Here is a 109,108-nt window from a genome sequence, read left to right as displayed (position 1 = left end):
AAATCTCCGGCTTCGAGCTTCTCGAGATGCGCCTTCTGGATGAGGAGTATCCTGCTCGCATCGTCGATCGAAAGCCCGCGCTGGATGCGGGAAGCCTTGAGTTCAGTAGCGACGCGGGACAGCACGGAGCTGCCGGATGGGGTGTCCTGCGTTAGGGGTTCCTGCATAACCGCTGTTCAGGGGGTTGCCGTTGACTATGGGGAAAGCGTAGAACAGGCACTACACATAATTTACAAAAACACAAAGGGAAGTAGCAATAAGAAAAACAGAAAAGCGGCCCATATCAGGAAAAATCAGAACCGAAACCGCCCTGAAAGGATCGATTCCAAAAGAAAAACCCGGCACGATGAAGGAGGTTACTGCACACCGTATGCCGAAACGGCCGACCATTTCCCGGGGTCGCTGCGACGCAGCGCCTGCAGTGCCACCGAGCCCGAGACCGTCTCTTGCATGGCCTCGCCGATCTCCCGCTTCATCCCCTCGAGATCCTCTTCGCTGAAAGGCTTCCAGGTGATGAAAACCCTGTCCCGGGGAGAAAACATCTTGTGCGCCGCAGGACCGTCGGGGTCGGGGGCATCGTAGAAACTGATCTCCGATGAGCCCGGCGGAAGCACGGAATTGCTGCGGAGAATCACCAACTCCCTGAACGAATGCAGGTAGGAAACCCGTCTCTCGGACGACGGGTCCCCGACTCCCTTGACGAGATGCAGCGGCAGCATCATGTCGGAAACGATGATGACCTGCCGATAGCTCTTCAGAGCCTCGGCGGCAGGCCTGCCCATGCTCGAAACGAACCACTCCCACTCCCCGCCATGCATTTCGTCGGCCGAAACAGCCGAGGCGAGCTCACGGTGCAGCCGGGAGGGAAGGGATGCGGCGGAGTGCCGGCCTACGAAGGGCTCGCGGGCCCGGGCAACCTGCACGCTGCGGCGACCGATGACGAGGAGTGCGGCCGCACTGTCGGAAAAGACCGGGGCGAGGACCGCCTCGTCATCTCGGAGGGCATGCTGGACGGTCCGCAGGGTCACGGGGTTCAGCGAAAGGGCTTCGGAGGCGACCGGACAGGAGGTGCGAAGGCCGGAAAGCAGCTCGAGCAGCTGGCCGTGCTTCATGTTGAGCGACCGGTCGGCGGCACGCCGACGCTCCTCACCGGAGGCCTCGGCGAGCATTTCCGCCTTCCGCTGCCGCAAGCCGCCCATATCCTGGAGCAGCGAGCGCACCGTCGCCGCCACCGTGTCGGCCGAAGCGCCCTCCGCCCGGAAACGGTCCGCCCGGCGGATGAGCGATCGGGAGAGGTTGAGCATGGAGGACTGCTGGAGGGCGTCGAAGAGCTCGAAGATCCTGGATTGCTCGAGCAGGAGGCCGTTGAGGCGCAGAAGCGAGCCTGCCTCCAGCTCCCGCATCCAGCGTCGCGGCCATGGAGGGGCGGCGTCACGGGCGGCGGCAAAGCCGTCCTCGAGCGCATGTGTCCGCTCGGCGGCATCGGCACCGTCGCTCTGGGAGAGCATGAAGAGCGCCATCGCCCGCCCGTAGGGCATGTTCTTCATCTCGAAGTACGAGGCGGACTCCCTGAACGGGTCGACCTTCCGCACGATGGCGGCGTTCGACTCCAGCCGCAGCACCTCCCGGAGGAACGGCCCGCCTTCGCCGTTGGCGATCGAAAGCGCCCGGAAAAGGAGGAAGCTGGCATCACGGCGATGCTTCAGGGTCAGCTGCAGGGCGGCCGCACCGTGGCGGAGCGCCTGCAGCCGCTCGACGGGACGGCCCTTCATCGACATCACCCTGCCTGAAAGCGCAACGACCCGGCGCGCCATCGGCTCAAGCGCTTCATCGGTCGCACCGGGCCGGCTCGCCCGGCACTGCATGAGCCCCGACCAGCCCCTCATCTGCATGAGGGCGTCACTCCCCCGCTCGGCAAGCTCGCGGTAGATCGACTCGGCCCTGTCGTCGAGTCCGGCGCGCAGCGCGAGGGAGGCCTCGAGCAGAAGCATGCCGGAGGAGGGATCCGCTAGCGCCCCGAGCTCCTCGGCCGCCTCGTCGAACCGGCCGAGCTCGCCGAGCCATCGCGAACGGTCAAGAACAATGCCGGTCCGGAGGGAGTCCTCGAGGCTGCCCTCCGGCAGGGCCAGGAGGCGGTCGGCCGTGGCGAACGCGTCGGCGTAGGAACCGACGAGCCCCTCCAGGCGGCGCTTCTCGTCGAGCGCCCCGACGACCCCGGGGGTCGGTGCGGAAAGATCGGCTCCCTCGAGCCCGCGGGAGTATGCCTCGAGCGCCTGGCGGTACTCCCCCTTCCGGCTGTGTTCATGCGCCTGGCGGTACAGTTCGGCACTCCGGCCGGCGTCAAGGTCGCCGGAGCCGCAGGAGGCAAGGATGAATACGATCGGGAGCGGCAGCAGCGCCCGAAAACGGATGCCCATGCTACGGGACCTCCAGCCCCTGTTCAGATATGCGTATGCGGTTTATATATATCCGCATAAATCTTACGCATAAAATAAATCCCCGTCAACTGTTATTTTAAAGGCTGGATCCACCGCACCCGGAGAGCGCCCGAGCCGCCGGCCCGCAGGCGCACAAGAACAAGAACCGATGCTTATGCCTTCCGCACTCCCTGAAGCCCTCATACTCTGCTGCCTCATCGCCGCCAACGGGTTCTTCTCCATGGCCGAATTCGCCATCATCTCCTCAAGGGCCACCCGCCTGCATGAGCTGCGCGAAGCCGGCCACGAGTCAGCTGCGACGGCCCTCGCCCTCATGGAAAACCCGGGTCGCTTCCTCTCCGCCGTCCAGGTCGGCATCACCCTCGTCAGCACGCTTGCCGGCGCATTCAGCGGCCTGGCATTCTCCGCCCCGCTGGCGGCCTCCATCGCGGAGGTTTCGTGGCTCGAACCCTATGCTTCGCAGCTCGCCATGGGATTCGTCGTCGTCGGGGTCACCTTCTTCACCCTCGTCGTCGGAGAACTGACGCCGAAAAAGATCGCCCTGCAGCACCCCGAGAAGATCGCGCTCAAGATCGCCCGGACGATCGACCTGCTCTGCCGCCTGAGCGCCCCGGCCGTCGCCGTCATCAACGGCGCGACCAACCTCATCCTCGCCGTCGTCGGCATCAGGAGCAGCGAAAAGCCCCTGGTCAGCGACGAGGACGTGATGCTGCTCATCCGCCAGGGAGCGAAAAAAGGCATTTTCGAGTCCGTCGAGTATGAGATGGTCTCGCGCATCTTCCGCCTCAGCGACAAGCGTGCCAGCGCGATGATGACCCCCCGCTCGGAAACCGACTGGCTCGACCTGGAAAAAAGCGACGCCGAACTGACGGCCGCAATCATGTCGAGCGGCCGATCCCGCTTCCCGGTCGGAGAGGGCAGCCTCGACAACCTCCAGGGCGTGGTCCGCTCGGTCGACCTGGTGAGCTTCGAGCTCGGAGGGCGTGGAGGAATGCAGGAGGCGATCCGCGCCTCCATGAAGCCGCCGCTCTTCGTTCCCGAATCGGTGCCGGCATTCCACGTGCTCGAGCTCTTCCGCAAGAACCGGGTGCACCTGGCGCTCGTCATCGACGAGCACGGCTCGGTGCAGGGCACCATCACCCTGACCGACGTGCTCGAAAGCATCGTCGGCGACGTGCCGGCCGACGACGTGGAACGCGACGAGAAACGCATCATGCGCCGGAGCAACCGGACCTGGATCGTCGACGGGCTGCTCCCGGTCGACGAGTTCCTCTCGGCCTTCGGGCTCAGCCCCGAGGAGTTCTGCGAGGAGAAGGAGCCGCCCTACGACACCATGGGCGGGTTCATGATGACGCGGCTCGGCGAGGTCCCCGCCGTCTCCGATGCACTCCGCTGGCACGGCACGCTCTTCCGCGTCATCAAAATGAACGGACAGCGCGTCGGGCGCATTCTTGTAGAGTTCGATGGCGAAACAGCCGAAAAGATCAACAGAAAACACAGAGAACAGGAACCGAGATGATCGCAACAGGAACCCCCGCACCCGACTTCACCCTCCCCGACGGCGAAGGCCGCATGATCTCGCTCAAGAGCTTCAGGGGCCGCAAGGTGCTGCTCGTCTTCTACCCCGGAGACGACACCCCGGTCTGCACCGCGCAGCTCTGCGACTACCGCAACAACGTCACGGAGTTCACCCGCCGCGGCATCGAGGTGCTCGGTGTGAGCGCCGACAGCCCGGAGTCCCACAAAAGCTTCGCCTCACGACATGAACTCCCCTTCACGCTGCTCAGCGACAGCGCGAAAAAGACAGCCCAGGCCTACGGAGTCCTCGGCTTCCTCGGCATGTCGCAGCGCGCCTACGTGCTCATCGACGAAGAAGGCACGGTACTCCTTGCCTACAGCGACTTCCTGCCCGTCACCTACCAGCCGATGAAGGAGCTCCTGCAAAAGATCGACGAAGCCTGAGACCTGCCGAATGGCGGATTCCTTGAGTTTTTTCGTATCTTCGCAGGCGTTTTGTTTTTCCGCACCCATAACCGTTAACCACCCAACCGCAATGGAAAGAACCCTGACCATCCTGAAGCCCGACTGCGTCAAGAAGCAGCTGATCGGAGCCGTCATCAACCAGATCGAACGCGCCGGATTCCGCGTCGTTGCCATGAAGAAGACCCGCCTCACCAAGGAGACCGCAGGCGAGTTCTACGCCGTACACCGCGAGCGTCCGTTCTACGGCGAGCTGGTCGACTTCATGTCGAGCGGCCCCTGCGTTCCGATGATCCTCGAGAAGGCGAACGCCGTCGCGGACTTCCGCACCCTGATCGGCGCCACCGACCCGGCAGAAGCCGCAGAGGGCACCGTCCGCAAGCTCTATGCCGACAGCAAGGGCGAGAACATCATCCACGGCTCGGACTCCGCCGAGAACGCCGCCGTCGAGGCAGGCTTCTTCTTCGCCGCAGAAGAGGTGGTCCGCTCGAACTGAGCCCGACCGGAAGCCCGTACGCATAAAGAGGCCGTCCCTGCCATGCCGGGACGGCCTCCTCTGTTTAAACCCGTTCCTTTCCTCTAAGGCCTTGCCGCCGTCCCCGCCCCGGGGAAGCCCCCGGCACGCCTCAGACCGCGCTGCGCTGCTTGATGTCGCGGAGCGAATCGCTGAAGGCCTCGCCGTACATCTCCCAGACCGTCATGAAGAGGGCGGCGATGATAGGGCCGATAATGAAACCGAACAGCCCGAAGAGACCGATGCCGCCGAGCGTGCCGAAAAAGATGAAGAGCTCGTGCAGGCGCGTGTCGCGTCCGACGAGGATCGGACGGAGGATGTTGTCGATCTGTCCGACGACGATGGCGCAGAAGAGCGCTACGCCGACAGCCTGCGGGAAGCGCCCCGAAGCGGCGAGCGAGATGACGGCCGGCACCCAGATGAGGGGCGGGCCAAGCACCGGAACGATGGAGAGGACGGTCATCAGCGTCCCCCAGAAAAGTGCGCTCTCGATCCCCCCGAAATGCAGCGCAAGTCCTGCAAGCCCGCCCTGCACCATACCGACGATCATGGTCCCCTTGATGGTGGCACGCGTCACCGAGAGAAACTTGTCGAGCAGGCGGTGCTGGTCGCTGTCGGAAAGCGGCAGGTAGTAGAGGATCTGCTCGAGGAGCGGCTTGCCGTCCCGGAGGAAGAAGAACATCGTGTAGAGGAAGATGGTGAAGAGGAAGAGCTCGTTGACGGCCGAGTAGGTGAACGAAAAGAGCGTCTTGAAGAGCACCGAACCGGTCTTCGAGGCGATCTCCCCCACCCGCTGCAGGATGTCCTCACGGTAGGCAACGAGCTCCGGATAGTACGGCAGGGAACGGAACCGGTCGGCAAGGAATGCCGGCTCGAGGATCTGCTGCATCCAGGGGACGGCCTGGCTGCTGATGTGCACCGCCTGCATGGCGACGATGGTGAGCAGGAGGGCAAGCGGCAGGAAGCCGATGAGGAAGAGCACGAGCATCGTCAGTCCCGCCGAGAGTCCCTTGCGCCCGCCGGTCCACTGGAGGAAGCGGGCGTGCATCGGCATGGAGAGCGCCGAAAAGATGGCCGCCAGGAAAATGGCCATCAGGAAATAGCGGATCATGGCGAAAAAGAGCGCCGAGATGAAAAGGACGATGAGAAGAAGTATGACCCGGTTCGCTTTGATGCTGTTCATGCTCATGTGTTGGGTTATGGGCGATGCTTCGGTCCGCTTCAGAGCCATCGGCCCGGGGGTCCGTCGAGAAGCCGGGCCCTGACGAGCGCGGCGGCAAAGACTCCGGCACTTTCCGCGCGAAGTATGGTGCGGCCGAAGGAGATCTCCTGCAGTCCCGCCGAGCGGGCCTCATCGACCTCTTCCGGGCTGAAGCCACCCTCCGGGCCGATGAGGAAAAGTACCTTTTTTCCCGCAAAGTCCGCTTCCGGCGGTTCCGCCGAAGCCTCGTAGGGGATCAGGCGCAGGTCGTAGCCATCGAGTCGCACCGCCTCCCCGAACGCCAGGGGCTCATGCAGCTCGGGCAGGTGGAACCGTCCGCACTGGCGCGAAGCGGAAAGCATGATGCTCCGCCACCGCTCCATCCTCGCCCCCATCCGCTCGCGCGAAGGCTGCGAGACCGTGCGTCGGGTGATCATCGGAATGACGCCCGAAACGCCCAGTTCTGCCGCCTTCTCCAGGAAGAAATCGAAACGGGCGGGTGCCTTGAGCAGCGACATGGCGACGGTGACGGAAGTCGAAGGAGGCTCCAGGACAGAGCGCTCGAGCACGACCCCCTCCATCGAGTGCTTACCGACCTCCCGGATCTCGACCTCCAGGCGCTGCCCCCGTCCGTCGGTCACCGTGATATGCTCCCCCGCCCTCTTGCGCAGGACGCGGGCGAGGTGGTGGAACTCCGCGCCGTCGATTTCGATCGGCGAGGAGGGAGCCAGGTCCGCCGGTGCGGACGGGAGGTAGAAAAGTTCCATGATTGTATGCCGTTTACTCCTTTGCCGCCAGGGCCACTGCGGCGAGCGATATCGAACCCGCCCCGGCCCGCATGAGCGCGTCGGCAGCCGCGGACATGGTGGCTCCGGTGGTCACGACGTCGTCGACGAGCAGTACCCGGGCCCCACGGGGAACCCCCGAAGCACTGAACGCTCCGGCAAGGTTCCGCAGGCGGTCGACGGCGGCAAGACCGGTCTGCGAAGGGGTCCGGCGCCGGCGCACCAGCAGCCTGTCCATGACCGGCATGCCCATGACGGCCGAGAGCCCCCCAGCGATCTTTTCGGCCTGGTTGTAGGTTCTCTCCGTTTTCTTCATCCGGTGCAGGGGAACCGGCACGACGATGTCGAACGGCACCTCGCCCTTCCCCTCCGTAAGCATCCACTCCCCCAGCTCGCGACCGAACACGGCGCAGAGCGCATGTACGCCGCCGTACTTCATCGCATGCAGCGCCTCCTGCAGCGGACTCCCCTTGTGGAAGAGGTAGCGGCACCATCCCCGGTCAAAAAGAAACTCCGGACCGATCCGCCGGGCGATTGTGCTTCGCAGCATCATCTCTGCCTCGACGGCGGAGGGAAAAGGGGAGAACTCCCGCCGGCAGGCGCTGCAGCAAAAATCCTCGTCCTCCCGGAGCATCGATGAGCAGACCACGCAGACATCGGGGAAGAGCGGATGGAGCAGTTCCCGCAGCAGGGCGCGGCCGCTCATCCACCCTCGAAGCAGAGGGCGGCCGCCCCGTGGGTGCCGGCCCGGTTGCCGAGTTCGGCCCCGACGACCGCAAGCCCCTCATGCATGGAGGGCAGGGTAGAGCGCCGCAGCTGGGCGAGAGCGGGCTTGAACAGCAGCTCCCCTGCGGCCGAAATGCCGCCGCCGATGACGAAGCGGCGGATATCCATGAGCGCCGTCACGCCGGCCAGGCCCGCACCGAGGATCGAGCCGACGCGGCTCCATACCTCCAGCGCCGCGGGGTCTCCGTCGAGCGCCGCCGTCTCGAGATGGCGCGGCGAGAGCGACGCCCAGTCTCCATGGCAGAGGTCGGCGACCAGAGAGCGTTCGGGATGGTCGGCAATCATGCGCCGCGCCATCTCGACCATACGTTCCTTGCCGATAAGACCCTCAAGCGTGCCGCGGATGCCTGCATGGAGCGAAGAGCCCGCATAGTCGACGATCATGAAGCCGATCTCCCCCGCCGTTCCGTTCGGTCCGCGGTAGAGCCGGCGATCGAGAATGATGCCTCCTCCCACGCCCGTGCCGAGCGTCACCATGAGAAAGTCGGGAAACGAGCGACCCGCACCATAGACGGCCTCACCGTATGCCGCGGCGTTGGCGTCGTTGTCGAGCTGTACCGGGCAGCTGAGGCCGGGATCGGCCGCGATCCGCTCCTGCAGCTCGCGGCGCAGTTCGACGACCTCCCAGCCGGGAAGGTTGGGCGGGTGGCTGAGGGTCCCTTTCAGGCGGTCCACCGCCCCGGGCGCGCCGAGGCCGATGCCGGAAAAGGACGCCGGATCGAGTCTGGAGGCGGCACGCCGATAAAGCTCGGAAGCCGCACCGCCGAGAAGGTCGAGCACCGCGCGGGGTCCCCGCAAAGCCTCGGTCGGAAAACTCTCCTCAAAGAGAACGTCGCCGTCACGGACGGCAACGGCCGCCTTCAGGGCGGTGCCCCCGAGATCCATGCCGATGGCCCATTGGGACATATGCCCCCCTTTACGCTCTTAGCTGTTGAACGGCCTGATGAACTTCCTGCCGTGGGTGCCGGAAGCGAAGAAGTCGAGAATCTCCCTGACCTCGGGCTCCATGGGGAACTCCCGGCGAACCTTCTCGAGGCCGTTGGAGAGCAGGAGACCCGACTGGAAGAGCACCCGGTAGACGTCCCTGATAAGGGTGATCTGCCCGGAAGTGAACCCGCGGCGCTTCAGGCCGATGGCATTGAGCCCCTCGTAGCGGAAGGAGGAGTGGCCGCCGGCCATGACGAAGGGGGGCACGTCGAGCGCCGCGCGCGAAATACCGCCGACCATCGCATAGCGGCCGATGCGCACGAACTGGTGGATGCCGGCAAGGCCCCCGACGACTGCGAAGTCGCCGACTTCGCAGTGGCCGCCGAACTGGACGGAGTTGGCGATCACCACATTATTGCCGACCACGCAGTCGTGGCCGAAGTGCACGTATGCCATGATGAGGTTGTCGGAGCCGACAACGGTCTTGCCGCTGGCCATGGTGCCGCGGTTGATGGTGACGCACTCCCTGATGACCGTGCGGTCCCCGATGAAGAGCTCGGTCTTCTCGCCGTTGAACTTGAGATCCTGCGGCTCGGTGGCCAGCACCGCCCCGGCATGGATCCGGCAGCCGGAACCGATGCGGGCTCCGGAAGCGATCTGGACGTGGGGCGCGACCATGGTGCCGTCGCCGATCGTGACGTCATCTTCAATGACCGTGTAGGGACCGACCGTAACGCCCTCGCCGAGGACGGCCGTGCGGCCGATGACCGCGGTGGGATGAATGCTGCTCTGCATTGGGGATTATTCCTTCATTTGTTCAAACTCTCTTCTGAGGCCCGGCCGCCCGAGAGCATCGGAGAGGGTGTCGATCACCCGGTAGGCCTCATCCGTCCGGCCGACTGCCCTATAGGCCTGTGCAAGCGTGAAGAACAGGCGCGGATCGGAAGATGGCGACGCCATGCCGCCCAGTTTTTCAAGATACGAAATATAAGCCGAAGCCCGAGCTTTTTCCCCGAGCCGCACATAGAGCGCGACCACCGAGCCCGCAAGCTCCGGGTTGAGCGGGTAGCGCTCGGGAGGGAGCATGGCGGCGGCGCGGTCGAGCACCCGCAGCGCAAGCTCACGGCGATCGACCCGCTCTTCGTTGCCCTCCTGGTCGAGGACCGGAACGGGAGGGCCCGAAGAGCTGCCAAGCTCGAGCGCCAGGCGGACGAAAAGCGGAGAGTAGTTGGCCGAGAGGCGGCGGGCGGTCTCCTCGATGTTGACCGAAGGATCGCCGAGGTTCCGGTAGCGGTAGCGCTGCATCAGGTTCCGGTAGAGCAGCGCCGGATCGCTGAAGCTCATGGAATCGGAGCTTTCGAGCGGCACGACCCGATAGACGAGCCCGTCGAGACGGAGGAAGCGCTCGAGGCCGATCATGCCGTCGGGGTCGACCGTCAGGGCGAAACAGATGGGACGGCGGGCGAAGTTCGTCGTCACGATGTCGTACACTGCGACATCCTGCGGGCGGAGGTAGCCCTGCCCCCGGTAGACGAGGCCCGGCTTCAGCTCCCACCGCAGGGAGTCGAGCGGGGCGGAGGGGAGGCTGAAGGCGTGCGCGGAAGCCTCACGCCGCAGCTCGCGGGCCGCATCGGCCGAAGGGATCGACACCTCGACCGGCTCGATCGGCACGTAGGTGATCTCCCGCAGCTCTGCGTCCGTCAGGCTGAACCCGATCGGCCCGGCCCCCCTCGGCGAGGTGTTCTTCAGCTGCAGAAGGTACCAGCCCGTGTTGGCCAGGCTCAGGTTCACCACGCGCACGTCGGTACGGATCCCCTCGACCTCCTGCAGGTACCAGAGCGGGAAGGTGTCGTTGTCGCCGTTGGTGAAGAGGATGGCGTTCGGCGGGCAGCTCTCGAGGATGTTCCACCCCCAGTCCCACGGCACGTAGTTGCCGGAGCGGTCGTGGGTGTGGTAGTTGGCAAGGAGCATGCGGCCGTCGACGAAAAGAAGCGCCAGGCCGACCGTGCCGGCGGCGACGAGGAGGCGCGCCTTCACCGACGGGTTCCGAAGGAGTGAGACGCCACCCTGCCAGAGGCTCTCGACGCCGATGCCGATCCAGATCGCGAAGGCGAAGAAACTGCCGACGTAGCTGTAGTCGCGCTCGCGCGGCTGCGGTTGGGTCTGGTTGAGGTAGACGACGAGCGCCGCCCCGGTCAGGATGAAGAGGGCGGTGACGACGAGCCCCATCCTCCACTGCCGGCGGAAATGCGAGAACGCCCCGAAAAGTCCGACAAGGAACGGCAGCCCCCAGAACGCCGACCAGTCGACGCCGGCTCCTTCCATCTGGTCCTGGCGGCCGATGAACTGCCAGCCGAGGTAGCGCAGGTACATGTGGTCGAGCTGGTAGGAGAGGAAGTAGTCGAGATCGCCCGAGTACTGGCGGTAGTAGTACTGGTGGACCGGCTCGGGCGACCAGCGGCGGGGCCAGATGGGCATCTGGCCGTACTGCTCGCGGTTGAGGTAGCTGAAGAACGCCTCTGGGGTCGAGGGGTTGTTCTCGTTGATCGGAGGAGCGGCCTGCGCGCGCACGTAGATGAGCCCGTAGGAGGTGTAGCCGATGATGATGAGGAGCACCGACATCACGAGCGTGTTCGAGCTCGGCATGCGATGCCGCTGGGTATGCCAGGCGGCCCACCCGAGCAGGCCGACGAGCGCCAGGAGCCCGCCCCATGAGGCCGCCTCGAGGAGCTTGGGGATCCCCATGATGATGAGGATGTAGATCAGGAAAAAGAGGGCGGAGGAGCCGAGGCCGAGCAGCAGGAGCGACTTCGGGGTGAGCTCGTAGCGGCGGAAGTAGTAGACGAGCGCGATGGCGAAGAGGGCAAGCAGGCTGAGCAGGTGCACGCCGATGGAGAGCCCGATCATGTACATGGCCAGCATCAGCCAGCGCTCGTGCCCCTCCCGCGGGTACTCCTCGTGCCAGCGAAGGGCGATCCAGACCACCAGCGCCGTGAAGAGCGAGGAGGCGGCGTAGACCTCGGTTTCGACGGCGTTGAACCAGAAGCTGTCGGAAAAAGCGAGCGCGAGCGCTCCGGCGACGGCGCCGCCGTATGCGGCAAGGGAGGCCGGCAGCTCCCACGCCGAAGGCTCCGATCCGCGGTAGAGAATGATGAAACGGACGATCACCAGATAGGTGAGCGAGACGGTCGCGGCCGAAGAGAGGACACTGAGGAGGTTGACGCGGGCGCCGATGTCGGCGACGAACGGCATCATTGAAAAGAGCCTGCCGACGAGCAGGAAGAGCGGGGCCCCGGGAGGGTGCGGCACGCCGAGGGTGCGGGCGGTCGCGATGAACTCGCCGCAGTCCCAGAAGGAGAGCGTCGGCGCCATGGTCATGAGATAGACGGCGCCGGTGAGGACGAAAAGCAGCGAAGCGATGGAGCGGTTGAGTGCCCGGTGTATCATGGATGCATTGGTGGTTGACTCTCAGGGAATGAACGCTTCGGCGATGAGATCGGCGAACAGGAACCCTTCGGAAGTGAGGAAGAGCCTGCCGTCGCGCTCGAAGAGCCACCCTTTCGCGTCGAACTCCCGGATGGCGCTCTCCAGCCTATGCCCTAATTTATGCCCTTTTCGCAAAAACCCAACATCGAGCCCGCGGTTTATCCGGAGCGCAAGGAAGACCTCCTCCGTGAAGCGCTCGCGCTCCGTGAGCACCTCCCGGAACCCTTCGGCCGAGCGGGGATCACGGAGATAGCCGGAGAGGCTCGCCGTATTGGCCGAGCGGACCTCCCCGTCCTCCAGGCGGACGAAGCTGTGGGCGGCGGGACCGAAGCCGAGGTAGGGCTCCCGCCGCCAGCTCGAAAGGTTATAGCGCGAACGGTGCCCCTCGAGGGCGAAATTGGAGATCTCGTACTGTGCGAGCCCGGCGGCCGGGAGCGCCTCCTGTGCATGGCGGTAGCAGGCAGCCTGCAGTTCCTCGCCCGGCACCGCCGTCCTGCCGGAACGCACGTCGCGGTGGAGGATGGTCTTCGGCTCGAGCGAGAGCATGTAGACGGAAATGTGGTTGGGCGCAAGCTCGACGGCCCGCCGGACATCCCCCTGCCACTCTGAAAGGTCCTCGCCCGGCGCACCGCAGATGAGATCCACACTGACGGAACGGAAGAGCCGGAGGGCGTCCTCGACGGCACGGGCCGCCTCGTCGGCAGCATGCGCCCGACCGAGCGAGCGGAGCTTCCGCTCCGAAAACGACTGCACGCCGAGACTGAGCCGGTTGATGCCGGCCGCCGAATACTCCCCGAGGTGCAGGGCATCCTCCGGATTGGCTTCGAGCGTGACCTCCGCTCCTGACTCCAGCACGCCGATCCCCGATACCTGATCGAGCCAGCCGGCGATGAGGCGGGCGGGCGCCTGCGAGGGGGTGCCGCCGCCGAAGTGGACGGCCCCGATCCGCCGACCCTTCAACAGGCCGGCTTTCGAGGCCGTCTCTTCGTGGAGGGCCCGGAAAAACTCCTCCATCCGTCCCGTTCCGGTGACGAGATAGAAGTCGCAGTACGGACAGCGCTTCCGGCAGAAAGGGATGTGCACGTAGAGGCTCAGCATGCCTGTCGGGTGGAGATCCGCCCCTGGCGGGCGGAACGGTTCAGCGGAGAATGTAGCCGGTGACGGCTGCGTAGAGGTCGTCGGCCACGAACTCCGGCATGATGCCCTTCCGCCGGCAGACCTCCTCTTCGTCGTGGCCGGTCCTGACCAGAATCGGGCGGAGCGAGGCGCGCAGTCCGCACTCGACGTCGATCATCTTGTCGCCGATAAAGAAGGAGTTCCCGCGGTCGACCGCGAGTCCCTCGGCACGGAAATCCGCGATGGCGCGCTCGACCATGCCGGTCTCGGGTTTGCGGCAGCCGGCGAACCGGTCGTATTCGGGATGGGGGTGCTCGGGATGCGAGGGGCAGTAATAGCAGCGGTCGTAAAAACCGCCGGCCTCACGGAGCAGTTCGTTCAGGTAGTGGTTGACGTCTTCGACCTGCTCGACGGTGGCGATGCCGCGGGCGATGCCCGCCTGGTTGGTGATGATGACGATGCGGAACCCGGCCTCCCTCGCCAGGGCGACCGCCTCGGCAGCCCTGTCGATCAGCTTCAGCTGCGGCCTTGTGGCAACGTACGAGCCGATGTCCTCGTTGATGGTCCCGTCCCGGTCGAGGAACAGGACCCTGACTGTTTCTGCCATACCCTCAGCTCCCGAGCAGTTCGCTGTAGAGCCTGCCGTACTCTTCGGCCGCCTCCGTCCAGGCGAAGTCGCGCGACATCGCCCGAAGCACCAGTTCCTGCCACTTTTCCTGATCGCCGTAGAGGGCGACGGCCTCCTTGAGCTTCTTTACGAGCCCATCGGGGGTGTAGTCGCGGAAGATGAAACCACTGCCTTCGCCCTCACCGACCTCGTCGATGGTGTCGGCGATGCCACCGCCGTCATAGACGACAGGAATGGTGCCGTAGCTCATGGCGAACATCTGGAGCATGCCGCACGCCTCTATCCTGCCGGCCATCACCAGCATGTCGAGACCGGCAATCGCCAGGTGCAGGAAGCTGTCGGGGCAGTCGGTACTGAGGCTCACCCGGTCGGGGTGGGCTTCGGCGAACTCCCTGAAGGACTTTTCGTATTTCTTGTCACCCGAACCGCAGATGAGCAGATGGATGTCGAGGGCGGCGAGCTTCTTCAGGCTCTTTTCGATGAGCGCCGCGCCCTGGTAGTCGTCGAAATTCATGATGACGCCGACCACCGGACAGCCCTCCTCAAGCTCCATACGGGCCTCTTGTCCGAGAGCCGCGCGGTTTTCGAGCTTGCCCTCCAGCCGGTCTGCGCCGAAGCGCTTCTTGATCAGCTTGTCGGTCGAGGGGTTCCACTGGCGGGTGTCGATGCCGTTAGAAATGCCGTGCAGCTCATCTTTTCGCTCGCCGAGAACCTCGCCGAGGCCGCAGCCCGGAACCTCGTCGCGGACGATCTCCCCGGCATGGCGTTTCGAGGTGGTCGTCAGCATGTCGGCGTTCTCGACGCCGGTGTAGAGCATATTGACGTTCTCGCCGCTGCGGTGGAGCGAGCCGGTAACCTCGTCGGGCAGGAGCTTTTCGAACACCTTGAAGGGCAGGACCCCCTGGCGGTAGGCGTTGTGTATGGTCAGGACGGACTTGATCCCGCGGAAGAACTCATGGTCGCGGTAGACCGTCTTGAGAAGCAGGGGAATGAGCGAGGCGTACCAGTCGTGGCAGTGGATGATGTCCGGCCTCCATCCGAGCCGGACAAGGGTCTCGAGAACGCCGACGTTGAAGAAGATGACCTTCTCGGTGTTGCCCTTCAGGTCGTTGCCCTGGTAGACGTCGGTGAAGAGGCCGTTGCGCTTGAAGTACTTCTCGTTGTAGAGGAAATAGGTCTGGATCTTGCTCGAGGGAAGGGCCGTAACCTTGACATTGAGCAGGTCGGTGCGCTCCTTGAGCGGCACCTCGATGTCGGAAAGACGGAGGACGTCGTGAAGGCGGAACTTCCGGTCGTTGATGGTCCCGTATTTCGGCATCATGATGCGGGCCTCGAAACCTTCCTCCTCGAGGGCCTGGGGGAATGATGCCATGAAGTCGGCCAGGGCACTGGTTCTTACAAATGGGGAAACTTCGCCGGAGACATAAAGAACCTTATGGTTTCGTCTGGACATCTAAGGGACAATCGATCTATATTTTTTCACCAAAACCTTTCATAGAACTACTATAGTTTTTAATTTACGAATTTTCATCGTCACATACAATTTAGCCGGGCCGGGGCGTCAACTGAACTCAACGCACATGAAGGGTACAACGCACATCCCAAAAGCCCTCCTGATCCTTCTCCTTGCCCTCGGCGCCGCGGGCTGCGCTTCCGACAGGCCGCCATCGGGAGGACCGCCCGACCCGACCCCCACAACGATCTACTTCTCCGATCCGGATTCAGGGGCCGTCAACGTCTCGCCCCGCAAGATCCGCTTCCTCTTCAGCCACCTGACGACGGCCAGGGAGCTGCTGTACTCGCTGCATTTCTCGCCGGCAGTCGACAACTACCATGTCACGGTGAACGGCCGAGAGGGTGAGATCGACATCTTCAGCGAGCTGAAGCCCGACCAGACCTATGTCATCACCCTCGGCAAACGACTTTTCGGCGGCTACACCCTCCCCTTCTCGACCGGCCCCCGGCTCGACACCTGTCTCGTGCGCGGCAGAATCTTCAATGAGGACATGTCACCCTCCGCGTCGGCCATCGTCCTGGCGTTCCGCCAGCCGGAAGGCGGAGCGAAGGCGCCGAACATGCGCACCGCCACCGCCGACTACCTGGCGCAGAGCGACGGCTCGGGCAACTTCAGCTTCCCCCACCTCAGGGCGGGCTCCTACAGCCTCGTCGCAATCAACGACCGTAACGGCGACATGCGCTGGAACCGCCACACCGAGGAGATCGGCCTCACGACGACGGCCATAGTGCAGCCCGACACCACCAGGCAGTTCATCAGGATGGGCGGCATCGACAGCGAAACGAGCGACCTCGTCGCCTGCCGCCCGATCGAGCGGAACATCCTCGACCTCACCTTCACCCGGCCGGTAGACGTTGCGACATTCAACCCCTCGTCCGTCGTCATCCGCAATCCGCGCACAGGCAAGACCGTACCGGTCCTCGACTGGTACAGCAGCACCGGAGCGATCGAAAGCCGCCGCATCACCGTCATGACCGGCCGGCTCGACACGAACGGCCCCTCCCTCATCAGCCCCGCCGGCAGAGAAGGCGGCGAGATCAGCTTCTGGCCCACCCGGAGAAACGTCACGAAACCTCCGCTCAGCGTGACCTTCAGTCCTTCCGACAGGAGCCGTCCCGGATACCAGGGTGCCGCCCTGCCCTGCAGTCCCGAAGCCGTCCTGCTCCGTTTCTCCGGCCCCGTTCCGGCAGCCGTCGTACAGAGCGCGGCGAGCATCTCGGTCGAAGGCAGCGACTCGCCCGCATCGCTCGACTGCCTGCTGCATAAAATCGACGCGAAAACCTTCACCATCCGCCCTGCTGACGGGTTTCGACCCGGCACGACCTACCGCGCCGCGGTGGACTCGGCTGTCGTCAACGGCCTCAAGGCAAGACCCGGAAGCCATACCCTCATGTTCTCGCGCTTCACGGCCGCGGGACCCGACGACATGGGCAGCATCACCGGACGTTGCCGCGCCCCCCGCGGACCGGTCATCGTGGAGGCCAGGGGCTCGACTCCCGCCGGCAGCAGCGCAGGAACCCCTGTCTGGCGCACAGAGGCCCGGAGGGACAGCACCGGCAGCTACGCCTACTCCTTCCCCGCCCTGCCTCCCGGCAGCTACCGGCTCAGCGCCTTCATCCCCTCCGGAACGAACGAGGGGGGAGCCTGCGCAGCGCAGCCCTACCCGGGAACACTCTTCCCCTTCACCCCTGCCGACCCGTCGGCAGTCCATGAGGGAAACGTGCGCGTCCGGGCCCAGTGGACAGCCGAAGACATCGACATCATCTTTCCCGGAATCACAACACACCCAACACCCCACCAATGAGCAACACTCCCTTCCGCATAGGCCCGAACTCCATCATACAGACCGCAGCCGCGCTTGAAGCCTCATTCGGCAAGGAACAGGCCGAAGAGCTCCTGAGGAAGATCGGCCAGGGGCACCTCATCGGCAACCTGCCCACGGAGATGGTCGAGGAGTCGAAATTCCACGCGCTCGTCACCGCCCTCGACCGGGAGATCGGCTCGCAGAAGACCGGCGCGATTCTCGAGGAGTCCGGAAGCCGCACGGCCCAGTACCTCCTCAGGGTCCGCATCCCCGGCCTCTTCCAGAAACTGCTGAAGATCCTTCCCGCGGGACCCGCCTTCAGCCTCTTCCTCTTCGCCATCAGCAAGAACGCCTGGACCTTCGCCGGCAGCGGCGAGTTCACCTACACCACAGGCAGGAAGCCCTCCATCACCGTCGTGGTGACCCACCCCTCCGTCCCGGTGGTCGGCAGCTTCTACCTCGGCACCTTCACCTACCTGCTCGAGCAGCTCGTGAATCCCAACGTGAAAATCAAGGCCGATATCCGAGAGGAAGGCGGCGCCATCACCTGCCGCTATGGCTGCTCCATCTGACAAGCGCTCCGCCGAAACCGGCCGCAGGAACACCCGGAACTGGATACCTACGAAGCCGACATCCTGAAATCCTATGAGGAGGGAGAGTGGGTATCGGTCGAAAACGCCGACACCCTCAAAAAGAAATACGAGGCGTACGCGAAGAAAGCCGACTGAGGCACCCCGAAACACCCCAAAGCAAAAACCCCGCGACTGCGGGGTTTATTGCTTCTACTGGAAACGCTGCGCTTACTGCCAGCCGCCGACGATGTCGAAGATCTCGCGGTCGCCGATCGGAACCGGCACCGAAGACTTCGGGGCCTGGGAGAGAAGATCCTCCGCGATCTGCAGGTAGGGCTGCAGGCACTCCTCCTTGCCCTCCTCCGTGTCTTCCATGGCGAACAGGGTCTTGCCGGCAAAACGGCTGCGGCGGATGAGTTCGTGGTAGGGCACCTTGGCGAGCAGGCGCGTACCGACCTTCTCGGCGAACTGGTCGAGCATGTTGGTGCCGCCGCCCTTGGCGTAGTCGACGCGGTTGGCCACGATGCCGGCCAGCTTCACCTTGTAACGGACGCTCTTCTGCTGGATGGCCATGCAGAGGCGGTTGGCGGCGAAGATGCTGTCGAAATCGTTGGTGGCGATGATGATCGCGTAGTCGGCATAGTTGAGCGGGGCGCTGAAGCCGCCGCAGACCACGTCGCCGAGCACGTCGAAGAGGATGACGTCGTACTTGTCGTAGAGACCGAGCTCCTGGAGCAGGGTGACCGATTCGCCGACCACGTAGCCGCCGCAACCGCTGCCGGCCGGCGGACCGCCCGCCTCGAGACCGTCGATGCCGGCGAAACCGGTTTCGATCACGTCCTCGGCGGTGAGCTCCTCATGATGGAAATCGACCTCTTCGAGGGCCTCGATGACAGTCTTCTGCAGCTTCCCGGTGATGGGGAAGGTGCTGTCGTGCTTGGGGTCGCAGCCGATCTGGAGCACCTTGGCGCCCTTGAGGGCGAGGGCCGCGGATATGTTGGCGCTGGTCGTGCTCTTTCCGATGCCGCCTTTGCCGTATACAGCCAGGACTAGACTCATAGTGGAATCAGGGAATTGATTGATTGAAAACGCTTAACCGCCGAGCGACTCTTTCGCCCGCCTGAAGACCTCGACGCTGACCTCCGTCTCGCCGTTCTCGAGCGCGAAGTTCTCGGTGTTCTTCCGCACCTTCTTGCGCACGAAGAAGGGGACCTTCTTCAGCATGGTTTCGGCATCGTCGGTCCACTGCATGCCGCCCTCTTCAGGAACTGCGGCTCCCGCCGCTGCCGCCGGAGCGGCCGCCCCGTTCTCTCCGAGTGAAGGCTCCATCTCCTCATACTCGAGGCCTGCGTCGCCGAAAAAGTCGATAAGATGCTTCTCGAGGCCGAGCTTGCAGGAAATATAGACCCGGTCGGCGATGACGTCCGCACCGTCGAAACCGAGGAAGGGATAGTAGCCGAGCAGGTGGTTCTCGATATGGGTCGGAGGGCAGACGACCATGCAGGGCACGTCGAGCTTGCGGCAGCTGTGCCGCTCCATCTGGGTGCCGCAGACGAGGTCCGGCATGGCATCCTCGATGAACTTCGCCACCTCCTGGAACCGCTCGGTGACCATCAGCTCTCCGGGCAGGTAGCCCTCGAGCTCCGTTCTGACCCAGTCCGCGTGTCGGGCGAGGTAGGTGCCGGCGCCGATGACCTGCATGCCGAGCTCGTCGCGCAGGAACTTCACCATCGCCACGGTCGTGGTGGCGTCGCCGAAGACAAAGGCCTTCTTGCCGCTGAAACTCTCCATGTCGGCCGTGCGTGCGAACCACGGCACACCGGACGGAGCGCTCTGTCCGTCGAGGGAGAAGTCGCGGAGCTCGGGCATCGCGATCGGGGCCGCGCCCATGCCGGCACCGACGGCGTTGAGTTTTTCAATGACGGAGCGGAGCCAGCGGAGGGTCGGCTCGACGCCGAGCGGCGTGCCGTACTCGGCCGGAACACCGAACTCCTGCTCCAGGTAGCCGGCGGCCGTCTGGCCGATCTCGCGGAAGGGCGCAATCGTGAGCCATGCCTCGGGCAGGCGTTTCAGATCGTCGATGCCGGCTCCCCACGGGGCGACCACGTTGACTTTGACACCGAGCGTCATGAGCATCCTGCGGATGCTGGTGAGGTTGGCTTTGAGATGGAAGCCGAGGGAGGTGAACCCGAGCAGGTTGACGGACGGAACGGAACTCTTCGCGCCCTGGGAGGCATACCGCCTGACCAGCTCCGTGAAGAGACCGTCGGCGGCCTCGTTCTCGGTCACCCTGAACGGGTTGACGGCGTAGACCATCAGCTTCTCCTGCGAGATGCCGGACTGTGCGGCAAGCTGGCGGAGATCCTCCTGGAGCAATGCGGTGCTGCAGCTCGGAGCGATGACGGAAAGTTCGGGGTGGTAGTGCTCCTCGACCTGCTGCAGGGTGGCGGGGAGGCGCGAGACGCCCTGTGCGAGATCGCGTCCGCGGACCACGCTGATCGAGAGCGCCGGGAACTCGGGGGTGCGCTCGAGCATGGTGTAGGTGGCCGTGATGTAGTCGTCGCCCTGCGGGGCATGGTAGACCGTGTGCACCCCCTTCATGCTGTTGGTGACGCGGCTGATGCCGTGAAGGGCGGTACCCTCGTAGAGCCAGAAAGCTAAGCGCATACTTCGGTGACGTTTGTTATTGCGGTTCCTGCTGGTTGCTTATTCGGCGGCAGGCATGACGCCTTCGAGCCAGACCTCCCGGTCGAACTCCGGGAGCTTCTCCCGGCGGTCGAGCGGGGAGACGAACAGGTTGGCGAGGCTGAAGACCCCTGACCATCCGTGGATGGGCATGAGCATGAACTCCATGCTCCACTTGACGATGAAGCCGTGACCGACGAAGGGGTTGGCCGTCATCAGCGAGGTGACGACCATGTCGGGACGCTCACGTTTGATATCCTCGAGCTGGCGGTGGAAGTTCGGCTGCTCGACGACGCGCACGCCTTCCAGGGCCTGGAGCTCCTTTGCCAGGAATTTCTTGTTGATGTAGGCGCTGCTGCACTCCACGACCTCCGCTCCGGCGCTTTTCAGGAAGCGGCCGAGCGGCAGCTCCATCATGGTGTCGGCCGTGAGGAACACCTTCTTGCCCTTCAGCATGTCGGTCTGGCGGCGGATCTTCTCCCATGCGGCCTTCTCGCGGTCGCGGAGGTCGACCTCGATGCCGAACTCGCGGGCGAGGTCCTCCCAGAAGACCCTCGTGCCGTCGGGGCCGAAGGGAAACAGGGAGTGGAGGGTTTTGGCGCCGCGCTCGCGCTCGAGCTTGACGGCGGTTCGGGAAAGGTAGGGCTGGATGGGGGCAAGGATGGTGTCGGGCCCGATGGCCGGCATCCGGTCGAACCGCGATTCGGGAAGGAAGCCGCCGACCCTGATGCCGAGCTCTTCAGCCTCGGCGCGAAGGTCGTCGGCCGTGGCGTCGTTGACCGAGCCGAGGAAGACGACGCTTTTCTCGCCCGCCGGGGCGACCGGGCAGTGGGGCACGAGGGCGTGGAGGACCGAGTCTTCGGCCTGGGTGAAGTTGTAGACGAGGCCGCTGGCCGGCACGAACAGGACCGGGGTCTCGGGAGTGCTGAGGTTGTCGGCAAGGCCCTTGAAGTCGACCTTCATGACCTCGGGAGTGCAGGAGGAGAGCAGGAAGATGACGGAGGGGTTGTGGTCGGCCTTGATCTCGGCCAGGACCTCGTCGAGGGTCGGCTCGTTCTTGGAGAGGTCGCCCTCCTCGATGAGCGCGATGCCGAAGCGCGGCTTGGCGAAGATCATCATGCCGAGCGCGTTCTGCAGGAAGTGCGCGCAGGTGTGGGTGCCGAGAATAAGGAAGAAACTGTCCTTGATCTTCTGGTACATCCAGCCGACCGAGGCCAGCCCGCAGAAGCTGTGCGTTACGTTATCCTCCTTTATGATCATGGCCTCACCGGGTGCCTGCAGCATGGATTTTCCTCCTGATTATGACCGCCCCGAAGCGCCCGGGCGGCGGAACTTAAAGAACTTGAAGATAAAATTTTTTCGCCAATCCCCCTACTCCGCCCCGGGGGCTATTTTCGCCCTGACGGAGGCGGTCTTGTCGCCGAGACGGACCGTGCGGTCGCGCCGGTCGTCCACCTTCAGGACGGTGTAGACCCTCCGGCCTCCCTTCCTGAAGGAGTACTCGTGGAGCTGCTCGGCGAGCCTGAAGAGCATCGGGGCAGGCCCCTCCACGGTGGTGCCCATATCGTGCAGCCGGTAGCTGCACCCGCTGTCGGCAAGCAGCTCCTGCAGGCCGGCGACGAACGCGCTGTGGCTGCCGTCCTTCTGGTCGAGCCGGATGACGGCGATATCCATAAGTGCCATGCAGGATACTCCTTTCGGGTGCGGGTTACCTGAAGACGGTCTCTTCGCGGCCGGGACCGACGGAGATGAAAGTCACCGGCACCTCGAGTTCGCGCTCGAGGAAGGCCACGTAGTCGCGGGCCTCAGGGCGCATCTCCTCGAAGGTGCGGGCGGCGGCGTTGGAGGCCATCCAGCCCTTCAGCGCGGTAAAGACCGGCTTGACCCTGGAGAGGGTCTGGTGGTCGGTCGGGAAATCGCGGATCTCCTTGCCGTCGAGCATGTAGGAGTTGCAGACCTTGACCTCCGCGAACCCGTCGAGCACGTCGAGCTTGGTAAGGGCCAGCTCGGTGATGCCGTTGACGGCGACCGAGTAGCGCATGGCGACGAGATCAATCCATCCGCAGCGGCGCTTGCGGCCGGTCGTGGCACCGAACTCGTGGCCGACCTGGCCGAGCGTCTCGCCGGTCTCGTCGAGGAGCTCGGTCGGAAAGGCACCGTTGCCGACCCTCGTCATGTAGGCCTTGCAGACGCCGATGACCTTGCCGATGTGGTTCGGCGCGATGCCCGAGCCGGTGCAGGCCCCTCCCGAGGTCGGGCTCGACGAGGTGACGTAGGGGTAGGTGCCGTGGTCGACGTCGAGCAGGCAGCCCTGGGCCCCCTCGAGCAGGACGGTCTTGCCCTGGCGGAGCTGGCGGTTCAGGTAGAGCTGGGTGTTGGTGATGTAGGGGTCCATGAGCTTGTCGAACTCCTCATACTCGCGGACCATCGATTCGACGTCGATCTCCTCTCCCTCGTAGATGTTGCGGAAGAGCTTGTTCTTCTCTGCGAGGTTGTCGCGGAGCTTCTCCTGGAGCAGGGCGGGGCTGAGCAGGTCGACCACCCTGATGCCCTTGCGGGCGAACTTGTCCTCGTAGCTCGGACCGATGCCGCGGCCGGTGGTCCCGATCTTCTGGCCGCCCTGGGCGTTGCTCTCGCTGAGCGCGTCGAGCCGCTTGTGGTAGGGCATGATAAGGTGTGCGTTGTGGCTGATGAAGAGCCGCCCCTTCACCGTATAGCCGAGCTCCTCGACCTTCGCGATCTCCTCCAGCAGGGCCACGGGATCGATCACCACGCCGTTGCCGATGACACAGACGCACTTCTCGTTGAAGATGCCCGAGGGGATCAGGTGGAGGACGACGCTCTTGCCGTCGAAACAGATGGTGTGGCCTGCATTGGCGCCGCCCTGGTAACGGACGACGATGTCGTACTGGTCTGAGAGGTAGTCGACGAGCTTGCCCTTGCCCTCGTCACCGAACTGGGTGCCGATGAGGACGGTTGCCGACTGGGACGGAAGAGTATACGGTTTTGATTCCACAACGATTGGGTTTATGGGAGGTAATGATCGAAATGAGCCAGGAGCTCGCTTTTCCCCTTTCCGGACAAAGATGAATAATTTACAATAAATTTGGCTTTCGCCCCGCATCTTTCCATGGTGCGGCGCGCCTTCGAGGCCTCGGACTGCTTCAGCTTGTCGAACTTGGTCATGACGATACCGTAGGGGTGACCGCAGTACTCGAGGAACTCGAGCATCTCGAGGTCGATGGCCATGCCGGGATGGCGGGAGTCGACGAGCGCCACGACGAGCGAGATCTCACGGCGCTCCTCGATGTACTGCGAAAGCAGGCGACCCCACCCCTCGCGCTCGCCCTTGCCGACGGCGGCGTAGCCGTAACCGGGAAGGTCGACGAAGAAAAGCTCCCCGTTGATGAGGAAATAGTTGATGAGGCGGGTCTTGCCCGGCGTGGAGCTGGTCTTGGCGAGTCCCTTCTTCCGGCAGAGGGAGTTGAGGAGGGAGGACTTGCCGACGTTCGAGCGGCCGACGAAGACGATCTCCGGCCGGCCGTCCTTCGGGAGGCCGGAAAGTGCGGAGGCGCTAATGAAAAAATCGGCGCTGGAAATGTTCATGTGGGAAGAAAGGTAAGCAGGGAGAAAACGGCAAACTAATCATCCTCGCCCTAAAAACCCAATCCGGTCCTCCATCCACCCTTCTATCCGTTTTTCGGCGGCCGGGGCCTCTTCGGTTTCGGCTCCGGAAGATCCCGGGCGGTGATCCGGACCAGCTCCGCCAGCCACTCCGGATCCTCCAGTCGCTCCCCGACCACCAGGTACGGCCTCCCGCCCGGGTAGGGCGGCGCCTCGTCGGCATCCCCGGCGAACCGCCGCCCCCCGTCGGTCGGCTTGACGAAGAGGGTGTTGTCGCAGACAAGCGCGACCACCTTCCCGTCCAGGTAGAGGGCATACTCGCCGAACATCTTCCGGAAGGTCACGCTGCCCGCGCCGGCCATCTGGGAGCTGGCGTATTCTACGAACGAGAGGGTACTTCCCATGGATCCATCGGTTTAGCGTATCTCCAGGCGACCATAAGCCAGTTCAAGGCCCGGAAGATCAGGGGTTGAGATTCAACTCTCTGAAAAACCTGTAGACATGGCCAGTCCGGTGTTCAATGATTCCCCGCCGCACCAGCCTTCCGGCAATGGTGGCCGGGTGCGTCCCGAATCGCCCAGAGAATCGCCTGATATCATCTTTGCCATACGTTCCGCGCCTAAAGATCTCGCGTTCGGCATTGTCATCCAACCGTAATGATACTCTTCACCGATCGCCGTACTCACGATCCTGTCAACCAGGGCCGAATCGATACGGCAAACTCGCCAACCCGGTCGGCCCTTGGTTCATGAAAATGAGCCGCCGGCATGGAGTACATATCCAGCATACAGGCGGCAGAGCTGAGTTCGTCAAGACGACGTACAACCTGCTTAGCCCTCTCGCCGTATGCTTTCTTGATCGGCATGGGACTCCGGACGTACCGCTCCGGTTTTCGGCTGCCGGATCGGATTTTCGATATACGATGATATGAAACCCGCTCAGAAAAAAAGAAAATCAACCCAAAGGGTGAACAAATCCCCCATATACAGGGAAAAGCCGCAAATGCCCGAGAAGGGCAACAGAGCCTAAACGGCTTGCCCTGAAAGCCCAATTGCTTACCTTCTGTAAAACAGGCCGACAACCATTTCATCCAGCACAGAATGTCCGCGCTCCAGATCTACAACTCCCTCTCACGCACCAAGGAAACCTTCACACCCCTGACGGAGGGCCGTGTCGGCATCTACGTCTGCGGTCCCACCGTCTACGGCCACGCCCATCTCGGCCACGCCAAGAGCTACACCTCGTTCGACGTGGTGGTGCGCTGGCTCCGCCACAGCGGCTGCCGGGTGAAGTACGTGCAGAACATCACCGACGTCGGCCACCTCTCCGACGACGCCGACGAGGGGGAGGACAAGATCGGCCGCCAGGCCCGCAAAGAGAAGATCGATCCGATGGAGGTCGCGCAGTTCTACACGCGGAGCTTCTACGAGGACATGGACCGGCTCGGCGTCGAGCGCCCGAGCATCGCCCCCCTGGCCACCGGCCACATCCCCGAGCAGATCGCGCTGGTCCGCCAGCTTATGGAAAAAGGCCACGCCTACGAGGTCCACGGAAATGTCTACTTCTCCGTCGCCTCCTTCCCCGGATACGGCAAACTCTCCGGCCGCACCGACATCGAAGCATCGCAGAGCGGCACGCGCGTCGACGTGCGGAGCGAAAAGCGCGATCCGGCGGACTTCGCCCTGTGGAAACGGGCCGATGAGGGCCACATCATGCAGTGGGACTCCCCCTGGGGGCGCGGCTTCCCGGGCTGGCACCTCGAGTGCTCTGCCATGTCGATGAAATACCTCGGCGAAACCGTGGACATCCACGGCGGCGGCATGGAGAACAAGTTCCCCCACCACGACTGCGAGATCGCACAGTCTGAAGGGGCGACCGGCAAGCCCTACGTCCGCTACTGGATGCATAACAACATGGTGACGGTTGACGGCACCAAAATGGGCAAATCGCTCGGCAACTTCGTTACGCTCAAGGAGCTCTTCGAGCGGTTCGACCCGCTGGTGATCCGCTTCTTCATCCTCCAGTCGCACTACCGCTCGCCGCTCGACTTCTCCGAAGCGGCCATCCGGGCCTCCGCCACGGGACTCGAAAAGCTCCGCGAAACAAGCCGGCGCCTCGAGGGGGCGACAGCCGGAAAGGCCGTCCTCGACCCGGAGCCGTTCGTCCGGCGCTTCACCGAAGCGATGGACGACGACTTCAACACTCCGGTCGCCATAGCGGTCCTCTTCGACTTCTCCAAGGCGCTGAACGCCGCACTGGACGCCGAAGGCATCGACCAGCCCTCTCTCGAGGCATCAAGCGCCTTCCTCAAGGACGCCGCCGGCACGGTGCTCGGCATCCTCCCCGGGGGAGCCGCAGCCGAGGGCGGCGCTGAAGGCGACGCCTCACGGCTCGACGGCGTCATGGAGCTGCTGCTCGAGATCCGCGCTGCAGCGAGGAAGAACAAGGACTTCGCCACAAGCGACCTCATCCGCGACCGCCTGCAGGAAGCCGGCATCGAGATCAAGGACACCCGCGAAGGGGCCAGCTGGTCGAAAAAAACCTCGTAGCGGCACCCTACAGGTGCTCGTCCATGCGCTCCCGCCAAAGCCGGTCGAGCGCCTCACCGATCCGGTGGGACTCTCCTTTCGCGCACACCAGGAGTGCGTCGGGCGTGTCGACGATGATGAGCTCGCTCGCACCGATCACTGCCACGACCTTGCCTCCGGGCTTTCGGATGAACGTGTTCTCCCCCTCCAGCCGGACGGTCTCCGGCTCGTCACCCTCGCCGGCAAACGCCCTCCGTTCGGCAACGAGCGAAGCCACCTCGTCCCAGCTCCCCGGATCGTGCCAGCCGAACTCCCCCGCAAGCAGCACGATCCCGTCCACCTTTTCCATCACGGCCGCGTCGACCGAGCCCGGATGGATCCACGAATACACCTCGGAGACCACCCTCACCTCGGCTTTCGTGCCGATGGCGTCCTCGATGGCGAGCATATCGCGGTACAAGTCGGGAAGGGCCTGGCGGTAGGCCTCGAAGAGCACGTCCACATGGGCGGCGAAGATACCGCTGTTCCAGTAGAAGTCCCCGCTTTCGACAAAACGGATTGCGGTGGCAAGATCAGGCTTCTCGGCAAATGAGCGGGCCCGGTAGAGCGCATTGGCGGTGCAGCCCCCGACGTGGGGGCGGCCGAGCGGCCGGCCGGCCTGAATATACCCATAGACGGTCTCGGGGGATCTGGGACGGATGCCCAGCAGGACCAGCGACTCCTTGCGGCGCGCCTCGGCGACGGCCGAGAGCAGCACGGCCTCGAACGCCTCTTCGTTCAGGATGACGTGGTCGGATGGCAGGACGACGAGCACGGCCTCGGGATCCCGGCGCCTGACATGCGCGGCCGCCAGAGCTATGGCCGCAGCCGTTCCCCGCTGGAACGGCTCGAGGATAAGCGAGCCCTTCTCCAGCCGGACCCCACACTCCCCGAGCAGGCCTCGCCCCCGGGCATCGGTGACGACAAGCACGTGCTCGGGACTGGTAATGCGCCGCGCACGGCGGATCGTATGCCGTATCATCGGGCCGTCGCCGAGCAGGTCGAGGAACGGTCCTGGTTTTCCCTCCCTGCTCATCGGCCACAGCGCCCGCCCCGATCCCCCGGCCAGAATCACGGCGTACAGGCCGCACTCCCTTGCTCTCTGCATGATGCCCCCTTTCTTTAGAAGCTGCTTCGTACGACGGCAGGGGGAACCGCCCTCTCCAGTAAGGTACGGCAGCGGAGGCCAAAACGGGAATCAGGTTGAAAAATCGGTGCAAACCCTTACTTTAGGGGTGAGTGCCGCTGCGCCGGCACAAGAGACCGTTCACCCTCAACACCCCGCTCCATGGACCAGAACTCCGAACCGCGACAGTTGCTCCAGTCACTCTGCAGCGCAGAGGGCATCGAGCTCCAGCCTGCACAGCTCGACCAGCTCGTGCGCTATGCGGATTTGCTCGGGGAGTGGAACCGGAAGATCAACCTCATCAGCCGCAAGGAGGACGCGCCGGTCATCCTCAAGCACGTCTTCCACTCGCTGCTCCTCAGTATCCACCACCCGTTCAGCGAAGGGGAAAAGGTGCTCGACCTCGGAACAGGGGGCGGCCTGCCGGGCATACCGCTCGCCATCGCGTTCCCCGGAACGCAGTTCCTCCTTGTCGACGCGACCGGCAAGAAGATCACCGCATGCAAGGCCATGATCGAGGCCCTCGGGCTCAAGAACGCGACCGCCCTGCACTCACGCGTGGAGGAGCTCAGGGGACTCTTGTTCGACACCGTGCTGAGCCGCCAGGTGGCGCCGCTTGCCGACCTCTGCCGCTACGCCCGGCCGCTCCTCAAGAAGGGCGGCTTACTGGCCTGCCTGAAAGGGGGGAATCTGAAAAAGGAGATTCGAGAAGCACTGAAGGATGGCGAGGAAACCGACGGGTTCCCCTCGAAAGTCGAGCTGCATCCGATTGAGGACATCAGCCCGTTCTTCTCTGAAAAGCAGATAGTCATTGTCCCCAGGGAGTGAACTCCCGGACGACAATGACTATCGATTGCGACAGAAAAGGGCCCGGAAACGGGCCCTTCTGCTTATTCTGCGGACTCGGGGGCTTCGGGAGCCTTGGCCTCGGCAGGCGCTTCGGCTTCGGGCTCAGCCTTCGCTTTCGGAGCCGTCTTCGGTGCAGGCGCCACGGCCTCGCCTTCTGCCTTCTTGGAACCCTTGACGCGCTTTGAACGATCCTGCTTGGCCGCCTTCGGAGCCGCCACGGGCGCCTCGGTGAAGTCGACGAGCTCGATCACTGCCATCTTGGCTGCATCGCCGAAACGGGGGCAGAGCTTCACGATACGGGTGTAGCCGCCCGGGCGGTCGCCGACCTTGCCGACGATCTCTTCGAACAGGGTCTTGATGGCTTCCTTATCGCGAATATCCTTGAAGATCTCACGCTGCGCGTGGACAGTACCCTTGCGGGCCTTGGTGATGATCTTCTCTACGACCTTGCGGGTCTCCTTGGCCTTGGCCTCGGTGGTCTCGATGCGCTTGTGGAGGAGCAGCTGGGTGGAAAGGCTGCTGAGCGTAGCCTTCCTGTGGGCGGCGTTCCTTCCGAGTTTTCTTGCCGGCTTGACTTTACGCATGACTGGTTCCTGATCTCAAAAATTCTTAAAAACGGTTAACTGTATTAGCCCTTCATCTGGTAGCGGGTGATGTCCATGCCGAACTTGAGTTCGAACTTCTCCAGCTGCTCCTTCAGTTCAGTCAGCGACTTCTTGCCGAAGTTCTTGTAGTTGAGCAGTTCGTCCTCCTTGCGTGAAACCAGGTCACCGATGGTGTCGATCTCGGCAAGGCGGAGGCAGTTGTGCGAACGGACGGAAAGGTCGAGATCCTCGATCTTGGTATTGAGAAGACGGCGCATGGTCTCGAACTCGTCGTCCTGCTGCTTGTACTCCTCTTCGGTGAACTCTTCCTCGGTCGGCGAGAAGTTGGCGAAGAAGGTGACATGCTCGTTGATGATCCGGCCGGCAAGACTGATGGAGTCATCGGGGGTGATGGAGCCGTCGGTCTCGACGTCGAGCACCATTTTCTCGTAGTCGGTACGCTGCCCGACGCGGGTGTTCTCGACAGCGAACTTCACATTGCGGATCGGGGTGTAGATCGCATCGATGGCGATGTAGCCGATCGGCATGCTGTCGGGGCGGCTCTCCTCAGCGGGAGTGTAGCCGCGGCCGCGGCCTACATACACGTCGATATTGAGCGTGGTGCCCTCGTTGACGGTTGCGATGTGCAGATCCTTGTTGAGAACCTCGAACTCGCCCTCCTGGGCCACGATGTCACCGGCGGTGAAATCTTTCGGGCCGACGATGCTGAGCGTGGTCTTGCAGCTTCTCTTGCAGGTCGACTTGAAACGGACTTTCTTCAGGTTGAGGACGATTTCGGGAACATCCTCGCGGACGCCTTCGATCGCGGAGAACTCATGGAATACACCATCCACCTTGATTCCGGTGATCGCAGTCCCCGGCAGGGAGGCAAGGAGCACCCTTCTCATCATATTGCCGAGCGTCACACCATATCCGCGCTCGAGCGGCTGGGCGATGAAACGGCCGAACTGGTCAGTATGAGTAGCCTCGTCAACCTCTATTTTCGCAGGCATCTGCATCTGGTATATCATAGTCATTTATACCTTAGAATTCATTAAAGTCACTTCGAATACAACTCAACGACCAACTGCTCGTTAAAGGGTTCCTGTACATCGACGCGCTCAGGCACACTGAGGAAAACTGCTTTCTGGTTGGCCTTGTCGACCTGCACCCATGAAGGGATACGCGACTCGGGGGTACGGTTGAGGGCATCGGCCACAGCATCCATGTTGCGGCTCTTCTGGCGGAACTCGATGAGGTCGCCGGGAGAGACGAGGAACGAGGGAATGTTGACCTTCTTGCCGTTGACGAGAAGATGGCCGTGCGAAACGAGCTGGCGTGCGCCTGCGCGTGACGGGGCGAATCCTGCGCGGAACACCACGTTGTCGAGACGGCGCTCGAGCAGCTTCACGAGGTTGTCACCGGTGACGCCGCGCTGCGAAACAGCCTTCTTGTAGTAGTTGCGGAACTGCTTTTCGAGGATGCCGTAGAGGTACTTCATCTTCTGCTTCTCGCGAAGCTGCAGTGCGTATTCGGAGATCTTGCCCCTGCGGCCCTGGCCGTGCTGGCCGGGAGCGAACGGGCGGCGCTCCAGATATTTCTCGGCTTTCGGGGAAAGCGCAACGCCAAGCCTGCGGGAAACTTTCGTTATTGAACCTCTGAATCGTGCCATATCAATTGCGTCATTGAAAAATTCTATGAATATGAAATATCAGACCCTTCTGCGCTTCGGAGGGCGGCAGCCGTTGTGCGGCAGCGGGGTGATGTCCTTGATCGAGCGGACTTCGAGACCTGCGCCCTGGAGTGCGCGGATAGCCGCGTCACGACCGGCGCCGGGGCCCTTGATGAAGACGTCGACATGGCGCATACCAAGATCGTAGGCTTCCTTGGCGGCACCTTCGGAGGTTACCTGTGAGGCGTAGGGGGTATTCTTCTTCGATCCCCTGAAGCCGTTCTTGCCGGCGCTCGACCAGGAGACGGTGTTGCCCTGCACGTCGGTGATGGTCACCATGATATTGTTGAACGACGCCTTGATGTGGACGACGCCCTCGGGAGTGACCTTGACCTTCTTCTTTTTCCTGCTGACTGTAGCCATGGGTTATAAACGCTTTAATCTCGAAGTTTGTAGTTCTGTATCCTGTTACTTCCTGGCCGCCTTCTTCTTGCCGGCAACCGTCTTGCGCTTACCTTTCCTGGTCCTGGCGTTGGTCTGCGTGTTCTGTCCGCGGACAGGCAGCGAGCGGCGGTGGCGGAGGCCACGGTAGCAGCCGATGTCCATCAGGCGCTTGATGGCAAGCTGCTGCTCGCCTCGGGCCTGACCCTCGACTTTGTACTCTTCGGCGATAAGCTCCCTGATCGCATGCGCTTCGGCGTCGTTCAGGTCGGAAATCTTCCTGTCGGGTGCAATGCCGGCCCTCTTAAGAATGGTCTTTGCAGTTGTGTTCCCTATGCCATAGACATGGGTCAGTGCAATGACCGCATGCTTGTTTAACGGCAGATTTACCCCAGCTATCCTCATATTCTCTTATAAAGTTCTGTTTGATTGTACGCAGAAGATCAACCCTGGCGCTGCTTGTGGCTCGGATTCACCTTGCAGATGACGAACCGCTTGCCCTTGCGCTTGATGATGCGGCAGTGCTCACACCTTTTTTTGATAGACGAATAGACTTTCATAGTAGCCCTCACATGCGAAAATTAAATCAACGAAAAGTGCAAAATCTGAAAAGGCATGTAATGTAACGAATAAAGTTCAAAGAACCAACACTACACAGCCTGAATAATGTATTTATTTGTACCGGTAGGTGATGCGCCCCTTGCTGATGTCGTAGGGTGAAATCTGCACCTTCACCTTGTCTCCGGGAAGGATGCGGATGTAGTGCATCCGGATCTTGCCTGAGACGTGCGCCAGCACTTCAAGGCCGTTTTCAAGCTTCACCTTGAACTGCGCGTTCGGCAGCGCTTCAAGAATTTCGCCTTCGATCTCAATTGCTTCTTCCTTGGCCACGGTAATCGCTCCTTTGTGCTCTAGTGTGTTTTCGCGACGCTTTCAGGGAGGAACGAACCGGTCAGAATCTCGGCTCCCCCCTTGCGTACCACGATCGTGTGTTCAAAATGTGCCGACGGCCTTCCGTCCTCGGTGACCGCAACCCATCCGCCCCGCTTCGTCACCGCGCGGCGCGAACGGCCGAGGGCGATCATGGGCTCGATGGCGAGCGTCATCCCCTCGCGGAGCGTGACACCGGTGTGAGGGCGGCCGTAATTGGGCACCGGCGGATCCTCGTGAAGTTCGCTGCCGATGCCGTGGCCGACCATGTTCTCGATGACGCTGTAGCCGAACGAGCGGGCATGCTGTTCGACGGCGGCCGAAATGTCGTGCAGGCGGTTGCCGGCCACGGCCATTTCGATGCCGCGCATGAGCGACTCCCGCGTCTCTTCTACCAGCTGGCGGACCTCATCGGGAACCTCGCCGACGATGAAGGTGCGGGCGGAGTCGCCGTGGTAACCCCCCTTCAGGGCGCCGCAGTCGACGGAGACGATGTCCCCCTCCCTGATGACGCGCTTCTTGCTCGGAATTCCGTGTACCACCTCTTCGTTGATCGAGACACAGAGCGTCGCCGGATAGGGGGTGGCGTCGGGGTCTCCTTTCGGAGCGTAGTTGAGGAAACTCGGGACGGCCTGCTGGCTGCGGATAAACTCTTCGGCCATGACATCGAGATCCTTTGTGGTCATGCCGGAGCGAATCTCGGTTTCAAGCATGTCGAGGGTCCGGGCGACGATCGCTCCGGACTCCCGCATCAGCTCGATTTCCCTTTCGCTTTTAATGGTGATCATGCGTACCCTTTTCTTTAGCGCCCCTGGCGGCCGCGGGTCTTACCGGCTTTCATGAAGCCGTCGTAATGGCGCATGAGGAGGTGACTCTCGACCTGCTGCAGGGTGTCAAGTCCGACACCGACGATGATGAGCAGGCTGGTTCCGCCGAAGAACTGGGCGAAGCCGGGGGTGACGTTGGCAAACTTGGTGAGGAAGGTCGGCAGAACCGCGATCAGCGCCAGCGAGACCGCTCCGGGAAGCGTGATGCGTGTCAGGATGTTGTCGATGAAGTCGGCAGTGCTTTTGCCGGGACGGACACCGGGAATGAACCCGCCCTGGCGGCGCATGGTGTCGGCGACCTCCTTCGGATTGAAGGCTATGGCAGTATAGAAGTATGTGAAGAAGACGATCATGGTGCCGAACATGAGGGCGTACCACCATGAATCGTAGGCGAAGATGGAGGCGACGCTCTGCATGACCTCGCTGTCGGGGAAGAAAGAGAGGAACGTGCTCGGAAGGAACATGATCGACTGCGCGAAGATGATCGGCATGACGCCGGCCGTATTGATGCGCATCGGGATGTACTGGGTTCCCCCGCCGTAAACCTTGCGGCCGACGACCCGCTTGGCGTGCTGGACGGGAACGCGGCGCGTACCGACGGTAAGCAGTACGACGAAGGCGACGATGGCCACCATCATGGCCAGGATGATGATCTCGATAATCCAGTTCTTGCTGCCGAGCGAAAGCGAACGGTACTCGTTGACAAGGGCGGCGGGAAATCCTGCCAGGATGCCGATCATGATGATGAGCGAGATGCCGTTGCCGATCCCCTGCTCAGTGATGCGCTCCCCGAGCCACATGACGAAGACCGTCGATGCAGTCAGGATGATGACGGCGCTGAGCGAGAAGAAGAATCCCGGGTCGGGCACGACCGAATGGCCGAAGGACGATGGGCTCGAAAGGCTGACGCTCACGCCCCAGGCCTGCAGCGCAGCGATGAAGATGGTCCCGAGACGGGTCATCTGGTTGATCTTCTGCCGTCCCTCTTCGCCCTCCTGCTGGAGTTTCTGGAAGTAGGGGGTAACGGCACCGAGAAGCTGGATGATGATCGAGGCGGAGATGTAGGGCATGATGCCGAGCGAGAAGATCGACGCCCTTGCGAACGCGCCACCGACGAAGAGATCGAACAGGCCGAACAGGTCGTTCGAGTGTGACGACGATGCGCCCGCAACGGCGGACGCATCGACACCAGGTATGGTGATGTGGGAACCGAGCCTGTACACAAACAGGAGGAGTAGCGTATAAAGGATCCTCTGACGGAGTTCAGGGATTTTGTTGATGTTCCGTATGCTTTCGGTAAGCTTCATGAGAGTCCTTTAGTGCTGTCAGTCCTTTTTGGTTTTCCGGGATCTCTTGACCAGCTTGGCCTTCGGTTTCAGGAGAGCGTCCTCAACCGCAAGATCCCTGACGCGAGCCGCTTCCTCGAGGGTACGGACGGCAGTGACCGTCTCACCGCCGGCAGCCTGGATCTTGGCTTCGGCCGACTTGCTGAACGCATGCGCGGTGATTTTCAGGGCTGCAGTGATCTCGCCGTTACCGAGAATCTTGAAGTAGTCGGTGTTCGATGCGTGGCAGAGCACTTTCAGCTCGATGATGCCGAGCTCATTCTCGATGAGACCCTGCTCGACCCAGCGGCTTATCTGGGACAGGTTCACCGCGGTGACCGACTTGCGGTCGACGGGGGTGAAGCCGAACTTGGGAAGCCTGCGGTAGACAGGGATCTGTCCACCCTCGTTAATCGGCTTCTTGTAGCCGCTGCGCGCCTGCTGGCCCTTGTTGCCCTTGCCTGCGGTGGTACCGTTGCCGGAACCCTGGCCGCGACCGACACGCTTCTTGTTTTTTACCGCGCCTTCTGCAGGACGAAGTGAACTTAAATCCATGGTTTCAATTCCCGACTTGCTATTAGTAAAAATCTCAGACTTCCTCGACCTTGACGAGGTGCTGGACAACCCTGATCTGCCCCCTGGTGCAGGCGTTGTCCTTGCGCTCGACCGAGTAGTTCGGGCGGCCGAGGCCAAGTGCCTGGATGGTGGCTTTCTGCTTTTTGGTTCCACCGATGATGCTGCGCACCTGGGTGATTTTCAGTTTTTTATCGCTCATGATCGCATTCACAGATTTTAGCTTTCAAATACCTCTTTGAGGCTCTTCGTCCGACGCTCGGCAACATCGTTGGCATCGGAGATGCTCTTCAGTCCGAGGATCGCAGCCTTCACCACGTTGTGGGGATTGGAGGATCCGAGCGACTTGGTGAGAACATCGTGTACTCCGGCCATTTCGAGCACGGCCCTGACGGCACCGCCGGCGATGAGTCCGGTACCCGGGGTCGCAGGCTTCATGAGCACTTTTGCCGAGCCATACTTGGCAACGATCTGGTGCGGGATGGTTCCCTTGATGATCGGAACCTTGACGACGTTCTTCTTGCCGTCCTCGACACCCTTGGCAATGGCGTCCTGGACTTCGTTGGCCTTTCCGAGGCCGTAGCCGACATGTCCCTCTTTATCGCCGACGACGACGATGGCATTGAAGCCGAAGCGCTTGCCACCCTTGACCACCTTGGCGGTCCTGTTGATGTGGACGAGCTTCTCCTTGAGGTTCAGTTCGCCGGGCCGGATATTCTTTGCTGATGTTTTCGCCATGTGTATCGTTCTCTTGTCAGAAGTTTAAAAGATCAGTCCAGCTTCACGTGCGCCATCAGCGAGAGCCTTGACCCTGCCATGGTAGCGGAACCCGTTGCGGTCGAAGACCACGTTGGTGATGCCCTTGGCCTTGGCCTTCTCGGCAAGCTGCTTTCCAACCGTGTGGCAGACTTCCGTCTTCGAACCCTTGAGTCCCTTGTTCTCTTTGGACATGCTCGAAACGGCGAGGATGGTCTTCTGTCCGTTGTCGTCGATCAGCTGTGCGTAAATCTGGGAGAGGCTCCTGTAGACGCACAGTCTCGGCTTTTCCTGGGTACCTGCGACCGAGAACCTGCTCCTGTCTTTGATTTTCTGCCTCCGTGAGGCCTTGTCGATCTTGCTCATGCTCTTGAACCGTTGTATATGTTAATTCCCTTTCTAGCGCCGAGGCCTTACTTGCCTGCAGCCTTGCCTTCCTTGCGGCGGATGATCTCGCCTTCATACTTGATGCCCTTGCCACGGTAGGGTTCAGGCTTGCGGAACGAACGGATCTTGGCTGCGACCTGTCCGACGAGTGCCTTGTCGATGCCGCTGATGAGCACGGTGACCGGGTCGGGGGTCTCCAGCTTGATGCCTTCCGGAGCCTTGAAGTAGATCATGTGCGAATACCCGAGGGTAAGGGCGAGCAGGTCGCTCTTCATCTCGGCGCGGAAACCGACACCGGCGATCTCGAGCTTCCGGGTGAAGCCGTTGGTCACGCCCTGGATCATGTTGCTGACCAGCATGCGATACAGGCCGTGCATGGCGCGTGCACGCTTGCTGTCGTTGATGCGCTGCACCTGAACCTTGCCATCCTCTTCAGTGATCGTCACCTCTTCAACCATGGGCTGGTCGAGCGTTCCTTTCGGGCCGGTCACCGTAATGATGCCACCCTTGACCTCGATCTTCGCCCCGTTGCCCATGGCGATGGGCATTTTTCCAATTCTTGACATGATATTCTCTTGCTTTCCGGCTTGTGTGGATTAATAGATACGGAACAGGATCTCTCCTCCGACGCCCTGCTCCCGGGCCTCCTTGTCTGTAATCACACCCTTCGACGAAGAGAGGATGTACAGGCCGAGGCCGCCGAGGTATTTCTTGATATCCTTACCCTCGTACATGCGCCTGCCGGGACGGCTGACCCTCGTGATCTCCTTGATGGAGGGCTCGCCTGAAGCGGTGTACTTCAGCTCGATGCGGATAAAGGGGAACTTCTCGGTGTTGATCACCGTAAAGCTCTTGATGTACCCCTTATCCTGGAGCAGTTGCGAGATGTTCTCCCTGAGTTTCGAGTGCGGGATATCGGTCGTTTTGTTTTTTGCTCGTCCCGCGTTTCTGATGCGGGTGATATAATCTGCAATGGAGTCCGTAACAGGCATGACAAAGTTGGTTACTTTCGAAAATGGACAAATACCTTTCTCTATAGGAAGGCGCCGGCGTTACCAGCTGGCCTTCTTGACACCGGGAAGCTTTCCCTCGAGGGCGAGCTTGCGGAACATATGGCGGCAGAGGCCGAACTTCTCGTAGACACCGCGGCCGCGGCCGGTCAGGACGCAGCGGTTGCGGACCCTGGTGGCGGAGCTGTCGCGGGGGAGCTTGCGGAGCGCCTCGTAGTCGCCGGCTTTCAGCAGTTCCTCACGCTTGGCGGCATACTTTTCCACCAGCATCTTCCTTTTCTCGTTACGTGCTATTACGCTTTTCTTGGCCATCTCTCTTCCCTGGTTGTATGGTTAGTCCTTCTTTTTAAACGGCATGCCAAGCTCGGCGAGCAGCACATATGCCTCTTCGTCGGTCGTTGCCGACGTAACAAAACTGATGTCCATGCCGCAGATCCTCGGAATCTTGTCGATGTCGATTTCCGGGAAGATGATCTGCTCGCGAACGCCGATGGTGTAGTTGCCGCGACCGTCGAAGCTCGTGTCGCTGAGACCGCGGAAGTCGCGGATCCTCGGAACGGCAAGGGAAACGAAGCGGTCGAAGAATTCGTACATGGCCTTGCGGCGGAGGGTGACACGGCAACCGATGGCCTGTCCCTCACGAAGCTTGAAGTTCGAGATCGCCTTCTTCGACTTGCGGATCTGGGGCTTCTGGCCGGTGATCTGGCTGAGCTCCTGGATCGCGGTCTCAAGCAGCTTCGGCTCTGAAGCGGCCTCGCCGACGCCGATGTTGATGGAAATCTTCTCGAGCTTCGGAATGTTCATGACATTCTTGTAGCCGAAACGCTCGCTGAGCGCCTTGGTGACTTTCTCTTTGTAGAGGGTTTCGAAGCGTGCCTTCGAATTCGAAGGGGCAGCCGTCTCTGTGTTCTGGGCCATGTAAGGGTGTTGTTTTGCCGGGATGGTCTTGGTCATCCCGTCTTTGATTGAAATACTCAGCTCTTCCTGACGTTCGAAGCGTGGATGGGGAACTCGCGCTCGATGATCGATCCCTGGGGATTGCTCTGGGTCGGGCGCATGTGACGCTTGCGGATGTTGACACCCTCGACGATCACGCGATTCTTCACGGGGTACACCCGGAGGACCTTGCCGCTTTTGCCCCTGTCATTGCCGCTGAGGACGACGACCATGTCGTTCTTCTTCACGTGCAGCTTGACTCTCTTCAGACCTGTTTTCATTGTATGCTAATGGTAAGTATTCTTGAATCCTGAGCGGGAGACGAGACTCGAACTCGCGACCAACAGCTTGGAAGGCTGTGACTCTACCAACTGAGTTACTCCCGCCTGACTTGCCTCAGAGGACTTCCGGTGCAAGCGAAACGATCTTCATGTACTTCCTGTCGCGAAGCTCGCGTGCGACGGGCCCGAAGATGCGGGTTCCCCTCGGCTCGCCCTGCGCGTTGAGCAGCACGACGGCGTTCTCGTCGAAGCGGATGTACGAACCGTCACGGCGGCGCTGTTCCTTTGCGCAACGGACGACGACGGCCTTGCAGACCTCTTTCTTCTTGACGACCCCACCGGGAACGGCAGCCTTCACCGAAACGATGACCTGGTCACCGAGGGAGGCGTAGCGCCTACCGGTACCGCCGAACACATGAATGCAGCGTACCTTCTTCGCCCCGCTGTTATCTGCTACAACCAGATTGGTTTCTTTCTGGATCATCCTGTATCAAACTTTAATAAGTGTATGGATAAGAGACTCTTACTTCGCCTTCTCGACGATTTCGACCAGACGGCAGCTCTTGCGCTTGCTCAGCGGGCGGCACTCGGTGACCTTGACGAGATCGCCGATTCCGGCTTCGTTCTTCTCGTCGTGGGCCATGAGCCTGGTGGTCTTCTTGAAATACTTCTTGTAGACGGGATGCTGCACCCTGCGCTCAACGGCGACGATGATGGCCTTGTCCATCCTGTCGCTGACGACCTTGCCGGTCCAGCTCTTCTTCCTGCCCCTTGCTTCTGCCTGCCCTTCTGTTGAGCTGCTGGCCATGTTCTTCTCTCCCATGTAAGTGATCTGTTGTATTTATGATGCTCAGCTCAGCCCTGCTGCGGCGCTGCGGCCTGCAGCTGATGGAGACGGGTTTTCATGCGGGCAATCTCCCGGCGGGAGTTGCGGAAAACCATCGGGTTCTGCGGCTGTTCAATGACCTTGTAGAAATTGATGTCGGCGAGTCGATCCTCAAGCTCCGTAATCCGCTCGACAAGCTCTTTCTCGTTCATTGCCGCTATTTCGTGCTTTTTCATAGTATTGGCGCTCTTGCTTGATGATTCTCTTTATCCTTCGTAGTCGGGACGGACGATGAAGCGGGTCTTGATCGGCAGCTTCTTTGCGGCAAGGCGGAACGCCTCGGTGGCAATCTCGCGCGGCACACCATCGGCCTCGAACATGACGCGGCCCGGCTTGACGACGGCGACCCAGAACTCGGGGGAACCCTTACCCGAACCCATGCGGGTCTCGGCGGCTTTCTTGGTGACCGGCTTGTCGGGGAAAATCCTGATCCAGATCTTACCGTCCCTCTTCATGTACCGGTTCATCGCCACACGGGCGGCCTCGATCTGGCGGCTGGTGATCCATGCCGGCTCGAGGGCTTTCAGACCGAACGAACCGAAAGAGACGGAGGTGCCCCGTCCGGCATTGCCCTTCATGCGGCCACGCTGCGTCTTTCTGTATTTAACTCTCTTTGGCATTAACATACCGGCAACTCCATCTGTTTTCTTCTAATTGTATTGTACTGGTTCTTCAGTCCCTGCCAGCGGGACGGCGGCGGCGCTTGCTGCGATCTCCGCGTGAACGCGGACCGGAATCGCTGCGGCGCTCCTTGATCCTCTTCATCTCTTCCTCTTCGATGGCGTCGATGCGCTGGTTGAGGACCTCGCCCTTGTAGACCCAGACCTTGATGCCGATGGTGCCGGCGATGGTGTGGGCGGTAACGCTTGCGTAGTCGACGTTGGCACGAATCGTGTGAAGCGGGATCTTGCCTTCCTTGTACTGCTCGGAACGGGCGATCTCGGCGCCGCCGAGACGACCTGCGCAGCGGATCCTGATGCCCTCTGCGCCACCGCGCATGGCCTGCTGGATCGCCATCTTCATGGCACGGCGGAAGGAGACGCGGTTCTCGAGCTGGTAGGCGATGTTCTCGCCGATCAGCTGCGACTCGATTTCGGGCTTGACCACCTCGACGACGTCGATCTTGACATCCCTGCCGGTGATGCGGCCGAGCTCCTGCGAAAGGTTGTTGATCTCCTCACCCTTGCGGCCGACAACGGCGCCGGGGCGGGCTGCGTAGATATTGATCTTGATGAGCTTGGTCGTACGCTCGATGACGATACGGGCGATGCCGGCCTTCTCACGCTTCAGACGGGTATTGACGTAGTTGCGTATGACATAGTCCTGTTTGATCTTGTCCGAGATGACCGGTGCGTCATCGTACCAGCGCGAGGTCCAGTCCCTGATGATGCCGAGCCTGAATCCAGTAGGATTGACTTTCTGACCCAATGTTCTCTCCTTCTAAGTTATTTAGTTGCTGGATTCTTGACCTTGTCCACGATGATGGTCAAGTGGTTCGACCGCTTGCGGACCCTGTATGCGCGACCCATCGGTGCGGGAAGCATCCTTTTCAGCGTTGCGCCTTCATCGACGTACACCGACTTGACGAAGAGCTCCTGGTCGCCGACGCGCTCTTCGGGGTTGAGCTGCGCATAGTTGGCGACTGCAGACTTCAGGGTCTGGAGCGCGTTGCGCGATGCCGCCTTCGTCGAGTTCAGCAGGATGGCCTTTGCCTCTGCGACCTGCTTGCCGCGGACGAGGCCCGCAACGAGACGCATTTTGCGGGGCGATGTCGGCGTATGCCGTAAAATTGCTTTAGCTTGCATGATGGTGTCTTTACGCGTGCGTTGTTGCTTTTTATTTTCTCTTCGGGGCCGAACCGCCTTTCTCGGCCTTTCCGCCGGCATGGCCGCGGTAGGTCCTCGTCGGGGCAAACTCTCCAAGCTTGTGACCGACCATGTTGTCGCTGACGTAGACGGGAACATGGGTCTTGCCGTTATGGACCGCAATCGTGTGGCCGACGAAGTCCGGGGAGATCATGGTGCTCCTCGACCAGGTCTTCAGGACCTTCTTTTCACTCCTGCTGTTCATGTCAAGGATCCGCTTTTCCAGCTTTATGTCTATGAACGGGCCCTTCTTAAGTGATCTTGGCATTGTTTCTCTGCTTGAAGTTTTTATCCTCTATCGTTTATTTGGCATTCCTGCCGCGCACGATCAGTTTCTGTGACGCTTTCTTCTTGTTGCGGGTCTTCTGGCCCTTTGCAAGCTGGCCCCACGGGGACTTCGGATGCTTGCGGCCACCGCCGGACTTCGATCTGCCTTCACCGCCGCCCATCGGATGGTCGACCGGGTTCATGGCCATACCGCGGGTCTGCGGGCGGATGCCGAGCCAGCGGCTGCGTCCTGCCTTGCCGAGGTCCAGGTTCTCGTGGTCGGAGTTGCCGACGACGCCGATGGTGGCGCGGCACTCAACACGGACCTTGCGGATCTCGCCGGAAGGAAGCTTGAGGGTGACATAGTCGCCTTCACGGGCGGCGAGCACTGCGAAAGCGCCTGCCGAACGGACGATCTGTCCACCTTTACCCGCACGCATCTCGATGTTGTGGATGTCGGTGCCGAGCGGGATGTTTTTCAGGGGCATGGTATTGCCAGCCCTGATCTCCACCTTCTCTCCGCTTTCAAGGACGTCACCCACGACGATACCCTTCGGGGCGAGAATATAACGCTTTTCTCCGTCTTTATAATGCAATAATGCAATACGCGAAGAACGGTTCGGGTCGTATTCGATCGCGGCAACGGTGGCGGGGATACCGTCCTTGTTGCGCTTGAAATCGATGATGCGGTACTGGCGCTTGTGTCCGCCGCCACGATGACGCGAGGTCTTGCGGCCTGCAGCGTTGCGTCCGCCCGACTTCTTGAGGGGGACGAGCAGGCTCTTTTCCGGCTCGCTCTTGGTGATTTCATCGAATGCCGGGTACGACATGAATCGTGACCCAGGCGTGACCGGCGCTAATTTCCTAATAGCCATTGTGAATTAAGATCTATCCTTTAAAAGTAATTTCTATCCTTCGCCCTTCGGAGTCGCTCCGGAGTAGTAGTCGATGGACTGGCCCTCCTGGAGGGTGACGATCGCTTTCTTCCAGTCGTTCTTCTTGCCGGCGATGAGCCCTTTGCGGGTGTACTGGCGACGGGACTTTCCAAGGCAGTTGACCGTGCGGACGCTTTTGACTTCCACGCCGAACTTCTCCTCTACCGCCATCCTGATATCGATCTTGTCGGCATCCAGCTTGACCTGGAACACATACTGCCCTTTCTGCTCGGTGAGCCCGGTGCTTTTCTCGGTCAGCCAGGGGCGCAACAACGGGTTTTTCATTCTCTTCACTCCTTTTTGCTGAATCAGCGGTTACCCTAAAGTCTCTTCTAATTTCTTCAATGCGGCCTTCTGGAACAGCACGGTGTGGCTGTTGAGGATGTCGTAGGTCGAAGCCTTCTCGGCGGTCATGATGTTGAGCGCCTCGATGTTGCGGCCGGAACGGGCGATGACCAGGTTATAGTCGGGCGTCAGCATGAGGGTCTTCTTCTCATCGAGCCCGAGGTTCTTCAGCATATCGGCGACCGGCTTGGTCTTGATCTGCTCGAGCGCGAAGTCCTCGACGACGAGGATCCTGCCTTCCTGGGCCTTGGAGCTGAACGCCGAACGGCGGGCAAGCTGCTTGACCTTGCGGTTGACCTTCTGGTCGTAGCCGTGGGGGGTGGGCCCAAAGATGGTGCCACCGCCGACCATGAGGGGGGAACGGGTCGAACCCTGGCGGGCGTTGCCGGTTCCCTTCTGGCGGTAGGGCTTGCGGCCGCCGCCGCGGACTTCCGCGCGGGTCTTGGCCTTGTGCGTGCCCTGGCGCTTGTTGGCGAGGATCGACTTGACGTCGAGCCAGATCGCATGCTCGGATACTTCGGCGCCGAATATATCGTCACGGAGCGTAACCACTTCCCCGGTTTCAGCACCGGCAGTATTTAAGACTTTAAGTTCCATAGCTTCGCGCTCTCAGCATTTACTTTTTTATAGAAACAATCTTGACATAGGAGTTCTTCGGACCGGGAACGGCACCCTTCACCATGATCAGGTTCGACTCGGCCATGATCTTCACGACCTGGAGGTTCCTGACGGTGACGTTGTCCGATCCCATGCGACCCGCCATCCTGGTACCCTTGAAGGTACGCGAAGGGTCGCTCGATCCACCGACCGAACCCGGGGCGCGGAGCCTGTCGGACTGGCCATGGGTACGGGAACCGCCGCCGAAGTTGTGGCGCTTGACGACGCCGGCAAAGCCCTTGCCCTTGGAGACGCCGAGAACGTTGACGATCTCGCCCTCCGTAAAGGACTCTACGCTGACGGGGCTGCCTGCTGCAAGCTCGCCATCGAACATGGATGCATCGAACTCTGCCATCATGTAGCCCGGGGTGACCCCGGCCTTCTTGTAATGGCCGAGCATCGGCTTGGTCACTTTATGCTCCTTACGCTCACCGATACCAATCTGTATCGCATCGTAGCCATCCTTCTCCGCATTCTTGACCTGCGTCACGAAGCACGGTCCTGCCTGGATGATCGTGCAGGGCACGGCCTCGCGTTTATCATTATATAAACGGGTCATGCCGATTTTCTTTCCAAGAATCGCACCCATATCAATAGCTTTATCTAATTCTTTAAGACTTGATTTCTACATCTACACCGCTCGGAAGCTCAAGCTTCATGAGCATATCGATGGTTCTGGAAGTCGGGTTCATGATCTCGATAAGCCGCTTGTGTGACGAGAACGAGAACTGCTCCCTGGACTTCTTGTCGACATGGGGAGACCGGTTAACGGTATACACATGCGATTTCGTCGGCAGCGGTATGGGACCAAAGATGATGGCATCAGTCTGCTTGACCACATCAATAATCCGTAAAGCCCACTTGTCAACCAGGCTATGGTCGTAGGACTTGAGCTTGATCCTTATCTTTTGCTGTACAGCCACTTGTCAACCCTGTTTCGTGTTATCAATAAAAAAGGGGCGGGATTTTTTCATCCCGCCCCGGGACGCCATACAAACTGCCTTACTCGCTGATCTTGGTAACGGTACCAGCACCAACCGTGCGGCCGCCCTCGCGGATAGCGAAGCGGAGGCCTTCGTCCATTGCGATGGGAGCGATGAGCTCGACATCGATGGAGAGGTTGTCGCCGGGCATAACCATCTCAACGCCCTCAGGAAGGGTAACCGCACCGGTAACGTCGGTGGTACGGAAGTAGAACTGCGGACGGTAGTTGGTGAAGAACGGAGTGTGACGGCCGCCCTCTTCCTTCTTCAGGATGTAGACCTCAGCCTTGAACTTGGTGTGCGGCTTGATGGTGCCGGGCTTGGCGATAACCATGCCGCGCTCGAGCTCGGTCTTGTCCACACCGCGGAGAAGCAGACCTGCGTTGTCGCCAGCCTGACCCTCGTCGAGGAGCTTCTGGAACATCTCGATGCCGGTGACGACCGACTTGCGGGTGTCCTTGATGCCGACGATCTCGACCTCTTCGTTGATCTTGATGCGGCCGCGCTCGATCCTGCCGGTACCGACGGTACCACGGCCGGAGATGGAGAACACGTCCTCGACCGGCATCAGGAACGGCTTGTCGACGTCGCGGACCGGCTCGGGGATATAGGAGTCGACTGCGTCCATGAGCTCCATGATGGCCTTCTCGCCTTCTGCGTCGCCATTGAGGGCGTTGAGGGCGGAACCTTTGATGATCGGGATGTCGTCGCCCGGGAAGCCGTACTCGGTGAGGAGCTCACGAAGCTCCATCTCGACGAGCTCGAGGAGCTCGGGATCTGCGATGTCGACCTTGTTGAGGAACACGACGAGCGCAGGAACGTTCACCTGGCGGGCAAGCAGGATGTGCTCACGGGTCTGGGGCATCGGGCCGTCGGTACCGGCGACCACGAGGATAGCGCCGTCCATCTGGGCAGCACCGGTGATCATGTTCTTGATGTAGTCAGCGTGGCCAGGGCAGTCGATGTGCGCATAGTGGCGCTTCTCGGTCTGGTACTCGACGTGGGCGGTGGAGATGGTGATACCGCGCTCGCGCTCCTCGGGAGCCTTGTCGATGTCACCGAACTCACGGGACTCGGCGAGGCCCTTCTTGGCCAGAATGGTGGTGATCGCTGCGGTCAGCGTGGTCTTGCCATGGTCAACGTGGCCAATGGTACCGATATTGACATGGGGTTTATCCCTCTTGTAGGACTCTTTTGCCATAACTGTATCTCCGGTCTGTCTGTTTGTTGTTGGTAGTGAAAAATGAACTGCTCAATCTCTCGTCTTAATACTCATCCTTCTCGACCCTCTTCTCCTGGAGCGTGTCGGCGATATTGCGCGGAACCTCGCGGTAGCTCTCGAACTCCATCGAGTAGTTCGCACGGCCCTGGGTCATCGACCGCAGGTCGGTCGAGTAACCGAACATGGAGGAGAGCGGGACCTTGGCGCCGACGAACTGCGCGCCTGCCCTCTGGCCCATGCCCTCGATATGTCCGCGACGGCTGGAGAGGTCGCCCATCACGTCGCCGAGATACTCCTCGGGGGTGATGACCTCCACCTTCATGATCGGCTCGAGCAGCACCGGCGAAGCCTTGCGTGCCGCACCCTTGAAACCGATCGAACCGGCGATCTTGAACGCCATTTCCGAAGAGTCGACGTCGTGGTACTTGCCGTCGAAAAGCGTAACCTTGATATCCTGCATCGGGTAACCTGCGACCACGCCATCCTTCATCGCCTGCTGGATACCGGCGTTGACCGCGGGGATGTACTCCCTGGGGATCACGCCGCCCTTGATGGCGTCGACGAACTCGTAACCCTTGCCCTCCTCGAGAGGCTCGACAGTGATATTGACGAGACCGAACTGACCCTTACCACCCGACTGGCGGACGAACTTGCCCTCGAAATCTACCTTGGCGCGAACGGTTTCGCGATAGGCGACCTGCGGCTGGCCGACGTTGGCCTCAACCTTGAACTCGCGCTTCAGGCGGTCGACGAGAATCTCCAGGTGGAGCTCGCCCATACCCGCGATCAGCGTCTGGCCGGTTTCTTCATCGGTCTTCACGCGGAAGGTCGGATCCTCCTCGGCGAGCTTTGCAAGCGACATGCCGAGCTTATCGGAATCGGCCTTGGTCTTCGGCTCGATGGCGATCTGGATCACCGGCTCGGGGAAGACCATCTTCTCAAGGACGACGGGATTCTGCTCGTCGCAGAGCGTATCACCGGTTCGGACCTCTTTGAGGCCGACGGCGGCGGCGATATCACCAGCGTAGACGACCTCGATATCCTCACGCTTGTTGGAGTGCATCTGCAGCACGCGGCCGATGCGCTCTTTCTTGCCGGTGATGGAATTCAGAACATAGCTGCCGGCCTTCAGCGTACCGGAATAGACACGGAAGAAAGTAAGCTTACCGACGAACGGATCGGTCGCGATCTTGAAGGCAAGCGCGGCGAACGGCTCCTCGTCTTTCGGATGGCGGACAACCGGCTCCTCGGTGCGGGGGTGGTGACCCTCGACCTCGCCGTCGTCGACCGGGGAAGCAAGATAGTCGACAACAGCATCAAGCATGAACTGCACACCCTTGTTCTTGAAGGATGATCCGCAGAGGACAGGAATGATGTCGACATTGAGCGTAGCCTGGCGAAGAACCTTGCGGATCTCAGCCTCGGTGATATCCTCACCGTTCAGATATTTCTCAAGTAGGGTCTCGTCGACCTCGGAAACGGCCTCGAGCATATTGATACGCCAGGTGCGGGCCTCGTTCTCGAGATCGTGCGGGATGGCGACCTCTTCGTAGGTGCTGCCGTCCTCCTTGTCGTAGATGATGCCCTTCATACGGATCAGATCGACAAAGCCGGCAAAGATCTCGCCCTCGCCGATCGGAATCTGGATCGGTACGGGATTGGCGTTGAGGCGCTCCTTGATCGAATTGACGGTATCGAAGAAATCGGCACCGGTACGATCCATCTTGTTGACGTAGGCGATGCGGGGGACACCATACTTGTTGGCCTGGCGCCAGACAGTCTCGGACTGGGGCTCGACACCACCGACAGCACAGAACAGCGCGACGGCGCCATCAAGCACGCGGAGCGAACGCTCGACCTCGACAGTGAAGTCGACGTGACCGGGAGTATCGATAATATTGATGCGATGCTTCACTCCCTCGTAGTTGCCGAACTTCGGCGCCCAGAAACAGGTCGTGGCAGCGGAAGTGATGGTGATGCCGCGCTCTTTCTCCTGGTCCATCCAGTCCATCGTCGCGCCGCCATCATGCACTTCGCCCATGCGGTGCAGACGACCGGTGTAGTAGAGAATCCTCTCTGTGGTCGTGGTCTTGCCGGCATCGATGTGAGCCATGATGCCGATATTGCGAACCTTGTCTAGTGCAACCTGCCTGGTCATAACAAAAGTTTAGTCTATTAATCTAGTCGGGACAAACAACCCTCAGAACCTGAAATGCGCGAATGCCTTGTTGGCGTCGGCCATGCGATGGACCTCGTCGCGCTTCTTCACCGATGCACCCTGCTCGGAAGCGGCATCCATCAGTTCGGCGGCGAGCTTCTCGGCCATGGAGCGTCCGCCACGCCTGACGGAGAACTGCTTCAACCAACGAAATGCAAGCGCACCCCTGCGGGAAGGCTTGACCTCCATCGGGATCTGGTATGTCGCACCGCCGACCCGCTTGCTGCGGACCTCGACGACAGGAGCGATATTCGACATCGCACGATGGTACACCTCGAGCGGATTCTCATCAGGCATCTTCTCGCCGATGATCGCAAACGCATCATAAACAATCTTGGTTGCGACATCCTTCTTGCCGTCAAGCATCACCGCATTGATGAAGCGGGCAACACTCTCGTCATTGTAACGGTGATCAACTGCAACACCTTTATAGCCACCTTTTTTCGACATAATTCCTGACTTGGATTTAGATTCGGTTATATCCCTTACTTCTTGGCCGGAGCAGCTTTCGGCTGCTTGGCGCCGTACTTAGAGCGACTCTGCTTCCTGTCGGCAACACCCGACGTATCGAGCGAACCGCGGACGATATGGTAGCGCACACCGGGAAGATCCTTGACCCTTCCGCCGCGGATCAGCACGATGGAGTGCTCCTGGAGGTTGTGACCCTCACCAGGGATATAGGCCGTCACCTCGATCTTGTTCGAGAGCCTCACACGGGCAACCTTGCGCAGCGCCGAGTTAGGCTTTTTCGGCGTCGTCGTGTACACACGGGTACACACACCCCTCTTCTGCGGGCACTTCTCAAGCGCCGGTGAGGCTGTTTTTGACGCTTTCACACTTCTTCCGCGCCTGATGAGCTGCTGAATCGTCGGCATACTGTGACTCTCTTTCTATTTAAAATCTCTTGTTGGTGCCTTTTCTGGCATAAAAATCCATAAGGACCACCAATGTAAGCGAATTACAAAAAAAAACAAAACGGAAAACATCATTTTTCCGGATGAAAATTAATCGTCCCGAAGGCGGGATAAATCGCCCGAAAACCCCGTCCGGACGGGCTTAAGAAAGATCCGGAGCAAAAAAGAAAGATGGACAGGCAGGGATCGGGAGGGAGGGGAAACGGAGCGCAACGAAAAAAAACGGTCGCGCTCCGGCCGGAAGAAGGATTCAGACCGGCAGCATCATGGCGATGGAGCGGACCAGCTCGGTGAGGGTCTCCTCCTCGCCGTGGCGGGCCAGCAGCTCCGCCGGCACCTCGGCCTGGAGGCCGCCATCAAGCACCCCGGCGAGCCTGGAGAGCATGCCGCCGATGGCCTCCCGGTCCGCGGGCCGGGCGTGGGACCCTCCGCACTCTTCCACGAAACGGGTTGCGACACCCTCGGGTGCGACGGTAAAGAGATGCTTGCGACTGAAAGCCGCGTCGATCAGCCGGCCCGGGAGCCAGAGCTCGGCGGACCTGTAGCCCCCGGTTATGACACCGACGGCCGAGGCGGCACGCAGGAGGGCGAGCTCCTCCTCCTCGGAGGGGGTGCAGCAGGTGACGAGGTCGCCCTCGATACCGGCCTTGCGCAGCTGCTTCGCCACCATCCCGCCGGAGGAGTCCACGACGGTAGCGCCGCTGAAGATCGAGCCGGCGCCGCTCTCCCGCATCAGGGAAGCGAGGGCTGAGAAAAACACCCTGAGCCCCTTTTCCTCAGCACGCTCGACGATGACGAGCGGGCGCGATACGGCAGAGGGACCCCCGCTCGCCGCTGCAGGTCCGAGCGGTCCGCAGTCCGAAATGATCGTGATGTCGTCATGGGCGACCTTGCCGAAATGCTTCCTCAGAAAATGCTCCTTCAGGGCCCGGGTCGGAGTGATGACGCTGTAGCCGGTCGAGAGCACCTTCTGCTCGAGCCGGGCCAGCTCATCTCCGTGCTGGTCGGAAAGCGGCGACCATGGGCGCGCCATGTCGAGCGGAGCGGTGAGGTCGAACATGGCCGGAACCCCGTGGCGAAGCGAAAGCTCAAGGCCGAGCCTGAGCGGTGCGGATGGGGGGCCCTGGGCGTAGATGGCCTCGATGTCGGGATGTTCCTTCATCACCTCTTCGGCCACCACGGAAGCCTGTTTCTCCCAGGCCTCAGAGGGATGCGCCTGACGGAAAACCGTGGGAATCACCGCCGAAAGCCTCCCGCCCTGCGCGATCCGCTCGCCTCTGGCGAACGAGGCGAGCTGGCAGGCTTCCAGCGCACCGATTTCGACCGGCGCACCGGTCCTGTAGACCCGCACAGGGCCGGCCACCCCTGAACCCGCTTCACCCTCGCCGGAAACAAACGCGGGAGGCGCGACAACCACGGGCTCCCATCCGTATCCGGGAAGGCGGGAAGCCATCCGGTAGGCGCGCGACGCGCCGTCGGTCATGTACGGGGGGTAGCTGGCGGCAAGGAACAGGATCTTTTTCACGTCTCTCGGTTATCGTTGAAGCATCCTTCCGTCTGGAATCCGGCGGACGCGCGTTGCTGATACGCTCTTATTATATACTATTATATAAATATAGCAATCCCCTACGAGTTCCTGCGCCGTCCGGGAAGCGCGCCGGTGAGCGTAAGAAGGAGGGCGAGGCCGAAAGCGGCGTAGGAGATCCCGCGTGCGCGCTCGAAACCGCTACGGTCGTAAGAGAGGCTGACCCGGCTTCTGCCGGCGGGAACGACGACGCCCCTGAGCACCCCGTTAAGGGTCTCGACCGGCACGGGGTTGCCGTCGACCGCCGCCTTCCAGCGGAGCGGGTAGCTGATTTCGCTCTCGACGAGCAGCCCCTCGCCCTCGGCAACGACATCATATGCAGCCGACTCGGCAGTACGGGACAGGAGCTTGACCTCCGCCGGGGCGAACGAACGGCCGGCAAGCGGGGAATCGCCGACGACGTACACCGTTGCGGGATCTGCGCCCGTCGACTCCAGCCGCGAGACGAGTTCGTCAAAATTCGCGACACTCTCGGCCTTCCGCGCGCCCCAGGCCCTCGGCAGGGATCCCCGGAGCCGATAGACATGAGCCGTGAGCGGGCCGGAGGCCAGCAGGAGCTCCCCCACCATCACCGGCTCCAGATCGGGATGGCTGACCGCCTGCTCGCTGATGACGTAACGGACGTTGAGCATCCGGAGGACTGCCGGACTGGCAAGGTTCCCGGTCTTTGCAATCAGCTGCTCGTAGCTGCTGAACTTTGCCGGATGGTAGCCGCCCACCGACTCGACGCCCGAAATCGCGAACTTGTTCTCCCCGAAGAGCCTGCCGGCCGGATAGACGCGGAAAGGCCCCGGCTGCCGGGCAAGCCACCGGGTGACCTCGTCGGGCTCGAGCGCCGGACGGAGGGCAGGGCGCGACACGAGAACGGACGGGCGCAGCGAGGAAGGCGAAGGCTGGACGACCCGCATGCTGCACCAGAACAGGTCGCCGATCGAGAGCAGGGCAAAGAGCAGGACGGCCGTCCGATGCGGCAGGAAGCGCTTGAGGCCGAGCCAGAGCAGCAGCATGCCCAGGCCGAGCAGGGCGGCAAGGAGCAAGGCGCCGTGCTCGAGACCCTCGAGCCGCACCCGGTTGACGAGGAGGCTGAGCTCGAAACTTCCGACCGCGGGGGAGGGGAAAATCGAACGAAGCCGCTCCTCAAACGCCCCCCCGGCGGCAAGGGAGACGATGAGCAGGGCGGCAAATGCAAGCGAAGCCAGGCGCAGCGGCCGGTGGAGGCGTTCGGCCCGGGCACGAAGCAGGGCCGAGAGGCCGTATGCGGCAAGGCCGGCCACCGACAGATAGAGCATGAGCAGGGCCATGGAGGGCACCCTGAACCGGCTGAAGAGCGGAGCGGCATGGTAGAACAGCTCAAAGACCGGCGGGAAGAAACGGCCGAATGAAAGCAGGAGCGAGAGGAGCGACGAGGCGACGAGGAACCGGACCACCCCGTCCCGCCTGCCGGCCCATGCCCCGACGAGCGAGAGCAGCAGGACCAGGATGCCGGCGTAGTTGGGATAATCGGTGAACGGCATGAACCCCCAGTAGGTGACTCCCCCGAAGCCGTAAAAGCCGGGCACGATGAAGGTCATGAGTTCCAGTGGATGCATCGACCAGAGCGTCGCGTACTCCATCGACGAACCTCCTCCGCCGGCCATCCCGCGCACCGAGAAGGGCGCATAGGCAGATGCGGGCAGGTAGATCACCGCCGACATGGCCACCCCGCAGGCGAGGCCGAGCACGAGCAGTCCCAGAGGACGAAGCTTCTCCCTGAACGGAGTCCGCTGTGAGAGGAAGAGGAAGAAGACGAGAAGGGCGGCGAGCAGCCAGGAGTACCAGGCTACCTGCACATGGGAACGCTGCAGCTGGAAGCCGGCGATGAGGGCGAGGATGCCGGCATCGGCGAGCCGCCCACGCTCGACGACCCGCATGAGGGCCCAGAGCATCCAGGGCATATAAGCCGCCGTCATCAGCTGGCTCCCGTGGCCGTGAGCCAGCATGGCCGAGAAATAGGGGTTCAGGAGGAAAGCCGCACCGCCGAAGAAAGCGGCAACGGGCTCAACGCCCGACCGACGCAGAAAAAGGAAGGTCCCGAGACCGGCGAAGACCAGGTGGAGCAGCTGCAGGTGCATCGCATCGGCCCCGAAAAGGGAGAAAACGAGGTTGGGGAAATAGAGAGCGCTGAGGTAACTGAAGGCACCGACCGTCGGCATCCCGGAAAAGACCCACGGCTGCCAGAGCGGGTAGTGGCCGCTGGCGTCCTGCAGCTGGCGGAGCGCCGCCGAGGTGGCGGCGGGCACGAGGCTGTCGGGAACCGCCGGGACGTAGGAGAGGAAAGCCACCGGCCAGTAGAGCGCAATGACCAGGAGCAGGTAGCCGAAGGCGGCGGCAAATGGTGGAAGGATCGTCTTTTTCAAGCCTCTCGGTTCTCTTGTGTGTGTTTCGGAAATCAGCGGTTCGGCCTGAACGGCGAGCCTGCACGTAAAATAATCTCCCGCTCCTCCTCTTCCAACCCGAGGGCCAGCAAAAGCCCGCCATACACGGCAACGGCGGCAACGGCCGCCGCAGCGAGCAGAACCGGAAGCGGCAGCAGGATGAGCCACGGACGAAGAACCAGGAGCACAGCGAGGACACCGGCACCAGCAGCGAAAGGCTTCAGCAGCGGGGAGGAGAACGGATGCAGGCGCAGGAGCCGACGAACCTCGAAAAGACGCACCGCGGCGAGCGCGCCGAACAGCACGAGTCCGGCGAGGGCGGCTCCCTCGATCCCCATCCGAGGGATCAGGAGGAGGTTCAGTCCGGCCTGGAGCACCAGCCCGAAGAGGGCGTTGAGGAGGCTGAGCCGGGCATGGCCGGCCATGGCGAGGAGTGTTGCGGCGATGCCGAAGAGCGCCTGGACGAGCGAGGCCGAAGAGAGCAGCACGAGGACTGGTGCGGCTGCGCTGAAGTGGCGGCCGAAAACCGAGAGCACCTCGGAAGGAAAGCAGAGCAGGAGCAGAACCGGCGGGAGCGCCACCGTCACCATCCAGCGGGTGACAAGCCGGTAGATGCGGCCCAGCTCCTCCATACGGCCTGCCGCGTGCAGTTCGGCGAAGAGCGGTGCGGCCATGCCGGCGAACGCCGGCAGGACGGCGCGCACGAGGCCGGCGGTCCGCGCAGCCGGATGGTAGAGACCCACCGTAGCAGGATCGGTAAGCATGCCGAGCATGACGACATCGAGCCAGTGGGAGGTCATGCTGAAGAGGGAGACCAGCATGAACGGAAGCGCATAGGAGAGCACGGGCTGCTCGACGGCGGCCCCCCCGACATCCCCCGGCTGCAGGCCGGTGATCGGACGCAGGCGGGGGCGGATCCATACAAACGCGGCGGCGGCCGAAAGCCCCACGGGAAGAAGCAGGGCGGCCTGGCGCCCCAGGAGGGCGTTGAACAACAGCGTGAAAAGGAGGAGCAGCACCGGGCTCAGCACCTGGGTGGCGATGATTTTCGGCTGGATGCGGCCGCATGCCTGCATGGCGTGGCCGTAGAGCATGGCGGCCGTATTGAAGGGGATGGCCGCCGCATAGCAGGAGATGGCCAGCTGGAGGAGCCGGCCTCCGTGAAGCAACTCGGCAAGGGCACCGGAGAACATCTCCAGCAGCAGCATAACCAGGACGGAGAGGACCAGGCCGGCCTTGAGCGCGAAACCGATCAGCCGACGCCTCCGCTGGGGATCGGCCCGATGCATCCCCGCAAAACGCAGGAGCGCCGAATCGAGTCCGAAGAGGGCCGCCACCTCGGCGATCTGGATCATGGCCATCGCGAGCGCGTAGGTGCCGAGGGCGTCGGCCCCGAGCAGACGCGCCACAGCGAGGCTGAAAAGGAAACGGACCCCCTGGCCGACGACGTATCCTCCGAAGGAGACGCCGGCGCCGGCGGCGATGGAAACGGTGCTCCTCACGACCGCGCCTCCCTGATCGAACGCTCGAGCTCATCGACCATTTCGGAAGCAAGCCGGTCCCAGCTGTGGCGTCGGGCGAACGCCTGGCGGAGCTCCCGGCGACCGTCCCTGAGCGCCATGGGAACCATGCGCACGAACTCGTCCTCCGTATCGGCGACCATCACCTCCCCGCGGGCATCGTCGACGGCGTCGCAGTAGTTGAGGGCGAGTACCGGTACCCCGGCGGCGGCATATTCATAAAGTTTGTTGGGATTCGAGGCCCGCTTGAGCTCGCTTCGCTCGAGCGGCAGGAGCCCGAGATCGAACCGCTGCATCCAGGAGGGCAGCTCGGCGTATGCCACACGGCCGTGCCAGCGAACATTCCCCAGGGCCCGCAGTTCCGACTGGCGCTCCCACCAGCCGTGCTCGTAGGCGGGCCCGACAAGTTCGATCCGGCAGTCCGGCCAGGCCGCAGCGGTGCGCACGAGCAGCGGCACATCGAGCCAGTCCATGGCGCCGGCGTAGCCGAGAATCGGACCGCCCGATTCCCGAAACGGCTCGGGCACGGCGGAGCGGGGCTCGGCGAAATGGCTGAACTCCACACCGTTGCCGAGCGTAACGACACGGACGGAGGGCGGAAGCAAAAGACGCCCCGTCATGGTCCGGCTGACGCTGAAGACCAGCCCCACCCGTCCAAGCCAGCGTCGGAGCTCCGGCCGGAGCCAGGAGGGCGTGCCCGGAAAGGCGAGATGGTCATCGTTGGCGTCGTAGAAGCTGAGGATCGAAGACAGGCGCGAAACCGCCTTCGCCCAGTAGAGGTTGCTGAGTCCGACGATGCGCCGCCGGCCGGCGAAGCCGAGAAGCATGAGCCAGAAATGAAGGAGCAGCACGCCGGGAAGAGCGGCAACGTGACGGATGAGCCGAACATCGAGCAGGCGGCCGAACCGAAAGGGAACCCGCTTGAGAAAGGGGATGCCGACCACCACCACCCTGCCCCGGCGGACCGGAATCCAGTGGTTCGGGCGACCGAGCGCGAAGGGTTCGATGAAGAGGATCCGCCAGTTTTCCGGAAACCGGGCGAGCAGGCGCTGCTTTCGGGTGGAGAGGAAATCCCACTGGACCTCCGAAAACCACACCAGGCGGCGTCCGGCCGGGCGTTTCGCTTCTGGCTTCGCTTGAGCGAGACTCATGCTCCGCCCTCCCCGATTTCGGTTGCGGGCGGTACTTCGGCTGTTGAGGGGACTTCGGCTGTTGACTGGACTTCGGCTGTTGATAATTCAAACAGCTGCACCCGCTCGAAAAAGAACCGGAAAAGCGGCTTCATGCCGGTGAGGTAGAACAGCGGGCGGCGTATGCGCACGAGTGCGCTGCGCTCCACCCTGAAGCCCGCCCGAGCAAAGAGGGCGAGGGCCTCCCGCCGGCTCATCTCATGGAAGTGCTCGGGGCTCCGGAGCGCCTCCGGCTTCGCGAGGGGCATCGAGACGAAAAGGCGTGCGGCGGGGCCCGCCATCACCTTCCGGACTTCGAGCAGCGCGTGCAGCGGGTTGAAGAGATGCTCGAGCACTTCGAAGGCGCAGACCACGCCGTACCGGCCGGAGAGCGCCTCCAGGTCGAGGTCCACCGCACTCGAGTCGAACGGGAAGCCGAAGAGCTCTTCGGCAAACCCCGTCATCGGGGTCCGGTCTCCGAGGTCCAGTCCGCGCTGATGGAGCCCTGCCGGGACGTCCCACCCCTCGAGGAAGCGCACGCTCTTCCGCCAGCGGACCCGGTGGGCCGCTTCGGCAAGGTAGCGGCCGTCGATGCGGGTCCGCAGCGGATTCTTTCCGATCACTTCGCCGCCTCCCGTTCGCGGAGCCTGCCGGCAGGAAGCCGCACGACTGTCGAGAGGGCGCCCCTCATGAGGCGCAGCGGCTCGAGGAGGATGAAAAAGAGGATCGCCGGCCACGAGCCGTGCTTGCGCAGCAGCCGCAGGGTGCCCTTCGATCGCAGCCAGGCCTTCCTCGCCAAGCGTCCTCTGAAGGAAGACGAGACCCGGTGCAGGACGACGGCCGAGGGTTCGTAGTCTATGCTGAAGCCGAGCGCCCGGACCCGGAGGGAGAGATCGACGTCTTCGGCGTACATGCCGAACTCCTCGTCGAATCCCCCGACGGCCCTGAAGTCCCTGGTGCGCATGGCCAGGCAGCAGCCGGTCGCATAGTCGGTATGGCCGGGCCGGCTGAAGCGGGCCGAGTCCCTGTGCCGGATGCCTCTGTGGCGCACGAGCCCCCGCAGGAGGTCCACCTCGCCGCCGGCGTACCAGATGGTGCCGGGCCGGTCGAGATAGAGGATCTTCGGCACCGCGATCCCCGCCGAGGGATCCTCCGAGAGCACGAGAAGCAGCGCAGCGGCAAACGACGGCTCGACCAGCGTGTCGTTGTTGAGAAAAATCACCGAGCGGGCGCCGAGTTCCTCGGCACGGCGGAAGCCGGCGTTGCATGCGCCCCCATAGCCGAGGTTGCGGGGAAGCTCGAGCACTTCGGTTGCGGGAGAGGCGCTGCTAATCCTCCCGGCGGATCCGTCGCTCGAACCGTTGTCGACCACCAGCACCATGCAGGTCCTCGAACGAACCGGCTCGAGCGAACGGAGACAAGAGAGGGTATCCTCGGTTCCGTTCCAGTTGACCACCACGATGCAGGTCGGGGAGTTCATGGCCGGCCTCCCGTCCCCTCTGCGAGGAAATCCGCCGCGGAGCGGGCGAAGCCTTCCCATGAAAGGCCTCCGTCCACACAGTACTCGAGTCCGAGGGAGGCCGCGCCGAGGAACGCCTCGATCGCCCCGGCGAGCGCGGGGGCCGTGCAGCCGCCGGCAATCACTCCGGACGAAGGACCGTGCACCGACTGGGCCAGCGAGCCGGCCGGCGTCACGATGATCGGAAGCCGGCTGCCGCGCGCGATGCCGGCGACCCCCGACTGCGTCGCGCTCCGGTAAGGCAGGACGCAGGCATCTGCCGCCGCGAAATAGAGCTGGGTGCGGCCGGCCGGCACATAACCGGGATGGATGACGACACGATCCTCAAGGCCGAGAGAGGAGATCAGCTTGCGGTAGCGCTCGAGCGGCTCGTAGAACTCGCCGGCGACGACGAGGCGCACATCGCTGCCGGAAGGAAGGAGCGCAAGGGCCTCGATCAGGAGGTCGAGCCCCTTGTAGCGGCGGACGTAGCCGAAAAAGAGCAGCAGCGTCCCGTCCAGGGGAAGCTTGAGCTGGCGGCGGGCCTCCTCCTTCGGGGGCGGTTCGCAGGAAAACGCGTAGTCGGGATGCTGCAGTTCCAGGCGGGGTGTCCGCGGAAGGCTTTCGGCCGCCTGGCGCGCGACCGTCTCCGAGAGGGTGACGACCCCGTCGACCGAGAGGAAAAGAAGGCGGCGCATCAGCGGCTCGAAGAAAAAGGACTCGTGCGAGGTAAGGTTGTGGAGCAGGGCGACCGTCCTGATTCCGCTGAGCCGTCGGATGACGAAGCAGAGCGGTGCGAGGAAACCCGCCCAATAGGCGATGAGGATGACATCGGGACGGCGGCGGCGAAGCTCGAGGGCGGTGCGGATCCAGCTCAGCGGATCAAAGAGGACGAGGGTACCGCCGGCAGCGGGTTCGGGACGGGAGGGCGGGACGCCGAGGATGCGGAGGAGAAATCCGGGGTAGAGTGCACGGAAGCCGACCGGATGAAGACCGTGGCCCGTGGCCCTGAACGCCCGGGAAAGTTCGCTGCTGAAGCGGGATATCCCCCCCGGCATCGGAGGAAACGGACTGATGAGGGCAATCTGCAGTTTCTTCAATGAACCTCCCCGGCGCTTGAGGGGCTACTGCTCTCCGAACCCCTGTTCAAAAAACTCGACAAGCTGGCGGGCGGCCTCGTCGGCGTCTTCGCCGGCAAGCTTCAGCGTGAGCTTGGTCCCCTTCGGGGCGGCAAGGCTCATAACACCGATAATCGACTTGGCGTTGATCTCGACACCCTGCATCTCGATGAAAAAGTCGGCCTTGAACCGGGATGCCAGCTTCACGACCGCGGCGGCGGGACGGGTATGCAGCCCGGCCCTGTTCTTCACTATGACTTCATGGACAATCACGGCAGGCCTCAGGTTTGGATGTTAGTGGGAACCAGCGTCTTCTTCATGGCGATTTCGTCGCATGCCATCAGCTTCGGGCAGCGGGTGCAGTCGCGCCATATCTTCTGCGGAAAATACTCTTTTTCGACTTCGCCGTAACCGAGGCGGAGGAAAAATTCCCGGCTGAGGGTCAGGACGAACACCTCCGCCACCCCTTCGTCCCTGAGGATCGACTCGGCCTTCTCGACCAGCTGCCGTCCGGTGCCCCGGAGCTTCCAGCCGCCCTCGACGGCAAGCGAGCGGATCTCCGCCAGCTTCGGCGTGTAGAAGGCGACGGCGCAGCACCCGATGACCCTGCCGGCATGCTCGGCAACAAAGAAGTTGCGGATATTCTCGATGATGTTGTCCACCGGCCGCTCCAGCATGATCCCTTCGCCTGCGTACTCCTTCGTCAGCGCTGCAATCGCCGCCGCGTCGCCGAGGCGGGCGTTGCGGACCGAAACTCCCTCCTGCGTCATACCCGCTCCGCATCTCCTTCCAGCTCGTCCGCCTCCGTCCCGGCCGGCCGCTCGCGCGTGGAGATTTCGCGCCAGAGCTCGTCCTTGAGCTTTTTGAGCCCCTTTCCGGCAACACTCGAAATCGCAAGCACCTTCACCCCGTCGTCCGGCGAGGGCAGACAGAAGTCCTCGGGGGCGACATCCATTTTCGTGACGACGAGCACCCTCGGCTTCTCCAGAAGGCCACGGCCGAACTTCCGAAGCTCCCCGACCAGCGTCCGGTACTCGGTCTCGACATCCTGGCTGTCGGCCGATACCAGGACGGCAAGGATCTTGGTGCGCTCGATATGGCGCAGGAACTGGATGCCGAGCCCACGCCCCTCGGCCGCCCCTTCGATGATGCCGGGAATGTCGGCCATGACGAACGACTTGTACTCCTCGTAACGGACGATGCCGAGGTTCGGCACGAGGGTCGTGAACGGGTAGTCGGCGATTTTCGGGCGTGCGGCGCTGAGCACCGAGATCAGGGTGGACTTGCCCGCATTGGGAAAGCCGACCAGGCCGACGTCGGCCATCAGCTTCAGCTCCATGTCGAGCTGCAGCTCCTCCCCTTTCCAGCCCGGCTCGGAACGGCGGGGCGCCTGATTGGTCGACGTTGCGAAATGCTGGTTTCCGCGACCGCCGTGGCCGCCGCGCGCGATCAGCACCTCGTCGCCATCCCCGGTCAGGTCGGCAAGTACCGCGCCGGTCTCCGCGTTGCGCACCAGCGTGCCGCACGGCACGTCGATGTAGATGTCGGCACCCTTCCGGCCCGACTTGCGCGCGCCCTGGCCGTGGGCCCCGCGGGGAGCGAGGTACTTCTTCCGGTACTTGAAATCGAGCAGGGTCGTCAGGTGGCTGTTGGTACGGAGCCAGACGCTGCCGCCGTCTCCTCCGTCGCCGCCGTCGGGACCGCCCTTCGGCACGAACTTCTCGCGGCGGAAGCTTACGCAGCCCCTGCCTCCTTCGCCGGCCTGAACGAATATGGATGCGCTGTCGACAAACTTCACTCTTACACCTGCCTTTTTGAAATACTCTTGCTCTTTGCCTATTATGGAATGGAATCCTTCAACACCCGAACCGCCGCCTCGCCATGGCCGATACCGCAGCCCGAAAACCCACGATCGAAGCGCTCATCAGCCGCCTCGAAGAGATCACCCGCACCATGGAAAAGCCCGATACCGGCCTGGAAGGCTCGATCGCGCTCTACGAGGAGGGGATCGCCATTGCCGAACAGTGCCGCAAACGGCTCCAGGCAGCGAAGACCAGAATCGAGTTGATCAACCCGGAAACGGCCCCGGAGGTACGGGAAGAATCCGCACACCCGAAAGGGCTGTTCGACCTCGAGCCCTGAATCCGCTCAGCCCTGCAGCTTCTTCTGCAGGACCTCGTTGACCACTTTCGGGTTCGCCTTTCCCTTCATGCGGGCCATGCACTGGCCCACGAAAAACCCGAACAGCTTCACCTTGCCCGCGCGGTAACCCTCCAGCTGGGATGGGTTGGCGGCGAGGATCTCGTCGACCGCCCGCTCGATCTCGCCGGTATCCGACACCTGGGCAAGCCCCTCCTTCTCGACGATCGCCTCCGCCGTATCCTCCGACTGCTGCATGAGCTCGAAAACCTGCTTGGCGATGGTGTTGCTGATGGCGCCGGTGCCGATCATCCTGATGAGGCCACCGAGGCGCTCAGGGGAGACCGGGAAATCGGCGATGTCGAGGAACTTCTCCTTCAGGGTCCGCATCACCTCGCCCATCACCCAGTTCGAGGCGGCTTTCGCATCCGCCGCGGCCGCCACGACCCCCTCGAAATAGTCGGCCGTCTCACGTTCGACGGTGAGTACGGCGGCGTCGTATGCGGGAATGCCGTACTCCTCGACGAATCGGGCCGCACGGTTCTCGGGGAGCTCGGGAAGCTCGAGGCGGATGCGCAGGAGCATCTCATCATCGACGAGCACCGGAACCAGGTCCGGGTCGGGGAAATAGCGATAGTCGTGGGCGAACTCCTTGCCGCGCATCGAGCGGGTCTCACCCTTGTCGGCGTCCCAGAGCCTGGTCTCCTGCACGATCGTGCCGCCCGATTCGAGGATCCGGCGGTGGCGCTCGGCCTCATACTCGATCGCCTTCTCGACGTTCTTGAAGGAGTTCATGTTCTTGATCTCGGTACGGGTGCCGTACTCGTCGTCCCCCACGGGGCGGAGGGAGACGTTGGCGTCGCAGCGCAGGCTCCCCTCCTCCATGTTGCCGTCGGAGATGCCGAGATACTTGACGATCTGGCGCAGCTTCTGCAGGTAGGTGGAGGCCTCCTTCGGAGTGCGGATGTCGGGGTAGCTGACAATCTCAAGCAGCGGCACGCCGCAACGGTTGACGTCGATGTAGGTGTCGTCCCCGATGTCGTGGATCGACTTGCCGGCATCCTCCTCGATGTGGATCCTGATCAGGCGGATGAGCTTCTCGCCCTCTCCGGCGTCGACCGTGAGATGCCCCTCGGTGCAGATGGGCTCCTCGAACTGCGAGATCTGGTACCCCTTCGGAAGGTCGGGGTAGAAGTAGTTCTTGCGGGCCATCACCGAATGGGGAGCGATCGAGCAGCCGGTCGCAAGGCCGAGCTTGACGGCATCGTCCACCACCCGGCGGTTGAGCACCGGCAGGGCGCCGGGAAGGGCGAGGCACACCGGGCAGACGTTGCTGTTGGCCGGCTTGCCGAACTGTGCGGAACAACCGCAGAAGGCCTTGCTTGCCGTATTGAGCTGACAGTGGACCTCGAGGCCCACGACTAATTCATACTTCATGGTACGCTGATCGTTCGGGACTTCTGATGCCCGCTATTGTTAATACTGGATCGCCCCCTGGTCGGCCCGCTCGAAGGGCGTGTCGTTGTAGGGTCGGGGTTCCTCGTAGGGCTTGGCCTCGGAGGTCGTCGATGCTCCGGGATAGGGCTGGAGCGGGGAGACGTCCTGGCGGGCGGGTTCGGGAACCGCGGCCGGAGAGTGCCTGATCGGCTCGTAGGAGAACTTCTGGCCGCCGACGGTGGCATCGGCCATGACGCCCGCCTTCGGAAGCACGAAGAGTGCAACGCCGTCGGAGTAGTCCGCATTCGTCGCAATTCCGGAGGTCACCACGACCGCCGTCATCTGCGCACTGATCTCGAAGTTGCCCTGCTTGAAGTCGTCGAGGGCCTTGCGGTCCTTGAAGAAGATCACCTCGGTGAACGACTGGCCGCCGAACTGGGGGCCGACGTTGATCTGGGTGATGGTCGAGCGGCCGACCAGGCTTCCGCCCTCGTAGACATAGCCGCGGCCGTGGCCGCCGCCGAAAAGAAAGAGTCCGCCCTTGTAGACGTCAGGGAAAACCACATAGCCGTAAGCCTTGGCGAAAAAGCGGTCCAGCGACGGGTCGTGCTTTTTCAGGTAGGCGACGGCGTCGCGCCCCTTGTCGGCCTCATCGGGATCCCATCCTGCACGGGCCGCGCCGGCAACCGTTCCGAGCAGGAACAGGGCGAGCATGGCGGCCTTCATCATTTTCATCATGTCGGTCGATTTTTTTGTGTTGCAATAAAACCAAACAGCATCAAACATACAATAACGATACAGCCCATAATATACGATTTCCCCGCAACATATTAACGGCCGCCGCCCGCCTCGAGCTCACGCTTGAGAGCCTCCCGCTCGATTTCGAGCCGGCTGACCTCCCGGTTGAGCCGGTCGAGCTCCTCCGGACTGCTGTCGATCTCGAGCCGGAGCCGCGAGGAGGCCTCGTCGATGAGGTCGATGGCCTTGTCGGGAAGAAAGCGGTCTGAGATGTAGCGGTTCGAGAGCTCGGCAGCCGCAACGATGGCGGCGTCCTTGATGCGCACGCCGTGATGGATCTCGTACTTCTCCTTCAACCCGCGCAGGATCGAGACCGTATCCTCGACGCTCGGCTGGTCGACGACCACCGTCTGGAACCGCCGTTCGAGGGCGGCATCCTTCTCGATGTGCTTGCGGTACTCGTCGAGCGTCGTGGCGCCGATGCAGCGGAGCTCGCCGCGCGCCAGGGCCGGCTTGAGGATATTGGCCGCGTCCATCGACCCCTCGGCCGATCCGGCGCCGACGAGCAGGTGGATCTCGTCGATGAAGAGGATGACCTCCCCGTCGGAGGACTGCACCTCGCGCACAACCGCCTTCAGGCGGTCCTCGAACTCGCCGCGGAACTTCGCGCCGGCGACCAGCTGGGCGATGTCGAGCGCGGCGATCTGCTTGCTCTTGAGGTTCTCGGGCACGTCGCCGGCCACGATGCGCTGGGCGATACCCTCGACGATGGCCGTCTTGCCCACGCCCGGTTCGCCGATGAGCACGGGGTTGTTCTTGGTGCGGCGGCTGAGGATCTGCAGCACCCTGCGGATCTCGTCGTCGCGGCCGATGACCGGATCGAGCTTGCCTTTGCGCGCCTGGTCGTTGAGGTTTCTCGAATACTTCTTCAGCGAATTGTAGGTCTCCTCGGCACTCTGGCTCGTGACGCGCTGGCTGCCGCGGATGGAGGCCAGCACCTTGAGGATGGCCTCAGGCGTCACGCCGGCATCCCCGAGGAGGCGGGAGACCGTTCCGCCGGTCTGGCTCATGGCGATGAAGAGGTGCTCTGAGCTGATGTACTCGTCCTTCAGCTTCTCGGCCTCTTTCAGGGCGGCGTCGAAAACCTTGCCGAGATTCTGCGACATGTACTGCCCGGATGCCGACGCGCCGGTGACCTTGGGGGCGCGTTCGAGCTCCCGGTCGAGCGCCGCGGAAAGATTGTCGACCGGGACCTCGAGCTTCTGCGATATCTGCGAGGCGATGCCCTGCCGATCCTCAAGCATGGCAAGGAGCAGGTGTTCCGGCTCTACCTGCTGGTGCTGGCGGCTGGAAGCCGACGCGGCTGCCGCCTGAAGGGCCTCCTGGGCCTTGATGGTGAAACGGTTCGGATCAAACTGCATGGCTCGTTCGGGTTTGTTGTTCGGTAAGCTTCACCCTTGTATAACAATGTACAAGCAAAAAAAGTTATCACTGCAACCCATCCCCGCCGACCGGGCAAAAAAAAAGCCGCGGAACCCCGGAAGGGCCCAGCGGCTGGAACGGCATCAGCGGAGGCTCAGGCTTTCGGGCCGCCATCCCCGGCCTGGGGCTTCGGCCAGTTCTTGACCACCGCGCCGGCCACGACCCGGAGGATTTCGCTGCCGGTAGCAAGCAGTTCGGAACCTTTCTCGACGATGTGGCTCTGGGTTGCGACCTGGTCCTTGAAGAAGTCAACACTCGCCTTGTCGTAATCGCCTTTGGCGACATACTCGTCGATCACACGCTCGGCCTCGCTGTACGGCATATTGAACACCTTCACGCCGAGTTTGGCCCGTTCGATCGGATCAAGGATTTTCTTTGCGCTCGCTTGCTGTTCCATGGCATTCTGGGTTTAGGGTCTGTAGGGGAAAACGTTCCGTATGGAAGAAAGGTAACATTTTTCGTCGGCGGGCAGTCATCGCGGCCGGTAGAGGTGGCGGAAGCCGAGGAGCAGCAGGGCGATGCCGAGCAGGAGCGCCGGCCAGGTGTAGACGCCGGGAATGTAGTAGATGGCGTTGAGAATGCCGATCTGGGGAGCGAGCAGGAGTATCAGGTCCGCTCCGGCCAGGATCAGGAGGACGTTCAGGCAGCCCGCCTTCATCGGGCGTTTGGCATTGCTATTGCCGGTCGGTTTGTTAGCTTTCCGCATACGACTTGAAACCAATCAGTTCTTCATATGATCATTCTCGGCCTGGAAACCAGCTGCGACGAAACCTCCGCGGCCGTCCTCGTGGACGGCGAAGTGCGTTCCAACGCCGTCAGCTCGCAGCTCTGCCACACGGGGTTCGGCGGTGTCGTTCCCGAACTGGCCTCGAGGGAGCACGAGCGGCTGATCGTCAGGATCACCGAGGCTGCCCTCACCGAAGCAAATATAACAAAAAAGGAGATCGATGTCATAGCCGCCACGGCGGGTCCCGGGCTCATCGGCGCCGTGATGGTCGGCCTCTCGTTCGCGCAGGCGACGGCCTGGGCGCTCGAAGTGCCGTTCGTGCCGGTCAACCACGTCGAGGCTCACATGTTCTCCCCGTTCATCGACGAAGGAGCGGAAGAGGGAACCCCCGAGGGGCCCTTCGTCTCGCTCACGGTCTCGGGAGGCCACACCCTCCTCGCTCTCGTCCAGGAAGACCTCTCCTACCGGATCATCGGCCGCACGCTCGACGACGCGGCCGGCGAAGCCTTCGACAAGACTGGCAAGATGCTCGGACTCCCCTACCCGGCAGGCCCGGCGATCGACCGGCTCGCCAGGGAGGGCGACCCGTCGTTCCACCGCTTCCCGAGGGCGCTCACCCGCCAGTCGCAGACGAGCAAAAGCTACCGCGGCAACTTCGACTTCAGCTTCTCCGGGCTGAAGACCTCGGTGCGAACCTGGCTCGGCCAGCACGACGAAGCCTTCATCGGGCGCCACCGCGCGGACATCGCCGCATCCATCCAGGACGCCATCGTCGGCGTGCTGGTCGAGAAGGCGGTCGGGGCGGCAAAAAGCCACAACGCGCGCTCGGTCGCCGTCGCCGGAGGGGTCAGCGCCAACTCCGCGCTCCGGCGCGCCATGCAGGAAGCCTGCCGGAGGGAGGGCCTGCGGCTCTTCATCCCGAGCACAGCCTACTCCACCGACAACGCCGCCATGATCGCCACGCTCGCCGCACTGAAGATATCCCGGGGGCTCCGGCCCGAGTGCCGCTACGACCGGGCGCCCTTCGCCGCTTTCCGCACGGAGGAGACGAATCCGTGATTGAAATAGTTCACCAAATGCATTACATTTCAGACCATATAAATACGGTACCGAGGAGTACGCCCTTTTAACCATCCATAGATACCCCAGACACCCATGCACGACCTCATACAGACCATGCTCCTTTTCGCTCCCCCGACGACCGGAGGCGCGGCACCCAACCCCATCGTCCAGCTCGTCCCCCTGGTCCTCATCTTCATCGTCTTCTACTTCTTCATGATCCGCCCGCAGCAGAAGAAGCAGAAGGATCGCGAAAAAGTGCTCGAGAGCCTGAAGCGCGGCGACCGCGTCGTCACCATCGGCGGCATGCACGGAACCGTTGCCGGCATCGACACGGAAAAGAAGACCGTGCTCGTGCAGGTGGCCGACAACACGAAGATCAAGTTCGACCGCTCGGCGGTGGCCAGCGTCGACAGGCAGGAATCTGGCGATAAACTCACGACCGGAGAATAAGAGGCACATGCAGCGAACACCAGCAACATTGGTACTGGAGAACGGGTCCGTCTACCGGGGGACCGCGTTCGGCCACATCGGCGAAGCGGCGGGCGAAGTGGTCTTCAACACCTCGCATACCGGGTATCAGGAGATCCTCACCGACCCCTCCTATGCCGGCCAGATGGTCGTCATGACCTACCCCCTCATCGGCAACTACGGCATCACGCCCAACGACAACGAGTCCTCGAAGATCTGGGCGAGTGCCTTCATCGTCCGTGAGGCATCCAACATCTACAGCAACCATGAAGCTTCCGGCAGCCTCGACGATGCGCTGAAGAACGCAGGTGTCATGGGCCTTGCCGGAATCGACACCCGCAAGCTCGTCCGGGAGATCCGCCAGATGGGCGCCATGCGCGGCGTCATCTCGACCGTCGACCAGGACGAGGCGAGCCTGAAGGCGAAGGCGCTCAGCATCCCGGAGATGAGCGGGCAGGACCTGGCCGGAACCGTCACCACCGAGAAAAACTACACGCTTGAGACCCCCGGGGCCCGCTACCACGTGGCCGCCTTCGACTACGGCATCAAGACCAACATCCTGCGCCTGCTCCAGAACGCCGGCTGCCGGGTAACGGTACTGAGGGCCAAAGCGACGACCGAAGAGGTACTGGCGCTCAACCCCGACGGCGTCTTCCTCTCCAACGGACCCGGCGACCCGGCCGCTGTGGAGTACGCCATTCGGACCATCCGCGAGCTTGCCGAGTACAGCCGCACCAGCCGGCCCCTGCCGATCTTCGGCATCTGCCTCGGCCACCAGCTCCTCTCGCTTGCGCTCGGTGCCACGACCTACAAGCTCAAGTTCGGCCACCACGGCAGCAACCATCCGGTGAAGAACATGCAGTCGAAACGCATTGAGATCACCTCGCAGAACCACGGGTTCGCCGTCAGCATGGACTCGCTTCCCGACACGGTCGAGATGACCCACCTCAACCTCTACGACCAGACCGTCGAGGGAATCCGCCACTCGGAGCTCCCCTGCTTCTCGGTGCAGTACCATCCGGAAGCCGCGCCGGGACCGCATGATTCCCACTACCTCTTCGACGAGTTCACCGCCATGATGGACAGGGCGAAAAACTGATACCGGCCCGGAAAATCCAGGCAAGAAGAAAAGCCTCCGGAAACCGGAGGTTTTTCTTTTCCGGGGAAAACGGGCCACAGAGGACAACGACGTCCGGGCACCAAACCGGCCCGGCTCCTGAAAGAACCCAGTCCCGGACCTTCGGGAAAACCGATCCGTTTTTCCAGCACTTTCAAGCGTCATAGAATTGCGTATATTTAAGGTCAGCAAGCCCTTACATCCGGCTCGACGGCCGAATGGCAGCCCCGAAGAAATGCGTCCATAAGCCTCTCAATCAAGGCCCGATACATGAAAAAAAGACTCTTCACCCCCGGCCCCACACCGGTTCCCGAAAACGTCATGCTCAGCATGGCCGCCCCGATCATCCACCATCGGAACCCGGAGTTCATGGAGATCCTCCAGCGGGTCCATGAAAACCTCCGCTACCTCTTCCAGACGACCCAGCCGGTCGTGGTGCTCAGCTGTTCGGGCACGGGCGGCATGGAGGCCGCCATCTCGAGCCTCTTCGGGAAAGGCGAAAAGGTCATCAGCGTCAACGCCGGCAAATTCGGCGAACGGTGGGGCGAGCTCGTCAGGCTCTATACGGGCGACTGTATCGAAGAGAGCGTGCCGTGGGGCCGGGCCGTCACCCCCGAGCGTCTGAAGGAGCTCCTCCGTGAGCATCCCGATACCAGAGGCGTCTGCCTCACCCACTCGGAAACCTCCACCGGCACCGCCTCCGACATCCAGGCCCTCGCGGCGGTCGTCCGCGAGGAGTCCGACGCCCTCGTGCTCGTCGACGGCATCACCGCCATCGGCGCCCATGAGTTCCGCTTCGACGACTGGGGCGTCGACGTCTGCATCACCGGTTCGCAGAAAGGGCTCATGATGCCTCCGGGTCTGGCCCTCGTCGCCGTGTCGGAACGGGCGCAGGACATCATCAACGCCCCGGGCCGCACCTCGCAGAACTTCTACCTGAGCCTGCAGAAGGCGCTCAAGTCCCACGCCGGCGACGACACCCCCTTCACCCCGGCCGTATCGCTCATCATCGGCCTCGACGAAGCCCTCACGATGATCCGGGAGGAGGGAATCGAGAACGTATGGGCCCGCCACGAAAGCCTTGCCGCCGCCTGCAGGGCCGGCTGCACCGCGCTCGGCATGGAGCTCTTCAGCAGCTCCCCCTCGTTCGCCGTCACGCCGGTATGGCTGCCGGAAGGGGTGGAGTGGAACGCCTTCAACAACGCGCTCAAATACAGCAACGGCATCACCGTGGCAGCCGGCCAGGACGACTACAAGGGAAAGATCTTCCGCATCTCCCACCTCGGCTACTACGACGAGCTCGACATGCTCACCATCATCGGAGCCCTGGAGCGGGCGCTCAGGGAGATCGGCTACAACTTCCCTGCCGGCTCCGGCGTCACAGCCGTCCAGCAGGCCTTCCTCGGCAGCTGAACCCTCCCTCGGGCGACACGTCCCGAACACCTCAGCCTCCATGGGAACGCCGAAAAAGACCCTGCTCGTCTTCCTGCCTACCCGAAGCGGCGTGGACGGGGCCCGCTCCATCCACGCGGATGCGGGAGGAAGTGCCCCCTCCCGCTGGTTCGACCGCCCGCTGCGCCGCCTGATCCGGAAAAGCCCCTTCGCCATCCCCCCGCTCTCGCTCATGATCCTCAGCTCCATCAGGGTCGAGGGAGTAAGCCAGAGCGTCTGCGACCTCCGCTTCGAGCCGTTCCCCGGCGACACCCGCTGGGATCTCGTCGGCATCAGCGTGCAGACCGGCACCGCATCGGAAGCCTACGAACTGGCCGACCGGCTCCGCAGCGGCGGCACCCGGGTGGCGCTCGGAGGGCCGCACGTCACCATGTTCCCCGAAGCCTCGGCCCGGCACGCGGACCTCATCGTCCGGGGAGAGGCCGACGACCTCTGGCGGGAAGTACTCACCGACCTGCGGAACGGCACCCTGCGGAAAGAGTACGTACAGCAGGAACTCCCCGACCTCTCGATTCCGCGTCCGGTCCATAAGGAGCTGTTCGATCCAGGCCGCTACTTCACCACCAACCTCATCCAGACCGGCCGGGGCTGCCCGCACAACTGCGATTTCTGCAACGTGCACGTCCTCAACGGCCACCGCCTCCGCCAGCGGCCTATCGAAGACGTTGTCCGGGAAGTCGAGCGATTCCGGCTCCACGACCGGAGGATCTTCTTCTTCGTCGACGACTCCCTGAACGCCGACCCCGGCTACGCCGAAGCGCTGTTCCGGCGCATCACGCCGCTCGGCATCACCTGGTTCGGACAGGCCACCACGACCCTCGGCATGCAGCCGCGCCTGCTCGAGACCTTCGCCCGCTCGGGATGCCGCGCCCTCCTCGTCGGCATCGAAAGCGTGGAGCCGGAAAGCAGACGGGCACACAGCAAGAACCAGAGCCGCAGCGACGAACTCATCGGCTCGATCCGGAACATCCGCAACGCCGGCATCAGCCTCTACGGCAGCTTCATCTACGGGCTCGACGGCGACACGCTCGACACCCCCCCGGCCATCCTCGACTTCATCGACCGGACCGGGCTCGACGTTCCCGGCGTGAACATCCTCCGGCCGACCCCCGGAACGCGTCTCTTCGAGCGCCTCAGACGGGAGGGCCGGCTGCTCTTCGATCCCGACGACCCGTCGGCGTTCCGCTATACCTTCGGCCAGGAGATGCTCTACCGACCCAAACAGATCCCCCTCGACCGGTTCATCGAAAGCTACGCCGCGCTCACCTCCGCCATCTTCACCGTGCCGGCATCGCTGAAGCGCGCCCTTGCCGCGCCATCGGCAAAGACCGCCGTCGGCATCTTCAACCTCTTCTACACGCACCTCTACGGCCTCTCGCGCCACGACCTCTTCCGCCAGGCCGAAGAGTTCAGGGAAAAAACCATTTTGCCGTCCGGCGAATAATTTATAAACTGTACCTTTGCGATTTTACGGCGCTCCCGGCGCGCCAAAAACCCCGGCCGGAAGCCACAACATCAAACCAGCACACGGAGAAGACCATGAAAAAATTCCTTCCTTTCCTGACCCTCGGCCTGTTTTTCCTCGGCGGATGCGGCCTTGAGAAACCCCCGGCCAAGCTCGAGTTCCCCGGCGAAGAGAGCGCAGCCGAGGCGACCGCTCCCGCAGCCGACGAAACCCCGGCGGATCCCAAGCTCGCCGCAGGCAAGGAGGTCTATGCCGCCAACTGCGCGATGTGCCACGACTCGGGCATGATGGGCGCCCCCAAACCCGGCGACAAGGCGGCATGGGAAGCACGCGTCGCACAGGGCGTGGACGTCATGACCCAGAAATCGATCGAAGGGTTCGCCGGCATGCCTGCCAAAGGCGGCAACCCGAGCCTCACCGACGAGGAGATCGCCAACGCCGTCGCATGGATGGCCGACACCGTGAAGTAAGAAGCCTTCTTACGGCCACCTGTCCCGTCAGACTGGAGCCGCCCCGACCGGGCGGCTCTTTTTTTGCCTGTCGGAGGGCAAATCCGTTTGGAAGGAACGCGCCGAAATGCTAAACTGACCAGATTGAGCCGTTCAACATATGCTCATACAGTAAAACACAGTACCGTAACAACCATCATATTCAAGGGAGAAACCGCCATGTCTCGTTTCCTCACCGCAGCCGCATGCGTGGCAATCGCAGCATCGTTCACCGTCGACGCCCGTGCCGCATACAACCCCGCCGCCGGCAAAGCCGTCTACGACGCAAGCTGCGGCATGTGCCACAACACCGGCATGATGAGCGCACCGAAAATCGGCGTCAAGGCCGACTGGACCGCCCGCATGGGCCAGGGCCTCGACAAGATGGTCGCAAAGTCCATCGCAGGCTTCAACACCATGCCGGCCAAAGGCGGCAACGCGAAGCTCACCAACCAGCAGGTCGGCGACGCCGTCGCCTATATGGTGCAGCAGGGCAAGTAAGCCCGGTTCGGCTCCACATCGCTGAGAAAGGGCGGGAATCATCATCCCGCCCTCTCTTTTTTATGGGGAAAACAAACGGCGGGACGTATCTTTCCGGGGGCGCCGGAAAACGGCCCCGCAACAACACGCTATAGGAAAAGGGCGGCATGAACCACTCCGAATACCTCGGCTACATGGCCGGCATCATCACCACGCTGTCCCTGCTTCCGCAGGCGCTGAAGATCCTCTCGACCCGCCATACCCGCGACATCAGCCTGATCTGGGCCATTGCGATGAACATCGGCGTCATCCTCTGGCTCCTTTACGGCCTGGCCCGCCAGGACCCGCCGATGATCGCCGCCAACGCATTCTCCCTCATCCTGCTCATGACCATCCTCCTGCTCAAGCTCCGGTACGGCTAGCCGGGCGGGCCCCATCAACCTCCAGACTGCAAGCACCATGGAACCCATCCGCATCGGATTCATAGGAACGGGCCGGATCGCCCGGGCCATCATCGCCGGCCTCGGCCGGGACGAAGAGATCCTCATCTACGGCTACGACCGGGAGCCGAAGGCCGTGGAGGCCGTCGCCGCCGAGCACCCCGTCACCCCCTCTGCCTCCGTGGAGGAGCTGGCCTCGAAAGCGACAGTCATCATCCTGGCCGTCAAGCCCTACCAGATCGAAGAGGTCGTCACCGGGCTGCGGGCCTCGCTCACGCCCGAACATCTGCTCCTGAGCGTGGCGGCCGGTATCTCATCGGAGTTCATCAGGAAAAACGCCCTTCCGGAGACGAGGGTGGTACGCCTCATGCCGAACACGCCGGCGTTCGTCGGCAAGGGCATGACGGCCATCTGCAAAGGAGCGATGGCCACCGGGGAGGATATCCGAATAGCCGAAAGGCTCTTCAGCGCCATCGGGCGGGTCGCGGTGCTCGAGGAGTCGCAGATGGACGCCGCGACCGCGCTCTCGGGCAGCGGCCCCGCCTACATGTTCAACATCCTCGCCGCGCTGGCCGAAGGAGGCGTGCGATGCGGCCTTTCCGGGAAGGAGGCGCTCCTCCTCGGCGCCCAGACCATGCTCGGAGCGGCAACGATGGTGCTTGAGGGAACCAGAACCCCCGAGGAGCTGAAGCGGGAGGTCACCACCCCGGGAGGAACCACCGAGGCGGGACTGAAGGTGATGGACGAACTCGGGATCCGCGATATCCTCATGCAGGCCGTCGCCGCGGCCGAAAGCCGATCGAGGGAACTCGGCCGCTGACCCCGTCCCCGCTCAGAGGGGAAGGCGGGACCAGGGAAGCAGCGAGCAGGTGATGAGCTCCCCTGCCGGGACCGGAGCCTCTGCCGCCGGGGACTCGATGATGCAGTTGGCGCCGACGAGCGAGGTCGCCATGTGCGACTCGATGAGCGGGGAGGTGCGGCAGTACAGCCTCCCGCCCTCCTCGCGCAGCACGCCCGGCAGGAACCGGTAGCGCTTCCGGTCGGAAGGAAAGGGAGTCTCGAGCGCGGCCTGCATCTTCCTGGGCCTTCCGAGCCCCTGCAGGGAGAGAAGGGCCGGCACGCAGTACTCCGTGAAACAGATCAGCGACGAGACCGGGTTGCCGGGCAGGGCGAAGACCGCCTTCCCGTCCGCAGTGCAGCCGAAATAGAAGGGCTTGCCCGGTTTCTGCGACACCGTCCAGAATTTTTTCTCCACGCCGAGCTTCCCGAGCTCCTCCTGCACGAAATCGAACTCCCCCGTCGAGATACCCCCCGAAGTAACGAGTACGTCGGCCGCATCGAGGGCCCGGCGAAGCGCCTCCCGGACGGCATCGGGATCGTCGGTGGCGTACTCCGTCGCGACAGGCTCGATGCCCGCCGAACAGCATGCGGCGCGGAGCATATGGCTGTTTGAATCGTAGATGGCCGCCTGTCCGAGCTCTCCGCCCGGACGCTGCAGTTCGTCGCCGACCACGACGAGGGCGACGGAAGGCCTGCGCCAGACCGATGCCGACTCCATGCCGAAGGAGGCCATGACGGCGATCTCGGCAGGCGTGATCCTCCGCCCCGCAGCCAGCACCTCTTCCCCCCCGGCCAGCTCCTCACCGCGGTGGCGGACGTTGGCGCCCGGTTTCGGGAGGCGGTAGATCTCCACCTCATCCCGCCCGAACCCGCTGGTGTTCTCGAACGGCACGACCGTATCGGCCCCCTCGGGCATCGGGGCGCCGGTCATGATCTCGGCGGCATGCCCCTCGGCAAGACTCCCGGCTGCGCTGCTGCCGGCGGGTATCCGGAGACTGACGGGCAGGCGGAGGGGGTCGTCGAAAGAGGCCTCCCCGGCACCGGCCATCCGGAAGGCGAAGCCGTCCATCGCGGCGTTGGTGAACCGGGGCATGGGAAAGGGAGCCGACACGGGGGCGGCGAGCACCCTGCCCTGCAGCTCTCCGAGCGGGCACTCTTCGACGACGGGTGCGGGAAGGGACTCCATGACGATGCGTCGGGCATCGGGTACGCTGGTCAGCATCAGTGGCCCTCCCCGTTCAGCATTGCGAAGGCGTGGAAGAGCGGCGGCACGATCACCTCGAGCGCATCGGCGGCGGCCCCGGCGCTGCCAGGGAGGCAGACGACGACGCTGTGACCGATCACGCCGGCGGCGAGCCGGGAGAGCATGGCCCTGCGCGTCTTGGTCTGTCCCCACCCCTGGAGCGCCTGCTCGACGCCCTGAAGACGGCGCGAAAACTTCGGGAGAAGGGTATCGACGGTAATGTCGCGGGGCCCGAGCCCGGTTCCGCCGGAGGTGAGGACAAGCTCCACCCCCTCGGCCAGGAGCGCATCGAGAACCCTCTCGAGCTCCGAGGGCTCGTCAGGAACCACCCGGACGTCGCCGACCTCGCACCCGGCGGCGAGCAGCCCGTCGCGAAGGATGGCGCCCGACCGGTCGACGGCCTTTCCGGCCGAAACGGAGTCCGAGAGCACGATGACAGCGCTTTTCGGCCGAAAACCGGAAGCGCTCTCCTTCCCGCCGCTCTTCGAGAGCAGCCGCACACCGCCGATCTCCATCTCCTTGTCGACGGCCTTGCACATATCGTAGATGGTAAGGGCCGCAACAGAGACGGCCGTCAAGGCCTCCATCTCCACGCCGGTCGACTCCTTCGTACGGGCCGTCGACTCGATCCTGACGCCGTCCGGCTCGATTTCGAAGGAGAGGTCGATCCAGGAGAGGTTCAGCTGGTGGCAGAGCGGAATGAGCGAGGATGCCTGCTTGGCCGCCTGGATGCCGGCGATCTTGGCCGCGGTCAGCACGTTGCCTTTCGGCATCCCATCACCCCGGATCATCCGGACGGTGTCAGGATGGAGGGATATCCGGCCCCCGGCCCGTGCAGTGCGCAGGGTACCGGGTTTCGAGGAAACGTCGACCATGGCGACGTTTCCGTCGCCGTCAAGATGGGTGAATGCCATAGGGGTCACAATGGATTGGTTGGGCCTCCCGAAGAGGTCTTGGCTGCATTATAGATAGCGATTGCCTCCCTCAGATGCAAAGGCCAGCGCCCGTTCGGGATGATCGGTGATGATCGCGTCGACCCCCATCCCGGAGAGCCGGAGCATCTCCCGGGGGTCGTTGACGGTCCATGCGGCCGTTCTGATGCCGAGAGCGTGGAGATGGCGGACCAGCTCCGCGGTGAGGAGCGGGTGGCGGGGGTTCACCCATGCCGGGCGGAAGCCGAGCCGGCGCAGGGAGGGACGGATGGCGTCGGACCGCTCGACGAGCAGGCCGCAGGGAACCTCCGGCATCTGACGCCAGGCCTCGCGGACCACCCGCAAATCGAACGACTGGATGCGGATCCGGCGGAGCACGCCGACCCGGCGCGCCGCTTCGAGCACCAGACGGACGAACACGGCCGGGGGTGGATGGAAGAGATTGTCCCTCGAGGGCCAGGACTTGAGTTCGAGATTGTAGGTCATGGGCTCCCGGGAAGCCTCAAGATGCCTATCGACCGAACGGAACACCTCGGAGAGCAGGGGACGGGAGGAGCGGACGCGCTGCTGGCCCGGAAAACGGGGATCCGGCGCGCCGCAGTCGAAACGCACGACCTCCTGCGAGTGCATGGCGTAGATGGGGCGGCGGCGCCCTCCCTGAAGCTCGATCCAGGGATCGTGGGCGACGAAGGCCTGCATGTCGGCCGACACCGTGAGGTCGAGCTCGACGACCCGCACGCCGAGGTCGGCGGCAGCCGTAAACGCCGGAATGGTGTTCTCTGCAAAAAGGGAGCGGGCGCCGCGGTGCGCCTGTATCTCAAAAGGGCGGGAAGGGGTCTGCGGGGCCAGGGGCCCCGCGGAAAGGGACGGCACGACGGGGGGAGACTACTCAACCATGAGCCAGTGGCGGAACCCTTCGAAGGTGCTCTCGAAAAAGCCCTCCTCCTGCGTCCGGGGTGCCGGAACGCCGTGGTTCTCATGACCGACCAGCGCGAAATAGACCGCCTTCTCGTAGAAATGGTTCAGCCGGTGCGAGAACTCGATGGCGCGGTTGAGATCGATTCCCTCGGTGATGATGCCCTCTTCGAGAATGTAGCGCCAGATGAGGTCGCGCTCCAGCATCAGGGAGTAGGCCATTTCGCTGACCTTGATGCCGGTCTCCGCCCGCTCCGCTCCGACCTGGAGGAAGTGCTCGGCGATCTGGCGGTCAAGGCCGTCCTTCTTCTCCACCCACTCGCCGAGCTTGCGGAAACGACCGTAGACGATATCGTGCAGCTCCGCTTTGGAAAGCTTGGCATACCCGGCCGTCAGCGGGCTCTTGCGGACGGCATCGACCCATTTGGCCGAAAGGGTTTCGGCATGGTTTTCGATGAGCTTGATGAAACGGTTGATGAGCAGCATGACGATGGCATTTTTTGGTGTAGTACAGGATGCAGGCATACTCGCGGCCTGCAACTATAAGCTACGCATCTTCCGTGGAGAGTTCAAACGGTTCCATGAGAATGGAGCCGCCTGCAAAGGGGCGTCGGGCGAGGGGATGAAAGGGCGTTACTGCTTTTTAGACGATGCGTTGCGACGTTTGGAGGCAGGACGCGAAGAGTTCTGCGACGACTTCTTTTTCGACTTCCGCTTCTGCTGTCGGTTGCCGCCGGTGCCGCTGGAGGCGGCGCTGCCGGCCTGTCCGCCGATGCCGGAGGCAGATGACGAGGCACGGTTCCTGCTTTTGTTGAAACGGTTCTTGCGGTACTTCTTTTCGAGGTCTGCGTAAGGGCTGGGCGGGTGTGGCGAGGTATTGGGATTGTTGAAATTCGGCTCGTCGACAACCTCGTCGAAATCATCCGGCAGGACGCTGGGATGAAGTGTGTTCACCAAGTTGATTGCAATTTATGTTCAGAGTGTGATCGCATGCCTGACGAGAGCAGGAACCATGCTGAAGGGAGTCTAATTTACCATTTTCAGTTCAATATGCAAGCAGCGCCCGGTCCGTGGGCGATTTTGCATTGGAGGCCCCCGCTTCATATATTATCAGCACATAGCCCTACAACGATCAACCCAACCGCCACGGAGCGCCATATGGACACCAAACGACTCATTCTCGCTTTCGTCCTCCCCCCTGCAGCCGTCATGAACAAGGAAGCGGGCACCATCATGCTCACCGGCCTGCTCACCGTGTTCGGCTGGGTTCCCGGCGTGGTCGCCGCCCTGGTGATGATGGCCCGGGAACAGCGCCAGCCGAAAGCCTGAGCAGCTCCTCCGGAGCAGAGGCCGGCATGCTCTTCCACCCCTCTGAACTTGCCTTCTGCGGCTACTCCGGCTCGGGCAAGACCACCCTGGCCACCGCAGTGGTGCGCGATCTTGCGGCCCGCCACAGGGTGGGCTACTACAAGCACGGCTGCCACCGCTTCGACATAGACCGCGAAGGAAAGGACTCCGATCTGGCGGCCAGGGCGGGCGCCGCCACCGTCATGGTGTCGGGACCCGACAAAAAGGCCGCCATTTCCCACGCCCCTCCCGAACCGATGGAGTTCGAGCGCTTCGCCTTCCGGAGCTGCGACATGCTCATCGTCGAAGGGCTCAAGGAGCTCCCCATCCCCAAAATCGTCCTCGTCGACTCCGGGAGGAAGATCCTCCGGCTGATCGAGGAAGGCTCGGTCGGCGAGGTCCTGGCGCTTGCAGTCCCCGACGATCCGTCCTCCTACCGCACCCCCTTCCTCGAGGGTGTTCCCGTCCTTCACCGCGACGACACCAGGGCCGTGGCGGATTTCGTCGAACGCCACCTGCTCGGACGCGCCGCACCGCTCGCAGGCCTCGTGCTCGCCGGCGGCAGAAGCTCCCGGATGGGCTGCGACAAGGCGCTTTTGGACTACCACGGCAAGAACCAGCTGGAGTACGCCCGGGAGCTGCTCGCCCCGTTCTGCCGGGAGGTCTGCATCTCCTGCAGGAGCGAGCAGGCGGAAGAGTACGCGGCCTCCGGCATGCCGATCATCACCGACAGTTACCTCGACATGGGGCCGATGGGCGGACTGCTCTCCGCACAGCGCGCGCTGCCGGGAAGGGCGTTCCTGGTCCTGGCCTGCGACCTCCCCTTCCTCGATTGCGACACCCTGGGGCGACTCGCCGCCGGCCGCAACCCGCTCCGCTTCGCCACGGCCTGGCGCAGCCCCCGGTCGGGCCGCTTCGAGCCGCTTCCGGCCTGCTACGAACCGAAGTCCGGAACCCCGCTCCTGCTCCGCCACGCAGAGGGGCTCAACGGGCTCAGCGACTTCCTCTCCAACGTTCCCATCGAGGAGCTCGAGGCCCCGGACGCCCTCTTCATGCAGAACATCAACACCCCCGGGGAACGCTCTGTTGCGCAGCAGGCGTTTTCCGAAAGAAAGAACCGCCGCCAATGAAACTGCTCGCCGCCATCGACTTTTCGGAACTGACGGAGCCCGTCCTCCGCGAAACGGAGCGGCTCGCCAGGGGGCTTTCCGCAGAAGCCGTCCTCCTGCACGTCCGGCCGCCGGTATCGAGTGCCTTCGACCTCTACCCCGAAACCGAGCTCATCCCGCTGCCGGCAGGCGGAGAGGCCCTGCCCGACGGCACCGACGGCTCGGGAAAGGATCGGATCGAAGCCATGGCAGAAGCCCTCCGCCAAAGCGGCATCCGGGCCACGGCGCTCGGCGTGGACGGCGATGAGGTCGAGCGCATCGTCGGCGAAGCGCAGCGCATAGGAGCCGGCATGATCATCGTCGGATCGCACGGCCACGGGGCGCTCTTCCACCTGCTGGTTGGAAGCGTTTCTGAAGGGGTCGTCAGGAAGGCAACCTGCCCGGTCCTTATCGTTCCGCGGCAGACCCCCGGGTAAAACCCGCGAGCTGCACGAGGAGGAATGCGGCGGCGGCGACGAGAATGATGGTGGCTCCGGAGGCGAGGTTGAACAGGTAGGAGAGCCAGAGCCCTATGACGCTGAAGAGGAGCGAAAGGACGGTTGCCAGCGCCATCATGGCCGGAAGGCTCCGGCTGAACCTCCTTGCGATGGCGGCCGGCACCGTCAGGAGCGCGATTACCATCACGATTCCCACCACCCTCACCATCACCACCACCGTCAGCGCGATCAAAGAGAGCAGGAGGAGGTAGAACGCCGTCGAGGGAACCCCCGAAACGCTGGCGTACTCCTCGTCGAAGGAGATTGCCAGAAGCTCCTTCTGGAACAGGAAGGCCGTGGCGACGATCACCGCGTCGAGCAGGAAGATCATCCAGAGGTCGAAGGAGGGGACGGTGAGAATGTTGCCGAACAGGTAGCTGAAGAGGTTGGGAGCATAGCCCGGCGTCAGGCCGATGAAAATCACGCCGACAGCCATGCCCGCCGCCCAGAAGGTCCCGATGGCGGTGTCTTCCGACACCTTCGCCTTCTTGCCGAGCAGCCCGATGCCGAGCGCCGCCAGCAGGCTGACGGGAATGACGCCGAGAAGCGGGTTCACCCCGAGCCAGTACCCGAGCCCGATGCCGCCGAAGGCCGTATGGGCGATGCCGCCGCTGATGAAGCCGATTCGGCGGACCACCACGTAACTGCCGATGATACCGCAGGCCACGCTCGAGAGCAGGGCCGCAAGCAGCGCATTGCGCATGAACTCGTAGGAAAGGATCTCGTGCACCATGGCTTCAGTCTCCGGTTCGTGCCGGAGGCACCGGCTGGTTGTGGCGTATGGCGTCGACCGGATAGCGGTAGAGATCGTCGAGGGTGCCGTGGGGAAGCGAGGAGCCCTCCTCATGCATGTCGAGGGTGCAGTTGAGGCAGGCGACCCTCGTCACCCTGCGGCTGATCGCCCCGGTATCGTGGCTGACGAGCATGATGGTCATCCGGCCGCGCAGTCCCTCGAGCAGGTCGTAGATGCTTGTCTTCATGTCGGGGTCGACGCTGGCGGTCGGCTCGTCGAGCAGCAGCAGTTCGGGGTCGCCGACCAGTGCGCGGGCGATGAGGGCACGCTGCAGCTCGCCGCCGGAAAGGGCCCCGACCTGGCGGCGCCGGATCGGCCCGAGGCCTGTCGTTTCGAGGGCCATGTCAACCTTCCGTCGGTCGTCCCGCCCGTAGCGCTGCAGAAGACGCTTGCGGGAAAGCCGGCCCATCAGCACGAGCCCCTCGACATCGATCGGGAAATCGCGATCGAAGAAGAGCCGCTGCGGCACGTAGCCGACCCGGCCGAAAGAGGCGCCCGGCGGATCGCCGAAAACACGGATGGTGCCCTCGGTCGGACGAAGGAGCCCCAGGATGCAGCGAAGCAGGGTCGTCTTCCCTCCGCCGTTGGGACCCACGATGCCGATGAAATCCCCCTCGAAGACCGAGAGGGTAAGCCCCCTCAAGACATCGACGCCGCCGAGGCGGACCCGGAGCCCTTCGCAGGCGACGACGGGCTCCTTCACCTGATCGCCTCCCGGAACGCTTCCGTCGCCCTGAGGAGGTTGGCGGAATAGTCCATGGCAAGCGGATCGACGACACGCGTGACGCCGTCGATCTCCCTGGCGATGGCGGCGGCCTGGGCGGAACTGAACTCGGGAGAGACGAACACCACCCTGATACCCTCGGCCCGGGCCCGATCGACGACGCTGCGCATCTGGCGGGGCGTCAGCTCCTTGCCGCCCGACTCGGCGGCAAGCTGGCGCAGTCCATAGGCATGGGCATAGTACCCCCAGGCGGGATGGAAGACCAGGAAGCTGCCGCCGCGCGAGGGCGCAAGCGCGGTGCGGATCGAGCGGTCCAGCTCCCGCAGCTCGCGCTTCAGCAGCTCGGCATTGGCCAGGTAGGTTTCGGCACCGGAAGGATCCGCCCCGGCCATCGAACGGGCGATGTTGTCGGCGATGAGAAGGCCGTTGGAGGGATCGAGCCAGAAATGGGGATCCATGCGGTGGTCGTGGCCTCCGGCGTGCGCCTCCCCGCCCATCGGAAGCAGCCGCACCCCCCTGGAGGCGTCGCACACCCTGAGCCCGGGATTGAGGGCGAGGAAGCGAGGCATCCAGTCGAGCTCGAACTCGACGCCGGATCCGGCCTTGACGAAAAGCGCAGCGCCGTCGAGCGCGGCCATCTGGCGCGGAAGCGGCTCGTAGGTATGCGGGTTGCCGCCCGGCGGCACCATCACCTCCACCGTGGCCCGCCCGCCGGCGATTCTCTCTGCGAACCATGCCAGCGGCTGGATGGAGACCGCCACCCGCATGCGGCCGTCCCGCTCCGGTACGGCGCAGCCCGAAGGCAGCGCCATGAGGAGCAGCAGAAGGATGCGCAGCGCGCGATGCATCAGTAGAGCCGGTTGAGGGCGCTGAGGGTGGCGCGGATGGAGGCAAGGCTGATATTGGAATCGGTGCCTGCGCCGAACGAGACGCGGCCGTCGGAAAAGCCGACGCGCACATAGGCGATGGCCGTGGCACCGGCGCTGTGGCCGATGGCGTGCTCGGCGTAGTCGTCCACCGTGAACTGCGGGCCGCCGGCCTCGATGAGCCCCTTGGAGAATGCGTCGAGCGGACCGTTGCCCACGGCCTCGAACGAGAGGTCGCGGCCGTCCATGGCGACAACGCTCGAGATGCGGGTGGCGGCCCCGTCGGCCGCCGCACCCGGGTCGTCGGCCCAGCTGATGTTGCACTTCTTCAGTACGAACTCACCCTGCGGCCGGACGTACTCCCTCTGGAAGAGCTCGTGGATGTCGGCGGCCGATAACTCCTCGCCCGTCCGGTCGGCGACCGCCTGGACCGCTTCTGCGAAGTCGGGCTGCATCCACCTTGGGATCTGGATGCCGTACTCCTTTTCGAGCACGTAGGCCACCCCGCCCTTGCCGGACTGGCTGTTGATGCGCACGATCGCTTCGTAGGTGCACCCCACGTCTTCGGGGTCGATCGGCAGGTACGGCACCGCCCAGGGTCCGCCGCCCTTCCGGCCGCGCGCCTTCAGCCCCTTGCTGATGGCATCCTGGTGCGATCCCGAAAATGCGGTGTAGACCAGCTCACCCGCATAGGGGTGGCGGGGGTGTACATCCATGCGGGTACAGCGGTGGTAGACCTCGCGGATGCGCGGCAGGTCGGAGAAGTCCAGGCCGGGATCCACCCCCTGGGTCAGGAGGTTCAGCGCCATGGTGACGATGTCCATGTTGCCGCACCGCTCACCGTTGCCGAAGAGCGCCCCCTCGACACGGTCGGCGCCTGCCATGAGGGCGAACTCCGCCGTCGCGACGGCCGTGCCCCGGTCGTTGTGGGCATGGACGCTGATGATGGCCGCCCGGCGATCGCGGAGGTTGCGCGAGAACCACTCGATCCGGTCGGCATAGACGTTCGGCCGCGACATCTCCACCGTTGAGGGAAGGTTCAGGATGACGGGCTCGTCCTGCGAGGCTCCCCAGGCCTCCATCACGGCATGGCAGACGTCGAGCGCGTAGTCGAGCTCGGTGCCGGTGAAGCTCTCCGGACTGTACTCGAAGCGGATGCCGGCATTGCCGCTCTCGTCCTTCAGGCGCCTGACGAGGCGGGTCCCCTCGACGGCGATATGGCGGATCTCGTCCATATTCTTCCCGAAGACCACCTCGCGCTGCAGGGTCGAGGTCGAGTTGTAGAGATGGACGATGGCGTTCCTTGCCCCGCTGATGGCCTCGAAGGTCCTGCGGATGAGGTGCTCGCGGGCCTGCGTCAGGACCTGGATGGTGACGTCGTCGGGAATGAGGCTCTCCTCGACGAGGCGGCGGACGAAGGCGAACTCCGTGGCGGAGGCTGAGGGGAAGCCGACCTCGATCTCCTTGAAGCCGACCGAGACGAGGAGGCGGAACATGGCGATCTTCTCGTCCACGCTCATCGGCACCGGAAGGGCCTGGTTGCCGTCGCGGAGGTCGACGCTGCACCAGACCGGTGCGGCCTCGATGGTTCGGTCGGGCCAGGTGCGGTCGGCGAGGCCGACCTCCGGATAGGCTGAATACTTCTTGTAATTCATTGTCTTCATAACAGCTGTACGCCTCCTTTTTCCTTGTAAAAGCAGAAAAAGCCGCCATTCCCGGAGGGCGGCGGCTTTATCACGGTCCTGCCGGACACAATCTTCGGCAGCAACAGACTAAAACACCCCTCCTACGCCCCGCTTCGCGCCTGCCGGCGGAAGGGGCTCGCTAAGGAGAAGCTGCCGGATACTGGTCGTAACGCTCATCAGTCTGCTGGAAATACCGGGTTTCTTGCGGGCATGCACTCCACCGGCATGCCGCATTCGTCAAAATATAATAAAATACGTGAAGCAAGCAATTGCGCCCGAAGAGGACCACACCTCATCAAACACACGGAGGGAACCGTCCGTTCCCCCGGCACTCAGCGCCCCTGCACCGCAATGCAACGCAGCAGCACTCCCCCCTTGCGGTCGTAAAGCGAGAGCCGGCCTCCGCGGCGTTCATACGTGGCCGCTCTCTTGAGGGCCCTGAGGAAGGCCGCCTCGCGCTTCGTGATGGCGGGCGGGCACGGCCGGCTCTCGGGAGTGATGCCCGAAAATGCGATCCGGCTGCCCTTCAGGCTGTATGAGCCCGTCGTGTTGCTGCACCCCGTCGCGGCGCGGAAGGTTCCGCTCGCGTAGAGGACGAGGGAAACGTCGAGCTTCTGCCCCCGAAGGAACTCCACCCTCGATCCGTCGATCTCGACGGCGCGCCACAGGGCGCCCCGCAGCCGCACCTCCGGCGACACCGCCCCGCGCTCCGGCGTGCAGCCAGCCACCGCAACCATCGCCACGACGAGCATCATGGCCATCATACCTCCGATCCCCCTCCTCATACGTCTCATCGCTGTTCCTCCCACGCGTCTTTGAAGTGAATGCACATCCGCTTCCGGACCTCCGGAAACCCCTCACTTACATGGTAACAACTGCCGCGCCGGAATCAAACCCCGAGCGTTCGGCCCGCAGCCTTTTCGGCGGCAGAAAAAAAAGATTCCCCTCTCTTGGAAATAAAAAAAACGGGTGTATATTTACCACCCATCTGCCTCGATAGCAGAGATCGCATTCCGCGATAGCTCAATGGTAGAGCATGCGGCTGTTAACCGCAGGGTTGTAGGTTCGAGTCCTACTCGCGGAGCAAACGAAAAAGCAGAAGATCCGCGGTTCTTCTGCTTTTTCATTTTCGAACGGATTTTTTGTACATTGGTGTTCTTTTATTCGAGAAACGACGGGTAGGGATGCACAGAGAACACGCACTCATAGCGATCCGCACTTCGGCCCTCACGGAGGGAACCCGCCAGTTCGATTTCACCTGCACGGCTGGTGATTTCAAGGATCCTAAGATTGAAGAGGCCGGTTTTTCCGGCCCCGTCCGGGCAAGGGTGACAGTAGAGAAGGCCGGCGGCGAAATCGCACTGACGATAGAGACCGCAGCCGAATGCGACTTCACCTGCGACATCTGCCTGGCCCCCATCAGAAGGGAGCTGAGCGGATCGTACCGGATCTTTTACGACTGCAGCGGCAGCGAAGCGCAGGGAGCTCCCGGGGAGAATGGCGACGAATACCGGATCCTCGACAGGAGCGCGGTGGAGATAGACCTCACCGAAGACGTTCGCGAAACGCTGCTCCTTTCGGTCCCCATGAAGGTGACCTGCACCGGAAACCCCGAATGCAGGATCTACACGGAAACGGAAGAAGAGCAGGAAGGACAGGAACCCGAAGGGGGCAGCAGCTCCTGGAAGGAGGGCCTGGAGAAACTGAAAAAGAAGTATCGTTAACCGACTATAATACAGAGAGACAACCATGGCAAACCCGAAAGCCAAAATGTCCAAGTCACGGCGCGACAAAAGGCGTGCCCAGTTCAATGCCCGGACCAAGGCGGCGACAACCGTCATCTGCCCGAACTGCGGCGAGCCGACCCTGCCGCACCGCGCCTGCCGTCACTGCGGCCAGTACCGCGGACGCACTGTCGTCGCCAAATCGGCCAACAGCTGACCGTCAAACCCCAAGACCACTCCACAATGCTGACCATTGCTGTTGATGCCATGGGCGGAGACCATGCCCCGGCATGCGTCATTGACGGGGTCCTCGAGGCCCTGCAGGAAAGCGGCAACAGGTTTGAAATCATCCTCATCGGCCAGTCGGAGAAGGTTGAACCCCTTCTGGCCAAGCACGACGTCTCGGGACTCAACCTGAAATTCATGCACGCCCCCGAGGCGGTCACCATGGATGACGTCCCCGCCACGGCGGTGAAGACCAAACAGAACTCCTCCCTCGTCAGGGGCCTGCAGCTCTGCAAGGCCAGGGAGGCTGCCGCGTTCGTCAGCGCCGGCAACACCGGCGCCCAGATGGCCGCGTCCCTCTTCATCCTCGGCCGGCTTCCCGGCGTGCTCCGCCCGACCATCTACGCCTACCTGCCCCGTCTGCAGGAGGGGCTGACCAACATGGTCGACGTCGGCGCCAACATGGACTGCAAACCGGAAAACCTGGTGCAGTTCGCCGAGATGCTCACCATCTACCAGCGCTACGGCGCAGGGATCGAAACCCCGCAGGTCGGCCTCCTCAACATCGGCGAGGAGGAGGGCAAGGGCTCCGAAACCCTCAAGGCGACCCACCCGCTCCTGAAAGCGGCCCACGAAGCAGGCAAGATCAATTTCATCGGCAACATCGAAGGCCACGACATCCTCAAGGGCAACGCATCCATCGTCGTCTGCGACGGACTCGTCGGCAACACCATCCTGAAGTTCGGCGAAAGCATCCCCGAATTCCTCGGCGCGCTCTTCAAGCGTGCGCTTGAAAAAACCGTCGCATCCGGTGCCATGGACCAGAAGGCTGCCGGTGCCGCGACAGCCATGTTCAAAGGCATGTTCGAGCCCTTCGACGTGGAAAAGTTCGGCGGAGTCCCCTTCCTCGGCGTCGATGGCATCTCCATCGTCGGCCACGGCCGTTCCTCGTCCAGGGCGATCAAGAACATGATCTACATGGCCGAGCACATGGTCGAGCGGAAGGTCAACGAACACATCGCCGAGGTTCTGGCGGAGAAGTAGCCGCCGGTGGTTCCCGACCAGGACGGCCGGGGACCGTCAACCACCTTTTAACCCCACCCAACCGCATGAACGCAGCAATCACCGCTACCGCAAGATACCTGCCCGAGGGCGTGCTCACCAACAAGGACCTCGAGCGCATGCTCGACACCAACGACGAGTGGATCCGCACAAGGACCGGCATCAGTGAACGCAGGATCCTCAGGGACCCGGCGAAGGCGACCGCCTTCATGGGAGGAAAGGTGGCAAAGCAGCTGCTCGAGAAGCGCGGACTCCGGGCCGATGAGCTCGAGCTCATCATCGTGGCCACCATGACGCCCGACATGCTCTTCCCTTCCACGGCATGCCTCGTGCAGGACATCATCGGGGCAAAAAACGCCTGGGCGTTCGACATCAACGCCGCCTGCTCGGGCTTCATGTACGCGCTCAATACCGCATCGAAGTTCATCGAGGCGGGGACCCATAAAAACGTCATGGTCATCGGCGGCGACAAGATGAGCTCCATCATCGACTACACCGACCGCTCGACGGCCATCCTCTTCGGCGACGGCGCCGGCGGCGTCATCCTAGAAGCGGCCGGAAGCGAAGGCTACGGCGTGCTCGACGCCCGCATGTACAGCGACGGCACCGGCGGAAAGGACCACCTCCTCATGAAAGGTGGCGGAAGCCTCAATCCCGCGACCCACGAAACCGTCGACCAGCACCTCCACTACATCCACCAGGACGGACGCATGGTCTTCAAGTCGGCGGTCACCTCCATGGCGGACGTGGCGGCGGAGATCATGGAGCGCAACAACCTCACCTCCGACGACATATCCTGGCTCGTGCCGCACCAGGCCAACCAGCGCATCATCAGCGCAACGGCCGAGCGCATGGGCATCGACGACTCGAAGGTCATCTCCAACGTGGCACGCTACGGCAACACAACGGCCGGCACCATCCCGATCTGCCTCTCGGAACTCGACGACCGCGGCGACCTCATGCGCGGCTCGAACCTCGTGCTCGTCAGCTTCGGCGCCGGCTACACCTGGGGCGGCATCTACGTGAAGTGGCAGTAAGCGCACACTCAGGAATACAACGGACGAAGACCCCAAGAAAGCAATGAAAGCATTCGTATTTCCCGGACAGGGATCCCAGTACTGCGGCATGGCGAAGGACCTCTACGAGGCCTTCCCGAAAGCCAAGGAGCTCATGGAACAGGCCAACGAGATCCTCGGCTACCGCATCACCGACATCATGTTCACCGGCAGCGAAGAGGAGCTCCGCCAGACCATGCACACGCAGCCGGCCATCTTCCTGCACAGCATGGCAGCAGCCTCCCAGCTCCCGAGCGAAGGCGTCGCCATGACGGCAGGGCACAGCCTCGGAGAGTATAGCGCGCTCTGCTTCGCCGGAGCCATCAGCTTCGAGGAGGGCGTGAGGATCGTCGCCGAGCGCGGACGGCTCATGCAGCAGGCCGCCGACCAGAACCCCGGCACCATGGCCGCCATCATCGGCATGCAGGACAGTGCGCTTGAGGGCCTGCTCGCCGAGGCTTCCGGCGAAGGCGTCGTCCAGGCCGCGAACTTCAACTCGCCCGGCCAGATCGTCATCTCCGGCAACGTCGCAGCCGTCAGGAAGGCCGTCGAGCTCGCCCCATCGCACGGAGCCCGCATGGCAAAGGAGATCGCCGTCTCGGGCGCATTCCACTCGCCGCTTATGAAGCCGGCCGAGGACAAACTGGCCGCAGCACTCGAAACCGTCACCATCAGCGACGCACGGGTCCCGGTCTGCATGAACGCCGTCGCGCGCCCGGTCGTCGACGCCGCCGAGATCCGCAGGAACCTGGTCCTGCAGCTCACCAGCTCCGTCCTCTGGACCCAGTCGATCGGAGAGATGGGGAAGGCGGGCGTCAGCGAGTTCGTCGAAGTCGGCCCGCAGAAAGTGCTGCAGGGACTGATCAAGCGCATCGAGAAGGGAGCCGCCCTCAGCGGCTTCGACACCGCCCGGGACATCCAGGGGTCCTGAGAGAAGAACCCAAGAGAGACTACCGCAACCCTCTAAAATGAGAGCAACCATGTTTGAAGGAAAAATCGCAGTCATCACCGGGGCAGCCCGGGGCATCGGCCAGGCCATCGCCTGGAACCTCGCCGCCGGCGGAGCCGACATCGTCCTCTGCGACATCAAGGAAGAGTGGCTCCAGGAGACCGCCGACGGAGTAAAGAAAGCCGGCCGCAGGGTCTGGTGCTTCGAGCTCGACGTCACCGACACCGACGCGGTCCAGAAAGCCTTCACCGAGATCGCCGCCGCCACCGGCACCATCGACATCCTCGTCAACAACGCCGGCATCACCCGCGACGGGCTCCTCATGCGCATGAGCGAAGAGGACTGGGATGCGGTGCTCACCGTGAACCTCAAGGGCACCTTCTCCTGCACCAAGGCGGTCAGCCGCATCATGATGAAACAGCGCTCCGGCTCGATCGTCAATATCGCCTCCATCATCGGGCTCATGGGCAACGCCGGCCAGGCCAACTACGCCGCATCGAAAGGCGGGGTCATCTCCTTCACCAAGTCGGTCGCCAAGGAGCTCGCCTCGCGCGGAGTGCGCGTCAACGCCGTGGCTCCCGGGTTCATCTCATCGAAGATGACCGACGCCCTCTCCGAAGAGGTCCGCCAGAAGATGCTCGAGGCCATCCCGCTCGCCCGCTTCGGCAATCCCGAGGACGTGGCCGACGTCGTCGCATTCCTTGCCGGCGACCGCTCAGCATATATCACCGGCGAGGTCATCAACATCAGCGGCGGCATGGTGATGTGATTTGGGCAAGCCCTTTTTCTTTGTATATTGCACGACATTTTTTTCAGGTTTTTTTATCAACAACCAACACCGGAGAAGCAACATGACCGAAGCAGAAATCAGAGACAAAGTATACGATATCATCGTCAGCAAGATGGGCGTCAACAAGGACCAGATCAAGCCGGAATCCAAGTTTTCCGACGACCTCGGCGCCGACTCGCTCGACACCGTTGAGCTGATCATGGAGCTCGAGAACGAGTTCGACGTGCAGATCCCCGACGAAGATGCTGAGAAGATCGGCACCGTCCAGCAGGCCATCGACTACATCGTCAAGAAGTAAGTCCCCCTCCCGGGATAGCTCCGATACGGACGAAAACACTGCCGAACCGGTGCGGGCGATTTGTCCTTCACCGGTTCCTGCAGTTAACAGACGCTAATAAATCAAACACTTAGAGATGGGTCAGGAACGAACAAGGGTTGTCATTACCGGCATCGGGGTGCTCACCCCCATCGGCCACACGAAAGAGGAATTCTGGAACGCACTCGTTGCAGGCAAAAGCGGCGGGGCACCGATCACCTACTTCGACGCCACCGATTTTGCGACCACCTTCGCATGCGAGCTCAAGGACTTCGTCGTCGAAAACTATATCGACAAGAGAACGGCCGACCGCATGGACCCCTACTGCCAGTATGCCATCGTCTCCTCAGACCAGGCACTCAAGGATTCAGGCCTCGACCTGCAGTCGATCGATCCCCTGAGGATCGGCGTCGTGCACGGCTCGGGCATCGGAGGCATGACCGTCTACGACCAGCAGTTCCGCCAGTACCTGAACCGCGGTCCGCGACGCATCAGCCCCTTCTTCATCCCCATGCTCATCCCCGACATCGCCGCCGGACAGATCTCCATGCGGCACGGGCTCATGGGTCCCAACTACGCCACCGCATCGGCATGCGCGACCTCGCTGCACGCCATCATAGACGCATACATGCTCATCCAGTCCGGCATGGCAGACTACATGGTCTGCGGCGGATCGGAAGCACCGATCACCCCGATGAGCGTCGGAGGCTTCAACTCCGCACGCGCGCTCTCGACAGCCAACGACATCCCCTCCAGGGCATCGCGCCCCTACGACCGCGACCGTGACGGCTTCGTCATGGGAGAGGGCGCAGGCTCGCTCATCATGGAGAGCCTCGAATCGGCCAAAGCACGCGGCGCGAAGATCTACGCCGAGCTGGTCGGCATCGGCGCCACCGCAGACGCGCACCACCTGACCGCCCCCCATCCGGAAGGCAAGGGCGCGCTGAACGCGATGAAGACCGCGCTCTCGATCGCCGGCATCGGCACCGACAAGATCGACTACATCAACACCCACGGCACGGCAACCCCGCTCGGGGACATCGCCGAGGTCACCGCCATCAAGAAACTCTTCGGCGACCACGCAAAGAAGCTCAGCATCAGCTCCACGAAGTCGATGACCGGGCACCTGCTCGGAGCCGCCGGCGTCGTCGAATCGATCGCCTGCATCCTGGCCATGCAGAACCAGACCGTCCCGCCGACGATCAACTGCGAGAACGTCGACCCGGAAATCGACGTCGACATCACGCCGAACACTCCGAAACAGCGCCCGATCGAGTACGCGCTGAACAACGGATTCGGTTTCGGAGGACACAACGCATCGCTGATCTTCCGCAACGGCGCCTCACTCTGAGCCCCGAAGGCCATGGAGCCACTCTGGCATAAACTCACCGACCTCCCCTTTTTCAACAACCGAACGGAAAAAGGGGAGTGTGCGGCAGCCGCACCCGCCACCCTCGCATTCATCCGCCGCCTCTTCAGGGGCAAAGCCCGGAACACGGCGATCTACCTCACAGCACTCACCCACCGTTCGATGGTGCACGACACGGCCTCACCCGAAGTCACCACCTCGAATCAGCGCCTCGAGTTCCTCGGAGACTCCGTTCTCGGCCTCGTCATCTCCGAATACCTCTTCGCAAGCTTTCCCGAAAGCGCCGAAGGAGAGCTCTCCAGCAACCGCGCCAGAATCGTCAACGGCAAGTCCCTCGCGGGCTTCGCGCGCGACCTCCGGCTCGAGGAGCACCTCATCATCGGCGAATCAGCTGACGAAGCGCGCATCCGCCAGAGCACGGCGAGCCTTGCCGACGCCTTCGAAGCGCTCACCGGAGCGGTCTACCTCGACCGCGGGCTTCCGGCCGTACGGGAGTTCATCATGGAGCATGTCGTCGGCAGCCCGGCCTTCGACTCGATGGTCAGCACCGAACACAACCACAAAAGCCGCCTCATCGAGCACACCCAGTCGCACCAGCTCCCCCCTCCCGTCTACACCGTCATTTCCGAGGAGGGAGCCGAGCACGAAAAGACCTTCACCATAGAGGTATCCTGCGAGGGAAAGCCGCTCGGACGCGGCACGGCGCGCCGTAAAAAAGAGGCCGAACAGCTCGCCGCCCGCGAAGCGATGGACGCCATCGAAGCCGCCGGGGAGGAGTCCGGACGGGGTGCCGTAAATTAACGGCGGCGGCGCTTGAGCATATGAGCGGCGTCTGCTATATTGGAAAAACAGCACAAGCGCCGGAACGGCGCACTTCACCGCCCCACAGCACAACCATGAAAGAAAAACTGATTTTCGATTTTTCGGCCAGCGGCCGCAAGGGCTACAGCCTCTCGGGCAGGGACCTGCCGATGCAGCCGGCCGAAAAGCTCCTGCCGGCAAAGTTTCTCCGCCGCCAGCCCGCCGCGCTGCCGGAGGTTCCCGAAAGCGAGGTGGTGCGACACTTCATCCGCCTGTCGAACCTGAACTATCATGTCGACAAGAACATGTACCCGCTCGGCAGCTGCACGATGAAGTACAATCCGAAAATCAACGACTACACCTGCGACCTTCCGGGCTTCAGCGCCCTGCACCCCCTCCAGCCGGAGGAGACGGCCGGGGGAGCGCTCCAGCTGATGCACGAGCTCTCCTCGATGCTCGCTGAAATCGCCGGCATGGCGGCCGTCACCCTCCAGCCCGCCGCCGGCGCGCATGGAGAGCTGACCGGCATCCTCCTCATCAAGAAATACCACGAGTCGAAAGGCTCGAAGCGATCCACGCTCCTCGTCGTCGACTCCGCACACGGCACCAACCCCGCCTCCGCGGCCATCGCCGGCTACCGGACCGTTTCGGTCAAAAGCAACGCGATCGGACGTACCGACCTCGACGACCTCCGCTCGAAGCTCGACGGGGACGTCGCCGCCCTCATGCTCACCAACCCGAACACCATCGGACTGTTCGAAAAGGAGATCGTCGAGATCTCCAGAATGGTGCACGAGAACGGCAGCCTCCTCTACATGGACGGCGCCAACATGAACGCACTGCTCGGCATCGCCCGTCCCGGCGACATGGGCTTCGACGTCGTGCACTACAACCTCCACAAAACCTTTTCGGCCCCGCACGGCGGCGGCGGACCGGGCAGCGGTCCGGTCGGCGTCTCAGAGGCGCTCGTGCCGTTCCTGCCGGTTCCGGTCGTCGAAAAGACGGAAGGCCCCGACGGCCCACGCTACCGACTCGTCTCCGACCGCCCCGGAAGCATCGGCCGGATGATGAACTTCTACGGCAACTTCTCGGTGCTCGTGCGCGCCTACACCTACATCCGCATGCTCGGCCCCGACGGGCTGCGCCGGGTGTCGGAAAACGCCATCATCAACGCCAACTACCTGCTCAGCCGCCTCACCTCGAGCTACGACCTCCCCTTCCCCAAGCAGGTCCTGCACGAGTTCTGCCTCTCCGGCGACCGCCAGAAGAAGTCGCACGGAGTCAAAACGCTCGACATTGCAAAACGGCTGCTCGACTACGGCTTCCATGCGCCGACCATCTACTTCCCGCTCATCGTCAGCGAGGCGCTCATGATCGAGCCGACCGAAACCGAGTCCAGGGAAACGCTCGACCTGTTCGCCGACGCCATGCTGAAGATCGCCGAGGAGGCCGAACAGAGTCCCGAAACGGTCACCGGGGCGCCAGTAAACACTCCGGTCACGCGGCTCGATGAAGCCATGGCCTCTCGCCAGCTCAACATCTGCTGCATGTAAGAGCAACAAGCACCGCCGCCCGAAAAGGCGGCGGCACTGTTTACAGAAGTTTCACACAACATCCTTTGTAGTACCCGACAATGCACGTATAGTTACAGGTAACGGGCCTGCGCCGCAGCCAAACCTCCCCGGGAGACGCCAATGACCCGATCGAAAGTCCTGGTGCTGAACAGCAGCTACGAACCCCTGAGCGTCTGCGACGCCCAGAAAGCCATCCTCCTCCTCTTCGGCGGCAAAGCCGTCCCCGTCACCCATCACCCCGAACGCTTCATCTGCACCGTCACGAGAAGCTACCCCATGCCGAGCATCGTCCGGCTCACCATGTTCGTCCGCCTCCCCTACAAACGCATCATGCTCAACCGCAAGAACATCCTCCGCCGCGACGCTTACCAGTGCCAGTACTGCGGACGCACCGAGGAGCAGCTCACCATCGACCACATCATCCCCCGTTCACGCGGAGGGGAGGACTCCTGGGAGAACCTCATCACCGCCTGCAGGAAGTGCAATACGAAAAAAGGCAACCGCACCCCCAAGGAGGCCTCGATGCAGCTCATGAAGAAGGCCGAGCGGCCCAACCACCTCATGTTCATGCAGCAGCTCACCACCGCCGCCACGGAGGACTGGAAGCCCTACCTCTACATGAGCTGAGAACATCCGCCCTCCAACGCATCGGAAAACGGATGGATTCACGGGATTTTTTTTACTTTTCAGAACGGCCCGGCCGCCGCCCGGCCGCAGGAACGCACACGAACCCTCGATCCGCCGCATGAAACCCGGACTTCCGCACCGATTCGGCCGCTGCCTCACAGTCATCATCCTGCTCTCGACCCTTGCCGGCGGCCGCCTCCAGGCCGGCCCCACGGAGCGGCCGTGGAGCCCGGAACAGGTCTTCAGGGCAAACGACCCCGAAACCGACGCCCGGCTGGGCTCGATGAGCCTCGAGGAGAAAGTCGGCCAGATGCAGATGGCCGACAGCCCCGGAGCCTACACCGAAAAAGACGACCCCGCGCGGCGAAAACTCGACCGCCTCGTCCGGGAAGGCCGCATCGGCGGCATCATGTTCCTGAAAGGAAGCATGTTCAGCGCGGCCATGCTGGCCAACCACTTCCAGTCCATCGCCCCGATTCCGCTCTTCATCAGCGCCGACATGGAGCGGGGGCTCGCCATGCGCCTTGAAGGGGCGACCCGCTTCCCGACCGCTATGGCAGTGTCGGCCGCCGGAAAGCCGGAACTCTCCGCGAAGATGGGCGAAGCGATCGCGGAGGAGGCGCGTGCGGCGGGCCTCCACTGGAACTTCGCGCCGAGCGTTGACCTGAACAGCAACCCCCTGAACCCGGTCATCAACACCCGCTCCTACGGCGACACCCCGGAGGAGGCATCGCTGATGGCCGACGCCCTCATCGAAGGGATGCAGTCCCGCGGCCTCTTAGCTACCGCGAAGCACTTTCCCGGCCATGGCGACGTGACGGTCGACAGCCACCTGGCGCTTCCCGTGCTCAAGGCCGACAGCCTCCGGCTCGAAGCCTATGAGCTCAAGCCGTTCCGCTCGGCCGTCCGGCACGGAGTGCTCGCCGTCATGACCGGGCACCTCGCCGTCCCCGAAGTAACCGGAACGATGGACCCCGCCTCGATCTCAAGACCCCTCGTCACCGGGCTCCTCCGCGACAAGCTTGGCTTCAGGGGCCTCATCGTCACCGACGCCCTGAACATGAAGGCGCTCTACAACGGACACAACGTCGAAGAGATCTCCCTGCGGGCGGTCGAAGCGGGCAACGACGTCCTGCTCTTCTCCCCCGACCCCGACCGCTCGTTCCAGGCCATCATGGCAGCCGTCCGCGAAGGGCGGATCAGCGAGGAGCGGATCGACCGGTCGGTACGCCGGATCCTGCAGGCCAAGCGCTGGCTCGGCCTCAAAAGCCCGGCCCTCGTCGACCTGAACCGCGTCAGCGACATGTCCAGGCCGGCCGGCCACCTGGCCCTTGCCGGAGAGATCGGCTCGCGTTCCCTCACCTTCATCGGTACCGGCCGCCCCCCCTTTCCGCTCCGACGGAAAAAGGAGGCCCCCCCCATCCTGGACATCACGCTCGAAGAGCATGCCGGCAGGGAAACCGCCGCGACATTCCTCGCCGGACTGGACAGCACCTGGAATACGACCCGCCTGAGGCTCACCCCCGAAAGTACCGAAGCGGAGTGCCGGGCTGCAACCGAGGCCGCAGCCGAGGCGCCGGCCGTCATCATCTCAGCCGCCGTGGCGCACCCGTCCAGGCTCAGCAGCCTCCAGACCGACTGCATCCGCTCGATTGCGGAACGGTACCGGAAAGAGAAACCGGTCGTCTTCATCGCATTCGGCTCCCCCTACATGCTCCGGAGCTTCCCGGAAATCGACTGCGCCATCTGCACCTACGACGACGGTGAGGAAAGCCAGGAAAGGGCCCTCAGGGTCCTCAGCGGAAAGCTCGAAGCCCGAGGCCGCCTGCCGGTCTCGCTGGAAATGCCGGAAGGGGCGAACACCACAACACCATAACGAACAGCCATGACCAGTACCATTCGTGACGAATCCACCGCAAGCGCCTACTGGGCTGCCGTCAACACCTTCTGCCCGCTCCAGGACGTCCATGTCATCGCCGACGCCCCGGTAGGATGCTACAACCTGGTCGGCGTGGCGGTCATGGACTATACCGACTCGATCCCCTACCTGGAGAACTTCACCCCGACAAGCCTCACCGAAAAGGAGATCGCCTCCTCCGGCAGCTCGGAGGTCGTGCAGGAGACCATCGAGAAACTCCGGGAAGAGGGGCGGCAGCTCATCCTCGTCTCGAGCGCCGAAAGCGAGATGATCGGCAGCGACCATGAGCGCATGCTCCAGATGCGCTACCCCGACGTCCGGTTCTTTTCCTCCAACTCGCTCCAGGAGAACGAGTGGGAGGGCAGGGATCGGGCCCTCCTCTGGCTCCACCGGCAGTTCGACGACGGGAAGCCGGCCGAGATCGTTCCGGGCACCGTCAGCATCATCGGCCCCACCTACGGCTGCTTCAACAGCCCGTCGGACCTGGCCGAGCTGAAGCGCCTCATCAAGGGAACGGGAGGGGAGCTCCGACACGTCTTTCCGATGGAAAGCAGCCTCAGGGACATTTCGGAACTGAAGAACTCCGAGGTCGTCGTCGTCATGTACCGCGAATTCGGCTCAGCGCTCGCCGAAGCGCTCCGGCGGCCGGTACTCCAGGCCCCGATGGGCCTCGACGAGACCGCCGGCTTCATCCTGGAGCTCGGCCGCCTCATCGGAAAGGAAGCCCGGGCCGAAGCGTTCCTGCAGGAGGAGAAGCGGACCACGCTGCGCCCCATCTGGGACCTGTGGCGCGGACCGCAGGCCGAATGGTTCCCGACGGTGCGCTTCGGCGTGGCCGCGGCCCGCACCTACTCCGAAGGACTCCGGCGCTTCCTCTCTGAGGAGATGGGCATGCAGTGCCTCTTCAGCCACGACTCCGCCACGGCGGACAATACCGCACTGCGCCTGGAGATCGCCGAGAAACAGCCGCAGTTCCTCTTCGGCAGGATCGTCGACAAGATCTACCTGGCCGAGCTCGACGCCAAGGCCCGCTTCATCCCGGCGGGCTTCCCCGGCCCCGTCGTGCGCCGCGCCCTCGGCACCCCGTTCATGGGACACAGCGGCGCGGTCTGGCTCATCCAGGAGATCGTCAACGCCCTCTACGACATGCTCTTCAACTTCCTGCCGATCAACCGGGCCGCCGGGCCGGGCGAAGCGCCCGCTCCGGAACTTCCGTGGAGCGCGGAAGCCGGCGAACTCCTCGACCGGATCGTCGCCCGCGCCCCCTTCATCAGCCAGATCTCGTTCGGACGCGAAATGCGCAAGAAAGCCGAGGCGCTGGCGGCAAAACAGGGCCTCGACACCGTCACGCCCGACATCATCCGGCTCCTGCAGTAAGCAGGGGCCGCACCCGCCACCATACCAGGCACGAAGAACTCCGTATTTGGAATTGCCGGATATTCTTCGTACCATTCAAGTCCACTTTACGGAACCGGGGAAAGGGGACCATGGAAGTCCCGACAGCCCTCCCGGCCTGGACAATACCATCAACAAGAGGCTGTGTTGAGATTTACCCGTGCCTGCGGCCGGCATTCAGCAGCCGAACGCCTCCTGCGCACGGACCGAAACGACCGGACACATTACATGTCGAACAATCTGGAATCGCAGGGAATGCTCTCCATCACCCTGCCCGACGGAACCATAAAGCAATTCCCCAAAGGAAGCACCGGCCTTGACGTCGCCATGGCGATCGGCCGCCGCCTTGCCGATGCGGCCCTTGCCGTCACCATCGACAGCAGGCCCGCCGACCTCTCGACGCCCCTCGATCGCGACTGCGCGCTCAGCATCCTGACGTTCGACTCGCCGGAAGGCCGCGAGGTGTTCTGGCACAGCTCGAGCCACATCATGGCCTCGGCCGTCGAGGAGCTCTTTGCGGGCTCGCGCTTCGGCGCCGGACCGGCAGTCGAGCAGGGCTTCTACTACGACATCGCTTCCGAGCACCGTTTCAATGAGGACGACCTCCGCCAGATCGAGCAGAAAATGCTCGAGATCGCAGGGCGCGACACCCCGATCGTACGCGAGGAGATGACGCGTGAAGCGGCGATCGAGTTCTTCAGGACGGTCCGCCACGACCCCTACAAGGTCGAGATCCTCGAGGACACCCTGAAGGACACCCCGAACGTCTCGCTCTACCACGAGGGAGGCTTCACCGACCTCTGCACCGGCCCGCACATCCCCTCGACCGGGAAGCTGAAGGCCGTACGGCTCCTCAACATCTCCTCCTCGTTCTGGCGCGGCGACAGCTCCCGCGAGAGCATGCAGCGCATCTACGGCATCGCCTTCCCGTCGGAGAAACTCCTCAAGGAGCACCTCCAGCGTCTCGAGGAAGCAAAAAAGCGCGACCACCGCAAGCTCGGCCAGGAGCTCGGACTCTTCATGCTCTCCCCCGAGATCGGCAGCGGCCTGCCCGTATGGCTCCCCAACGGCGCCATCGTCCGCCAGGAGCTCGAGGCGTTCCTGCGCGAGGAGCAGCGCCGGCGCGGCTACCTGCCGGTCTATACGCCTCACATCGGCAACATCGAGCTTTACAGGCGCTCGGGACACTATCCCTACTACAGCGACTCGCAGTTCCCCCCCCTGACCTACCACGACGAGGACGGCAAGGCGGAGCAGTACCTCCTCAAGCCGATGAACTGCCCGCACCACCACCTGATCTACAGCTCGGAGCCCCGCAGCTACCGCGACCTGCCGATCCGCCTGACGGAGTTCGGCACGGTCTACCGCCACGAGCAGTCCGGCGAGCTCAACGGCCTCGTGCGCGCCCGCGGCTTCACCCAGGACGACTCGCACATCTACTGCCGCCCCGACCAGCTGGTCGAGGAGATCTGCGGCGCCATCGAGCTCACCCAGCACGTCTTCAAAACGCTCGGCTTCGACCAGGTACAGACCCGCCTCTCGATGCACGACCCCGAGAATCTGGCCAAGTACGGCGGCACGCCCGAGGTCTGGGAGCAGGCCGAAAAGGACGTCAGGGAGGCCGCAGAACGCATGGGCATCGACTACTTCATCGGCGTCGGAGAGGCGAGCTTCTACGGACCCAAGATCGACTTCATCGTCCGCGACGCGCTCGGCCGCAAATGGCAGCTCGGCACCGTCCAGGTCGACTACGTCATGCCGGAGCGCTTCGAGCTCGCCTACGTCGGCAGCGACGGACAGAAGCACCGCCCGGTGGTCATCCACCGCGCACCGTTCGGTTCCATGGAGCGCTTCATCGGCGTGCTCATCGAGCATACCGCCGGCAACTTCCCGCTCTGGCTCGCACCGACGCAGGTCGTCGTGCTGCCGATAGCTGAGGACGTGCACGATTACGCACGCGAAGTCCGCGACGTCCTGCAGAAAGCAGGCATCCGCACAAAGATCGATCTGCGAAGCGAAAAGATCGGAAAGAAAATCCGCGAATCGGAACTCTCGAAAATCCCCTGCATGCTGGTGATCGGCCAGAAGGAGCAGGAGAGCGGCGAGGTCTCCCTCCGCCGCCACCGCAAGGGCGACGAAGGGCGCTTCAGCCTCAGCGCCCTCGTCGAGAAGCTCCGCCTCGAGATCGAGAGGAAAGCCTGACCACAAACCAAACATGAACGAATGAAGAAACAGAAGGCGACATCCAAGAAACCGAAAATCACGTACCGGGTCAATGACCAGATCCGCGTGCCCGAAGTCCGCATCATCTTCCAGGACGGCACGCAGCAGGTCATGAAAACCATCGACGCCCGCAGGATGGCCGAGGAGCGCAACACGGACCTTATCGAAGTGCAGCCGAACGCCGAGCCGCCCGTCTGCAAGTTCGACAACCTCGGCAAGATGCTCTTCAAGATGGCCCAGCGGGACAAGGACCAGAAGAAGAAGCAGAAGACCACGACCCTGAAGGAACTGCGCTTCCATCCGAATACCGACAAGCACGATTTCGATTTCAAGACGGCCCACCTGGAGGAGTTCCTCCGCAAGGGGAACCGCGTCAGAGCCACGATCGTCTTCCTCGGCCGTTCGATCATCTACAAGGACAAGGGCCTGGAGCTGGCCAATCGCCTGACCGAGCGGCTCAGCGTCGTCGGCAACCGCGAGGGAGAACCGAAGTTCGAGGGCAAGAAGCTCTTCGTCTACTTCGAGCCCGACAAGAAGAAGATCGACGCCTACGAGAGGATCCGCTCGAAAACCGGAGCGCCGCTCGAACCCCTGCCTCCCCTGGAGGAGTCGGACGAAGCCGGCGAGTAAGAAGACTTTGCATATTCTTTTGACAAAAAAAACACCACAGTCATGCCTAAAATGAAATCGCACCGCGGTGCATGCAAACGGTTCAAGGCCACCGCATCGGGAAAAATCAAGCGCGAAAGGATGAACGGCTCGCACAACCTGGAGAAGAAGAACAGGAAACGCACCCGCCGCCTCCATCAGTCGACCATGCTCGACAACGCGACCAAGGAGAAGCAGATCAAGCGCATGATCCTTGCCTGAGACACTACAACACTAACTTCACACAACGATGCCTAAAGCAAACAACGCGGTCGCCTCGAAGGCCCGCAGGAAGAGAGTCTTAAAGAAAGCCAAGGGATACTGGGGATCGCGCGGCAACATCCTGACGGTCGTCAAGCACGCCGTCGACAAGGCAGAGCAGTACGCCTACCGCGACCGCCGCGCCAAGAAGCGCAGCTTCCGCTCGCTCTGGATCATGCGCATCAACGCCGCCGCCCGCCTGAACGGCACGACCTACTCGCGCCTCGTCGACGCAATGGCCAAGAAAAACGTCGATATCGACCGCAAGACCATGGCTGATATCGCAGTCCGCGACCCCGAAGCCTTCACCCAGCTCGTCAAGTCCATCATCGACTGAGAGAGCCAGAACGCAGTACCATGGAGAACAGCATTCGAAGCCTCCGGGAGGAGATTGCGGCATTCAGGATCGGCACGGCCGATGAACTCGAGGCGTTCCGCCTCCGGTTCACTGTGCGAAAAGGCCTCATTGCAGGCCTCTTCGCACAGCTGAAGTCGGTCGATCCCGCCCGGAGACCCGAAATCGGAGGCCAGCTCAACCAGCTGAAGGCCGAAGCCGAATCGAAAATCGAGGAGGCGTCGCAGGCGCTCGTCTCGGAAACGAAGACGGCCGGTCCTGCGATCGACCTCTCGCTTCCGGGCCGGAGACACTTCACCGGCAGCGAGCATCCGGTGCAGAAGGTACTCGGCGAGATGAAGCAGATCTTTTCCGACATGGGCTTCACCATCGCCACCGGCCCCGAGCTCGAACTCGGAAGCTACAACTTCGACATGCTGAACTTCCCTCCCGACCATCCGGCCAGGGACATGCAGGACACCTTCTTCGTCAGGCACGAAGAGGGAGAGGACGACGTGCTGCTCCGGACCCACACCTCCCCGGTGCAGGTTCGCGTGATGCTGGACCGCAAGCCCCCCATCCGGGTGATCTGCCCGGGGAAGGTCTACCGCAACGAAGCCATCAGCGCTCGCAGCTACTGCGTCTTCCACCAGCTCGAAGGCCTCTACATCGACAAGGGCGTGACCTTTGCCGACCTGAAGGCCACCATCTACTCGTTCGCACGCCAGATGTTCGGCCAGGACGTCAAGCTCCGCTTCCGCCCCAGCTTCTTCCCCTTCACCGAGCCGTCGGCCGAAGTCGACGTCACCTGCTACCTCTGCGGCGGCAAGGGGTGCCGGGTCTGCAAGAAGTCAGGCTGGCTGGAGATCATGGGCTGCGGCATGGTTCATCCCAACGTCATGCGCAGCGCCGGCATCGACCCTGAAGAGTGGAGCGGCTACGCCTTCGGCATGGGAGTCGACCGCACCGTGCTCCTCAAGTACAAGATCGACGACATCCGCCTTCTCTTCGAGAACGACGTGCGGATGCTCCGCCAGTTCCCCGCCTGAAGCGGCAGCCTCCCGTTCCGGGAGGCCGCCCGCCACGGCACACTCCTCCTTAATCCTCTGCCCTGTCCCTCAACTCTTTCGTCCAGGACTCCATGGCCTCGTTGGCCGCCGGATTGGGCGCCTCGAGGAACGTCACCACGAAACCATCCTCCATTTCGGCCACGCCGATCGAACGGGGACGAACCGCCAGCACTTTCGGATTCGGGAGCTCCTTGCCGAAACAGAAGAGAATGTTCTTGGCAGCCCTGATCCCCTCGCCGATGACACCGTTCGGCAGTGCCGCGGTATGGGCGTAGTGGTCGAAAAGACCGATATAGGAGACCGCCGGGTTGGCGTCGATGCGGCTTTTGAAGTGGGCAATGACGTCGTCGACGTTCTTGCAGCTGGTCTCAGAGCGGTCGAAGGCGATGGTGTAGACGGGATATTTTTCCTGGAGGAGAGTCTGTATCATGACAGGATGAAGCGGTAAGGATTACATGGAATATGGGCGCTCGAGCGGAAACTGCCGCCGGGCCCGACTGGAGAATACAAAAAAAAAGCTCCGCCCTCCCGAAGGATGCGGAGCTTTCAGCACTATGGATGCGGAGCCCCGGCAGGAATGGCCGGCCGGGGAATCCTGCCGGAGAGAGAAGCCTTCAGGCCTCTACGCCTTCGGCTTCCACCTCGAAATTGACCTTGGCGGTGACGTCCGAGAAGAGCTTTGCTTCGGCCTCGTACTTGCCGAGCAGCTTGACGGGAGCCTCCAGGGTGATCTTGCGCCTGTCGATCTCGACACCGACACCCTTCAGCGCATCGGCGATGTCGCCTGCGGTGACGGTACCGAACAGCTTGCCGGACTCGCCGGCCTTGGCCTGGATCTTCAGGACCATCTGCTCGATCTTCTGGGCCAGATCGCGGGCGCTCTTGCGCTGCAGTTCGATCTTGCGGGCCTGCTGCTTCTTCTCGGTCTCAAGGGCCTTGAGGGTTCCCTCGGTAGCCCTGATGGCCATACCCTGCGGGATAAGGTAGTTGTTGGCATACCCGTTCTTCACGGCAACAACTTCACCTGCATCGCCAAGGGCAGCCACATCTTTTCTTAAAATGACTTTCACTGTCTAGCTTCCTTGTTTCAGTGGATTGCGAAATTTTTTATTTGTACTCGTCTGCAACGTAGGGAATGACCGCGAGGAAGCGTGCCCACTTGACCGAATGGGTCAGGAGGTTCTGCTCTTTTGCGGTAAGGCCCGTGATGCGGCGGGGGATGATTTTCCCCTGGTCGTTGATGAAGCGCTTCAGCTTGCGCTCGTCGCGGTAGTCGAAGAAGACGACCTGGTTCTTCGATACCTTCCTCTTTGAAGCCAGGGCGTTGCTGATGGACTTGTTGCCCTGCGACCTTGGTGATTTTCTCGTTGGTTTCATGTGCAGATTGTGCTTGAACCCGCCTTGTTAGTCGGCGGACAGGTATTTGTATTCATAAATGTGGCCGTTCTCATCGCTGCGGGCTCCCTCATGATGTCCTTCATGATAGTCGTCCTCGATGAAGCCGTCATGCTCGTCCTCGCTGCCGTCCTCTTTGCGGCGCTTGTTGAGGAACTGGATACGACGTGCCTTGATCTCGACCACGGTTCTTGATGTTCCGTCCTGCGCTTTCCATGTCCGGCTCTGCAATTCGCCGTCGACAAGGACCGCTGAACTTTTCCTGAGATTGTCACGGCAGCTCTCGGCGAGCTTGTTCCACGCCACCACGCCGACGTAGCAGACATCTTCCTGCCACTGGTGGTTGCTGTCGCGGAACCTGCGGTTGCACGCGATTGAGAAATTGACGACAGGAGTACCGCCGGAATTGGTCTGCCTGAAAACAGGATCTTTGGTAAGATTGCCAGCAATGATGACGCTGTTGATCTCAGGCATTTTCAATTCGGCCATTACATCTTCTCCGTTTGTTTCTCAAGTAAAAGCATACAGTCCGCACCGCTGTCGAACCTTGTCACAAATCTCATTTTGCAGCCTTCTCGGCCGCCTCGGTCTCACTTGCTGCGTTATCTTCAGGGCTGCCGATGACCACGCTGTACTTCTCGACGCGCTTGCGCATCTCGAGGAGCGGGGTGGTCAGGTGCACGATCAGGTAGCGGAGCAGGACCTCCTCGTAGCGGAGGACACGCTCGATCTCCGCGATAACCGGCGTGGCTGCGGTGAATTCGATGTGGGCGTAGTACCCGATGGTTTTCTTCTTTATCGGATAGGCGGTTTTGCGCCTGCCGATGTCAAGGACGCTGCTGATGCTTCCGCCCTTTTCGGTGATGACCTTCTGTACCATCTCCATCGCAGCAGCGATCGCTTCGTCCTGAAGCCCGCCGTCGATGATGACCGTACATTCATACAGTTTGCTTGTTTCCATAGCGCAATGAGATAATGATTGAGAGTAATCGACTGCTTGCATGCGGCGAGGGTCCGGGATTGCGCAAACCGGCCCCACGGCTTCACGCAGATAGCGTAAACACCGCGTGCAAATTTGGACCTTAAATGTAAGACATTGCAATCTTTTTTCCAACCGTCAGGAAAAGGCGAAGAAAAAGATCGGCTCGGCCGGGGCGGGGATTTTCAGGGATGCAGCTCCAGCAGGATCGGAGCGTGATCGGAGCTTTTCTCCAGCGTGTCGACCTCCGCCTTGAGCACCCGGCCATCCAGCGGTCCGGAAAGGTAGAAGCAGTCGATCCGCCAGCCGAGATTGCGCTCACGGGCCATCCGCCAGTATGGCCACCAGGTGAAGAGATCCCGGCGCTCCGGGTTCAGCGCACGCATCACGTCGGAAAGCCCGAGCGCGATGAAAGCGTCGATGGCCGATCGCTCCTCCCGGCGCACACCGGTGGCGCCCTCTTTCAGCTGCGAACGGTGGAGGTCGATGTCGCGATGGGCCACATTCATGTCGCCGCACAGCAGCACCTGGCGGCCCTCGCCTAACTGTCGGGCAATGTAGCCACGCATGTCCTCGAAGTAGCGGAGCTTCACGGCATAATGCTCCGGGGAGTCCCCACGGGGCGCATAGGTGCCGATGATGGAGAGCGGACCGGCATGCAGGGCCACCGTCCTGTTCTCGAGATCGAATGGAGGGATTTCGAAAACCGCCCCCTCCAGCTCCGGGCACTCCCGGAGAAGGATGCCTGTACCGCTGTAGCCCTTCCTGAACGACGAGCCGTTCCAGAACGAGCGGTACCCCCCGAGGCTGCTGAGGGCAGAGGGGATGTCCTGCTCCAGGGCCTTCACCTCCTGGAGCAGGAGCACGTCCGGACAGGCACGCCGGATCCAGGCTTCGAGCGCAGCCTCGCGGGCGCGGATCCCGTTGACATTCCAGGATGCGATCCTCACGCGAAGCCACCCCTGAAGAACAGGCTGAGGCGGGCGGCGACCCGTTCGGAGGAAATCTCCCTCATGCACCGGAAATGCCCTTTCGGACATCGGTCGCGGCCGATGTGCGAACAGGGCCGGCAACGGAGCCCCCGGACCTCGAAGAGCTCGTAGGTCGAGCGGTAGGGCAGGAAGCCGAAGGCCTCGGAGGAGGAGCCGAAAAGCACAAAGAGCCGGAGGCCGAAGGCGGAGGCCATGTGCATGAGTCCGGTGTCGTTGGTGAGCACCGCGCTGGAGCGGCGGAGCAGCGCCGCCGTCTGCATGAGCGTACACCGGCCGGCAAGGTTCTCGACCGAACCCGGGGGCACCTCCCCGAGGCGCTGCATGATCTCCATCGCATGCGGGGCGTCCTCCTCTCCGCCGAGCAGCACCACGCGCAGCGAAGGAAACGCTCCGAGAACGGAGCGAATCGCTTCGGCAAAACGCTCGGGCGGCCAGCGTTTGGTGAAGTGGCGAGCGCCGAAACAGACCGCAAGCACCCGCGTTCCGCCCGGCAGCACGCTCTCGGCATAAGCCCGGTCGGACTCCGGAACGAAAAGCTCGCAGCCGGTATCGTCATCGGCCACGCCGAACTCCGAGAGCGACGCCTGGTAGCGATCGACCACCGAAGGAGCCTCGCCATAGAGATCGAGCTTCAGGTGCACGAGGAGCCATTTCTTCCAGTTGCCCTTCCGGTACCGGACAAGCCGGCCGGCCTCCACGTCCTTCAGGAGACGGCGGGAGCGGCCGTTGTTCTGCAGGTCCGCCACCAGGTCGTAGGACGAGCCGGCAGGAAGGGTTTCGGGAGTATAGAGTGCGCTTATATACGGACTGTCTGCAAGCAGCGGCTGAAAGGACTCCCTGGTACAGAAATCGATCCTGGCCTCCGGCCAGCGCGACCTGAGCCGTCGCACGACGGGAGTGGTGAGGATGATATCGCCGATGGAGCTCAGCCGGACGACAAGGATGGAACGGACACTCTCCATCGCTCAGGACCAGAACTCCCACCAGGCTCGGTAGCCTGCGGGCTTTTCGGGTTCAGTGGGCCGGCCGAGCCGCTTCAGCGCCTCGGCGGAATCACGCCGGAGCTCAGCCTTGCCCGGCATCTCGGCCGTGCGCTCGTCGAGCATCTCGCCCGCCATCCGGAACGCCTGGAATGCCTCGTCCCTCCGGCCGAGCCCCTCGAGGGCCGCTCCCCGTGAAAATACCGCCCTGATCCAGAGCCGTCCGCCATCCTCCTGCAGCTCTCCCCGCCGGTTGAAGTGGTAGAGCGCCCGGTCCGCGGACTCGAGCGCCGGCTCGAACTCCCCGAGGCCGGCTAGCGCACCGGCAAGCACCGCATGGGCGAAAGCCTCGAAACCGGCATGGTCGAAGGTCTCGCCGGAAGGAAGCGAGCGGGCCGAGTCCATCGCCCCGCGGGAGCTTGCCGCCGCATCGCCGTAAAGGCCTTCGCGTAGCTGGCGCTCGCCCTGGCTGAGGGCCAGATAGGCCTCGGCAACCGATTTGAGTGGTTTCATCAGAGGTAGGGGAAAAGCTTGACGTAATGAGTGCTATGCGCCCTCGACGCCCATCAGCGCGTCGAGGGCAGCAGGAATTTCGGGACGGTTCCGGCCGTTGAGGGCCGTACCGATTATTTTGGCCCTAACCGCCGGCTTCATGTCCGGCAGGCGGAGGATCTCCTGATGAAAAGCGAACCGGAGTGCGGACTCGCGGCGCATCTCGACGGTGACGACGAAACGGTCCCCGCTCTTCAAGGCAGAGCGGTAATCGAGCTCCGCTCTGACGACGACCAGATTGATCCCCATCCGGGTGTATTCGCTGAAATCGATGCCGACACGCTTCAGGTAGACGTGCCGTGCATGCTCAAGGTAGTTCTGGTAGACGCTGTTGTTGACGATCCCCTGCATGTCGCACTCATAGTCCCGCACGTCCATTTCGATCATGAACGAATCACGCTCTCTCTGCATCGCCTACCGGGGGTTCAAATTCATGAAAAGACATGGCCGGAATCCCGGCCATGCAAGTCCCGGCGGGTCCATGGACACCGCCTGCAACAAAATAACACAGTCCGGCCGGAATTCCCACTCCCGGAGAGGGTCGGCGCCCCGTCAGTAGCGGTAGGTCGCGGCAAGGCCCGTCAGGGTCGGCATCTCTTCCGAAGCAAGCACCAGCACCTCTCCGCCTTTCCGGAGCACGATCTCTCCAATGTCGTCGAGGACGTCGTCGACGGCCGGATCCTCAAGCGGAGCGAAACGTACGGAGCCCGTTTCGGCGTCGACCTTGCCGGGAATGATTTTCTCGCGATCGAGAAGCAGGCGCCCTATCCTGCCGCCGACCGCCGCAAGAGCAGCCGCTTCCGGGTCGTCGGTCCCCGTCCCCGAAGCGATGGCGGCAACGGAAGCCTGTGTCGCAGACAGGATCCGGGCCTCGCTCAGTGGAGCCATGACCTCCCATGCACGCGCTCCCAGACTCTCGGCGTTCATGCTGCGTGGATCGGCCGCAATCCCCCCCTCCATCAGGGCGGGGTTCCGGCTGATCTTGCGGAACAGCCCCTGGTGCGCCGGAAGCGCGACAAGCACAAGAGGCAGGCCGGAAGGCTGCGAGTAACGCTCAAGCACCGCCGAATCGACGGCCCTGAAAAACTTCTCGTTATCGAGTTCCTCCTCATCACGTTTCGAACTGTGGCCATGGCGGATCACGCCGCCTGCTCCGGCTGAGCCGAACGTTGCGATGGTCACCGCGGGCTGCGTCGTCTCACTTCCGAGCACCTGCGTCATGCTTTTCGGCATGTCCTCCGGAAGCACAATCTCCTCGATGCCGTAGCGATCCGCTTCATAGAGGCTGATCTCCTGACGGGTAAGCGCCAGGACCTGGAAACGTTCCGTCGACTGCATCACACGGATCAAGGGCTTGATGTGGAAACTCTCGGCGGAAACCGCTACTTCACGCGGTACGTAGGCAAAACGGTAGGTACGGAAGAAACCCTCGGCGCCGAACACGGCAAGCCCGTCGAGTGTGTGGTTCCAGAAAACGTCGTCCTCGGCGAGTCGTCGAAACGGTTCGAGCAGCGGGAGTGCATCCCGGCCGGGATACTTGCTTCGGAGGGAATCCTCGAGCCCGTTGACCAGGTTTTTGTAGCGAAGCCGGTCCTGGCGGTTGTCGGGATAACTGCGATGCGTCTCCTGATAGAGCGAAAGGCAGGGTGAAGGGGGGCGTTCATCGAGTCCCGGAAGGGACCCGTGCGTGTAGTCAGCCATACGTTCCTCCTGTTTTCATCGGTGCGTACTCTCCTGATCGCGGACATACAGACAGTATGCCACAAGGATAATCAACACCGAAAGGAGAGAAAGCGTTCGGAAAACGGAGCGCAGCCGATCAGACCAGGGCCACCTCGCACGAGAACCCCCAGCCAACACCATGGGCGGTCTCGATCAGCGAGCCGCCGGCGATCTGGGTTTTCAGCCTGAGACGGTGAACGACAGCCTCCAGGGCCTTATTGCCGTGCACGTCGTTTCGGTAGCCCATGCGCTCCAGAATCGTCTTGCGTGAAACCGCCATCTGCTTCGATGCGGCAAGCAGCGACATGAACTCGAACTCCTTGATGGTCAGTTTCACCATCGTCCCCCGCGGTCCGGCAAGAACCCATCCGTTGCGAAGAATCTTCCATTCCGAGCGCCCGGAAGCAGTATCCAACAAAGGAGCATCACATGCCGCCCGGTGTGTTCTGGCCTGGCCCAGAAGATTGCTGACCAGCACTGAAAATTCGCTGAGATCAACGGGCTTGCCGAAACAGGCCAATGCGCCGGCGTTGTAGGCAGCCAGCCTGACTTTCCTGTCGACAGAATCGGCCAGGATGATTGCAGAGAGTGCGGTATTGCGCCTGAGGAACCTTGCTACGACGAATCCATTCTGGTCCTTGAGGCCAGCATCGAGTACCGCCAGGCGAATCTCCTTCTGTGCCAGGAGAGCGTAGAACTCGAGAGCCGATCCAGCCGTGAGCACCTCATGGCCTTCCTCCCTGAGTTTTTCGCCAAGACGGCTCCGGCAGGCAGGATCGCTCACCACGATCACGACCCTCTGGCCCTCCGACTGCTCGATCCGGGATGAAGTTCCCATAAGTAAATCCGTTGTAGTGAAATGCAGTTATTTTTCACTTTAGCCAACAACCGCATACTATTCAACCAACAACTACCTACTTCTACCTACTGCCGCAACACCCTCACCGACCTGCGGGATAGGGGCGCACAAAGCTCGTCCATGTATTTTTCGTATCTTGAATAAAATCCAGCCCCCGCCTAATAGTATACAATTGAATACCGGAATGCAAGCAAAAAGTCAGCAATTGCAGACTACCGGGACCCGCATCCGCATGTTCGGAGCCCTGAAATACCCGACAGTCAAGGCATTTGCTGATGCCATGCAGATGAGCGCGTCGAACCTTCAGCTCTACATGGCCGACAAGAGGCGGCCCGGCACCCCCATCCTTACCCGCCTTGAAGCCATCGGCTGCAATGCCTCATGGATTCTTACCGGTGAAGGCGATATCATTCGCCATCTCCACCACGCAACCTCATCGGGGCGCGTAGAGGAGAGTCAGGGAGCACCGGGACGCTATAGGCTGACGGTACGACCCGGAATGCTTGATGACGTTAGTGATGGCCTCTTCATGGCGGGAGACCAGCTTGTGATCGACTGCGTGGCACCGCCAGAACCTGGCGATTACGTCGTCACCGCTGGAGAAAACGGCACGACGCTGAGACGATGGAGACGTGGCGTACGCCACGATGGACTGGTAGTGGAACAGGTCAGGAAGCTTGGAGTACTGAGAAGGAGCGCAGGACGGAGCACACGCGGATAAGCCGCAAGAGGGGGGTGAAGAGGGAGGAGGAAGGAGTAGAAACGCGAAAAGCCCATCCTGATAAGGACGGGCTTTTCGTGATGAAAAACTCGGCGACGACCTACTCTCCCGCAGTAAAGCAGTACCATCGGCTCTCCAGGGCTTAACTACTCTGTTCGGA

At 62.6% G+C, this 109,108-nt stretch carries 129 protein-coding genes and 2 tRNA genes (1 of these 131 cut by a window edge); 41 read left to right on the top strand and 90 right to left on the bottom strand.

Annotated elements, in window-relative coordinates; translation table 11 throughout:
* Together E0L29_RS05905 and E0L29_RS05900 are read right to left on the bottom strand one after the other, a co-directional pair.
* Positions 1-167 carry the start of a helix-turn-helix transcriptional regulator gene (locus tag E0L29_RS05905; RefSeq protein WP_131356201.1) on the bottom strand. 547 nt of this gene lie to the left of the window's left edge, so only the first 167 of its 714 coding nucleotides appear in the window; its start codon is at positions 165-167; its stop codon lies beyond the left edge, outside the window.
* Positions 168-356: 189 nt separating this feature from the next.
* Positions 357-2,417, bottom strand: a complete 2,061-nt coding sequence (locus E0L29_RS05900; protein WP_131356198.1) for a hypothetical protein — start codon at positions 2,415-2,417, stop codon at positions 357-359.
* A gap of 175 nt (positions 2,418-2,592) precedes the next feature.
* On the opposite strand from E0L29_RS05900, the gene E0L29_RS05895 reads away from it, so the two are divergent.
* The 3 genes from E0L29_RS05895 to E0L29_RS05885 all read left to right on the top strand — a co-directional run bounded on the left by E0L29_RS05895 (position 2,593) and on the right by E0L29_RS05885 (position 4,914).
* On the top strand, positions 2,593-3,957 hold the full coding sequence (locus E0L29_RS05895; protein ID WP_131356195.1) for a hemolysin family protein: 1,365 nt from the start codon (positions 2,593-2,595) through the stop codon (positions 3,955-3,957).
* The gene (locus tag E0L29_RS05890; protein WP_131356192.1) at positions 3,954-4,400 is read left to right on the top strand and encodes a peroxiredoxin; all 447 of its coding nucleotides are present in this window, start codon (positions 3,954-3,956) and stop codon (positions 4,398-4,400) included. The genes E0L29_RS05895 and E0L29_RS05890 overlap by 4 nt, the downstream gene beginning before the upstream one ends.
* Positions 4,401-4,491: 91 nt before the next feature.
* Complete coding sequence (locus tag E0L29_RS05885) at positions 4,492-4,914, top strand: nucleoside-diphosphate kinase (protein WP_131356188.1); 423 nt, start codon at positions 4,492-4,494, stop codon at positions 4,912-4,914.
* A 130-nt stretch (positions 4,915-5,044) separates the two neighbouring features.
* Here the strand turns inward: E0L29_RS05885 and E0L29_RS05880 are convergent, their stop codons facing one another.
* Genes E0L29_RS05880 through E0L29_RS05840 form a run of 9 tightly spaced genes read right to left on the bottom strand, consistent with a single transcriptional unit; the run spans position 5,045 to position 15,314 of the window.
* Complete coding sequence (locus E0L29_RS05880) at positions 5,045-6,115, bottom strand: AI-2E family transporter (protein WP_131356185.1); 1,071 nt, start codon at positions 6,113-6,115, stop codon at positions 5,045-5,047.
* A gap of 38 nt (positions 6,116-6,153) precedes the next feature.
* Positions 6,154-6,900 carry a 16S rRNA (uracil(1498)-N(3))-methyltransferase gene (locus tag E0L29_RS05875; protein ID WP_131356181.1) on the bottom strand — a complete coding sequence of 249 codons (747 nt, stop codon included), beginning with the start codon at positions 6,898-6,900 and terminating at the stop codon, positions 6,154-6,156.
* A gap of 13 nt (positions 6,901-6,913) precedes the next feature.
* Positions 6,914-7,624: a ComF family protein gene (locus tag E0L29_RS05870; RefSeq protein ID WP_131356178.1), complete on the bottom strand. Its 711-nt coding sequence runs from the start codon at positions 7,622-7,624 to the stop codon at positions 6,914-6,916.
* A complete protein-coding gene (locus tag E0L29_RS05865) occupies positions 7,621-8,610 on the bottom strand; it encodes an ROK family protein (RefSeq protein ID WP_131356174.1) in 990 nt (329 codons plus the stop codon). The genes E0L29_RS05870 and E0L29_RS05865 overlap by 4 nt, the downstream gene beginning before the upstream one ends.
* Positions 8,611-8,628: 18 nt before the next feature.
* A complete protein-coding gene (gene lpxA / locus E0L29_RS05860) occupies positions 8,629-9,426 on the bottom strand; it encodes an acyl-ACP--UDP-N-acetylglucosamine O-acyltransferase (protein WP_131356171.1) in 798 nt (265 codons plus the stop codon).
* Positions 9,427-9,432: 6 nt separating this feature from the next.
* A complete protein-coding gene (locus E0L29_RS05855) occupies positions 9,433-12,078 on the bottom strand; it encodes a DUF2723 domain-containing protein (RefSeq protein WP_131356167.1) in 2,646 nt (881 codons plus the stop codon).
* Between the two features lie 21 nt (positions 12,079-12,099).
* Positions 12,100-13,215, bottom strand: coding sequence for a radical SAM family heme chaperone HemW (hemW, locus tag E0L29_RS05850; protein WP_131356164.1), 1,116 nt, complete (start codon positions 13,213-13,215; stop codon positions 12,100-12,102).
* 40 nt (positions 13,216-13,255) lie between these two features.
* Complete coding sequence (locus E0L29_RS05845; RefSeq protein WP_131356159.1) at positions 13,256-13,840, bottom strand: HAD family hydrolase; 585 nt, start codon at positions 13,838-13,840, stop codon at positions 13,256-13,258.
* Positions 13,841-13,844: 4 nt separating this feature from the next.
* Positions 13,845-15,314 carry a starch synthase gene (locus E0L29_RS05840; RefSeq protein ID WP_131356156.1) on the bottom strand — a complete coding sequence of 490 codons (1,470 nt, stop codon included), beginning with the start codon at positions 15,312-15,314 and terminating at the stop codon, positions 13,845-13,847.
* A 127-nt stretch (positions 15,315-15,441) separates the two neighbouring features.
* On the opposite strand from E0L29_RS05840, the gene E0L29_RS05835 reads away from it, so the two are divergent.
* Both E0L29_RS05835 and bchJ read left to right on the top strand, forming a co-directional pair.
* A complete protein-coding gene (locus E0L29_RS05835; RefSeq protein WP_131356153.1) occupies positions 15,442-17,181 on the top strand; it encodes an Ig-like domain-containing protein in 1,740 nt (579 codons plus the stop codon).
* Positions 17,178-17,753, top strand: coding sequence for a bacteriochlorophyll 4-vinyl reductase (bchJ, locus tag E0L29_RS05830; RefSeq protein ID WP_131356150.1), 576 nt, complete (start codon positions 17,178-17,180; stop codon positions 17,751-17,753). Before E0L29_RS05835 ends, bchJ begins: the two co-directional genes overlap by 4 nt.
* A 228-nt stretch (positions 17,754-17,981) precedes the next feature.
* Here the strand turns inward: bchJ and bchL are convergent, their stop codons facing one another.
* The 7 genes from bchL to E0L29_RS05795 form a co-directional block, all read right to left on the bottom strand.
* Entirely contained in the window at positions 17,982-18,812 is an 831-nt protein-coding gene (bchL, locus tag E0L29_RS05825) for a ferredoxin:protochlorophyllide reductase (ATP-dependent) iron-sulfur ATP-binding protein (RefSeq protein ID WP_131356147.1), read from the bottom strand.
* Positions 18,813-18,845: 33 nt separating this feature from the next.
* A complete protein-coding gene (locus tag E0L29_RS05820; RefSeq protein WP_131356144.1) occupies positions 18,846-20,420 on the bottom strand; it encodes a ferredoxin:protochlorophyllide reductase (ATP-dependent) subunit B in 1,575 nt (524 codons plus the stop codon).
* 39 nt (positions 20,421-20,459) lie between these two features.
* Positions 20,460-21,722 carry a ferredoxin:protochlorophyllide reductase (ATP-dependent) subunit N gene (gene bchN / locus E0L29_RS05815; RefSeq protein WP_131356141.1) on the bottom strand — a complete coding sequence of 421 codons (1,263 nt, stop codon included), beginning with the start codon at positions 21,720-21,722 and terminating at the stop codon, positions 20,460-20,462.
* An 87-nt stretch (positions 21,723-21,809) separates the two neighbouring features.
* Positions 21,810-22,121: an MTH1187 family thiamine-binding protein gene (locus E0L29_RS05810; protein ID WP_131356137.1), complete on the bottom strand. Its 312-nt coding sequence runs from the start codon at positions 22,119-22,121 to the stop codon at positions 21,810-21,812.
* 25 nt (positions 22,122-22,146) lie between these two features.
* On the bottom strand, positions 22,147-23,454 hold the full coding sequence (locus tag E0L29_RS05805; RefSeq protein ID WP_131356134.1) for an adenylosuccinate synthase: 1,308 nt from the start codon (positions 23,452-23,454) through the stop codon (positions 22,147-22,149).
* An 11-nt stretch (positions 23,455-23,465) separates the two neighbouring features.
* Positions 23,466-24,044 carry a ribosome biogenesis GTP-binding protein YihA/YsxC gene (yihA, locus tag E0L29_RS05800; RefSeq protein WP_131356131.1) on the bottom strand — a complete coding sequence of 193 codons (579 nt, stop codon included), beginning with the start codon at positions 24,042-24,044 and terminating at the stop codon, positions 23,466-23,468.
* A gap of 83 nt (positions 24,045-24,127) precedes the next feature.
* Positions 24,128-24,466 (bottom strand): TfoX/Sxy family protein, encoded by a 339-nt coding sequence (locus E0L29_RS05795; RefSeq protein ID WP_131356128.1) that lies wholly within the window; start codon positions 24,464-24,466, stop codon positions 24,128-24,130.
* Positions 24,467-24,563: 97 nt separating this feature from the next.
* Here E0L29_RS05795 and E0L29_RS11520 point away from each other — a divergent pair, with 97 nt between their 5' ends.
* Both E0L29_RS11520 and cysS read left to right on the top strand, forming a co-directional pair.
* A complete protein-coding gene (locus E0L29_RS11520; RefSeq protein WP_165498835.1) occupies positions 24,564-24,719 on the top strand; it encodes a hypothetical protein in 156 nt (51 codons plus the stop codon).
* 443 nt (positions 24,720-25,162) lie between these two features.
* The gene (gene cysS, locus E0L29_RS05790) at positions 25,163-26,611 is read left to right on the top strand and encodes a cysteine--tRNA ligase (protein WP_131356125.1); all 1,449 of its coding nucleotides are present in this window, start codon (positions 25,163-25,165) and stop codon (positions 26,609-26,611) included.
* A 7-nt stretch (positions 26,612-26,618) separates the two neighbouring features.
* On the opposite strand, the gene E0L29_RS05785 is transcribed toward cysS, so the two are convergent.
* Complete coding sequence (locus tag E0L29_RS05785) at positions 26,619-27,737, bottom strand: mannose-1-phosphate guanylyltransferase (RefSeq protein ID WP_131356122.1); 1,119 nt, start codon at positions 27,735-27,737, stop codon at positions 26,619-26,621.
* Positions 27,738-27,917: 180 nt separating this feature from the next.
* Between E0L29_RS05785 and rsmG the strand changes: the two genes are divergently transcribed.
* A complete protein-coding gene (gene rsmG, locus E0L29_RS05780; protein WP_131356119.1) occupies positions 27,918-28,583 on the top strand; it encodes a 16S rRNA (guanine(527)-N(7))-methyltransferase RsmG in 666 nt (221 codons plus the stop codon).
* Between the two features lie 62 nt (positions 28,584-28,645).
* Here rsmG and rplQ read toward each other — a convergent pair whose 3' ends face one another.
* From rplQ to obgE, 45 genes are all read right to left on the bottom strand, one after another.
* Positions 28,646-29,188, bottom strand: a complete 543-nt coding sequence (rplQ, locus tag E0L29_RS05775) for a 50S ribosomal protein L17 (RefSeq protein ID WP_131356116.1) — start codon at positions 29,186-29,188, stop codon at positions 28,646-28,648.
* 44 nt (positions 29,189-29,232) lie between these two features.
* Positions 29,233-30,219: a DNA-directed RNA polymerase subunit alpha gene (locus E0L29_RS05770; protein WP_131356622.1), complete on the bottom strand. Its 987-nt coding sequence runs from the start codon at positions 30,217-30,219 to the stop codon at positions 29,233-29,235.
* Positions 30,220-30,248: 29 nt separating this feature from the next.
* On the bottom strand, positions 30,249-30,860 hold the full coding sequence (gene rpsD / locus E0L29_RS05765) for a 30S ribosomal protein S4 (protein WP_131356113.1): 612 nt from the start codon (positions 30,858-30,860) through the stop codon (positions 30,249-30,251).
* A gap of 39 nt (positions 30,861-30,899) precedes the next feature.
* The gene (gene rpsK, locus E0L29_RS05760; RefSeq protein ID WP_011356968.1) at positions 30,900-31,283 is read right to left on the bottom strand and encodes a 30S ribosomal protein S11; all 384 of its coding nucleotides are present in this window, start codon (positions 31,281-31,283) and stop codon (positions 30,900-30,902) included.
* Between the two features lie 45 nt (positions 31,284-31,328).
* Positions 31,329-31,706, bottom strand: a complete 378-nt coding sequence (rpsM, locus tag E0L29_RS05755; protein ID WP_131356110.1) for a 30S ribosomal protein S13 — start codon at positions 31,704-31,706, stop codon at positions 31,329-31,331.
* Positions 31,707-31,744: 38 nt separating this feature from the next.
* Positions 31,745-31,861, bottom strand: a complete 117-nt coding sequence (gene rpmJ / locus E0L29_RS05750) for a 50S ribosomal protein L36 (RefSeq protein ID WP_011889520.1) — start codon at positions 31,859-31,861, stop codon at positions 31,745-31,747.
* A gap of 112 nt (positions 31,862-31,973) precedes the next feature.
* Positions 31,974-32,192 (bottom strand): translation initiation factor IF-1, encoded by a 219-nt coding sequence (gene infA, locus E0L29_RS05745; RefSeq protein WP_131356107.1) that lies wholly within the window; start codon positions 32,190-32,192, stop codon positions 31,974-31,976.
* Positions 32,193-32,212: 20 nt separating this feature from the next.
* Positions 32,213-33,019, bottom strand: coding sequence for a type I methionyl aminopeptidase (map, locus tag E0L29_RS05740; RefSeq protein WP_131356104.1), 807 nt, complete (start codon positions 33,017-33,019; stop codon positions 32,213-32,215).
* Between the two features lie 14 nt (positions 33,020-33,033).
* Positions 33,034-34,365: a preprotein translocase subunit SecY gene (gene secY, locus E0L29_RS05735; protein ID WP_131356101.1), complete on the bottom strand. Its 1,332-nt coding sequence runs from the start codon at positions 34,363-34,365 to the stop codon at positions 33,034-33,036.
* A gap of 18 nt (positions 34,366-34,383) precedes the next feature.
* Positions 34,384-34,938: a 50S ribosomal protein L15 gene (rplO, locus tag E0L29_RS05730; RefSeq protein ID WP_131356097.1), complete on the bottom strand. Its 555-nt coding sequence runs from the start codon at positions 34,936-34,938 to the stop codon at positions 34,384-34,386.
* 34 nt (positions 34,939-34,972) lie between these two features.
* Positions 34,973-35,158, bottom strand: a complete 186-nt coding sequence (gene rpmD / locus E0L29_RS05725) for a 50S ribosomal protein L30 (RefSeq protein ID WP_131356094.1) — start codon at positions 35,156-35,158, stop codon at positions 34,973-34,975.
* A gap of 17 nt (positions 35,159-35,175) precedes the next feature.
* Complete coding sequence (gene rpsE, locus E0L29_RS05720; RefSeq protein ID WP_131356091.1) at positions 35,176-35,694, bottom strand: 30S ribosomal protein S5; 519 nt, start codon at positions 35,692-35,694, stop codon at positions 35,176-35,178.
* 24 nt (positions 35,695-35,718) lie between these two features.
* Positions 35,719-36,078: a 50S ribosomal protein L18 gene (gene rplR, locus E0L29_RS05715; protein ID WP_131356088.1), complete on the bottom strand. Its 360-nt coding sequence runs from the start codon at positions 36,076-36,078 to the stop codon at positions 35,719-35,721.
* Positions 36,079-36,125: 47 nt separating this feature from the next.
* Positions 36,126-36,665: a 50S ribosomal protein L6 gene (gene rplF, locus E0L29_RS05710; protein WP_131356085.1), complete on the bottom strand. Its 540-nt coding sequence runs from the start codon at positions 36,663-36,665 to the stop codon at positions 36,126-36,128.
* Between the two features lie 30 nt (positions 36,666-36,695).
* A complete protein-coding gene (gene rpsH, locus E0L29_RS05705) occupies positions 36,696-37,091 on the bottom strand; it encodes a 30S ribosomal protein S8 (protein ID WP_131356082.1) in 396 nt (131 codons plus the stop codon).
* A 60-nt stretch (positions 37,092-37,151) separates the two neighbouring features.
* Positions 37,152-37,421 carry a 30S ribosomal protein S14 gene (gene rpsN / locus E0L29_RS05700; protein WP_131356079.1) on the bottom strand — a complete coding sequence of 90 codons (270 nt, stop codon included), beginning with the start codon at positions 37,419-37,421 and terminating at the stop codon, positions 37,152-37,154.
* A gap of 21 nt (positions 37,422-37,442) precedes the next feature.
* The gene (gene rplE, locus E0L29_RS05695) at positions 37,443-38,027 is read right to left on the bottom strand and encodes a 50S ribosomal protein L5 (protein ID WP_131356077.1); all 585 of its coding nucleotides are present in this window, start codon (positions 38,025-38,027) and stop codon (positions 37,443-37,445) included.
* Between the two features lie 56 nt (positions 38,028-38,083).
* Positions 38,084-38,326 (bottom strand): 50S ribosomal protein L24, encoded by a 243-nt coding sequence (gene rplX, locus E0L29_RS05690; protein WP_131356074.1) that lies wholly within the window; start codon positions 38,324-38,326, stop codon positions 38,084-38,086.
* A gap of 32 nt (positions 38,327-38,358) precedes the next feature.
* Positions 38,359-38,431, bottom strand: a tRNA-Gly gene (locus E0L29_RS05685).
* Between the two features lie 10 nt (positions 38,432-38,441).
* Complete coding sequence (gene rplN / locus E0L29_RS05680; RefSeq protein ID WP_131356071.1) at positions 38,442-38,810, bottom strand: 50S ribosomal protein L14; 369 nt, start codon at positions 38,808-38,810, stop codon at positions 38,442-38,444.
* A 39-nt stretch (positions 38,811-38,849) separates the two neighbouring features.
* On the bottom strand, positions 38,850-39,134 hold the full coding sequence (gene rpsQ / locus E0L29_RS05675) for a 30S ribosomal protein S17 (RefSeq protein ID WP_131356619.1): 285 nt from the start codon (positions 39,132-39,134) through the stop codon (positions 38,850-38,852).
* Between the two features lie 47 nt (positions 39,135-39,181).
* Positions 39,182-39,388, bottom strand: a complete 207-nt coding sequence (gene rpmC, locus E0L29_RS05670) for a 50S ribosomal protein L29 (RefSeq protein WP_131356068.1) — start codon at positions 39,386-39,388, stop codon at positions 39,182-39,184.
* A 30-nt stretch (positions 39,389-39,418) separates the two neighbouring features.
* Positions 39,419-39,838, bottom strand: a complete 420-nt coding sequence (rplP, locus tag E0L29_RS05665; protein ID WP_131356065.1) for a 50S ribosomal protein L16 — start codon at positions 39,836-39,838, stop codon at positions 39,419-39,421.
* A 46-nt stretch (positions 39,839-39,884) separates the two neighbouring features.
* The gene (rpsC, locus tag E0L29_RS05660) at positions 39,885-40,640 is read right to left on the bottom strand and encodes a 30S ribosomal protein S3 (protein ID WP_131356062.1); all 756 of its coding nucleotides are present in this window, start codon (positions 40,638-40,640) and stop codon (positions 39,885-39,887) included.
* A 17-nt stretch (positions 40,641-40,657) separates the two neighbouring features.
* Entirely contained in the window at positions 40,658-41,017 is a 360-nt protein-coding gene (gene rplV, locus E0L29_RS05655; protein ID WP_131356059.1) for a 50S ribosomal protein L22, read from the bottom strand.
* A 31-nt stretch (positions 41,018-41,048) separates the two neighbouring features.
* A complete protein-coding gene (rpsS, locus tag E0L29_RS05650) occupies positions 41,049-41,345 on the bottom strand; it encodes a 30S ribosomal protein S19 (protein ID WP_131356056.1) in 297 nt (98 codons plus the stop codon).
* Positions 41,346-41,379: 34 nt separating this feature from the next.
* A complete protein-coding gene (rplB, locus tag E0L29_RS05645; protein WP_131356053.1) occupies positions 41,380-42,219 on the bottom strand; it encodes a 50S ribosomal protein L2 in 840 nt (279 codons plus the stop codon).
* A 33-nt stretch (positions 42,220-42,252) separates the two neighbouring features.
* Positions 42,253-42,564, bottom strand: coding sequence for a 50S ribosomal protein L23 (gene rplW, locus E0L29_RS05640; RefSeq protein ID WP_131356050.1), 312 nt, complete (start codon positions 42,562-42,564; stop codon positions 42,253-42,255).
* A 30-nt stretch (positions 42,565-42,594) separates the two neighbouring features.
* Positions 42,595-43,221, bottom strand: a complete 627-nt coding sequence (rplD, locus tag E0L29_RS05635; protein ID WP_131356037.1) for a 50S ribosomal protein L4 — start codon at positions 43,219-43,221, stop codon at positions 42,595-42,597.
* A 19-nt stretch (positions 43,222-43,240) separates the two neighbouring features.
* Positions 43,241-43,870 (bottom strand): 50S ribosomal protein L3, encoded by a 630-nt coding sequence (rplC, locus tag E0L29_RS05630; RefSeq protein WP_131356034.1) that lies wholly within the window; start codon positions 43,868-43,870, stop codon positions 43,241-43,243.
* Positions 43,871-43,892: 22 nt separating this feature from the next.
* Positions 43,893-44,204 carry a 30S ribosomal protein S10 gene (gene rpsJ / locus E0L29_RS05625; protein ID WP_011362865.1) on the bottom strand — a complete coding sequence of 104 codons (312 nt, stop codon included), beginning with the start codon at positions 44,202-44,204 and terminating at the stop codon, positions 43,893-43,895.
* 79 nt (positions 44,205-44,283) lie between these two features.
* Positions 44,284-45,465 (bottom strand): elongation factor Tu, encoded by a 1,182-nt coding sequence (tuf, locus tag E0L29_RS05620; protein ID WP_131356031.1) that lies wholly within the window; start codon positions 45,463-45,465, stop codon positions 44,284-44,286.
* A gap of 64 nt (positions 45,466-45,529) precedes the next feature.
* On the bottom strand, positions 45,530-47,644 hold the full coding sequence (gene fusA / locus E0L29_RS05615) for an elongation factor G (protein WP_131356028.1): 2,115 nt from the start codon (positions 47,642-47,644) through the stop codon (positions 45,530-45,532).
* Between the two features lie 42 nt (positions 47,645-47,686).
* On the bottom strand, positions 47,687-48,154 hold the full coding sequence (rpsG, locus tag E0L29_RS05610; protein ID WP_131356025.1) for a 30S ribosomal protein S7: 468 nt from the start codon (positions 48,152-48,154) through the stop codon (positions 47,687-47,689).
* Between the two features lie 35 nt (positions 48,155-48,189).
* Entirely contained in the window at positions 48,190-48,579 is a 390-nt protein-coding gene (rpsL, locus tag E0L29_RS05605; protein ID WP_131356022.1) for a 30S ribosomal protein S12, read from the bottom strand.
* A 289-nt stretch (positions 48,580-48,868) separates the two neighbouring features.
* Positions 48,869-50,143, bottom strand: a complete 1,275-nt coding sequence (locus tag E0L29_RS05600) for a hypothetical protein (RefSeq protein ID WP_131356019.1) — start codon at positions 50,141-50,143, stop codon at positions 48,869-48,871.
* A gap of 101 nt (positions 50,144-50,244) precedes the next feature.
* Positions 50,245-52,599: a hypothetical protein gene (locus tag E0L29_RS05595; protein WP_131356015.1), complete on the bottom strand. Its 2,355-nt coding sequence runs from the start codon at positions 52,597-52,599 to the stop codon at positions 50,245-50,247.
* A 32-nt stretch (positions 52,600-52,631) separates the two neighbouring features.
* On the bottom strand, positions 52,632-54,119 hold the full coding sequence (locus E0L29_RS05590; RefSeq protein ID WP_131356012.1) for a polysaccharide biosynthesis C-terminal domain-containing protein: 1,488 nt from the start codon (positions 54,117-54,119) through the stop codon (positions 52,632-52,634).
* A complete protein-coding gene (locus tag E0L29_RS05585; protein ID WP_131356008.1) occupies positions 54,116-55,288 on the bottom strand; it encodes a glycosyltransferase in 1,173 nt (390 codons plus the stop codon). The genes E0L29_RS05590 and E0L29_RS05585 overlap by 4 nt, the downstream gene beginning before the upstream one ends.
* A complete protein-coding gene (locus tag E0L29_RS05580; protein WP_347564586.1) occupies positions 55,285-55,929 on the bottom strand; it encodes a methyltransferase domain-containing protein in 645 nt (214 codons plus the stop codon). Before E0L29_RS05580 ends, E0L29_RS05585 begins: the two co-directional genes overlap by 4 nt.
* Complete coding sequence (locus E0L29_RS05575; protein ID WP_131356005.1) at positions 55,926-56,786, bottom strand: glycosyltransferase family 2 protein; 861 nt, start codon at positions 56,784-56,786, stop codon at positions 55,926-55,928. Before E0L29_RS05575 ends, E0L29_RS05580 begins: the two co-directional genes overlap by 4 nt.
* Positions 56,783-57,904, bottom strand: a complete 1,122-nt coding sequence (locus E0L29_RS05570) for a glycosyltransferase (protein ID WP_131356001.1) — start codon at positions 57,902-57,904, stop codon at positions 56,783-56,785. Before E0L29_RS05570 ends, E0L29_RS05575 begins: the two co-directional genes overlap by 4 nt.
* Positions 57,905-57,928: 24 nt before the next feature.
* The gene (locus E0L29_RS05565) at positions 57,929-58,195 is read right to left on the bottom strand and encodes an HPr family phosphocarrier protein (protein ID WP_011356933.1); all 267 of its coding nucleotides are present in this window, start codon (positions 58,193-58,195) and stop codon (positions 57,929-57,931) included.
* A gap of 8 nt (positions 58,196-58,203) precedes the next feature.
* Positions 58,204-58,692, bottom strand: a complete 489-nt coding sequence (locus E0L29_RS05560) for an N-acetyltransferase (RefSeq protein WP_131355998.1) — start codon at positions 58,690-58,692, stop codon at positions 58,204-58,206.
* On the bottom strand, positions 58,689-59,720 hold the full coding sequence (obgE, locus tag E0L29_RS05555; protein ID WP_131355995.1) for a GTPase ObgE: 1,032 nt from the start codon (positions 59,718-59,720) through the stop codon (positions 58,689-58,691). Before obgE ends, E0L29_RS05560 begins: the two co-directional genes overlap by 4 nt.
* An 83-nt stretch (positions 59,721-59,803) precedes the next feature.
* On the opposite strand from obgE, the gene xseB reads away from it, so the two are divergent.
* The gene (xseB, locus tag E0L29_RS05550) at positions 59,804-60,064 is read left to right on the top strand and encodes an exodeoxyribonuclease VII small subunit (protein ID WP_131355992.1); all 261 of its coding nucleotides are present in this window, start codon (positions 59,804-59,806) and stop codon (positions 60,062-60,064) included.
* A 6-nt stretch (positions 60,065-60,070) separates the two neighbouring features.
* Here xseB and gatB read toward each other — a convergent pair whose 3' ends face one another.
* From gatB to E0L29_RS05525, 5 genes are all read right to left on the bottom strand, one after another.
* The gene (gene gatB / locus E0L29_RS05545; RefSeq protein WP_131355989.1) at positions 60,071-61,498 is read right to left on the bottom strand and encodes an Asp-tRNA(Asn)/Glu-tRNA(Gln) amidotransferase subunit GatB; all 1,428 of its coding nucleotides are present in this window, start codon (positions 61,496-61,498) and stop codon (positions 60,071-60,073) included.
* A gap of 39 nt (positions 61,499-61,537) precedes the next feature.
* The gene (locus E0L29_RS05540) at positions 61,538-62,236 is read right to left on the bottom strand and encodes a hypothetical protein (protein ID WP_131355986.1); all 699 of its coding nucleotides are present in this window, start codon (positions 62,234-62,236) and stop codon (positions 61,538-61,540) included.
* A 92-nt stretch (positions 62,237-62,328) separates the two neighbouring features.
* The gene (locus E0L29_RS05535; protein WP_131355983.1) at positions 62,329-63,657 is read right to left on the bottom strand and encodes a Clp protease N-terminal domain-containing protein; all 1,329 of its coding nucleotides are present in this window, start codon (positions 63,655-63,657) and stop codon (positions 62,329-62,331) included.
* Positions 63,658-63,812: 155 nt separating this feature from the next.
* Entirely contained in the window at positions 63,813-64,115 is a 303-nt protein-coding gene (locus E0L29_RS05530; protein ID WP_131355980.1) for a hypothetical protein, read from the bottom strand.
* Positions 64,116-64,190: 75 nt separating this feature from the next.
* The gene (locus tag E0L29_RS05525; RefSeq protein WP_131355977.1) at positions 64,191-64,424 is read right to left on the bottom strand and encodes a hypothetical protein; all 234 of its coding nucleotides are present in this window, start codon (positions 64,422-64,424) and stop codon (positions 64,191-64,193) included.
* Between the two features lie 27 nt (positions 64,425-64,451).
* On the opposite strand from E0L29_RS05525, the gene tsaD reads away from it, so the two are divergent.
* From tsaD to proC, 9 genes are all read left to right on the top strand, one after another.
* A complete protein-coding gene (tsaD, locus tag E0L29_RS05520; protein WP_131355973.1) occupies positions 64,452-65,504 on the top strand; it encodes a tRNA (adenosine(37)-N6)-threonylcarbamoyltransferase complex transferase subunit TsaD in 1,053 nt (350 codons plus the stop codon).
* 96 nt (positions 65,505-65,600) lie between these two features.
* Positions 65,601-65,957, top strand: a complete 357-nt coding sequence (gene yajC, locus E0L29_RS05515) for a preprotein translocase subunit YajC (RefSeq protein ID WP_131355970.1) — start codon at positions 65,601-65,603, stop codon at positions 65,955-65,957.
* Between the two features lie 7 nt (positions 65,958-65,964).
* Complete coding sequence (gene carA / locus E0L29_RS05510; RefSeq protein ID WP_131355967.1) at positions 65,965-67,074, top strand: glutamine-hydrolyzing carbamoyl-phosphate synthase small subunit; 1,110 nt, start codon at positions 65,965-65,967, stop codon at positions 67,072-67,074.
* Positions 67,075-67,362: 288 nt separating this feature from the next.
* Positions 67,363-68,505 (top strand): alanine--glyoxylate aminotransferase family protein, encoded by a 1,143-nt coding sequence (locus E0L29_RS05505; protein WP_131355964.1) that lies wholly within the window; start codon positions 67,363-67,365, stop codon positions 68,503-68,505.
* A 40-nt stretch (positions 68,506-68,545) separates the two neighbouring features.
* Entirely contained in the window at positions 68,546-69,988 is a 1,443-nt protein-coding gene (locus E0L29_RS05500) for a radical SAM protein (protein ID WP_131355961.1), read from the top strand.
* A gap of 95 nt (positions 69,989-70,083) precedes the next feature.
* Positions 70,084-70,479, top strand: coding sequence for a c-type cytochrome (locus tag E0L29_RS05495; protein WP_131355958.1), 396 nt, complete (start codon positions 70,084-70,086; stop codon positions 70,477-70,479).
* Between the two features lie 198 nt (positions 70,480-70,677).
* Entirely contained in the window at positions 70,678-70,998 is a 321-nt protein-coding gene (locus E0L29_RS05490) for a c-type cytochrome (protein ID WP_131355956.1), read from the top strand.
* Between the two features lie 146 nt (positions 70,999-71,144).
* Positions 71,145-71,399: a SemiSWEET transporter gene (locus E0L29_RS05485; RefSeq protein WP_131355953.1), complete on the top strand. Its 255-nt coding sequence runs from the start codon at positions 71,145-71,147 to the stop codon at positions 71,397-71,399.
* Positions 71,400-71,436: 37 nt separating this feature from the next.
* Positions 71,437-72,237, top strand: a complete 801-nt coding sequence (proC, locus tag E0L29_RS05480; protein ID WP_131355950.1) for a pyrroline-5-carboxylate reductase — start codon at positions 71,437-71,439, stop codon at positions 72,235-72,237.
* A 12-nt stretch (positions 72,238-72,249) separates the two neighbouring features.
* Here the strand turns inward: proC and glp are convergent, their stop codons facing one another.
* From glp to E0L29_RS05455, 5 genes are all read right to left on the bottom strand, one after another.
* Positions 72,250-73,479, bottom strand: a complete 1,230-nt coding sequence (gene glp, locus E0L29_RS05475; RefSeq protein ID WP_131355948.1) for a gephyrin-like molybdotransferase Glp — start codon at positions 73,477-73,479, stop codon at positions 72,250-72,252.
* Positions 73,479-74,414 (bottom strand): bifunctional molybdenum cofactor biosynthesis protein MoaC/MoaB, encoded by a 936-nt coding sequence (gene moaCB, locus E0L29_RS05470; RefSeq protein ID WP_131355945.1) that lies wholly within the window; start codon positions 74,412-74,414, stop codon positions 73,479-73,481. The genes glp and moaCB overlap by 1 nt, the downstream gene beginning before the upstream one ends.
* A gap of 48 nt (positions 74,415-74,462) precedes the next feature.
* On the bottom strand, positions 74,463-75,305 hold the full coding sequence (locus E0L29_RS05465) for a glycerophosphodiester phosphodiesterase family protein (protein WP_131355943.1): 843 nt from the start codon (positions 75,303-75,305) through the stop codon (positions 74,463-74,465).
* Positions 75,306-75,317: 12 nt separating this feature from the next.
* Positions 75,318-75,833: an RsbRD N-terminal domain-containing protein gene (locus E0L29_RS05460; protein ID WP_131355940.1), complete on the bottom strand. Its 516-nt coding sequence runs from the start codon at positions 75,831-75,833 to the stop codon at positions 75,318-75,320.
* A 147-nt stretch (positions 75,834-75,980) separates the two neighbouring features.
* Positions 75,981-76,304 (bottom strand): hypothetical protein, encoded by a 324-nt coding sequence (locus E0L29_RS05455; RefSeq protein ID WP_131355937.1) that lies wholly within the window; start codon positions 76,302-76,304, stop codon positions 75,981-75,983.
* 201 nt (positions 76,305-76,505) lie between these two features.
* Between E0L29_RS05455 and E0L29_RS05450 the strand changes: the two genes are divergently transcribed.
* The 3 genes from E0L29_RS05450 to E0L29_RS05440 are packed head-to-tail and all read left to right on the top strand — an operon-like array spanning position 76,506 to position 78,279.
* Complete coding sequence (locus E0L29_RS05450; RefSeq protein WP_131355934.1) at positions 76,506-76,676, top strand: YqaE/Pmp3 family membrane protein; 171 nt, start codon at positions 76,506-76,508, stop codon at positions 76,674-76,676.
* Positions 76,677-76,702: 26 nt separating this feature from the next.
* Complete coding sequence (gene mobAB, locus E0L29_RS05445; protein WP_131355931.1) at positions 76,703-77,824, top strand: bifunctional molybdenum cofactor guanylyltransferase MobA/molybdopterin-guanine dinucleotide biosynthesis adaptor protein MobB; 1,122 nt, start codon at positions 76,703-76,705, stop codon at positions 77,822-77,824.
* Positions 77,821-78,279: a universal stress protein gene (locus E0L29_RS05440; RefSeq protein ID WP_131355928.1), complete on the top strand. Its 459-nt coding sequence runs from the start codon at positions 77,821-77,823 to the stop codon at positions 78,277-78,279. Before mobAB ends, E0L29_RS05440 begins: the two co-directional genes overlap by 4 nt.
* Here E0L29_RS05440 and E0L29_RS05435 read toward each other — a convergent pair.
* From E0L29_RS05435 to E0L29_RS05415, 5 genes are all read right to left on the bottom strand, one after another.
* Entirely contained in the window at positions 78,251-79,072 is an 822-nt protein-coding gene (locus E0L29_RS05435; RefSeq protein WP_131355925.1) for a metal ABC transporter permease, read from the bottom strand. The genes E0L29_RS05440 and E0L29_RS05435 overlap by 29 nt on opposite strands.
* A gap of 4 nt (positions 79,073-79,076) precedes the next feature.
* Positions 79,077-79,835, bottom strand: coding sequence for an ABC transporter ATP-binding protein (locus E0L29_RS05430; RefSeq protein WP_131355921.1), 759 nt, complete (start codon positions 79,833-79,835; stop codon positions 79,077-79,079).
* Entirely contained in the window at positions 79,832-80,704 is an 873-nt protein-coding gene (locus E0L29_RS05425) for a zinc ABC transporter substrate-binding protein (protein ID WP_131355918.1), read from the bottom strand. Before E0L29_RS05425 ends, E0L29_RS05430 begins: the two co-directional genes overlap by 4 nt.
* Positions 80,704-82,386, bottom strand: coding sequence for a 2-isopropylmalate synthase (gene leuA, locus E0L29_RS05420; protein ID WP_131355915.1), 1,683 nt, complete (start codon positions 82,384-82,386; stop codon positions 80,704-80,706). Before leuA ends, E0L29_RS05425 begins: the two co-directional genes overlap by 1 nt.
* Positions 82,387-82,739: 353 nt before the next feature.
* Positions 82,740-83,192 (bottom strand): META domain-containing protein, encoded by a 453-nt coding sequence (locus E0L29_RS05415; protein WP_165498834.1) that lies wholly within the window; start codon positions 83,190-83,192, stop codon positions 82,740-82,742.
* 227 nt (positions 83,193-83,419) lie between these two features.
* Here E0L29_RS05415 and E0L29_RS05410 point away from each other — a divergent pair.
* From E0L29_RS05410 to pheS, 19 genes are all read left to right on the top strand, one after another.
* Positions 83,420-83,491: transfer RNA gene (locus tag E0L29_RS05410), tRNA-Asn, on the top strand.
* A 100-nt stretch (positions 83,492-83,591) separates the two neighbouring features.
* A complete protein-coding gene (locus E0L29_RS05405) occupies positions 83,592-84,131 on the top strand; it encodes a DUF177 domain-containing protein (RefSeq protein WP_131355909.1) in 540 nt (179 codons plus the stop codon).
* Positions 84,132-84,156: 25 nt separating this feature from the next.
* On the top strand, positions 84,157-84,348 hold the full coding sequence (gene rpmF, locus E0L29_RS05400; protein WP_131355904.1) for a 50S ribosomal protein L32: 192 nt from the start codon (positions 84,157-84,159) through the stop codon (positions 84,346-84,348).
* A gap of 26 nt (positions 84,349-84,374) precedes the next feature.
* Positions 84,375-85,400 (top strand): phosphate acyltransferase PlsX, encoded by a 1,026-nt coding sequence (gene plsX, locus E0L29_RS05395; protein WP_131355901.1) that lies wholly within the window; start codon positions 84,375-84,377, stop codon positions 85,398-85,400.
* A gap of 65 nt (positions 85,401-85,465) precedes the next feature.
* Positions 85,466-86,455: a beta-ketoacyl-ACP synthase III gene (locus E0L29_RS05390; protein WP_131355897.1), complete on the top strand. Its 990-nt coding sequence runs from the start codon at positions 85,466-85,468 to the stop codon at positions 86,453-86,455.
* Between the two features lie 43 nt (positions 86,456-86,498).
* The gene (gene fabD, locus E0L29_RS05385; protein WP_131355894.1) at positions 86,499-87,404 is read left to right on the top strand and encodes an ACP S-malonyltransferase; all 906 of its coding nucleotides are present in this window, start codon (positions 86,499-86,501) and stop codon (positions 87,402-87,404) included.
* A gap of 49 nt (positions 87,405-87,453) precedes the next feature.
* Positions 87,454-88,191 carry a 3-oxoacyl-[acyl-carrier-protein] reductase gene (gene fabG, locus E0L29_RS05380; protein WP_131355891.1) on the top strand — a complete coding sequence of 246 codons (738 nt, stop codon included), beginning with the start codon at positions 87,454-87,456 and terminating at the stop codon, positions 88,189-88,191.
* An 82-nt stretch (positions 88,192-88,273) separates the two neighbouring features.
* A complete protein-coding gene (acpP, locus tag E0L29_RS05375) occupies positions 88,274-88,510 on the top strand; it encodes an acyl carrier protein (protein WP_011356896.1) in 237 nt (78 codons plus the stop codon).
* A 115-nt stretch (positions 88,511-88,625) separates the two neighbouring features.
* Entirely contained in the window at positions 88,626-89,879 is a 1,254-nt protein-coding gene (fabF, locus tag E0L29_RS05370; RefSeq protein WP_131355888.1) for a beta-ketoacyl-ACP synthase II, read from the top strand.
* A 12-nt stretch (positions 89,880-89,891) separates the two neighbouring features.
* On the top strand, positions 89,892-90,698 hold the full coding sequence (rnc, locus tag E0L29_RS05365) for a ribonuclease III (RefSeq protein ID WP_131355885.1): 807 nt from the start codon (positions 89,892-89,894) through the stop codon (positions 90,696-90,698).
* A 95-nt stretch (positions 90,699-90,793) separates the two neighbouring features.
* Complete coding sequence (gene gcvPB, locus E0L29_RS05360; protein ID WP_131355882.1) at positions 90,794-92,251, top strand: aminomethyl-transferring glycine dehydrogenase subunit GcvPB; 1,458 nt, start codon at positions 90,794-90,796, stop codon at positions 92,249-92,251.
* 141 nt (positions 92,252-92,392) lie between these two features.
* Complete coding sequence (locus E0L29_RS05355; protein WP_131355879.1) at positions 92,393-92,899, top strand: HNH endonuclease; 507 nt, start codon at positions 92,393-92,395, stop codon at positions 92,897-92,899.
* A gap of 118 nt (positions 92,900-93,017) precedes the next feature.
* Entirely contained in the window at positions 93,018-94,775 is a 1,758-nt protein-coding gene (locus E0L29_RS05350; RefSeq protein ID WP_131355876.1) for a glycoside hydrolase family 3 protein, read from the top strand.
* Positions 94,776-94,784: 9 nt separating this feature from the next.
* Positions 94,785-96,194, top strand: a complete 1,410-nt coding sequence (gene bchZ / locus E0L29_RS05345; protein WP_131355873.1) for a chlorophyllide a reductase subunit Z — start codon at positions 94,785-94,787, stop codon at positions 96,192-96,194.
* A gap of 246 nt (positions 96,195-96,440) precedes the next feature.
* Positions 96,441-98,414 (top strand): threonine--tRNA ligase, encoded by a 1,974-nt coding sequence (gene thrS / locus E0L29_RS05340; RefSeq protein WP_131355870.1) that lies wholly within the window; start codon positions 96,441-96,443, stop codon positions 98,412-98,414.
* Positions 98,415-98,435: 21 nt separating this feature from the next.
* Complete coding sequence (gene infC / locus E0L29_RS05335; RefSeq protein WP_131355867.1) at positions 98,436-99,065, top strand: translation initiation factor IF-3; 630 nt, start codon at positions 98,436-98,438, stop codon at positions 99,063-99,065.
* Between the two features lie 42 nt (positions 99,066-99,107).
* Positions 99,108-99,305, top strand: a complete 198-nt coding sequence (rpmI, locus tag E0L29_RS05330; RefSeq protein ID WP_011356887.1) for a 50S ribosomal protein L35 — start codon at positions 99,108-99,110, stop codon at positions 99,303-99,305.
* 28 nt (positions 99,306-99,333) lie between these two features.
* Positions 99,334-99,681, top strand: a complete 348-nt coding sequence (gene rplT / locus E0L29_RS05325; RefSeq protein ID WP_131355864.1) for a 50S ribosomal protein L20 — start codon at positions 99,334-99,336, stop codon at positions 99,679-99,681.
* A gap of 20 nt (positions 99,682-99,701) precedes the next feature.
* A complete protein-coding gene (gene pheS, locus E0L29_RS05320; protein WP_131355861.1) occupies positions 99,702-100,727 on the top strand; it encodes a phenylalanine--tRNA ligase subunit alpha in 1,026 nt (341 codons plus the stop codon).
* A gap of 49 nt (positions 100,728-100,776) precedes the next feature.
* Here the strand turns inward: pheS and E0L29_RS05315 are convergent, their stop codons facing one another.
* The 11 genes from E0L29_RS05315 to E0L29_RS05265 form a co-directional block, all read right to left on the bottom strand.
* Positions 100,777-101,178: a DUF6858 family protein gene (locus E0L29_RS05315; RefSeq protein ID WP_131355858.1), complete on the bottom strand. Its 402-nt coding sequence runs from the start codon at positions 101,176-101,178 to the stop codon at positions 100,777-100,779.
* Positions 101,179-101,362: 184 nt separating this feature from the next.
* Entirely contained in the window at positions 101,363-101,818 is a 456-nt protein-coding gene (rplI, locus tag E0L29_RS05310) for a 50S ribosomal protein L9 (protein WP_131355855.1), read from the bottom strand.
* A gap of 37 nt (positions 101,819-101,855) precedes the next feature.
* Positions 101,856-102,125 (bottom strand): 30S ribosomal protein S18, encoded by a 270-nt coding sequence (gene rpsR / locus E0L29_RS05305; protein ID WP_131355852.1) that lies wholly within the window; start codon positions 102,123-102,125, stop codon positions 101,856-101,858.
* 27 nt (positions 102,126-102,152) lie between these two features.
* Positions 102,153-102,632, bottom strand: a complete 480-nt coding sequence (locus E0L29_RS05300) for a single-stranded DNA-binding protein (protein ID WP_165498833.1) — start codon at positions 102,630-102,632, stop codon at positions 102,153-102,155.
* Positions 102,633-102,702: 70 nt separating this feature from the next.
* The gene (gene rpsF, locus E0L29_RS05295; RefSeq protein WP_131355849.1) at positions 102,703-103,104 is read right to left on the bottom strand and encodes a 30S ribosomal protein S6; all 402 of its coding nucleotides are present in this window, start codon (positions 103,102-103,104) and stop codon (positions 102,703-102,705) included.
* A 203-nt stretch (positions 103,105-103,307) separates the two neighbouring features.
* Positions 103,308-104,072, bottom strand: coding sequence for an exodeoxyribonuclease III (locus E0L29_RS05290; protein ID WP_131355846.1), 765 nt, complete (start codon positions 104,070-104,072; stop codon positions 103,308-103,310).
* On the bottom strand, positions 104,069-105,076 hold the full coding sequence (locus tag E0L29_RS05285; RefSeq protein WP_131355843.1) for a glycosyltransferase family 9 protein: 1,008 nt from the start codon (positions 105,074-105,076) through the stop codon (positions 104,069-104,071). Before E0L29_RS05285 ends, E0L29_RS05290 begins: the two co-directional genes overlap by 4 nt.
* 3 nt (positions 105,077-105,079) lie before the next feature.
* On the bottom strand, positions 105,080-105,607 hold the full coding sequence (locus E0L29_RS05280) for a DUF3856 domain-containing protein (protein WP_131355840.1): 528 nt from the start codon (positions 105,605-105,607) through the stop codon (positions 105,080-105,082).
* Positions 105,608-105,640: 33 nt separating this feature from the next.
* Entirely contained in the window at positions 105,641-106,057 is a 417-nt protein-coding gene (locus E0L29_RS05275; RefSeq protein WP_131355837.1) for an acyl-CoA thioesterase, read from the bottom strand.
* Between the two features lie 141 nt (positions 106,058-106,198).
* A complete protein-coding gene (locus E0L29_RS05270) occupies positions 106,199-107,347 on the bottom strand; it encodes a hypothetical protein (RefSeq protein ID WP_131355834.1) in 1,149 nt (382 codons plus the stop codon).
* A gap of 118 nt (positions 107,348-107,465) precedes the next feature.
* A complete protein-coding gene (locus E0L29_RS05265) occupies positions 107,466-108,206 on the bottom strand; it encodes a response regulator (protein ID WP_131355831.1) in 741 nt (246 codons plus the stop codon).
* Positions 108,207-108,411: 205 nt separating this feature from the next.
* Between E0L29_RS05265 and E0L29_RS05260 the strand changes: the two genes are divergently transcribed.
* A complete protein-coding gene (locus tag E0L29_RS05260; protein WP_131355828.1) occupies positions 108,412-108,948 on the top strand; it encodes a hypothetical protein in 537 nt (178 codons plus the stop codon).
* Positions 108,949-109,108 lie beyond the last annotated feature (160 nt).

The organism is Chlorobium sp. N1, assembly GCF_004332115.1.
Classification (GTDB): domain Bacteria; phylum Bacteroidota; class Chlorobiia; order Chlorobiales; family Chlorobiaceae; genus Chlorobium.
The sequence above is the reverse complement of the archived record's forward strand: the minus strand, read 5'-3'. Positions and strand labels throughout refer to the sequence as shown.

Bases quoted from the DNA above. Each gene is read 5' to 3' on its own strand.
- E0L29_RS05900 (WP_131356198.1), bottom strand. From the start codon at position 2,417: ATGGGCATCCGTTTTCGGGCGCTGCTGCCGCTCCCGATCGTATTCATC.
- E0L29_RS05895 (WP_131356195.1), top strand. From the start codon at position 2,593: ATGCCTTCCGCACTCCCTGAAGCCCTCATACTCTGCTGCCTCATCGCC.
- E0L29_RS05890 (WP_131356192.1), top strand. From the start codon at position 3,954: ATGATCGCAACAGGAACCCCCGCACCCGACTTCACCCTCCCCGACGGC.
- E0L29_RS05885 (WP_131356188.1), top strand. From the start codon at position 4,492: ATGGAAAGAACCCTGACCATCCTGAAGCCCGACTGCGTCAAGAAGCAG.
- E0L29_RS05880 (WP_131356185.1), bottom strand. From the start codon at position 6,115: ATGAACAGCATCAAAGCGAACCGGGTCATACTTCTTCTCATCGTCCTT.
- E0L29_RS05875 (WP_131356181.1), bottom strand. From the start codon at position 6,900: ATGGAACTTTTCTACCTCCCGTCCGCACCGGCGGACCTGGCTCCCTCC.
- E0L29_RS05870 (WP_131356178.1), bottom strand. From the start codon at position 7,624: ATGAGCGGCCGCGCCCTGCTGCGGGAACTGCTCCATCCGCTCTTCCCC.
- E0L29_RS05865 (WP_131356174.1), bottom strand. From the start codon at position 8,610: ATGTCCCAATGGGCCATCGGCATGGATCTCGGGGGCACCGCCCTGAAG.
- lpxA (WP_131356171.1), bottom strand. From the start codon at position 9,426: ATGCAGAGCAGCATTCATCCCACCGCGGTCATCGGCCGCACGGCCGTC.
- E0L29_RS05855 (WP_131356167.1), bottom strand. From the start codon at position 12,078: ATGATACACCGGGCACTCAACCGCTCCATCGCTTCGCTGCTTTTCGTC.
- hemW (WP_131356164.1), bottom strand. From the start codon at position 13,215: ATGCTGAGCCTCTACGTGCACATCCCTTTCTGCCGGAAGCGCTGTCCG.
- E0L29_RS05845 (WP_131356159.1), bottom strand. From the start codon at position 13,840: ATGGCAGAAACAGTCAGGGTCCTGTTCCTCGACCGGGACGGGACCATC.
- E0L29_RS05840 (WP_131356156.1), bottom strand. From the start codon at position 15,314: ATGTCCAGACGAAACCATAAGGTTCTTTATGTCTCCGGCGAAGTTTCC.
- E0L29_RS05835 (WP_131356153.1), top strand. From the start codon at position 15,442: ATGAAGGGTACAACGCACATCCCAAAAGCCCTCCTGATCCTTCTCCTT.
- bchJ (WP_131356150.1), top strand. From the start codon at position 17,178: ATGAGCAACACTCCCTTCCGCATAGGCCCGAACTCCATCATACAGACC.
- bchL (WP_131356147.1), bottom strand. From the start codon at position 18,812: ATGAGTCTAGTCCTGGCTGTATACGGCAAAGGCGGCATCGGAAAGAGC.
- E0L29_RS05820 (WP_131356144.1), bottom strand. From the start codon at position 20,420: ATGCGCTTAGCTTTCTGGCTCTACGAGGGTACCGCCCTTCACGGCATC.
- bchN (WP_131356141.1), bottom strand. From the start codon at position 21,722: ATGCTGCAGGCACCCGGTGAGGCCATGATCATAAAGGAGGATAACGTA.
- E0L29_RS05810 (WP_131356137.1), bottom strand. From the start codon at position 22,121: ATGGCACTTATGGATATCGCCGTCATCCGGCTCGACCAGAAGGACGGC.
- yihA (WP_131356131.1), bottom strand. From the start codon at position 24,044: ATGAACATTTCCAGCGCCGATTTTTTCATTAGCGCCTCCGCACTTTCC.
- E0L29_RS05795 (WP_131356128.1), bottom strand. From the start codon at position 24,466: ATGGGAAGTACCCTCTCGTTCGTAGAATACGCCAGCTCCCAGATGGCC.
- E0L29_RS11520 (WP_165498835.1), top strand. From the start codon at position 24,564: ATGGCCAGTCCGGTGTTCAATGATTCCCCGCCGCACCAGCCTTCCGGC.
- cysS (WP_131356125.1), top strand. From the start codon at position 25,163: ATGTCCGCGCTCCAGATCTACAACTCCCTCTCACGCACCAAGGAAACC.
- E0L29_RS05785 (WP_131356122.1), bottom strand. From the start codon at position 27,737: ATGCAGAGAGCAAGGGAGTGCGGCCTGTACGCCGTGATTCTGGCCGGG.
- rsmG (WP_131356119.1), top strand. From the start codon at position 27,918: ATGGACCAGAACTCCGAACCGCGACAGTTGCTCCAGTCACTCTGCAGC.
- rplQ (WP_131356116.1), bottom strand. From the start codon at position 29,188: ATGCGTAAAGTCAAGCCGGCAAGAAAACTCGGAAGGAACGCCGCCCAC.
- E0L29_RS05770 (WP_131356622.1), bottom strand. From the start codon at position 30,219: ATGATATACCAGATGCAGATGCCTGCGAAAATAGAGGTTGACGAGGCT.
- rpsD (WP_131356113.1), bottom strand. From the start codon at position 30,860: ATGGCACGATTCAGAGGTTCAATAACGAAAGTTTCCCGCAGGCTTGGC.
- rpsK (WP_011356968.1), bottom strand. From the start codon at position 31,283: ATGGCTACAGTCAGCAGGAAAAAGAAGAAGGTCAAGGTCACTCCCGAG.
- rpsM (WP_131356110.1), bottom strand. From the start codon at position 31,706: ATGAGGATAGCTGGGGTAAATCTGCCGTTAAACAAGCATGCGGTCATT.
- rpmJ (WP_011889520.1), bottom strand. From the start codon at position 31,861: ATGAAAGTCTATTCGTCTATCAAAAAAAGGTGTGAGCACTGCCGCATC.
- map (WP_131356104.1), bottom strand. From the start codon at position 33,019: ATGATCACCATTAAAAGCGAAAGGGAAATCGAGCTGATGCGGGAGTCC.
- secY (WP_131356101.1), bottom strand. From the start codon at position 34,365: ATGAAGCTTACCGAAAGCATACGGAACATCAACAAAATCCCTGAACTC.
- rplO (WP_131356097.1), bottom strand. From the start codon at position 34,938: ATGGATTTAAGTTCACTTCGTCCTGCAGAAGGCGCGGTAAAAAACAAG.
- rpmD (WP_131356094.1), bottom strand. From the start codon at position 35,158: ATGAGCGATAAAAAACTGAAAATCACCCAGGTGCGCAGCATCATCGGT.
- rpsE (WP_131356091.1), bottom strand. From the start codon at position 35,694: ATGGCGAAAACATCAGCAAAGAATATCCGGCCCGGCGAACTGAACCTC.
- rplR (WP_131356088.1), bottom strand. From the start codon at position 36,078: ATGAGCAAGATCGACAAGGCCTCACGGAGGCAGAAAATCAAAGACAGG.
- rplF (WP_131356085.1), bottom strand. From the start codon at position 36,665: ATGTCAAGAATTGGAAAAATGCCCATCGCCATGGGCAACGGGGCGAAG.
- rpsH (WP_131356082.1), bottom strand. From the start codon at position 37,091: ATGCCTGTTACGGACTCCATTGCAGATTATATCACCCGCATCAGAAAC.
- rpsN (WP_131356079.1), bottom strand. From the start codon at position 37,421: ATGGCCAAGAAAAGCGTAATAGCACGTAACGAGAAAAGGAAGATGCTG.
- rplE (WP_131356077.1), bottom strand. From the start codon at position 38,027: ATGGCCCAGAACACAGAGACGGCTGCCCCTTCGAATTCGAAGGCACGC.
- rplX (WP_131356074.1), bottom strand. From the start codon at position 38,326: ATGAAAACAGGTCTGAAGAGAGTCAAGCTGCACGTGAAGAAGAACGAC.
- rplN (WP_131356071.1), bottom strand. From the start codon at position 38,810: ATGATCCAGAAAGAAACCAATCTGGTTGTAGCAGATAACAGCGGGGCG.
- rpsQ (WP_131356619.1), bottom strand. From the start codon at position 39,134: ATGGCCAGCAGCTCAACAGAAGGGCAGGCAGAAGCAAGGGGCAGGAAG.
- rpmC (WP_131356068.1), bottom strand. From the start codon at position 39,388: ATGAAAAAGCACGAAATAGCGGCAATGAACGAGAAAGAGCTTGTCGAG.
- rplP (WP_131356065.1), bottom strand. From the start codon at position 39,838: ATGTTAATGCCAAAGAGAGTTAAATACAGAAAGACGCAGCGTGGCCGC.
- rplV (WP_131356059.1), bottom strand. From the start codon at position 41,017: ATGCAAGCTAAAGCAATTTTACGGCATACGCCGACATCGCCCCGCAAA.
- rpsS (WP_131356056.1), bottom strand. From the start codon at position 41,345: ATGCCAAGATCACTTAAGAAGGGCCCGTTCATAGACATAAAGCTGGAA.
- rplB (WP_131356053.1), bottom strand. From the start codon at position 42,219: ATGGCTATTAGGAAATTAGCGCCGGTCACGCCTGGGTCACGATTCATG.
- rplW (WP_131356050.1), bottom strand. From the start codon at position 42,564: ATGAAAAACCCGTTGTTGCGCCCCTGGCTGACCGAGAAAAGCACCGGG.
- rplD (WP_131356037.1), bottom strand. From the start codon at position 43,221: ATGGAACTTAAAGTCTTAAATACTGCCGGTGCTGAAACCGGGGAAGTG.
- rplC (WP_131356034.1), bottom strand. From the start codon at position 43,870: ATGGGTGCGATTCTTGGAAAGAAAATCGGCATGACCCGTTTATATAAT.
- tuf (WP_131356031.1), bottom strand. From the start codon at position 45,465: ATGGCAAAAGAGTCCTACAAGAGGGATAAACCCCATGTCAATATCGGT.
- fusA (WP_131356028.1), bottom strand. From the start codon at position 47,644: ATGACCAGGCAGGTTGCACTAGACAAGGTTCGCAATATCGGCATCATG.
- rpsG (WP_131356025.1), bottom strand. From the start codon at position 48,154: ATGTCGAAAAAAGGTGGCTATAAAGGTGTTGCAGTTGATCACCGTTAC.
- rpsL (WP_131356022.1), bottom strand. From the start codon at position 48,579: ATGCCGACGATTCAGCAGCTCATCAGGCGCGGAAGAAGTGTGAAAGCG.
- E0L29_RS05585 (WP_131356008.1), bottom strand. From the start codon at position 55,288: ATGAGTCTCGCTCAAGCGAAGCCAGAAGCGAAACGCCCGGCCGGACGC.
- E0L29_RS05575 (WP_131356005.1), bottom strand. From the start codon at position 56,786: ATGAACTCCCCGACCTGCATCGTGGTGGTCAACTGGAACGGAACCGAG.
- E0L29_RS05560 (WP_131355998.1), bottom strand. From the start codon at position 58,692: ATGACGCAGGAGGGAGTTTCGGTCCGCAACGCCCGCCTCGGCGACGCG.
- xseB (WP_131355992.1), top strand. From the start codon at position 59,804: ATGGCCGATACCGCAGCCCGAAAACCCACGATCGAAGCGCTCATCAGC.
- gatB (WP_131355989.1), bottom strand. From the start codon at position 61,498: ATGAAGTATGAATTAGTCGTGGGCCTCGAGGTCCACTGTCAGCTCAAT.
- E0L29_RS05540 (WP_131355986.1), bottom strand. From the start codon at position 62,236: ATGATGAAAATGATGAAGGCCGCCATGCTCGCCCTGTTCCTGCTCGGA.
- E0L29_RS05535 (WP_131355983.1), bottom strand. From the start codon at position 63,657: ATGCAGTTTGATCCGAACCGTTTCACCATCAAGGCCCAGGAGGCCCTT.
- E0L29_RS05530 (WP_131355980.1), bottom strand. From the start codon at position 64,115: ATGGAACAGCAAGCGAGCGCAAAGAAAATCCTTGATCCGATCGAACGG.
- E0L29_RS05525 (WP_131355977.1), bottom strand. From the start codon at position 64,424: ATGCGGAAAGCTAACAAACCGACCGGCAATAGCAATGCCAAACGCCCG.
- tsaD (WP_131355973.1), top strand. From the start codon at position 64,452: ATGATCATTCTCGGCCTGGAAACCAGCTGCGACGAAACCTCCGCGGCC.
- yajC (WP_131355970.1), top strand. From the start codon at position 65,601: ATGCACGACCTCATACAGACCATGCTCCTTTTCGCTCCCCCGACGACC.
- carA (WP_131355967.1), top strand. From the start codon at position 65,965: ATGCAGCGAACACCAGCAACATTGGTACTGGAGAACGGGTCCGTCTAC.
- E0L29_RS05505 (WP_131355964.1), top strand. From the start codon at position 67,363: ATGAAAAAAAGACTCTTCACCCCCGGCCCCACACCGGTTCCCGAAAAC.
- E0L29_RS05500 (WP_131355961.1), top strand. From the start codon at position 68,546: ATGGGAACGCCGAAAAAGACCCTGCTCGTCTTCCTGCCTACCCGAAGC.
- E0L29_RS05495 (WP_131355958.1), top strand. From the start codon at position 70,084: ATGAAAAAATTCCTTCCTTTCCTGACCCTCGGCCTGTTTTTCCTCGGC.
- E0L29_RS05490 (WP_131355956.1), top strand. From the start codon at position 70,678: ATGTCTCGTTTCCTCACCGCAGCCGCATGCGTGGCAATCGCAGCATCG.
- E0L29_RS05485 (WP_131355953.1), top strand. From the start codon at position 71,145: ATGAACCACTCCGAATACCTCGGCTACATGGCCGGCATCATCACCACG.
- proC (WP_131355950.1), top strand. From the start codon at position 71,437: ATGGAACCCATCCGCATCGGATTCATAGGAACGGGCCGGATCGCCCGG.
- glp (WP_131355948.1), bottom strand. From the start codon at position 73,479: ATGCTGACCAGCGTACCCGATGCCCGACGCATCGTCATGGAGTCCCTT.
- moaCB (WP_131355945.1), bottom strand. From the start codon at position 74,414: ATGGCATTCACCCATCTTGACGGCGACGGAAACGTCGCCATGGTCGAC.
- E0L29_RS05460 (WP_131355940.1), bottom strand. From the start codon at position 75,833: ATGCTGCTCATCAACCGTTTCATCAAGCTCATCGAAAACCATGCCGAA.
- E0L29_RS05450 (WP_131355934.1), top strand. From the start codon at position 76,506: ATGGACACCAAACGACTCATTCTCGCTTTCGTCCTCCCCCCTGCAGCC.
- mobAB (WP_131355931.1), top strand. From the start codon at position 76,703: ATGCTCTTCCACCCCTCTGAACTTGCCTTCTGCGGCTACTCCGGCTCG.
- E0L29_RS05440 (WP_131355928.1), top strand. From the start codon at position 77,821: ATGAAACTGCTCGCCGCCATCGACTTTTCGGAACTGACGGAGCCCGTC.
- E0L29_RS05435 (WP_131355925.1), bottom strand. From the start codon at position 79,072: ATGGTGCACGAGATCCTTTCCTACGAGTTCATGCGCAATGCGCTGCTT.
- E0L29_RS05425 (WP_131355918.1), bottom strand. From the start codon at position 80,704: ATGCATCGCGCGCTGCGCATCCTTCTGCTGCTCCTCATGGCGCTGCCT.
- leuA (WP_131355915.1), bottom strand. From the start codon at position 82,386: ATGAAGACAATGAATTACAAGAAGTATTCAGCCTATCCGGAGGTCGGC.
- E0L29_RS05415 (WP_165498834.1), bottom strand. From the start codon at position 83,192: ATGAGGAGGGGGATCGGAGGTATGATGGCCATGATGCTCGTCGTGGCG.
- E0L29_RS05405 (WP_131355909.1), top strand. From the start codon at position 83,592: ATGCACAGAGAACACGCACTCATAGCGATCCGCACTTCGGCCCTCACG.
- rpmF (WP_131355904.1), top strand. From the start codon at position 84,157: ATGGCAAACCCGAAAGCCAAAATGTCCAAGTCACGGCGCGACAAAAGG.
- plsX (WP_131355901.1), top strand. From the start codon at position 84,375: ATGCTGACCATTGCTGTTGATGCCATGGGCGGAGACCATGCCCCGGCA.
- E0L29_RS05390 (WP_131355897.1), top strand. From the start codon at position 85,466: ATGAACGCAGCAATCACCGCTACCGCAAGATACCTGCCCGAGGGCGTG.
- fabD (WP_131355894.1), top strand. From the start codon at position 86,499: ATGAAAGCATTCGTATTTCCCGGACAGGGATCCCAGTACTGCGGCATG.
- fabG (WP_131355891.1), top strand. From the start codon at position 87,454: ATGTTTGAAGGAAAAATCGCAGTCATCACCGGGGCAGCCCGGGGCATC.
- acpP (WP_011356896.1), top strand. From the start codon at position 88,274: ATGACCGAAGCAGAAATCAGAGACAAAGTATACGATATCATCGTCAGC.
- fabF (WP_131355888.1), top strand. From the start codon at position 88,626: ATGGGTCAGGAACGAACAAGGGTTGTCATTACCGGCATCGGGGTGCTC.
- rnc (WP_131355885.1), top strand. From the start codon at position 89,892: ATGGAGCCACTCTGGCATAAACTCACCGACCTCCCCTTTTTCAACAAC.
- gcvPB (WP_131355882.1), top strand. From the start codon at position 90,794: ATGAAAGAAAAACTGATTTTCGATTTTTCGGCCAGCGGCCGCAAGGGC.
- E0L29_RS05355 (WP_131355879.1), top strand. From the start codon at position 92,393: ATGACCCGATCGAAAGTCCTGGTGCTGAACAGCAGCTACGAACCCCTG.
- E0L29_RS05350 (WP_131355876.1), top strand. From the start codon at position 93,018: ATGAAACCCGGACTTCCGCACCGATTCGGCCGCTGCCTCACAGTCATC.
- bchZ (WP_131355873.1), top strand. From the start codon at position 94,785: ATGACCAGTACCATTCGTGACGAATCCACCGCAAGCGCCTACTGGGCT.
- thrS (WP_131355870.1), top strand. From the start codon at position 96,441: ATGTCGAACAATCTGGAATCGCAGGGAATGCTCTCCATCACCCTGCCC.
- infC (WP_131355867.1), top strand. From the start codon at position 98,436: ATGAAGAAACAGAAGGCGACATCCAAGAAACCGAAAATCACGTACCGG.
- rpmI (WP_011356887.1), top strand. From the start codon at position 99,108: ATGCCTAAAATGAAATCGCACCGCGGTGCATGCAAACGGTTCAAGGCC.
- rplT (WP_131355864.1), top strand. From the start codon at position 99,334: ATGCCTAAAGCAAACAACGCGGTCGCCTCGAAGGCCCGCAGGAAGAGA.
- pheS (WP_131355861.1), top strand. From the start codon at position 99,702: ATGGAGAACAGCATTCGAAGCCTCCGGGAGGAGATTGCGGCATTCAGG.
- E0L29_RS05315 (WP_131355858.1), bottom strand. From the start codon at position 101,178: ATGATACAGACTCTCCTCCAGGAAAAATATCCCGTCTACACCATCGCC.
- rpsR (WP_131355852.1), bottom strand. From the start codon at position 102,125: ATGAAACCAACGAGAAAATCACCAAGGTCGCAGGGCAACAAGTCCATC.
- E0L29_RS05300 (WP_165498833.1), bottom strand. From the start codon at position 102,632: ATGGCCGAATTGAAAATGCCTGAGATCAACAGCGTCATCATTGCTGGC.
- rpsF (WP_131355849.1), bottom strand. From the start codon at position 103,104: ATGGAAACAAGCAAACTGTATGAATGTACGGTCATCATCGACGGCGGG.
- E0L29_RS05285 (WP_131355843.1), bottom strand. From the start codon at position 105,076: ATGGAGAGTGTCCGTTCCATCCTTGTCGTCCGGCTGAGCTCCATCGGC.
- E0L29_RS05280 (WP_131355840.1), bottom strand. From the start codon at position 105,607: ATGAAACCACTCAAATCGGTTGCCGAGGCCTATCTGGCCCTCAGCCAG.
- E0L29_RS05275 (WP_131355837.1), bottom strand. From the start codon at position 106,057: ATGCAGAGAGAGCGTGATTCGTTCATGATCGAAATGGACGTGCGGGAC.
- E0L29_RS05270 (WP_131355834.1), bottom strand. From the start codon at position 107,347: ATGGCTGACTACACGCACGGGTCCCTTCCGGGACTCGATGAACGCCCC.
- E0L29_RS05265 (WP_131355831.1), bottom strand. From the start codon at position 108,206: ATGGGAACTTCATCCCGGATCGAGCAGTCGGAGGGCCAGAGGGTCGTG.
- E0L29_RS05260 (WP_131355828.1), top strand. From the start codon at position 108,412: ATGCAAGCAAAAAGTCAGCAATTGCAGACTACCGGGACCCGCATCCGC.